General features: G+C 70.2%; 103 protein-coding genes. 46 read left to right on the top strand and 57 right to left on the bottom strand.

The features are described 5' to 3' along the window. Nucleotides 1–135: 135 nt before the first annotated feature. On the bottom strand, nucleotides 136–1152 hold the full coding sequence (locus tag ACFV9G_RS05520; protein ID WP_378725607.1) for a LacI family DNA-binding transcriptional regulator: 1017 nt from the start codon (nucleotides 1150–1152) through the stop codon (nucleotides 136–138). A 101-nt stretch (nucleotides 1153–1253) separates the two neighbouring features. On the opposite strand from ACFV9G_RS05520, the gene ACFV9G_RS05525 reads away from it, so the two are divergent. Genes ACFV9G_RS05525 through ACFV9G_RS05535 form a run of 3 tightly spaced genes read left to right on the top strand, consistent with a single transcriptional unit; the run spans nucleotide 1254 to nucleotide 3776 of the window. After that, nucleotides 1254–1589, top strand: a complete 336-nt coding sequence (locus ACFV9G_RS05525; RefSeq protein ID WP_378725609.1) for a hypothetical protein — start codon at nucleotides 1254–1256, stop codon at nucleotides 1587–1589. A gap of 59 nt (nucleotides 1590–1648) precedes the next feature. Then, entirely contained in the window at nucleotides 1649–2593 is a 945-nt protein-coding gene (locus ACFV9G_RS05530; RefSeq protein WP_378725611.1) for an SDR family oxidoreductase, read from the top strand. Nucleotides 2594–2627: 34 nt separating this feature from the next. Then, nucleotides 2628–3776, top strand: a complete 1149-nt coding sequence (locus ACFV9G_RS05535) for a TetR/AcrR family transcriptional regulator (RefSeq protein ID WP_378725613.1) — start codon at nucleotides 2628–2630, stop codon at nucleotides 3774–3776. Between the two features lie 4 nt (nucleotides 3777–3780). Here the strand turns inward: ACFV9G_RS05535 and ACFV9G_RS05540 are convergent, their stop codons facing one another. Then, complete coding sequence (locus ACFV9G_RS05540; protein WP_378725614.1) at nucleotides 3781–4995, bottom strand: oxygenase MpaB family protein; 1215 nt, start codon at nucleotides 4993–4995, stop codon at nucleotides 3781–3783. Between the two features lie 164 nt (nucleotides 4996–5159). On the opposite strand from ACFV9G_RS05540, the gene ACFV9G_RS05545 reads away from it, so the two are divergent. From ACFV9G_RS05545 to ACFV9G_RS05555, 3 genes are read left to right on the top strand one after another with little or no spacing between them, the layout of a single operon-like run. Further along, nucleotides 5160–6761: a succinic semialdehyde dehydrogenase gene (locus ACFV9G_RS05545; protein ID WP_378725616.1), complete on the top strand. Its 1602-nt coding sequence runs from the start codon at nucleotides 5160–5162 to the stop codon at nucleotides 6759–6761. Continuing rightward, entirely contained in the window at nucleotides 6761–7237 is a 477-nt protein-coding gene (locus ACFV9G_RS05550) for a DUF4334 domain-containing protein (RefSeq protein WP_378725618.1), read from the top strand. The genes ACFV9G_RS05545 and ACFV9G_RS05550 overlap by 1 nt, the downstream gene beginning before the upstream one ends. After that, nucleotides 7234–8301 (top strand): alcohol dehydrogenase catalytic domain-containing protein, encoded by a 1068-nt coding sequence (locus ACFV9G_RS05555; protein WP_378725620.1) that lies wholly within the window; start codon nucleotides 7234–7236, stop codon nucleotides 8299–8301. Before ACFV9G_RS05550 ends, ACFV9G_RS05555 begins: the two co-directional genes overlap by 4 nt. Here the strand turns inward: ACFV9G_RS05555 and ACFV9G_RS05560 are convergent. Genes ACFV9G_RS05560 through ACFV9G_RS05570 form a run of 3 tightly spaced genes read right to left on the bottom strand, consistent with a single transcriptional unit; the run spans nucleotide 8279 to nucleotide 10824 of the window. Beyond that, nucleotides 8279–8977 (bottom strand): GntR family transcriptional regulator, encoded by a 699-nt coding sequence (locus ACFV9G_RS05560; RefSeq protein ID WP_378725622.1) that lies wholly within the window; start codon nucleotides 8975–8977, stop codon nucleotides 8279–8281. The genes ACFV9G_RS05555 and ACFV9G_RS05560 overlap by 23 nt on opposite strands. Further along, nucleotides 8968–9816, bottom strand: a complete 849-nt coding sequence (locus ACFV9G_RS05565; RefSeq protein ID WP_378725624.1) for an amidohydrolase family protein — start codon at nucleotides 9814–9816, stop codon at nucleotides 8968–8970. The genes ACFV9G_RS05560 and ACFV9G_RS05565 overlap by 10 nt, the downstream gene beginning before the upstream one ends. A 45-nt stretch (nucleotides 9817–9861) precedes the next feature. After that, nucleotides 9862–10824 carry an ABC transporter substrate-binding protein gene (locus ACFV9G_RS05570; RefSeq protein ID WP_378725625.1) on the bottom strand — a complete coding sequence of 321 codons (963 nt, stop codon included), beginning with the start codon at nucleotides 10822–10824 and terminating at the stop codon, nucleotides 9862–9864. Between the two features lie 259 nt (nucleotides 10825–11083). On the opposite strand from ACFV9G_RS05570, the gene ACFV9G_RS05575 reads away from it, so the two are divergent. The 11 genes from ACFV9G_RS05575 to ACFV9G_RS05625 all read left to right on the top strand — a co-directional run bounded on the left by ACFV9G_RS05575 (nucleotide 11084) and on the right by ACFV9G_RS05625 (nucleotide 23201). Next, a complete protein-coding gene (locus ACFV9G_RS05575) occupies nucleotides 11084–11656 on the top strand; it encodes a CoxG family protein (protein ID WP_378725627.1) in 573 nt (190 codons plus the stop codon). After that, a complete protein-coding gene (locus ACFV9G_RS05580; protein WP_378725629.1) occupies nucleotides 11653–12501 on the top strand; it encodes an HpcH/HpaI aldolase/citrate lyase family protein in 849 nt (282 codons plus the stop codon). Before ACFV9G_RS05575 ends, ACFV9G_RS05580 begins: the two co-directional genes overlap by 4 nt. Before the next feature lie 14 nt (nucleotides 12502–12515). Further along, the gene (locus ACFV9G_RS05585) at nucleotides 12516–13577 is read left to right on the top strand and encodes an amidohydrolase family protein (protein ID WP_378725631.1); all 1062 of its coding nucleotides are present in this window, start codon (nucleotides 12516–12518) and stop codon (nucleotides 13575–13577) included. Then, a complete protein-coding gene (locus ACFV9G_RS05590; RefSeq protein ID WP_378725633.1) occupies nucleotides 13574–15226 on the top strand; it encodes a thiamine pyrophosphate-binding protein in 1653 nt (550 codons plus the stop codon). The genes ACFV9G_RS05585 and ACFV9G_RS05590 overlap by 4 nt, the downstream gene beginning before the upstream one ends. A gap of 3 nt (nucleotides 15227–15229) precedes the next feature. Then, nucleotides 15230–16159 (top strand): hypothetical protein, encoded by a 930-nt coding sequence (locus tag ACFV9G_RS05595; protein ID WP_378725635.1) that lies wholly within the window; start codon nucleotides 15230–15232, stop codon nucleotides 16157–16159. A 5-nt stretch (nucleotides 16160–16164) separates the two neighbouring features. Further along, the gene (locus tag ACFV9G_RS05600; protein ID WP_378725637.1) at nucleotides 16165–17073 is read left to right on the top strand and encodes a hypothetical protein; all 909 of its coding nucleotides are present in this window, start codon (nucleotides 16165–16167) and stop codon (nucleotides 17071–17073) included. After that, nucleotides 17073–17939: an amidohydrolase family protein gene (locus ACFV9G_RS05605; protein ID WP_378725639.1), complete on the top strand. Its 867-nt coding sequence runs from the start codon at nucleotides 17073–17075 to the stop codon at nucleotides 17937–17939. The genes ACFV9G_RS05600 and ACFV9G_RS05605 overlap by 1 nt, the downstream gene beginning before the upstream one ends. Nucleotides 17940–17983: 44 nt before the next feature. Next, on the top strand, nucleotides 17984–19093 hold the full coding sequence (locus ACFV9G_RS05610) for an ABC transporter substrate-binding protein (RefSeq protein WP_378725641.1): 1110 nt from the start codon (nucleotides 17984–17986) through the stop codon (nucleotides 19091–19093). Between the two features lie 14 nt (nucleotides 19094–19107). Next, nucleotides 19108–20193, top strand: a complete 1086-nt coding sequence (locus ACFV9G_RS05615; RefSeq protein ID WP_378725643.1) for an ABC transporter substrate-binding protein — start codon at nucleotides 19108–19110, stop codon at nucleotides 20191–20193. 63 nt (nucleotides 20194–20256) lie between these two features. Continuing rightward, on the top strand, nucleotides 20257–22029 hold the full coding sequence (locus ACFV9G_RS05620; protein ID WP_378725644.1) for an ABC transporter permease: 1773 nt from the start codon (nucleotides 20257–20259) through the stop codon (nucleotides 22027–22029). A 29-nt stretch (nucleotides 22030–22058) separates the two neighbouring features. After that, complete coding sequence (locus ACFV9G_RS05625) at nucleotides 22059–23201, top strand: ABC transporter ATP-binding protein (RefSeq protein WP_378725645.1); 1143 nt, start codon at nucleotides 22059–22061, stop codon at nucleotides 23199–23201. On the opposite strand, the gene ACFV9G_RS05630 is transcribed toward ACFV9G_RS05625, so the two are convergent. Next, a complete protein-coding gene (locus ACFV9G_RS05630; protein WP_378725647.1) occupies nucleotides 23191–23922 on the bottom strand; it encodes a GntR family transcriptional regulator in 732 nt (243 codons plus the stop codon). The genes ACFV9G_RS05625 and ACFV9G_RS05630 overlap by 11 nt on opposite strands. A gap of 97 nt (nucleotides 23923–24019) precedes the next feature. On the opposite strand from ACFV9G_RS05630, the gene ACFV9G_RS05635 reads away from it, so the two are divergent. Next, on the top strand, nucleotides 24020–25171 hold the full coding sequence (locus ACFV9G_RS05635) for a glycosyltransferase (protein WP_378725649.1): 1152 nt from the start codon (nucleotides 24020–24022) through the stop codon (nucleotides 25169–25171). Here ACFV9G_RS05635 and ACFV9G_RS05640 read toward each other — a convergent pair. Genes ACFV9G_RS05640 through ACFV9G_RS05650 form a run of 3 tightly spaced genes read right to left on the bottom strand, consistent with a single transcriptional unit; the run spans nucleotide 25158 to nucleotide 28350 of the window. After that, a complete protein-coding gene (locus ACFV9G_RS05640) occupies nucleotides 25158–25937 on the bottom strand; it encodes an enoyl-CoA hydratase/isomerase family protein (protein WP_378725651.1) in 780 nt (259 codons plus the stop codon). The genes ACFV9G_RS05635 and ACFV9G_RS05640 overlap by 14 nt on opposite strands. Further along, nucleotides 25934–27082: an acyl-CoA dehydrogenase family protein gene (locus ACFV9G_RS05645; protein ID WP_378725653.1), complete on the bottom strand. Its 1149-nt coding sequence runs from the start codon at nucleotides 27080–27082 to the stop codon at nucleotides 25934–25936. The genes ACFV9G_RS05640 and ACFV9G_RS05645 overlap by 4 nt, the downstream gene beginning before the upstream one ends. A gap of 47 nt (nucleotides 27083–27129) precedes the next feature. Beyond that, nucleotides 27130–28350 carry a CaiB/BaiF CoA transferase family protein gene (locus ACFV9G_RS05650; RefSeq protein ID WP_378725655.1) on the bottom strand — a complete coding sequence of 407 codons (1221 nt, stop codon included), beginning with the start codon at nucleotides 28348–28350 and terminating at the stop codon, nucleotides 27130–27132. Nucleotides 28351–28434: 84 nt separating this feature from the next. Here ACFV9G_RS05650 and ACFV9G_RS05655 point away from each other — a divergent pair, with 84 nt between their 5' ends. Beyond that, nucleotides 28435–29352 carry a LysR family transcriptional regulator gene (locus tag ACFV9G_RS05655; protein WP_378725657.1) on the top strand — a complete coding sequence of 306 codons (918 nt, stop codon included), beginning with the start codon at nucleotides 28435–28437 and terminating at the stop codon, nucleotides 29350–29352. Nucleotides 29353–29359: 7 nt separating this feature from the next. On the opposite strand, the gene ACFV9G_RS05660 is transcribed toward ACFV9G_RS05655, so the two are convergent. Then, nucleotides 29360–30286, bottom strand: coding sequence for an acyl-CoA thioesterase (locus tag ACFV9G_RS05660; RefSeq protein WP_378725659.1), 927 nt, complete (start codon nucleotides 30284–30286; stop codon nucleotides 29360–29362). Nucleotides 30287–30449: 163 nt separating this feature from the next. Between ACFV9G_RS05660 and ACFV9G_RS05665 the strand changes: the two genes are divergently transcribed. From ACFV9G_RS05665 to ACFV9G_RS05715, 11 genes are all read left to right on the top strand, one after another. Beyond that, nucleotides 30450–31388 (top strand): CoA transferase subunit A, encoded by a 939-nt coding sequence (locus ACFV9G_RS05665; protein ID WP_378725661.1) that lies wholly within the window; start codon nucleotides 30450–30452, stop codon nucleotides 31386–31388. After that, on the top strand, nucleotides 31385–32164 hold the full coding sequence (locus ACFV9G_RS05670; RefSeq protein ID WP_378725663.1) for a CoA-transferase subunit beta: 780 nt from the start codon (nucleotides 31385–31387) through the stop codon (nucleotides 32162–32164). Before ACFV9G_RS05665 ends, ACFV9G_RS05670 begins: the two co-directional genes overlap by 4 nt. Further along, nucleotides 32161–33540, top strand: coding sequence for an MFS transporter (locus tag ACFV9G_RS05675; RefSeq protein ID WP_378725665.1), 1380 nt, complete (start codon nucleotides 32161–32163; stop codon nucleotides 33538–33540). Before ACFV9G_RS05670 ends, ACFV9G_RS05675 begins: the two co-directional genes overlap by 4 nt. Next, a complete protein-coding gene (locus tag ACFV9G_RS05680) occupies nucleotides 33527–34765 on the top strand; it encodes a CoA transferase (RefSeq protein WP_378725667.1) in 1239 nt (412 codons plus the stop codon). Before ACFV9G_RS05675 ends, ACFV9G_RS05680 begins: the two co-directional genes overlap by 14 nt. Next, complete coding sequence (locus tag ACFV9G_RS05685; RefSeq protein WP_378725669.1) at nucleotides 34762–35595, top strand: HpcH/HpaI aldolase/citrate lyase family protein; 834 nt, start codon at nucleotides 34762–34764, stop codon at nucleotides 35593–35595. The genes ACFV9G_RS05680 and ACFV9G_RS05685 overlap by 4 nt, the downstream gene beginning before the upstream one ends. Next, nucleotides 35592–36752, top strand: a complete 1161-nt coding sequence (locus tag ACFV9G_RS05690) for an acyl-CoA dehydrogenase family protein (protein ID WP_378725671.1) — start codon at nucleotides 35592–35594, stop codon at nucleotides 36750–36752. Before ACFV9G_RS05685 ends, ACFV9G_RS05690 begins: the two co-directional genes overlap by 4 nt. A gap of 1 nt (nucleotide 36753) precedes the next feature. Then, nucleotides 36754–37491, top strand: a complete 738-nt coding sequence (gene fabG / locus ACFV9G_RS05695; protein ID WP_378725673.1) for a 3-oxoacyl-ACP reductase FabG — start codon at nucleotides 36754–36756, stop codon at nucleotides 37489–37491. 17 nt (nucleotides 37492–37508) lie between these two features. Beyond that, the gene (locus tag ACFV9G_RS05700) at nucleotides 37509–38357 is read left to right on the top strand and encodes a MaoC family dehydratase N-terminal domain-containing protein (protein ID WP_378725675.1); all 849 of its coding nucleotides are present in this window, start codon (nucleotides 37509–37511) and stop codon (nucleotides 38355–38357) included. 13 nt (nucleotides 38358–38370) lie between these two features. Next, nucleotides 38371–39594, top strand: coding sequence for an acetyl-CoA C-acetyltransferase (locus ACFV9G_RS05705; protein ID WP_378725678.1), 1224 nt, complete (start codon nucleotides 38371–38373; stop codon nucleotides 39592–39594). After that, nucleotides 39594–40046, top strand: a complete 453-nt coding sequence (locus ACFV9G_RS05710) for a MaoC family dehydratase (protein WP_378725680.1) — start codon at nucleotides 39594–39596, stop codon at nucleotides 40044–40046. The genes ACFV9G_RS05705 and ACFV9G_RS05710 overlap by 1 nt, the downstream gene beginning before the upstream one ends. A gap of 194 nt (nucleotides 40047–40240) precedes the next feature. Further along, the gene (locus ACFV9G_RS05715) at nucleotides 40241–41563 is read left to right on the top strand and encodes an MFS transporter (RefSeq protein ID WP_378725682.1); all 1323 of its coding nucleotides are present in this window, start codon (nucleotides 40241–40243) and stop codon (nucleotides 41561–41563) included. 20 nt (nucleotides 41564–41583) lie between these two features. On the opposite strand, the gene ACFV9G_RS05720 is transcribed toward ACFV9G_RS05715, so the two are convergent. Beyond that, nucleotides 41584–42186 carry a TetR/AcrR family transcriptional regulator gene (locus ACFV9G_RS05720; protein WP_378725684.1) on the bottom strand — a complete coding sequence of 201 codons (603 nt, stop codon included), beginning with the start codon at nucleotides 42184–42186 and terminating at the stop codon, nucleotides 41584–41586. Between the two features lie 61 nt (nucleotides 42187–42247). Between ACFV9G_RS05720 and ACFV9G_RS05725 the strand changes: the two genes are divergently transcribed. Then, nucleotides 42248–43549 (top strand): hypothetical protein, encoded by a 1302-nt coding sequence (locus ACFV9G_RS05725; RefSeq protein ID WP_378725686.1) that lies wholly within the window; start codon nucleotides 42248–42250, stop codon nucleotides 43547–43549. A gap of 9 nt (nucleotides 43550–43558) precedes the next feature. Here ACFV9G_RS05725 and ACFV9G_RS05730 read toward each other — a convergent pair whose 3' ends face one another. Further along, on the bottom strand, nucleotides 43559–44008 hold the full coding sequence (locus tag ACFV9G_RS05730; protein ID WP_378725688.1) for a DoxX family membrane protein: 450 nt from the start codon (nucleotides 44006–44008) through the stop codon (nucleotides 43559–43561). Between the two features lie 95 nt (nucleotides 44009–44103). Here ACFV9G_RS05730 and ACFV9G_RS05735 point away from each other — a divergent pair, with 95 nt between their 5' ends. The 5 genes from ACFV9G_RS05735 to ACFV9G_RS05755 all read left to right on the top strand — a co-directional run bounded on the left by ACFV9G_RS05735 (nucleotide 44104) and on the right by ACFV9G_RS05755 (nucleotide 49605). Beyond that, a complete protein-coding gene (locus ACFV9G_RS05735) occupies nucleotides 44104–44697 on the top strand; it encodes a TetR/AcrR family transcriptional regulator (RefSeq protein WP_378725690.1) in 594 nt (197 codons plus the stop codon). A 310-nt stretch (nucleotides 44698–45007) separates the two neighbouring features. After that, nucleotides 45008–46654 (top strand): hypothetical protein, encoded by a 1647-nt coding sequence (locus ACFV9G_RS05740; protein ID WP_378725691.1) that lies wholly within the window; start codon nucleotides 45008–45010, stop codon nucleotides 46652–46654. A gap of 111 nt (nucleotides 46655–46765) precedes the next feature. Then, entirely contained in the window at nucleotides 46766–47704 is a 939-nt protein-coding gene (locus tag ACFV9G_RS05745; RefSeq protein WP_378725693.1) for an alpha/beta fold hydrolase, read from the top strand. 21 nt (nucleotides 47705–47725) lie between these two features. Beyond that, nucleotides 47726–48538 carry an IclR family transcriptional regulator gene (locus ACFV9G_RS05750; RefSeq protein ID WP_378725695.1) on the top strand — a complete coding sequence of 271 codons (813 nt, stop codon included), beginning with the start codon at nucleotides 47726–47728 and terminating at the stop codon, nucleotides 48536–48538. A gap of 50 nt (nucleotides 48539–48588) precedes the next feature. Beyond that, entirely contained in the window at nucleotides 48589–49605 is a 1017-nt protein-coding gene (locus ACFV9G_RS05755; RefSeq protein WP_378725697.1) for a 2-hydroxyacid dehydrogenase, read from the top strand. Here the strand turns inward: ACFV9G_RS05755 and ACFV9G_RS05760 are convergent. Genes ACFV9G_RS05760 through ACFV9G_RS05785 form a run of 6 tightly spaced genes read right to left on the bottom strand, consistent with a single transcriptional unit; the run spans nucleotide 49602 to nucleotide 55804 of the window. After that, nucleotides 49602–50327, bottom strand: coding sequence for a sulfite exporter TauE/SafE family protein (locus ACFV9G_RS05760; RefSeq protein ID WP_378725699.1), 726 nt, complete (start codon nucleotides 50325–50327; stop codon nucleotides 49602–49604). The genes ACFV9G_RS05755 and ACFV9G_RS05760 overlap by 4 nt on opposite strands. Next, nucleotides 50327–51343, bottom strand: coding sequence for an ABC transporter ATP-binding protein (locus ACFV9G_RS05765; protein ID WP_378725701.1), 1017 nt, complete (start codon nucleotides 51341–51343; stop codon nucleotides 50327–50329). The genes ACFV9G_RS05760 and ACFV9G_RS05765 overlap by 1 nt, the downstream gene beginning before the upstream one ends. Then, a complete protein-coding gene (locus tag ACFV9G_RS05770; RefSeq protein WP_378725846.1) occupies nucleotides 51340–52299 on the bottom strand; it encodes an ABC transporter ATP-binding protein in 960 nt (319 codons plus the stop codon). Before ACFV9G_RS05770 ends, ACFV9G_RS05765 begins: the two co-directional genes overlap by 4 nt. Before the next feature lie 44 nt (nucleotides 52300–52343). After that, nucleotides 52344–53276 (bottom strand): ABC transporter permease, encoded by a 933-nt coding sequence (locus tag ACFV9G_RS05775; protein WP_378725703.1) that lies wholly within the window; start codon nucleotides 53274–53276, stop codon nucleotides 52344–52346. Between the two features lie 13 nt (nucleotides 53277–53289). Then, nucleotides 53290–54219 carry an ABC transporter permease gene (locus ACFV9G_RS05780; RefSeq protein ID WP_378725705.1) on the bottom strand — a complete coding sequence of 310 codons (930 nt, stop codon included), beginning with the start codon at nucleotides 54217–54219 and terminating at the stop codon, nucleotides 53290–53292. 31 nt (nucleotides 54220–54250) lie between these two features. After that, the gene (locus ACFV9G_RS05785) at nucleotides 54251–55804 is read right to left on the bottom strand and encodes an ABC transporter substrate-binding protein (RefSeq protein ID WP_378725707.1); all 1554 of its coding nucleotides are present in this window, start codon (nucleotides 55802–55804) and stop codon (nucleotides 54251–54253) included. Between the two features lie 212 nt (nucleotides 55805–56016). Here ACFV9G_RS05785 and kdgD point away from each other — a divergent pair, with 212 nt between their 5' ends. Both kdgD and ACFV9G_RS05795 read left to right on the top strand, forming a co-directional pair. Continuing rightward, the gene (kdgD, locus tag ACFV9G_RS05790; protein WP_378725709.1) at nucleotides 56017–56931 is read left to right on the top strand and encodes a 5-dehydro-4-deoxyglucarate dehydratase; all 915 of its coding nucleotides are present in this window, start codon (nucleotides 56017–56019) and stop codon (nucleotides 56929–56931) included. A 26-nt stretch (nucleotides 56932–56957) separates the two neighbouring features. After that, a complete protein-coding gene (locus ACFV9G_RS05795; protein ID WP_378725711.1) occupies nucleotides 56958–57932 on the top strand; it encodes a 2-hydroxyacid dehydrogenase in 975 nt (324 codons plus the stop codon). Here ACFV9G_RS05795 and ACFV9G_RS05800 read toward each other — a convergent pair. From ACFV9G_RS05800 to ACFV9G_RS05815, 4 genes are all read right to left on the bottom strand, one after another. After that, nucleotides 57883–59175 carry a hemolysin family protein gene (locus tag ACFV9G_RS05800; RefSeq protein ID WP_378725713.1) on the bottom strand — a complete coding sequence of 431 codons (1293 nt, stop codon included), beginning with the start codon at nucleotides 59173–59175 and terminating at the stop codon, nucleotides 57883–57885. The genes ACFV9G_RS05795 and ACFV9G_RS05800 overlap by 50 nt on opposite strands. 90 nt (nucleotides 59176–59265) lie before the next feature. Continuing rightward, entirely contained in the window at nucleotides 59266–61575 is a 2310-nt protein-coding gene (locus ACFV9G_RS05805; RefSeq protein ID WP_378725715.1) for an FdhF/YdeP family oxidoreductase, read from the bottom strand. A 27-nt stretch (nucleotides 61576–61602) separates the two neighbouring features. Then, a complete protein-coding gene (locus ACFV9G_RS05810; RefSeq protein WP_378725717.1) occupies nucleotides 61603–63354 on the bottom strand; it encodes a BCCT family transporter in 1752 nt (583 codons plus the stop codon). Nucleotides 63355–63536: 182 nt separating this feature from the next. After that, on the bottom strand, nucleotides 63537–64055 hold the full coding sequence (locus tag ACFV9G_RS05815) for a RidA family protein (RefSeq protein WP_378725719.1): 519 nt from the start codon (nucleotides 64053–64055) through the stop codon (nucleotides 63537–63539). A gap of 56 nt (nucleotides 64056–64111) precedes the next feature. On the opposite strand from ACFV9G_RS05815, the gene ACFV9G_RS05820 reads away from it, so the two are divergent. The 3 genes from ACFV9G_RS05820 (at nucleotide 64112) to ACFV9G_RS05830 (ending at nucleotide 66676) form a co-directional block, all read left to right on the top strand. Then, entirely contained in the window at nucleotides 64112–64705 is a 594-nt protein-coding gene (locus ACFV9G_RS05820; RefSeq protein WP_378725721.1) for an anthranilate synthase component II, read from the top strand. Further along, on the top strand, nucleotides 64702–65940 hold the full coding sequence (locus tag ACFV9G_RS05825) for an anthranilate synthase component I family protein (RefSeq protein ID WP_378725723.1): 1239 nt from the start codon (nucleotides 64702–64704) through the stop codon (nucleotides 65938–65940). Before ACFV9G_RS05820 ends, ACFV9G_RS05825 begins: the two co-directional genes overlap by 4 nt. A gap of 61 nt (nucleotides 65941–66001) precedes the next feature. Then, nucleotides 66002–66676: a GntR family transcriptional regulator gene (locus ACFV9G_RS05830; RefSeq protein WP_378725725.1), complete on the top strand. Its 675-nt coding sequence runs from the start codon at nucleotides 66002–66004 to the stop codon at nucleotides 66674–66676. Between the two features lie 56 nt (nucleotides 66677–66732). On the opposite strand, the gene ACFV9G_RS05835 is transcribed toward ACFV9G_RS05830, so the two are convergent. The 3 genes from ACFV9G_RS05835 to ACFV9G_RS05845 form a co-directional block, all read right to left on the bottom strand. Next, nucleotides 66733–67899 carry an FAD-binding oxidoreductase gene (locus ACFV9G_RS05835; protein ID WP_378725727.1) on the bottom strand — a complete coding sequence of 389 codons (1167 nt, stop codon included), beginning with the start codon at nucleotides 67897–67899 and terminating at the stop codon, nucleotides 66733–66735. Between the two features lie 18 nt (nucleotides 67900–67917). After that, a complete protein-coding gene (locus tag ACFV9G_RS05840) occupies nucleotides 67918–69168 on the bottom strand; it encodes an SRPBCC family protein (RefSeq protein WP_378725729.1) in 1251 nt (416 codons plus the stop codon). Nucleotides 69169–69434: 266 nt separating this feature from the next. Continuing rightward, complete coding sequence (locus tag ACFV9G_RS05845; protein ID WP_378725731.1) at nucleotides 69435–70217, bottom strand: IclR family transcriptional regulator; 783 nt, start codon at nucleotides 70215–70217, stop codon at nucleotides 69435–69437. A gap of 239 nt (nucleotides 70218–70456) precedes the next feature. On the opposite strand from ACFV9G_RS05845, the gene fdhA reads away from it, so the two are divergent. Next, nucleotides 70457–71668, top strand: a complete 1212-nt coding sequence (gene fdhA / locus ACFV9G_RS05850; RefSeq protein ID WP_378725733.1) for a formaldehyde dehydrogenase, glutathione-independent — start codon at nucleotides 70457–70459, stop codon at nucleotides 71666–71668. A 224-nt stretch (nucleotides 71669–71892) separates the two neighbouring features. Here fdhA and ACFV9G_RS05855 read toward each other — a convergent pair whose 3' ends face one another. From ACFV9G_RS05855 to glyA, 10 genes are read right to left on the bottom strand one after another with little or no spacing between them, the layout of a single operon-like run. Further along, entirely contained in the window at nucleotides 71893–73212 is a 1320-nt protein-coding gene (locus tag ACFV9G_RS05855; protein WP_378725735.1) for a bifunctional folylpolyglutamate synthase/dihydrofolate synthase, read from the bottom strand. After that, on the bottom strand, nucleotides 73209–74063 hold the full coding sequence (locus tag ACFV9G_RS05860; RefSeq protein ID WP_378725737.1) for a methylenetetrahydrofolate reductase: 855 nt from the start codon (nucleotides 74061–74063) through the stop codon (nucleotides 73209–73211). Before ACFV9G_RS05860 ends, ACFV9G_RS05855 begins: the two co-directional genes overlap by 4 nt. Continuing rightward, entirely contained in the window at nucleotides 74060–74944 is an 885-nt protein-coding gene (gene folP, locus ACFV9G_RS05865; protein WP_378725739.1) for a dihydropteroate synthase, read from the bottom strand. The genes ACFV9G_RS05860 and folP overlap by 4 nt, the downstream gene beginning before the upstream one ends. After that, a complete protein-coding gene (locus ACFV9G_RS05870; RefSeq protein WP_378725741.1) occupies nucleotides 74941–75795 on the bottom strand; it encodes a bifunctional methylenetetrahydrofolate dehydrogenase/methenyltetrahydrofolate cyclohydrolase in 855 nt (284 codons plus the stop codon). The genes folP and ACFV9G_RS05870 overlap by 4 nt, the downstream gene beginning before the upstream one ends. Nucleotides 75796–75819: 24 nt before the next feature. Further along, nucleotides 75820–77193 carry an L-serine ammonia-lyase gene (locus tag ACFV9G_RS05875; protein ID WP_378725744.1) on the bottom strand — a complete coding sequence of 458 codons (1374 nt, stop codon included), beginning with the start codon at nucleotides 77191–77193 and terminating at the stop codon, nucleotides 75820–75822. Continuing rightward, nucleotides 77193–77813 (bottom strand): sarcosine oxidase subunit gamma, encoded by a 621-nt coding sequence (locus ACFV9G_RS05880; protein WP_378725746.1) that lies wholly within the window; start codon nucleotides 77811–77813, stop codon nucleotides 77193–77195. Before ACFV9G_RS05880 ends, ACFV9G_RS05875 begins: the two co-directional genes overlap by 1 nt. Before the next feature lie 4 nt (nucleotides 77814–77817). Continuing rightward, nucleotides 77818–80721, bottom strand: a complete 2904-nt coding sequence (locus ACFV9G_RS05885; protein WP_378725748.1) for a 2Fe-2S iron-sulfur cluster-binding protein — start codon at nucleotides 80719–80721, stop codon at nucleotides 77818–77820. Further along, complete coding sequence (locus tag ACFV9G_RS05890; RefSeq protein WP_378725750.1) at nucleotides 80718–81008, bottom strand: sarcosine oxidase subunit delta; 291 nt, start codon at nucleotides 81006–81008, stop codon at nucleotides 80718–80720. Before ACFV9G_RS05890 ends, ACFV9G_RS05885 begins: the two co-directional genes overlap by 4 nt. Nucleotides 81009–81020: 12 nt before the next feature. Then, entirely contained in the window at nucleotides 81021–82238 is a 1218-nt protein-coding gene (locus ACFV9G_RS05895; protein ID WP_378725752.1) for a sarcosine oxidase subunit beta family protein, read from the bottom strand. Beyond that, nucleotides 82238–83533, bottom strand: a complete 1296-nt coding sequence (gene glyA, locus ACFV9G_RS05900; RefSeq protein WP_378725756.1) for a serine hydroxymethyltransferase — start codon at nucleotides 83531–83533, stop codon at nucleotides 82238–82240. Before glyA ends, ACFV9G_RS05895 begins: the two co-directional genes overlap by 1 nt. A gap of 111 nt (nucleotides 83534–83644) precedes the next feature. Between glyA and ACFV9G_RS05905 the strand changes: the two genes are divergently transcribed. Further along, nucleotides 83645–84343, top strand: a complete 699-nt coding sequence (locus ACFV9G_RS05905; RefSeq protein WP_378725758.1) for a GntR family transcriptional regulator — start codon at nucleotides 83645–83647, stop codon at nucleotides 84341–84343. A 68-nt stretch (nucleotides 84344–84411) separates the two neighbouring features. Here ACFV9G_RS05905 and ACFV9G_RS05910 read toward each other — a convergent pair whose 3' ends face one another. The 11 genes from ACFV9G_RS05910 to mftA form a co-directional block, all read right to left on the bottom strand. Then, nucleotides 84412–86916: an FAD-dependent oxidoreductase gene (locus ACFV9G_RS05910; protein ID WP_378725760.1), complete on the bottom strand. Its 2505-nt coding sequence runs from the start codon at nucleotides 86914–86916 to the stop codon at nucleotides 84412–84414. 27 nt (nucleotides 86917–86943) lie between these two features. After that, nucleotides 86944–87846, bottom strand: coding sequence for a formyltetrahydrofolate deformylase (gene purU / locus ACFV9G_RS05915; RefSeq protein WP_378725762.1), 903 nt, complete (start codon nucleotides 87844–87846; stop codon nucleotides 86944–86946). A 216-nt stretch (nucleotides 87847–88062) separates the two neighbouring features. Beyond that, nucleotides 88063–91431: a PQQ-dependent sugar dehydrogenase gene (locus ACFV9G_RS05920; RefSeq protein ID WP_378725764.1), complete on the bottom strand. Its 3369-nt coding sequence runs from the start codon at nucleotides 91429–91431 to the stop codon at nucleotides 88063–88065. A 123-nt stretch (nucleotides 91432–91554) separates the two neighbouring features. Next, entirely contained in the window at nucleotides 91555–92682 is a 1128-nt protein-coding gene (locus ACFV9G_RS05925; RefSeq protein ID WP_378725766.1) for a sugar phosphate isomerase/epimerase family protein, read from the bottom strand. A 104-nt stretch (nucleotides 92683–92786) separates the two neighbouring features. Beyond that, nucleotides 92787–94235: a mycofactocin biosynthesis glycosyltransferase MftF gene (gene mftF, locus ACFV9G_RS05930; protein WP_378725768.1), complete on the bottom strand. Its 1449-nt coding sequence runs from the start codon at nucleotides 94233–94235 to the stop codon at nucleotides 92787–92789. Continuing rightward, nucleotides 94232–95041: a mycofactocin-coupled SDR family oxidoreductase gene (locus ACFV9G_RS05935; RefSeq protein ID WP_378725770.1), complete on the bottom strand. Its 810-nt coding sequence runs from the start codon at nucleotides 95039–95041 to the stop codon at nucleotides 94232–94234. The genes mftF and ACFV9G_RS05935 overlap by 4 nt, the downstream gene beginning before the upstream one ends. Next, nucleotides 95038–95709 carry a mycofactocin biosynthesis peptidyl-dipeptidase MftE gene (mftE, locus tag ACFV9G_RS05940; protein ID WP_378725772.1) on the bottom strand — a complete coding sequence of 224 codons (672 nt, stop codon included), beginning with the start codon at nucleotides 95707–95709 and terminating at the stop codon, nucleotides 95038–95040. Before mftE ends, ACFV9G_RS05935 begins: the two co-directional genes overlap by 4 nt. 2 nt (nucleotides 95710–95711) lie before the next feature. Beyond that, a complete protein-coding gene (gene mftD, locus ACFV9G_RS05945; RefSeq protein ID WP_378725774.1) occupies nucleotides 95712–96947 on the bottom strand; it encodes a pre-mycofactocin synthase MftD in 1236 nt (411 codons plus the stop codon). Nucleotides 96948–96976: 29 nt separating this feature from the next. Then, nucleotides 96977–98188 carry a mycofactocin radical SAM maturase gene (mftC, locus tag ACFV9G_RS05950; RefSeq protein WP_378725776.1) on the bottom strand — a complete coding sequence of 404 codons (1212 nt, stop codon included), beginning with the start codon at nucleotides 98186–98188 and terminating at the stop codon, nucleotides 96977–96979. Nucleotides 98189–98200: 12 nt separating this feature from the next. Beyond that, entirely contained in the window at nucleotides 98201–98488 is a 288-nt protein-coding gene (gene mftB, locus ACFV9G_RS05955) for a mycofactocin biosynthesis chaperone MftB (protein WP_378725848.1), read from the bottom strand. Nucleotides 98489–98505: 17 nt separating this feature from the next. Continuing rightward, a complete protein-coding gene (mftA, locus tag ACFV9G_RS05960; protein WP_378725778.1) occupies nucleotides 98506–98604 on the bottom strand; it encodes a mycofactocin precursor MftA in 99 nt (32 codons plus the stop codon). A 126-nt stretch (nucleotides 98605–98730) separates the two neighbouring features. Here mftA and mftR point away from each other — a divergent pair, with 126 nt between their 5' ends. Next, nucleotides 98731–99339 carry a mycofactocin system transcriptional regulator gene (mftR, locus tag ACFV9G_RS05965; RefSeq protein WP_378725780.1) on the top strand — a complete coding sequence of 203 codons (609 nt, stop codon included), beginning with the start codon at nucleotides 98731–98733 and terminating at the stop codon, nucleotides 99337–99339. Between the two features lie 137 nt (nucleotides 99340–99476). Then, nucleotides 99477–100154 carry a TetR family transcriptional regulator gene (locus tag ACFV9G_RS05970; protein ID WP_378725782.1) on the top strand — a complete coding sequence of 226 codons (678 nt, stop codon included), beginning with the start codon at nucleotides 99477–99479 and terminating at the stop codon, nucleotides 100152–100154. A 292-nt stretch (nucleotides 100155–100446) separates the two neighbouring features. Here ACFV9G_RS05970 and ACFV9G_RS05975 read toward each other — a convergent pair whose 3' ends face one another. The 3 genes from ACFV9G_RS05975 to ACFV9G_RS05985 are packed head-to-tail and all read right to left on the bottom strand — an operon-like array spanning nucleotide 100447 to nucleotide 102352. Beyond that, nucleotides 100447–100893, bottom strand: coding sequence for a nuclear transport factor 2 family protein (locus tag ACFV9G_RS05975; protein ID WP_378725784.1), 447 nt, complete (start codon nucleotides 100891–100893; stop codon nucleotides 100447–100449). After that, the gene (locus ACFV9G_RS05980; RefSeq protein WP_378725786.1) at nucleotides 100890–101258 is read right to left on the bottom strand and encodes a metal-sulfur cluster assembly factor; all 369 of its coding nucleotides are present in this window, start codon (nucleotides 101256–101258) and stop codon (nucleotides 100890–100892) included. Before ACFV9G_RS05980 ends, ACFV9G_RS05975 begins: the two co-directional genes overlap by 4 nt. Beyond that, entirely contained in the window at nucleotides 101255–102352 is a 1098-nt protein-coding gene (locus ACFV9G_RS05985; RefSeq protein WP_378725788.1) for an amidohydrolase family protein, read from the bottom strand. Before ACFV9G_RS05985 ends, ACFV9G_RS05980 begins: the two co-directional genes overlap by 4 nt. A gap of 172 nt (nucleotides 102353–102524) precedes the next feature. Here ACFV9G_RS05985 and ACFV9G_RS05990 point away from each other — a divergent pair, with 172 nt between their 5' ends. Next, nucleotides 102525–103271: a response regulator transcription factor gene (locus tag ACFV9G_RS05990; protein ID WP_378725789.1), complete on the top strand. Its 747-nt coding sequence runs from the start codon at nucleotides 102525–102527 to the stop codon at nucleotides 103269–103271. Between the two features lie 61 nt (nucleotides 103272–103332). On the opposite strand, the gene ACFV9G_RS05995 is transcribed toward ACFV9G_RS05990, so the two are convergent. Genes ACFV9G_RS05995 through ACFV9G_RS06030 form a run of 8 tightly spaced genes read right to left on the bottom strand, consistent with a single transcriptional unit; the run spans nucleotide 103333 to nucleotide 112056 of the window. Then, nucleotides 103333–104511, bottom strand: coding sequence for a thiolase family protein (locus ACFV9G_RS05995; protein WP_378725791.1), 1179 nt, complete (start codon nucleotides 104509–104511; stop codon nucleotides 103333–103335). Between the two features lie 27 nt (nucleotides 104512–104538). Further along, nucleotides 104539–105288: an SDR family NAD(P)-dependent oxidoreductase gene (locus ACFV9G_RS06000; RefSeq protein ID WP_378725793.1), complete on the bottom strand. Its 750-nt coding sequence runs from the start codon at nucleotides 105286–105288 to the stop codon at nucleotides 104539–104541. A 48-nt stretch (nucleotides 105289–105336) separates the two neighbouring features. Continuing rightward, entirely contained in the window at nucleotides 105337–106479 is a 1143-nt protein-coding gene (locus ACFV9G_RS06005; protein ID WP_378725795.1) for an acyl-CoA dehydrogenase family protein, read from the bottom strand. After that, nucleotides 106469–107266, bottom strand: a complete 798-nt coding sequence (locus ACFV9G_RS06010; protein ID WP_378725797.1) for an enoyl-CoA hydratase-related protein — start codon at nucleotides 107264–107266, stop codon at nucleotides 106469–106471. The genes ACFV9G_RS06005 and ACFV9G_RS06010 overlap by 11 nt, the downstream gene beginning before the upstream one ends. Beyond that, nucleotides 107263–108111 carry an SDR family oxidoreductase gene (locus ACFV9G_RS06015; RefSeq protein WP_378725799.1) on the bottom strand — a complete coding sequence of 283 codons (849 nt, stop codon included), beginning with the start codon at nucleotides 108109–108111 and terminating at the stop codon, nucleotides 107263–107265. The genes ACFV9G_RS06010 and ACFV9G_RS06015 overlap by 4 nt, the downstream gene beginning before the upstream one ends. Continuing rightward, nucleotides 108108–109346: an acyl-CoA dehydrogenase family protein gene (locus ACFV9G_RS06020; RefSeq protein ID WP_378725801.1), complete on the bottom strand. Its 1239-nt coding sequence runs from the start codon at nucleotides 109344–109346 to the stop codon at nucleotides 108108–108110. The genes ACFV9G_RS06015 and ACFV9G_RS06020 overlap by 4 nt, the downstream gene beginning before the upstream one ends. Before the next feature lie 2 nt (nucleotides 109347–109348). Next, on the bottom strand, nucleotides 109349–110392 hold the full coding sequence (locus ACFV9G_RS06025; RefSeq protein WP_378725803.1) for a phosphotransferase family protein: 1044 nt from the start codon (nucleotides 110390–110392) through the stop codon (nucleotides 109349–109351). Beyond that, the gene (locus ACFV9G_RS06030; RefSeq protein WP_378725805.1) at nucleotides 110389–112056 is read right to left on the bottom strand and encodes a class I adenylate-forming enzyme family protein; all 1668 of its coding nucleotides are present in this window, start codon (nucleotides 112054–112056) and stop codon (nucleotides 110389–110391) included. The genes ACFV9G_RS06025 and ACFV9G_RS06030 overlap by 4 nt, the downstream gene beginning before the upstream one ends. Between the last annotated feature and the right edge of the window lie 52 nt (nucleotides 112057–112108).

Genomic DNA, 112108 nt, shown 5'->3' on the forward strand with positions numbered 1-112108 from the left:
CCTCGGCCGACCTACCTGACGCCTCGGCCGACCTACCTGACGCCTCGGCCGACCTACCTGACGCCTCGGCCGACCTACCTGACGCCTCGGCCGACCTACCTGACGCCTCGGCCGACGTACGTGACGCCTCGGCTGTTAGCTGGGCTTCGCGTCAGCGGAGGCCCGGACCACCAGCTCCGGCTGGAGCAGCGCAGGCGTTTCGACGGTGCCCTCGGCGATGGCCTTCGTGGCCACCTCGACCGCGAGCTCACCGAGCGAGGCGAAGTCCTGTCGGACGGTGGTCAGCGGCGGCCAGAGGTAGGCGGCGTCCGGGACGTCGTCGAAGCCGACGACGCTCACGTCCTGGGGGACCCGGCGGCCGGCCTCGTGCAGCGCCCGGATCACCCCGAGGGCCATCGAGTCGTTGGCGGCGAAGACCGCGGTGACCGAGGGGTCCCGGGCGATCACGGCACCGGCCTCGTAGCCGCTCCTGCTCGACCAGTCACCGAAGATCTCGGGCCCCGGTTTCGCGCCGGCCTCCCGGAGTGCGGCCAGCCACCCCTCCCGACGCTGCCGGGCGTCGATCCAGCCGACCGGACCGGCGACGTGGGCGATGTTGCGGTGGCCGAGGTCCAGCAGGTACTGCGTGGCCAGCACGGCCCCGGCGTGCTGGTCGATCCCCACCGAGCGGACCCCCTCCGGCGGGTCGCTGTGGATCATCACGACCTCGACCACGGACGCGAGCTGGGCGACCAGGTCCTCGAACGACTGGTGCGATACGCCGAGGAGCACGGCCTCGACCGCGTCGTCGAGGAGCGCCTCGATCGCGCGCTCCGCCGAGGTCGCCTCGAGGTGTGGCACCGGGCTCAGGATGACGTCGTAGCCGGCCTTCTGACCGGCCTGGTGCACCGAGGCGGCCAGCGTGCCCGGCCCGTAGAGGTGCGGCTGGGAGTAGAGCAGACCCAGGCGGCCGGAGCGCCGCGTCACCAGTGCCCGCGCCGACTTGTTGCGTCGATAGCCCATCTCGTCGATCGCGGCCAGCACCCGGTCGCGGGTCTCGCCGCGTACGGCATCGGAGCCGTTGACCACCCGGGACACGGTCTGGTGCGAGACCCCTGCCCGGGCCGCGACATCTGCCATGCTCGGCGCGTTCTTCGACTCAGGCGGGACCATGCTGTGATCCTAAGAGGCATCCGCGTCCCCGTCTCGCAGCGGCCTGCCGCCGACGCCGACTCCGCACCGGATCTTGTGTCGAGTCGCTAGCCTCACCTGGCGTGCCTCAACTCATTCGTTCCACGGTCCGAACGGCGGCGCGCTTCGCGGCCGGGGCCCTGCTGGTCAACGCGATCCCGCACACGGTCAAGGGCGTGACCGGACAGCGGTTCCCGACGCCGTTCGCGAACCCGCCCGGAGTCGGCCCCTCCTCCCCCACCGAGAACGTTGCCTGGGGAGCCGTCAACCTCGCCGCCGGCAGCGCGCTGCTCGCCGCCGGCTCCCGTACGAAAGGCTCCAAGGTCCCGCTGGTCGCCGGCGGCGCCCTGATGGCGCTCTTCCTCTCCCGCTACTTCGACGACGTGGAGGCCAGGCTGGGATCGAGAGACCCTGGATAGATCCTCGACACCCTCGGAGGATGGATCCGACCCCGGATCCACCAACGAGGAGCAGACCGATGCCACGTCGACCCATCGACATCACGATCCCCGACCTGTCCGGCAAGCGAGCCCTGGTGACGGGGGCGAGCGACGGGATGGGGCTGGTGATGGCGACGCGGCTGGCGGCCGCGGGGGCGGAGGTGGTGCTGCCCGTACGCAACCCCAGCAAGGGCGCGAAGGCGCTGGCCACGATCCGCGGGCACGTCCCGGAGGCCGAGATCTCGCTGCGCAACCTCGACCTCTCCTCGCTGTCGTCGGTGGCAGCGCTCTCCGAGACGCTGCTGGGCGAGGACCAGCCGTTCCACGTGATGATCAACAACGCCGGCGTGATGACGCCGCCGGAGCGGCAGACGACCGCCGACGGGTTCGAGCTCCAGCTCGGCACCAACCATCTCGGCCACTTCGCGCTCGTCGCCCGGATCCTGCCGCTGCTGCGAGCCGGGAGGGCCCGGGTGACGTCCCAGGTGAGCGTGGCCGCGCGGCGCGGCACCGTGAACTGGGAGGACCCCAGCTGGGAGCACGACTACGACGACATGAAGGCCTACAGCCAGTCCAAGATCGCCGTCGGTCTGTTCGGGTTGGAGCTGGACCGGCGCAGCCGCGCCGGCGACTGGGGAATCACCAGCAACCTCTCCCACCCCGGCGTCGCGCCGACCAACCTGCTGGCCGCACGACCCGAGATCGGACGTACGACCGACACCCTCTCCGTACGCATGATCCGCTGGCTCTCCGCCCGCGGGATCCTCCTGGGCACCGCCGAGACCGCCGCCCTTCCCGCGCTGCTGGCTGCGACCTCGCCCGAGGCGACCGGTGGCCGGATGTACGGCCCCAGCGGGCCCGGGCACCTCGGTGGCGCGCCCGCCGAGCAGGCGCTCTACCGGCCACTGGCCAGCCCCGAGGACGCGGCCAGGCTCTGGGAGATCTCCGAGAGACTCACCCGCACCGCGCTCCCGACCAGCTGACCGGCGTACGACTCCGGCATGGTTGACTCGGCGCGTGAGCACGCGACCGCGCAACCGGCGCCAGCTGATCGTCGAGGCGGCGGGCAAGGTCTTCAGCGAGCGTGGCTACCACGCCGCGTCGATGGAGCAGATCGCCGCTGACGTCGGGATCACGGCGGCGGCCCTCTACCGGCACTTCCCCGGCAAGTACGACCTGTTCCGCGACTGCGCCAACCTGCTCATCGACCACCTGCTCGGGGCGGTGTCCGACCTTCCCGACGACGCGGATCTCGACCGGGTGCTGCGCACGATCGCCGAGCTCACCGTCGATCACCGCAGCTATGGCGGCATCTACCGCTGGGAGTCGCGCTATCTGGGCACCGAGGACCTCCAGGAGATCCGGGTCAAGGTCGACCGGGTCGTCCGACGGGTCGTGGCGGCGGCCGGTGGAGCCCCGGACCCGTCCGCCGACGACCGCCTCCGGGCCGTCGCGGCACTGGGAGCGATCGGCTCGATCACCACCCATCACGCCACCATGGCCAGGCGTCGTCTGGTCGACCTGCTGACCGAGGTCGGCATCCGGGTCATCGGCACCGACCTCGCGGCGCTCCCACGGACCGACCCGTCGCGGGTGCAACCGGTCGAGGAACCACCGGCCTCCCGCACCCGCAGCGCCGAGATCCTCGCCGCTGCGATCCCGCTCTTCGCGCGCGACGGTTTCGCGAACGTCACCCTCGGGCACATCGCCGAGGTCGTCGGGGTGGCACCGTCGGCGCTCTACCGGCACTACCCGAGCAAGGTCGACATCCTCGCGGCGGCGTGCCTGCAGGCGGCGACGATGCTCGACCAGTCGGTCCGCGAGGCCCTGCGCGATCCTGGTGACGCGACCGGCGCGGTCGCGGCCCTGGCTCGGGCGTACGTCGGCTACAGCTTCCGCCACCACCTGCTCACCCAGGTCGGCACGGCCGAGATCGCCGGGCTCCCCGAGCCGCTGCGTACCCAGCTGATCCGGGCCCAGCGGGAGCACGTCGCCCTCTGGGAGGACCACCTGGTCGCCGCACGGGACGACCTGGACCCGCGCGCGGCCAGGGTCGAGGTCCATGCCGGACTCGGCGTGGTCGCCGAGTCCGGCCGGCTGCTCCACTGGCAGGACGGCAACGAGGAGAGGGTCACCGCCCTCCTGATGCACGCCCTCGGTCTCTGAGACCTCAGGACGGTCGGTTGATGTCAGGGATCTCGATCGGGGTGGTCTGGCCCGACTCACCGCCGTTGAGGAACGCCATCGCGAGCGCCCTGACGAACTGGTCGAACATGTAGTAGGAGCCCGGGAGGACGTTGATCGTGCCCTCGCGGAACGCGATGTAGGCGGGCCAGGCGGTCTTGATCAAGGCGGCCGAGACGTAGTCGCGACGCAGGCCGAGCCAGTTGGAGATCTCGTCGCCGAGCGTGTAGCGGACGAACTCGTTGAGGAACCCACGAGTGACGCCCAGGTCGACCTGGGCGGTCAGGCCGAGAAGTGTCTCGGCGAGGCTGTTGCCCTCGGCGGTGGGCGCGAGGATCGGGGTGAGCACCTGCGCGGCCTGAGCGTGCGCATCCGCCCAGGTCTGCGGGATGAACCGGTCCTGGACGCCGAGCAGGGAGATGGCGACCTGCCAGGAGTGCAGGAACGCCTCCTCCTCGGCCGCGGTCATCGGGATGCGCCACTCCTTGAACTTCTTGTGCACGAAGGTGCCGAGGCTGTGGAAGGTGACCAGGATGTCGCCGTTGCTGATCGGGATCTGGTTGTGCTCGGTGGCGCCCTCGCGCCACTGCGGGAGCTGCGGCAGCAGGTGGCGCACCGCCGCATGCACCATCCGGGTCTTGTTGGCCGTGACGATGAACTGACCCTGAGGCTCGAAGGCGTGCAGCTGCGCCATGTCGTAGCCGAAGGTGAAGGTCTTGGCGGCGCGGTCCTGCATGTCGGCGCCACCCTTGGACCAGTAGACCGACTTGGCCTCCCGCGGGATGACGGTGCTCATGATCCCGCTGCCGACGCTGTAGAGCGCGAACAGGTAGGTGTCCTTGCGGCGGTTGAAGTCCGCGGCCAGCGTCAGCTTGTCCATGTCGGCCCACTCGGGCAGCTGGTTGACGTCCTGCAGGTAGGCGGTGAGGTCCGCGGGCAGGCCGGTCGGCAACGGGTCGTTGTTGTCGACCCACGGGCGGATCGCGGTGTTGACCGCGGACACCTGACCGTTGTCGAGCACCGACTTCATGATCGCGTCGATCCGGTCGTCCCAGACCCACTGCGGGTCGGCGTACGGGGCCGCGCCGGCGATCGACCCTGTCGACGCCCAGCTCCAAGACGGTGCGACGCCTTCGGCCACACCCACGAAACCGAGTGCCGCACCCAGCGAGATGAACCCTCTACGACTGAGATCTCCCATTGACTTACCTTCCACCTTTGGAGGGATTCGCTCGGCCTTTAGGGGTCGACGCGAATGTGATTCCTGATTAACATACGGCCAGTGACGGACGTCACGCAATGGCTCTCGCCCCCTCATCGCGATGGCCGGGCAAATTTGTGAATCAAGATTAGAAATGGGCTGCCATGACGACCAGAGAAGACCACGCCGCACCTGTCACCGGGTCGGTGTTCCGGCCCGGGTGGCTGACCGAACCCGTCCTCGACGACCTACGCACCCGGGTCTGCAGCGGTGCCGGCGAGCCGACGCCCGACGTGGTCGCCCTGGCGCCCTATGACCTGCTGCCGACCGCCCCGGTGCCGAGCTCGTCGGTCCTCGACGTCACCGAGGCCGTCTCCCGCGGACGGGTCGCGCAGCGGTCCTGGGCCGCGCTGCCGCTTGCGCGGCGGTGCCAGGTCGTGATCGCCTTCCACGACCTCCTCGTCGAGCGTCAGGACCAGGTCCTGGACCTGATCCAGTGGGAGACCGGCAAGTCCCGCTTCCATGCCTGGCAGGAGATCGCCCAGGTCGCCACGATCGCGCGTCACTACGCCCGTCGCGCGCGCCGCTACCTCGCCGACAACCGGGTACGCGGCATGGTCCCGCTGCTGACGAAGGTGACCGAGGTGCGCGTCCCCAAGGGGGTCGTCGGGATCATCTCGCCGTGGAACTACCCGCTCTACCTCGGCGTCGGCGACGTGCTCCCGGCGCTGCTGGCCGGCAACGCCGTCGTCTCCAAGGCCGACCCGCAGACCTCGCTGACGATGCTGTGGACCCACGCCCTGCTGGCCGAGGCGGGCCTGCCCGCCGACGTCTGGCAGATCGTCGTCGGCGAGGGTGTGCCGGTCGGCACGGCGCTGGTCGACGAGGCCGACTTCGTCTGCTTCACCGGGTCCACCGCGACCGGACGGGTCGTCGCCGAGCAGGCCGGGCGCCGGCTGGTCGGGGCCTCGCTCGAGCTGGGTGGCAAGAACCCGCTCATCGTGCGCGCGGATGCCGACCTCGACAAGGCCGTGGCCGGGGCAGTCGCGGCTGCGTACGCCAACACGGGGCAGATGTGCATCAGCATCGAGCGGATCTACGTGCACGAGTCGGTCTATGAGTCCTTCCGCGACGGCTTCGTCGCGGCGACCGCGGAGCAGCGGATCGGGCAGGCTCTCGACTTCTCCGTCGAGCTCGGACCGCTGATCTCGCAGCGTCAGCTCGACGCGGTCACCGCACACGTGGAGGATGCCGTGGCCCACGGCGCGACCGTGCTCAACGGCGGACGGGCCCGGCCCGACCTGGGACCGCTCTGCTTCGAGCCGACCGTCTTGGAAGGGGTCACCCCGGAGATGCGCGTCTACGCCGAGGAGACCTTCGGGCCGGTCGTCGAGCTCTACCCGTTCCGTACGGACGAGGAGGCGATCGCGCTCGCCAACGAGGGCTGCTACGGCCTGTCGGCCTCGATCTGGTCGCGCGACACCCACGAGGCGGCCCGGATGGCGCCGCAGATCCGCGCCGGGTCGGTCAACGTCAACGACGGTGCCGCGGCCGCGGCCGGCAGCATCGAGGCCGGGATGGGCGGCATGGGCGAGAGCGGCCTCGGCCGCCGCCACGGAGCCGAGGGCATCCGGAAGTTCACCGAGACGCAGACGGTCGCGATCCAGCGGCTGATCCCGCTCGGCGCCGCACCCGGCAAGGCCGAGTCCTTCGTCGAGTCGACCAACAAGCAGCTCACGCTCATGCGCAAGATCGGAGTCCGGTGATGGTGACCCTGCAGACGGCCGTACGTTTCAACGAGCTCCGCGCGGTCGACGGCCCCGTCGACCCGGTCGAGCTCGACAAGGTCTGGGCGGGCCTCGACACCGTCGCGGCATCGGCGATCCTGGGCTCCTGGCGCGGCTTCACGTTCTCGACCGGGCACCCGATCGAGAAGACGCTGGCCACGAGCAGCTGGCACGGCAAGCGGTTCGACGCCCTCGACGACGCCAAGCCGCTCATCTGCCGGGCCGAGGACGGCTCGCTCTACTCCGACGTGAAGTCCGGCCGCGGCGAGGCGAGCCTGTGGAACGTCGAGTTCCGTGGCGAGGTCACCGCCACCATGGTCTACGACGGGATGCCGGTCCTCGACCACTTCAAACGGGTCGACGGCGACACCCTGATGGGGATCATGAACGGCAAGCCTTCCGTCGTGCTCGACCCGGCCGGGCGGCACTTCTACTTCGGGCTGGAGCGCGCATGAGCGGGACGGGCGTCGCGGCTCGGGTGCTGCTCACCCGCGGCACCGACACCCCGGCGTCGCTGGTCGAGGCCCGGCTGGATGCGCCTCGCGAGGACGAGGTGCTCGTCCGGATCGAGGCGGTCGGCCTGTGCCATACCGACCTCGCCACCCGGGCCGCACTCGGCACCACTCCGGCCGTGCTCGGGCACGAGGGGTGCGGCATCGTCGAGCAGGTCGGCGCCGCGGTCTCCGACCTCGCCGTCGGCGAGCGGGTGGTGCTCTCCTTCCGCTCCTGCGGTTCCTGCGAGCGCTGCCTCGGCGGCGCCCCGGCCTACTGCGAGCAGGCACAGCGGCTCAACAACGCCGGGCGTCGCCCCGACGGCAGCGCCACGGTCACCGTGGACGGCCACCCGGTCTTCGCCTCGTTCTTCGGGCAGTCGTCGTTCGCCAGCCACGCGCTCGTGGCGGCCAGTGCCTGCGTACCCGTCGGGGACGTGGCGCCCGAGGTCGCGGCCCCGCTCGGCTGTGGCTTCCTGACCGGTGCGGGCGCGGTGCTCAACGTGCTCCGCCCCGGGCCGGGCTCTCGGCTGCTGGTCGTCGGTGCGGGTGGCGTGGGCGCAGCGGCCGTGCTCGCGGCACGTTCCGAAGGTGTCGAGGTGATCGTCGTGGAACCGTTGGCCTCTCGGCGCGAGCTGGTCGGGTCGTTCGGCGCCAAGGCCTATGAGTCCTTCGACGAGCTGGCCGATCCGGGGATCAGCCACGCCCTCGACACCTCGGGACGCCCCGAGGTCGTCGACCGCGTCCTCGACCTGCTGGACCCCCTCGGCACCCTGGCCGTGGTCGGCCTGGGCCGGGCGCGAGCCGAGATCGACGTACGCCGCCTGATGCTGCGCGGCCTCACCCTCCGCGGCTGCGTGGAGGGTGACGCGGTGCCCCGCGAGCTCGTCCCCGAGCTGCTCCGCCGCCACGCCGCCGGCACGCTGCCCCTGGACCGGCTGGTCACGACCTTCCCGCTCTCCGAGTGGGATGCCGCGGTCGCCGAGCAGCGCGCCGGGAGGGTGCTCAAGCCGGTGCTGCTCCCCTGACCCCGCTGTTGAGGAGCAGCGCCCGCCTGGCCGAGGAGACGTGGTGACGCATCGCCGCGGCGGCGGCATCCGCGTTGCGCGTCTGGATCGCGGCCAGGATGGCGTGATGCTCCTCGAGCGAGTTGGCGCGGGGGTGTGAACGGGTCTGGTCCCGGAACTGGCGCATGACCAGGGGGTAAGCCAGCTGGTCGACGAACCCGGCCAGGATGGGCCGGCGGGCCGTCTCCCGGACGTGCTGGTGGAAGCGGCGGTTCAGCTGGGAGTAGGCGGTGGCGTCCGAGGAGTACTTCGCGGTGCCCATCTCCTCCCAGATGGATCTGAGCACCGCGATCTCCTCCTCCGTCGCCAGCTCCGCACACTTCCCCGCCAGCGCGGACTCGAGGACCTCACGGGCCTCGAGCACGTTGGCGGCCTCCTCGACGGTGAAGACCCGGGCCCGGACGCCGCGGTTGGGCTCCCGGGTGAGGTAGCCCTCCTGTGCCAGCCGCAGGACCACCGACCGCACCGTGCCGCGCGAGACCTCGAGGACACCGGTCAGCTCCGCCTCGGTCAGCCGCGCGTTCGGCGCGAAGTGGCCGGAGACGATGAGGTTGCGCAGGTCCTGGTAGGCCTGCGCGTGCCTGCTCGACGGGTCCTGGCCCCCGGTCGAGACACCCGCGTCCAGGCTCAGGTCCATGAGTACAGACGGCGGGTCGTGCCCGACATGATCGCCTCGCGGTCGGCGTCCTCGAGCGGCGCCAGCGTCTCCCGCGCCAGCTCCACCAGCTCGGCGAGCGGCTGCTCGGCCGCGGGGCAGTTCGAGCCCCAGGCGATCCGGCGCGAGCCGTACGCCTCGACGACCGGGCCCAGGAACTCGCTCGCGGCCGACGTGCCGATCTGCTGCAGCCCCTCGAGCGTGCGGTGGGTGAGCTTGAGATGGAGACCGCCCGCCCCGGCGAACTCGGTCACCAGACCGGCAGCGGCGGAGGGCGAGGCGACCACGTCGGGGTAGCCGAAGTGGTCCAGGAGGAGCACCACGTCCGGGTGCCGGCTCAGCAGCTCGGTGAGAGCGGGGCGCGTCTCCTCGCCCAGCCGGAGCTGGAGGCACACCGGCACTCCCGAGGCAGCCGCCGCCGACCAGAACGGGTCCGCGGCCCGGTCCACGAACCACAGACCCTGCACGGCCACGGTGCTTCCGGTGGTGAACAGCCGCACCCCGGCCAGCCCGCCCGCGACCGCCTTCTCGAGACGCTCGGGCGCCCCCTCGGCCAACGGGTCGAACGTGCCGACGGCGATGAACCGGTCCGGCGCGCGCCGAGCCGACTCGATGACGTACGAGTTGTCGTAGCCGTACGCCGTGGTGGCCTGCACCAGCACGGCCTGGTCGACGCCCGAGGCATCCATGAGGGCGAGCAGGCCTTCTGCGGTGACGGGGCGTGTGCTCGCCCACGCGGACTGCTTGCCGCCCAGCGGCGATCGGGGATAGGCCTCGGTGTCGGGCGAGATGACATGGGTGTGGCAGTCGACGATGTCCATGGGACTCCTTCGTGGGATCGGTGCGGTGGGATCGGCGGGGTGGGATCAGCTGTCGGGGTAGTCGCCGGGCGCGAACAGGTCCTCCCCCGGCTCCGCGTCGATGAGGCCCTGGGCCCTGCTGAACCGCTGCAGCGCGGCCAACGAGGGCGCGTTCGATCCGATGCCGTAGGGGATCGGGTCCCCGCCGACCATCGCGCCCTGCCGGGCCAGCCGCGGCAGCGCGGTGAAGTCGGGGTCCTCGGCCACGGCGACCCGCTTGGCCTCGACGAAGGCCGCGTAGAGCCGGGTCGGGAGCTCGGGGTCCTTCTCGACCAGCTCGGACCTGACCACCACGACCGAGTGCAGCGGGTAGATCCCGGTGCGCAGGTAGTGGTCGCGCTCGATGACCTCACGGTCAGCGAACAGCGGATACGTCACCGGCGCCGCGTCCGCGGTCGCCTCCCAGCCGTCCTTCGGGTTGCCGGCGCGGCCGGTCCCGGCGTTGCCGGTGAAGGCCGCGTCGATCTCGTTCGCCGCGAGGTGCTCGCTCAGCGAGCGCTCGTCCCGCACGCGCTCGACGTTGGCCGGGGCGCGCCCCTCGACGTGGTCGTCGTCGTCGACGACCCAGGTCACCTGGCTCAGGTCGACGCCGTAGTCGTCCTCCAGCACACCGCGGGCCCAGACCCCCGTGCTCACCGAGTAGGCGCGAACGCCCACGCGCCGGCCCTCCAGGTCACGCGGGGCAGTGATGCCCGAGCTCGGCGAGCACTGGACGTCGCCGTGGTGGAAGCGCCGGTTGAGGAAGACCGGGATCGCCGTCAGCGGGACCCCCGCCTCGCGAGCCATCAGGTAGGAGACCGGGGCGAGCTCGCAGACGTCGAACTCGAGGTCGCGGATCATCCGGCGGTACGCGGCGATGATCGGCCGCACCTCCACGGGCTTGACGACGTAGCCGTCCACCGGGACGCGCCCGTCCAGCACGGCGTCACTGTGAGCGTAGCCGCCCAGCGTGATTGTCAACGATTCCATCAGTCCTCCAGGTCGATTGTTTGACAATGTGGCGACCGTACCACGTTCCTTGAATCCGCGTTACCGACGCTTGAGCTCCGTCTTCAGGCACGGCTTCACGCCGCTTCCACGCTCAATCTCTCGGCAACCAACGGAAATCAGAGAATGTTCTGTGGCGCTCTTCACATCTGCAGACAAGGCTGGTAGCGTCCCGGCCAGTCACAGATTGTTAGACAAAATGAGTTCAGGGAGTCGGAGATTGATCACAATCACGGAACGCGTGCCGGTACCACACCCACCCAAGATCGTCTGGGAGGTCCTCTCCGACCCGGCGAAGGTCGTCGCCTGCATCGACGGGTCCGAGCTCGGTGAGCAGCACGACGACGGCAGCTTCGACGCCCGTCTGACGGTGCGCTTCGCGGCGATCAAGGTGCCCTTCTCGGCCCGGGTCACCCTCGACCTGGACGACGCCGAGCACATCGGCACCCTGGAGGCGCACGGCTCCGACAGCCGCGGCTCCACCCGGGTGCAGGGCCAGGCCCGCTTCACCGTCGTCGCGGTCGAGGCAGGCTCCGAGATCGTCGTCGACGGCAAGGTCGACATCACCGGCCAGCTCGCCTCGCTGATCACCACGGGAGCCACCGTGGTGGTCGAGCGGATGACACGCTCCTTCGCCGAGGAGCTCACCCAGGCCTGCGCCGAGCAGGACCCCGCGACGCGGACCGCCGCGCTGGAGCGCGCCGCCGAGCGCGAGGAGCGCGGCTTCGTGCCCTGGTTGCGTCGTGGCTGGCAGCGTCTGCGGGCGGTGTTCGGGTCCTCCCGGGCCGAAGCCGGAAGGAGGGCCGGCGCATGACGCGGCTGAACCGGGTCATCGACCTGCTCGAACGTGGCGAGACCGTCTTCGGGGGCTTCCTCTCCCCTGACCCGACCGCCGCCGTCGGCGCTCGCGGGGTCGGCTACGACGCGCTGATCTTCGAGGCCGAGCACAAGCCCTGGGACGTACCCGTCCTCAAGGACGCCTTCCAGTACCTCCTGGACCGCCGCCAGATCCGTGAAGGAGAGAGCATCGCCCCCGCGGCTACTCCTATCGTCCGGGTGCCGGCCAACGGCGGTGAGCGTTCCCAGTGGCACGCCAAGCAGGCTCTCGACCTGGGCGCCTTCGGCATCATCTGGCCCCACGTCGACACCGTCGAGGACGCACGCAACGCGGTCGCCGCCTGCCGTTATCCGCGGATCGGTCGCCCTGCCAGCGAGCCCTCCGGGCTACGCGGCGACAGCCCGGCCTGGGCCGCCCGCTACTGGGGCGTGACGACGGAGGAGTACTACGAACGCGCCGACGTGTGGCCGCTCGCCCCCGACGGCGAGCTCCTCGTCGGGCTGATGATCGAGAGCGTCGAGGCCGTCGAGAACCTCGACGCGATGCTCGAGCAGGTGCCCGGCATCGGCCTGATCCTCATCGGCGAGGGCGATCTGAGCCAGGAGCTCGGTGTGCCCCGCCAGTATGAGCACCCGACGGTCCTCGAGCACAAGGACCAGGTCCTCGAGATCGGTGCGAAGCACGGCGTCGCCGTCGGCCACCCCCACGTCACCGAGAAGAACGTCGAGCAGGTCCTCGAGCAGGGTTACCGGCTGCTCCTCACTGCCCCCGTCGTACGCCACCCGGGCCTCGACCGTGGCCGCACCCTGGCCGGCCGCTGAAGAAGGAGACCCAGATGTACATCGACTGTCATACCCACTTCACCACCGTTCCCGATGCCCTCAAGCAGTGGCGCGACCGTCAGATCGAGGAGTACGAGCAGCACGGCCGCCACCTCTCGCCCGACGGCCTCGAGATCCCGGACGAGGATCTGGCCGCGGCGCTGAGCCAGGGCCAGCTGGTGCTCCAGGCCGAGCACGGCATCGACCTCGCCCTGCTCTCCCCGATCGCGGGGAAGATGGCCCACCACTACGGCGACCAGGAGACCAGCACGACCTGGTCGCGGCTGGCCAACGACACCGTCCACCGGGCCGTCCAGCTGTTCCCGCAGAGCTTCGTCGGCGTGGCCCAGCTGCCGCAGTCGCCGGGCTCGCCCGTCGACGCCAGTGTCGAGGAGCTGCGCCGCTGCGTCGAGGAGCTCGGGTTCGTGGGCTGCAACCTGAACCCCGACCCGTCCGACGGGAGCTGGGCGGCTCCGCCGATCACCGACCGCGCCTACTACCCGCTCTACGAGGCGATGGTCGACCTCGGCGTACCAGCGATGGTGCACGCCTCGATGTCCGCCAACCCCGCCGTGCACGGCACCTGCGCGCACTACCTCAACGGGGACACCACCGCGTTCATGCAGCTGATCTCCTCGGACCTCTTCAAGGACTTCCCGGACCTGAAGCTGATCCTCCCGCACGGCGGCGGAGCGGTGCCCTACCACTGGGGCCGCTACCGCGGCGTCATGCTCGACCAGGGCCGGGGCGAGCTGCAGGACATCGTCGGCGACAACATCTTCTTCGACACCTGCGTCTACTGGCGCCGCGGCATGCAGCTCCTCCTCGACACCGTGCCCACCTCGAACATCCTGTTCGCCTCCGAGATGATCGGCGCCGTACGCGGCATCGACCCGGACACCGGCCGACGGTTCGACGACACCCGCGCGCTCCTGGACTCGCTGGAGAGCCCGAGCGAGACCGACCTCGCCGACATCGCAGCCGGCAACGCCCTGCGCGTCTTCCCGCGCCTCGCCGCTGCCCTCGAGCAGCGCGGCATCTCCACCACCAACAACCTGGAAGGGGCACCGCTGTGAAGGTCTACGAGGCTCTGGCCGAAGCGTTCGTCGCCGAAGGCACGACGACCGTGTTCGGGATGATGGGCGACGCCAACATGCACTGGATGAACGCCATGGCCGAGCGAGGTGCCGAGCTGCTCGAGGCGCGCCACGAGGGCTCGGGGCTGGCGATGGCCGACGGCTGGGCCCGCGGCACCAACACCCCCGGGGTCGCCAGCACGACCAGCGGCCCGGGCGTGACCCAGCTGGCGACCAGCCTGGTCTGCGCCAGCCGAGCGCGTACGCCGCTCGTGCTGTTCTGCGGTGAGGCGTCCCGCGGCGACCTGACCGCGACCCAGTACCTCGACCAGCAGAAGTTCGCCGAGGGAGTCGAGTGCGGCTTCGTGCACGTGCTCACCCCGGCCAAGGCCCAGGACGCGGTCCGCCGTGCCTTCTGGCTGGCCCGCACCACCTCCCGGCCGGTCATGGTGAGCGCCCCCAACGACGTCCAGCTGGCCGAGTACGACGGAGCTCCCGTCTACGTACCCTCGACCCAGCTCATCGACGTCGCCCCGCGGGTCCCGGACCCGTCGCGGATCCGCCAGGCCGCCACGATCATCGAGGACAGCAAGCGCGTGGTCGTGCTCGTGGGCCGCGGCGCCCGCGCCGCCGATGTCGGCGACCAGGTGCTGGAGCTGACCGAGCTGACCCACGGCATGGTCGCGACCACGCTCCAGGTGAAGAACTGGCTGCGCGACCGGACGCCCTACTACGCCGGCATCTCAGGCCTCTACGGCACTCAGACCGCTCACGAGCTGCTCCAGGAGGCCGACTGCGTGATCGCCGTCGGGGCCAGCCTGAACCAGTTCACCACCGAGCACGGCTACCTCTACCCCGCCGCCAGGATCATCCAGCTCGACCATGCCGAGCAGGTCGTCACCGGCACCGGGCAGCCTGTCGACTGCTACGTCCGCGGCGACGCGCGCGCCTCCCTCGACCAGCTGCTCGACACGCTGCGAGGCGGAGAGCCCCGCACCGAGGGCTATCACACCAGCGACATCGCGAACCGCCTCACCGAAGCCGACATCCTCCGCGAGCCCTTCCACCAGGAAGAGGGCCGGCTCGACCCGCGCGAGGTCGTCCTCGAGCTCGACCAGCTGCTGCCCGAGAACCTCCCGATGGTCCTCGGCAGCGGTCACCAGGTCGACTTCGGCACGATGCTCTTCACCAAGCCGCGCGAGATCGTCACCAACTACGGGATGTTCGGCGCGATCGGCCAGGCACCGCTGATCACCATGGGCTGGAGCCTCGGGCGCGGCAAGCAGCCCACGGTCGTCATCGAGGGCGATGCGAGCTTCATCATGCACCTGGCCGAGTTCGACACCGCGGTTCGCTACGGCTGGCCGGTCCTCGTCATCGTCATGAACGACGAGGCCCTCGGCGCCGAGTTCCACAAGTCGGCCGCGCACGGGCTCCGCCCGGAGCTCACCGCGATTCCCTCCCCCGACCTCGGCGCGGTCGCCACCGCCATGGGCGGCCGAGGCATCACCGTGCGCAGCATCACCGACCTCGCCCAAGCCGTCGGCGCTTTCGTATCCGACCCCGCCCCCACGGTCGTGGATGTACGCATCAGCCGCGAAGTGCTCAGCGTGCCCTACCGCCGCCTCCACTTCGCAGAGGACGTCTGAGCCATGACCGACACCACCACAGACATCGAGACCGCCGTGGAAATCCTGATCAACGACCCGATCCTGGAGAGGGCCGCCGTCTCGGCGCTCGCCGACGCCGACGGCATCGGCCCCGTGACCGCCTCCACCCTCCGGCCAGTGCACAACGGCTTTCGCGCCTTCATCGACAGCACCAGCTACGAGGTGAGCGAGATCGCCATCGTCACGCTGCTGCAGGCCGTGGCGCAGGACAAGGACATCCTCCTTCTTCCCCTGACCGCGCTGGGCAGGCACCAGCACCAGACCCTGATCAGCGTGGACCCGATCGAGCTCGCCGACCTCGCCGGCCGCACCGGCGGCGTACGTGCCTGGAGCCAGACCACCGGCGTGTGGGTCCGCGGCATCCTCGCCGAGAAGTACGGCGTCGACCTGACCTCGATCACCTGGCGCACCTACAGTCGAGGCCACGTACCCGAGCTGCCCGAACCCGGCTTCGTCGCCCCGGCCGAGGCAGGCGCCTCCCTGGCCGACGACCTCCTCAGCGGCCGCGTCGACTTCGCCATCATGGGCAATGACCGACCCGACGACCCCCGCGTCCGCAGCATCGTCCCCGACCCGGCGGCTGCCGCCGAGGCTTGGGCCGCCGAGGTCGGCTACGTGCCGGTCAACCACCTGTTCGCCGTGCGCGGCAGCACGGCTCGGACAGCTCGCGACGGCGTTCTCGCCACGTACGACGCGCTCGCCTCCGAGCTGAACGACCGCAACGCCCAGCAGTCCGACAAGCCTGGGCCGCCGCTCCACCCCGTCGGGTTCGAGGCCCTCCGGCCGGCCGTCACCGCGGCCTCCAGGTTCGCCTTCGACCAGGGTCTGCTGCCCAAGCCGGTCGACTTCGACGAGTTGGTCAGCGCCACCTCTTCGGCTCTGGGCGTCGCCCCGGAACGGCTCGGGGGATGAGTCATATGTCCTCACCGCTCTCCATCGCGCTGCGCGACTATCCCCACACCCGCCCGCTCCTCGACGGCACCATCCCGGTCGAGGGCCACGAGGTGGACTACGCCGACGTCGAGCCGATCAACCACGCGTTCGCCCCCATGGTCCGCGAGCTCCGCTACGACGTGTGCGAGATGGCCATCGCCACCCTCTTCCAAGCCATCGAGGCCGGAGTCCGGGTCTCCGCGCTGCCCATCGTGCTGCACGGCAACTTCCACCATCGCTCGCTGTGGAGCTGGGGCGAGCAGCGCCTACGTCCCCGGGACCTGCGCGGCCGCCGGGTCGGCGTACGTGCCTACAGCCAGACCACCGGCCTGTGGGTTCGCGGAGTCCTGAGCGACGTCTACGGCGTAGCGTCGAAGGACATCACCTGGGTCACCACCGAAGGAGCCCACGTCGAGACCTACGCAGAGCCGGCCAACGTCGAGCGCACCGACGCGAAGCTCGTCGACGCGCTGCGGGCCGGTGACGTCGAAGCTGTCGTGATGGGCACCCGGTCAGCCGACCACGTCGACGGCCTGGCCCCGGTCGTGACCGACTGGCAGGAGCAGCAACGGGCCTGGCTGGACGAGCGCGGCTGGGTTCCGATCAACCACGTCGCCGTCGTACGCACCGACCTGCTCGAGGACGACCCCGATGCCGTCGCCGCGGTCTACCGCGCCCTCACCGCCGGCATCGAGCACGCCCGCCCTCCCGAGCCGGGCACCACCACCCGCGAGCTGGTCGTCGAGCACGGCCTCACCGACCGCCTCCTCGCCACCCTCGAGACCGCGATCCGCTACGCCCGCGAACAGCAGGTCATCCGCACCGACCTGCGCGCCCGCGACCTCTTCACCGACTTCGAGAAGCACCTGGGCACCGACCTCAAGGACCTCTGATGGACTACTTCGACACCCATACGCACGCCATCTCTCCCGACACCACGGCCTACCCACCCGCACCGCTCGGCGGCACCCGCTCCGCGTGGTCCCAGGACCGTCCCGTCGACATCGACGGACTGCTCCGAGCACTCGACGACGCCGGCGTCGAACGCGCCGCGCTGGTCCATGCCTCGACCGTCTACGGCTTCGACAACTCCTACGCCGCCGACGCTCTTGCTGCGCACTCCGACCGGCTCGTCGGTGTCTGCGCCGTCGACTTCCTGTCCGAGACCGCGGTCGACGATCTGCGCGGCTGGGTTGAGGACCGGGGGTTCTCCGGCGTACGCATCCGGGTCTCGGACGGCACCACGAAGGTCCCCACCCCCGGGTCGGGAGTCTCCGACGAGCGCATGACCAAGGTCTGGGAGTACGTCGCCGTGCAGCGCCTGCCGGTGTGCATCCAGATGCACTCCAAGGACGCTCCGAAGCTGCTCGAGGTGCTCGAGGACCACCCAGGCCTCACCGTGCTGCTCGACCATCTGGGCCGCCCGAACGCCGCCGGCGGGGCTCCCTACCCGCTGCTCGATGAGCTCGGCCGGCTGGCGGCGTACTCCGGGGTGCATCTCAAGATCACCCCGCCGGCGCTCAAGCGGCTCGACGAGACGCCCGAGGCGGACACGAGCGAGGTCCTCGAGCGCCTGGTCGACATCTTCGGCGCCCGACGGATCATGTGGGGCTCCAACTTCCCCGCTTCGGCGGGCACGCTCGCCGGGCTGCGTGACGACATCGAGGGGCGCTTGGGGTTCCTCGACGAAGACGCCCTCGCCGGCGTCCTCGGCGGCAACGCCGGACGGATCTACGACGCGGCCACGGTCGCCCGATGAGCACCATCAGTCAGGGGCCCCGGTCCCACCCCCAAGGAGGAACCATGACCACCATCCCAAGCTCCGTGACACACGTGCGCATGAACCGACGCGCCGGTCGGCTCACGGTCCTGGCAGGAGTGCTCGCCCTCGCCTGCAGCGCGCTCGCCGCTTGCGGAGGAGACGCGTCCTCGGCCGCCGACCTCCCCACGTCGCTGGATGCCCTGGTCGACCAGGCCAACGAGGAGGGAGAGGTCGAGTGGTCAGCTCCCAAACCCATCGACCAGATGCAGCCCGCCATCGACCTGTTCGAGAAGAAGTACCCCGACATCGAGGTCAACTACACCAATACCAAGGCCCCGGACCAGGTCAACCAGATCAAGGTCGAGCAGTCCGCCCGCAAGGTCTCGGTCGACGTCGCGAACGCAGGCGGGCTCACCGTCATCCCCTCGCTCGCCATGGCCGACGACGTCTCCTGGAGCGACTACGGCATCGAGGACGAGGACATCTTCGAGAAGAAGATGGTCTACGTCTGGGCCGTGCCCAAGGTCTGGGCCTACAACACCGACAAGGTTTCCGCCGACGATGTGCCCCAGACCTGGGAAGACCTCCAGGACCCGCAGTGGTCCGGGGGCAAGATCTCGGCCGAGGCCCGCTCCTCATTCATGACGGTCTGGGACCTCGACCCCACCCTCGGTGAGGACAAGGCGGTCACCTGGGCCAAGGACTTCGCCGACCAGAAGCCGCACTTCACACCCACCACCACCGAGTCGCACGCGCTCATCGAGTCGGGCCAGGTCGAGATCGGCACCAGCCTCGCCAACCTCGTCCTCGACGCCAAGAACAGCGGCGCACCGATCGAGATCGCGCCGGTCTCGCCCACCAACGCCAACGAGAGCTATCTGTACGTCCCGGACGGCGCGCCCCACCCGGCGGCCGCGGTGCTCCTCACCTCCTTCCTCTCCAGCGACGAGGCGCAGGCCGCTCTTGCGGAGACGTACAACTCCCGGATCCCGGTCGACACCGACTGCTCCGATCCGGGTCGGACCACCGTCCTGCAGGCCCTCTGCGACGCGAAGCTCGAGTGGTTCGCGACGCCGGACATCGACGCGTACACGAAGCTCACCGAGTTCTTCCCCCAGGCCGAGAAGGCCCTGGGGACCAACGCCAGCTAGGCAGGAGGAAGACCATGCGAAGCAATCTGAGACACCCCCTGGCCAGACGCCGCGTCGCCGCGACGTGCGCTCTGCTCGCGACTGCCGCGACCGTGACCGCATGCGGTGGCAGCACCGAGACCGCCGACCTGCCGACATCCACCGCAGACCTCGTGGCACAGGCCAAGGACGAGGGCGAGGTCAACTGGGCCTCCTGGAACCCCGAGGATCAGATGCAGCCGGCCATCGACCTGTTCGAGAAGAAGTACCCCGGCATCCAGGTCAACTACTCCAACATCAAGGCTCCCGAGCAGATCAGCCAGATCCAGGTGGAGCAGCAGGCCCGCAAGGTCTCGATCGACGTCGCCAACGCCGGCGGCCTCACCGTCGCCCCCGCGACGAAGCTCGCCGGTGACGTCGACTGGGCGGCGTACGGCGTGGATGAGGAGTACGTCTTCGAGGACGACTTCGTCTACGTCTGGGCCACCCCGAAGGTCTGGGCCTACAACACCGACAAGGTGAAGCCCGCGGACGTTCCCCACACCTGGGGCGACCTGCTCGAGCAGAAGTGGGCGGGCGGACAGATCTCCGCGGAGTCCCGCGGCTCCTTCATGACCGTATGGGACCTCGACGAGTCGCTCGGCGATGAGGCGGGTCTGGACTGGGCGACCAGCTTCGCGAAGCTCGACCCGCACTACTCCCCCTCGCTCACCCAGGCCGCCGCGCCGGTCGAGTCGGGAGAGGTCAGTGTCGGGACCAGCCTCATCAACCTGGTCTTGGCCGCGAAGGACCGGGGCGCGCCGGTAGAGGTCGCACCGGTGTCACCCACGAGCGCCAACGAGTCCTACCTCTATGTCCCGGACGGCGCCCAGCACCCGGCCGCCGGTGTGCTGCTCACCTCGTTCCTCTCCTCGGACGAGGCTCAGCAGGTGCTCGCCAAGAGCTACAACTCCCGGATCCCGGTCGACACCGACTGCTCGGCCGGCCAGGACGGTGCCGTGGTCAAGGCGATGTGCCAGGCGGACCTCGAGTGGTACGGCGCCGAGTCGATCAAGACCTACCAGGACCTGGCCCAGTTCTACCCGGACGTCGAGAAGGCGCTCGGGACGAACGTGAGCTAGCGGTCGAAGGAGCACAAGGACGATGACACGACTTCACTCAACGCAGAGAGAGGGTGACGGGACATGACCATGACGACGGCTGAACAGACGGCCACCCCACCACCGACGCCACACCGGGACCCTGGCCACAGCGGCTTGGCCCGCGCCGGCCGCTTCGCGGCCGGGCCGCTCGTGCAGCTCGCGATGATCATCCTCGTCGGCTACCTCGTGCTGGTGCCGCTGGCGATCCTGATCTACAGCAGCCTCAAGCCGACCACCACCGAGCTGCCCTTCCAGGTGCCGGGCCTCTCGCTCGCCAACTTCGAGGTCGTCTTCAGCTCCTCGAGACTCATCGAGGTCACGGTCAACACGACGATCTACGTCGTGGGCTCGCTGCTGGTCGCGCTGATGCTGAGCCTCAGCCTGGCGTACCTGTTCGAGCGCACCGACCTGCCGGGACGCAGGGTGCTGGGACCGATGGCGCTGGCACCGATGTCGATCCCGGTCACCGTGATCGCCATCGCCTGGGCCTTGACCGCGAACCCCGCCAACGGCCCTCTGGCCGTCGCGCTGCGGGAGCTCTTCGGTATCCACATCGACATCTACTCGCTGCCAGGGATGATCTTCGTGACCGGGATCTTCGGGATGCCGAGCATGTACCTGATGATCGCGCCGGCCTTCGCCCGACTGAACCCCGAGCTGGAGGAGGCGGCCGCGACCGCGGGCGCACCGCTCTCGCGGAGGCTACGCCTGATCGTCTTCCCGCTCATCGGCCCTGCCGTGGCGGCCGCGTCCATGCTGCTGGTGGTCGTTGCCCTGGAGGGCTTCGCCATCCCCGCCATCCTGGGTCTGCCCGACCAGATCTTCGTCTACAGCAGCCTGATCCAGTACTCGCTGCAGCCACCGAGCGGCGTGGCCAACTACGGCCAGGCGAGTGCCTACGGCGTGCTCGTCCTGCTCCTGTCGCTGGTGATGCTCCTCGTCTACCGGCGCCGGGTCCGCGACGCCGACCGGTACAAGGTCGTCGTCGGCAAGGGCTATCGGCAGAACCGCACTCCGCTGGGTCGCTGGCGGATCCCGGTCCTCCTGGTCGTGCTGGTCTACATGTTCGTGGCAGTCGTGCTGCCACTCCTCGCACTGCTGTGGACCAGCCTGTCCCCGCACGCTCGGGCGATGAGCCTCTCCGGGCTCTCCACGATGACCATCGAGCCCTACCTGAGCGTGTTCACCGCCCCGCAGATGGGCGAGATCCTGATCAACACCGCTCAGGTCGCCCTGGTCACCGCGACAGCGACGACCGCGATCTCGGTCTGGCTCGCCCTGGCCGCCGCCCGGCGCCAGTTCTGGGGCAGCCAGGTCCTCTTCGAGGCCACGTTCCTGGTCTTCGGTATCCCCGCGGTCGTGCTCGGCGCCGGCGTGCTCTTCGTCTACCTCTACCTGCCGATCCCGATCTACGGCACCGTCTGGATCATCGTGGTCGCCCTCACCACCCGCTACCTCGCTCGCGGGTCCCGCATGGTGCAGACCGCGCTGCTCCAGCTCGACGACGGCCTGACGGAGGCCGCGAAAGTCACCGGTGCGTCGAGCTTCACGGTGACCCGGACGATCATCCTCCCGCTGCTGAAGCCCGCTCTGTGGAGGTGCTGGTTCTGGGTCTTCGTCCACGCCCTGGGTGAGCTGCCCATCGCCCTTCTGCTCACCGGCTCCGACAACAAGACGCTCGTGGTGCTCCTGTGGGACACCTTCACCTCGAGCGTCGACTATCCGGAGGCGAGCGCCCTCGCGGTGACTCTCCTCGTCGTCTCGATGATCACCATGTGGTTGGTCAACCGCCGTGGTGCAGTGGAGGAATCATGACCGTGACACACAATGCAAGGATCCACGACATGAGCAGTGCAGCCACGGACGCCGCCAAGGGCAGCGTCACGGTCAGCAACCTGCGCAAGACCTACGACCGGAGCCCGGGCAAGGACTCGGCCTACGCCGTCGACGGGGTCTCGTTCGAAATCCCGCGCGGGTCGTTCCTGACCCTGCTCGGGCCCAGCGGCTGCGGCAAGACCACCACGCTGCGCTGCGTGGCCGGCCTCGAGCAGGCCAGCTCCGGTCGGATCACCATGGGCGGACAGGTCGTCTTCGACTCCGCGACGAAGAAGGCCGTACGCACCGAGGACCGGCCGATCGCGATGGTGCCGCAGTCCTACGGGATCTGGCCGCACATGACGGTCCTGGACAACGCCTCCTTCCCGCTGCGCCACGGTCGCAACCGGCAGCGCGGCAAGGACGTACGCAAGCGGGCGCTCGAGGTGCTCGAGCAGGTCGGCCTGGCCCCGATGGCCGACCGCTGGGCCACCCAGCTCAGCGGTGGCCAGCAGCAGCGGCTCGCCTTCGCCCGGGCGCTGCTGGGCGATCCGGAGGTGCTGCTGCTCGACGAGCCGCTCTCCAACCTCGACGCCAAGCTGCGCGAGCGGCTCCGTCACGAGCTGCGGGAGTTCCAGCAGGAGTTCGGCGTCACCGCCCTCTACGTGACCCACGACCAGGCCGAGGCCCTGGCGATGTCGGACATCGTGGTCGTGATGAACCACGGCGTGATCGAGCAGATCGGCACCCCGGCGGAGATCTACGACTTCCCGCGGACCTCCTACGTCGCCGACTTCATCGGCAGCGCCAACCTGGTTCCGGTGCTCGAGGCGTCCCGGTCCGGCGACGTCGTGGTCGCAGGGACACCGGTCGGCCGGGTCACCTGCGGGCGGCGTACGCAGGCGACGACCTGGGAGCGCCGCGAGGGCGGGTTCGTCTGCGTCCGGCCCGAGAACATCGAAGTGCGTCCGGTCGGGAACGGCGGCGTCACCGAGTCGGAGTTCCCTGCCACGGTCGAGTCGGCCGAGTTCCTCGGCGACCGTATGGAGGTCGTCGTCGCCGCGGCCGACGTACGTCTGAAGGCAGTCGCCCGCGCCGGAGCCGGGCTCCGTCCGGGTGACGCGGTCGGGGTGCGCTTCGACCCGGCGACGACCGGCTATCTCACGAGCTGACCGGCAGCTCCGCGGCCGACGGGTTCGACGTCGACGACGTCGATCCGTCGGCCTGGGCGTTGCGGAGCAGAGAACGGCGGGCCGAGGCGACGTGATGGTGCATCGCGGCCGAGGCGGCGTCCGGGTTGCGGGTCTGCAGCGCCGCCAGGATCGCCCGGTGCTCGATGAGCGCCGTCTGCCGCGGGCTCGTGTGGGTCAGGTCGCGGTACTGCCGCATCACCAGCGGGTAGGCCAGCGAGTCGGCGAAGCCGGACAGGATCGGCTGCCGCGCGGAGTCCCTGATCTGCTGGTGGAAGCGGCGGTTGAGTCGGGCGTACTCGGCCTCGGAGTCGACGTAGGCGGGCGCACCCATCTCCTCGCAGATGCCGGCCAGCATCTCGAGCTCCTCATCCGTCGCACGTTCGGCCGCCTTCTCCGCCAGAGCCGACTCGAGCGTCTCCCGGGCCTCCATCACGGAGAGAGCCTCGTCCAGCGTGAACGACCGGGTGCGTACGCCGCGATGGGGCTCGCTGGTGAGATAGCCGTCCTGCACCAGACGGATCAGGATCGACCGGACCGTGCCTCGGGAGACGTCGAGAAGGGTCGTCAGCTCAGCCTCGGTCAGCCGGGTGTTCGGCGGGAAGTGCCCGTTGATCAACAGCGTGTAGAGATCGTCGTAGGCCTTGTCCGCCCGACTCGAGGCTTGTTGATCAACATCGGTCTTCACGTTGCTCGCTTCCATCGGCAATAGTCCCAAGACCTGTGTAATGAGCACAGTTTTGTCGGACAATCTACCCGATTGACCTAGCGTGGCGTCGGAGCCACGGAACGGAGCCATGATGCGCCTGCTGTTGTCGACGTACGGATCGCGGGGAGACGTCGAGCCGATGGTGGCGCTCGCGGTGCAGCTGCAGCGGAGGGGCGCGGAGGTGCGGATGTGCGCGCCGCCGGACGAGGAGTTCGTCGAGCTGCTGGAGCGGGAGGGGGTGCCGCACGTACCGTTCCTCAGGCCCTGGCGGTCGTGGGAGCGGCCGCCGACGCCCGAGGAGCGCCACCAGCGGGTGACCGACTTCATCACCGCGCAGTACGACACCGTGGCCGGGGCCGCGGAGGGCTGCGACGTGGTCGTGGCCACCGCGATGTCGCAGTTCGTCGCACCCTCGGTCGCCGAGAAGCTGCGCATCCCCTACCACTACGTCCTCTTCTGCCCCGACGTCGTCGACGGCCTGGACGGGCGCGGCTTCACCGAGCTGTTCAAGGAGCCTCTCGACGCCCACCGGGCTTCGATCGGGCTCTCGCCGGTCACCGATGTCGGCGAGCTCATGTTCACCACCCACCCGCTCCTGGCGGCCGATCCGACCCTCGGCCCGTGGAACGGGAAGTCCCGTCTCGACGTCGCTCAGACCGGCGCCTGGATGCTCGAGGACGACCGCCCGCTCCCGGCCGATCTGCTGGGCTTCCTCGACGGCGGAGCGGAGCCGGTCTACGTCGGCTTCGGCAGCATGCGCACCGTCGGCGAGGAGAGCGTACGGGTCGCGATCGAGGCCATCCGCGCCCATGGTCGGCGGGTGGTCATCGGGCGCGGATGGGCGGGCCTGGACGTCATCGACGGTCGCGCCGACTGCTTCGTCGTCGGCGAGGTCAGCCACCAGCGGCTCTTCGGCCGGGTCGCCGCCGTCGTCCACCACGGCGGCGCGGGCACGACGACCACGGCCTATCGGGCCGGCGCCCCGCAGGTGGTCGTCCCCCAAGCCGGTGACCAGGTCTACTGGGCCGGGCGGGTGGCCGCGCTCGGCCTCGGTGTCGCCCACGACGGCGCCGCGCCTACGGTCGAGTCGCTCACCGCGGCGCTCGGTGCCGCGCTCGAGCCCGAGGTCCACGCGCAGGCGACCTCGATGGCCACCGGGGCAAGGGTCGACGGAGCGGCGAGGGCCGCGGAGCTGTTGCTCGCCGGCCCGGCGCCCGGCGCTCAGGTGCTCAGGCGCCGATGAAGTCGGGGCGGCGGCGCTCGAGGAAGGCCGCCCGGCCCTCGGCGAACTGCCGGCCGGCCAGCAGCTCGACCTGGAGGTCGGCCTCGGCCGCGAGTACGCCGTCGAGGCTCTGATCGGTCTGGTCGAGGAGGCGCCGGGTGCCGGTGACCATCGGCGCGGAGAGCTCGGCCAGCCGCGAGGCCAGCTCGACGGCGTGGTCGAGGGCCGTGCCGTCCTCGACGACGGCCTCGACCGCTCCGATCCGCTCGGCCTCGACCGCGTCGAAGGTGCGTACGGTCAGGAGCAGCTCGCGCGCCCTCCCCTGCCCGACGCGCCGCGGGAGCGTGTAGGCGAGACCGGTGTCGGGGCCGAGCCCGATCTTCCCGAAGGACGTCGAGAAGGTCGCCGAACGGCCGGCGACCACCAGGTCGCAGGCTGCAGCCAGGGCGAGGCCGAGGCCGTAGGCGCCGCCCTCGACCGCCGCGACGATCGGCAGGTCGCCGGTGACCAGCTGACGGACGACGGCGTTGACGACCTCCAGTCGCTGCCGGGCGACGTCGCGGTCCTGCGACATCGACCGGATGTCGCCGCCCGCGGAGAACACCGAGCCCGCCCCGGTCAGGACGACGGCACGCGCCTCCACCTCAGCGGCCCGGAGCGCGGTGAGCAGGTCCAGCCGGTCGGCGAGGTCGAGCGCGTTGCGGCGCTCGGGTCGGTCGAGGGTGAGGATCCGGACGTGTCCACGGTCCTCGACCCGGACCGCGCCGGCGCGCCGAGGCTCGCTCATCCCTGGAACTCCTTGACCATCTGCTTGGCGATGATCAGCTTCTGGATCTCGCTGGTGCCCTCGTAGAGCCGGAACAGCCGCGCGTCGCGGTAGAACCGCTCGACCGGCACCTCGCGCATGTAGCCGAGGCCGCCGTGGATCTGGACCGCCCGGTCGGCGATCCGGTCGACCGCCTCGGTGCAGAACAGCTTGCACAGCGACGGTGCCGTACGCCGGTCGCTGCCGTCGTCCCAGCTGCGGGCGGCCTCGAGGACCATCGCGCGACCGGCGTACGCCTCGGTCCGGCTCTCGGCGAGCATCGCCTGGATCAGCTGGAACTCCGCCAACTTCTGGCCGCCCTGGCCGTTGGTCGTGGCGTGGCGCAGGCTCTCCTCGATCAGCCGGTCGGCCAGGCCGACGGTCAGCGCCGCGATGTGCAGCCGGCCCTTGGCCAGCGACCGCATCGCGGCGGAGAAGCCCTCGCCCTCGACCTCGCCGACCAGGTTCGCGGCGGGCACCCGGGCGCCGTCGAAGAAGATCTCGGAGGTCACTGCACCGCGCTGGCCCATCTTGTGGTCGCGCGGGCCGATGGTGACGCCGGGGGTGTCGGTCGGCACCACGAACACGGAGATGTTCTTCGCACCCTCGCTGTGATCGCCGGTGCGGGCGAAGACCATCAGCAGGTCGGCCCAGATCGCGTTGGTGATGAAGCGCTTCTGCCCACTGATGACGTACTCGTCGCCCTCGCGCACCGCGCGGGTGCGCAGGCCGCTCGGGTCGGAGCCGGCCTCGGGCTCGGTGAGCGCGAAGGAGGCGACCAGCTCGCCGCTGGCCAGCCCGGGCAGGTACTGCTGCTTCTGCCGCTCGGTGCCGCAGTTGACCAGCACTTGGCCAGCGATCCCGTTGTTGGTGCCGAACATCGAGCGGAACGACGGGGTGGTCCAGCCGAGCTCCATCGCCAGCCGGACCTCCTCGGACATGGTGAAGCCGAGACCGCCGTACTCCTCGGGGATGGCGTAGCCGAACAGCCCCATGGCCGCGGCCTGCTGCCGGATCCGGTCGGGGATCTGGTCGGTCTCCTCGATCTCGTCCTCGGCCGTGACGACCTCCTTGCGGACGAACGCGCGGACGGCGTCGAGGATCGAGGTGAACTCGTCGGGCTCCATGGGTGCTGCTCCTTCGTGCGAGGGGTTCGGGCCGGGTCAGGGCCGGGTCAGGGCGTGGGGACGGGTACGTCACTGGGCCGGCCGACCACGCCGCCGGCGGCCAGCCGGTCGATGCTGCCGGCGTCGAGGCCGAGCTCGGTGAGCACGGCATCGGTGTGGGCACCGAGCTCGGGGACCGCGCCCATCGGCAGCTCGACGTCACGGAACGTCATCGGCGGCAGGACGCCACGGACCGACCCCGAGGGGGTGTCGACCTCGCGCCACCGGTCGCGGCCGGTGAGCTGCGGGTGGTCGACCAGGCCGGACATGTCGTTGATCTGGGCCGCCGGGACCCCGGCGGCAGCGAGCCGGGCGTCGAGGTCGGCCGTGGTGAAGCCGCGGGTGTGCTCGGCGACGACCGCGTCGCACTCTTCGCGGTGCTCGACCCGCAGCGGGTTGGTCGCCAGCCGGGGATGCTCGACGAGATCGGGCCGCTCGAAGACGTCGGTCACCAGCGCCCGCCAGCCGCGGTCGTTCTGGACGCCGATCAGGATCTCCCCGTCGGCGGTCGGGTAGGCGTCGTACGGTGCGATCGAGGCGTGGCTGAGCCCCATCCGGGGGATCTGCCGGCCGCCGTACATCTGCATGTACATCGGGTGTCCGAGCCACTCGACGGTCGCGTCGAACATCGACACGTCGACGATGCCGCCCTTTCCGGTGCGCTCGCGGCGGAACAGGGCCGCGACGATCGCCTGGCTCGTGTAGAGCCCGGCGGCGATGTCGGAGCTGGGGACGCCGGTCTTGGTCGCCGTCTCCGGGGTGCCGGTGACCGAGATCAGCCCGGACTCGGCCTGGATCAGCATGTCGTACGCCTTCCGGTCCCTCAGCGGGCCGCCGGTGCCGTAGCCCGAGATGCCGGCGACGACGAGCCGGGGGTGCCGTTCGGCGAGCTCCGCCGCGCCGAGCCCGAGCCGCTCGGCGGCGCCGGGCGCGGCGTTCTGCAGGAACACGTCGGCTCGCGCGACCAGCCGGCGGGCGAGCTCGGCGCCGTCGGGCGACTTGAGGTCGAGCGCCACCGACTCCTTTCCGCGATTGAGCCAGACGAAGTGCGAGGCGAGGCCGTGCACCGCGTGGTCGTAGTTGCGGGCGAAGTCACCCTCGCCCACCCGCTCCAGCTTGATCACGCGGGCACCGAGGTCCGCGAGGTGGCGGGTGGCGAGCGGGGCCGCGACGGCCTGCTCGAGGGCGACCACGGTGATGCCGTCCAGCGGCAGCAGGTCGGTGGTCATGGAAGAAAGCATCCCGCGACTTCTTATGCTCGTCCAATACCTAATGCTTGGCTGATTGTTCCCAATGATGCAAGAGTTGTCCCTATGGACCTGCACCACCTCGAAGCGTTCCTGGCCGTCGCCGAGGAGCTCCACTTCGGCCGGGCGGCCGAGCGGTTGCACATCGCCCAGCCCCCGCTGAGCCGCACCATCAAGCAGCTCGAGCGCGATCTCGGCGCCCAGCTGTTCGACCGCACCACCCGGAGCGTCCGGCTGACGTCGGCCGGCGAGGCCCTGGTGCGACCTGCCCAGGAGGTGCTCGAGGGCATGCGCACCGCGCGCCGGGCGGTGCGTTCGGCGGGCCGGGGCGAGACCGGGCGGGTCCGGATCGGGTTCGCCGGCCCCTCCTCCCACGTGCTGGTCGGACAGCTCGGCCGGATCGTGCGCGAGCAGCATCCCGGGATCGAGCTCATCCTGCAGAGCACCACCTACAACTACGAGGCGCTGCGCTCGCTGCAGGACGGCGAGCTCGACCTGGCGATCGCCCGGTGGCGGATCGAGCCCCAGGGGCTCGCGCACCGCGTGATCGCCGTCGAGCACTACGTGCTCGCCGTTCCGGCCGGCCACCGGCTGGCCGGCCGCGAGCAGGTCAGCATGGCGGAGTGCCGCGACGAGCCGTTCGTCGCACTGCCCGCCGACCCGGGCTCCAGCGTGCGTGACGCCTTCATCGAGACGGCCTCCCAGGCCGGCTTCGTACCGAACATCGTGCAGACCGCGCCGGACAGCTGGACCGCGGTCGCGCTGGTCGCGGCGGGGGTCGGCGTCACGTTCACGCTCGACACCGCGCTGGCCAACGTCGTGCAGACCGGCATCGAGGTGGTCCGGATCACCGAGTGCGACCGCCCCACGTTCCAGCAGATCGCCTGGCGTCAGGACGACCGGAGCCCGGCGCTGCGCGCGGTGCTGCGCGCCTCGGAGGAGGCGCTGCCGACGCCGGACCTGCCGAACGACCTGCCCGCCTGAGCCCGGGTCAGCGGTCGGTCGAGACCTTCACCAGACCGACCTGCGACGCGGTGGCCACATGGCGACCGGCCGCGTCGAACAGCTCACCGACGCCGTGGGCACGCCCGTGGGCGATCGACTCCACCCGGCAGTCGAACTGGTGCCACTCGGTCAGGTCGGAGGCGGCATGGAACGTCAGCGCATGGGTCAGGCTGAGGATCCGGGCGCCTGGCTTGTGCCGTGCTGACCCGAGCGCCAGGAACGACGCCTCGAGGATGCTCATGTCGCTCACGTAGGCGACCAGCGCCGCCCGGAGGACCGCGTCGTCAGGCAGCGGGCCGGTTGCTCGGAAGAAGGTCGTCTGCCGGTCGGCGGGCTCGGCGGGCTCGGCGGGCTCGGCGACGGTGACGTACGGCGGGGCCACCGCGTGCCGGAAGTGGATCGGTCGCCGGAGTCGCCACCAGGGCGGGATCCGCTCGTCGGAGCCGAACCTGTCGGAGTGGTCGGGAAGCGTCTCGGGGTCGGGCGCGGGCGCTGGCCGGAGGGAGCTGTAGGAGGGCAGATCGGCGCGGACCGTCGCCCACCGCGTGACCGCGCCGAAGAGCTCCTCCCCCGCGTCGTCGAGCAGCCGGCTGCGCCGGGTCGCCAGCGATGGTGCGTCCGAGACGACCGTGACCTCCCAGTGCAGCGGCCGGTCCGTCGGCACTCCACCGATGAAGTCGGCCTGCAGGCTGATGATCCGCTGGTCGGCCCCGATCCCACGGCCGGCGGCGACCAGCGCCTGAGCCAGGAGGAGGCCACCGAAGAGCCTGCCGGCGGGATGCTGCTGCGGCTGCCCGATCCAATGACCGACCCGCCCGGTCGGTTCGTCGACGCAGCTCAGGTCGAGGAGGTCGAGCAGCTCGTCGAGGGTCACGGCGGCACGGGTGTCAGCAGCAGGAGAGGCATGGTCCACGCGGCTCATTGTGCCGTCGTTTGTCATCACTTTCGATATCTGTCTCGAACTATTCATACGTATCCGTCAACAGTGAGCGGCGGAAGAAGTATTGGAGTTCGGCATGCGGCTGGCGGCAGGCTGGGACCACTGACCACCCCCTGCCCGCCCCTGAGGAGCACCCATGGCCGCGCCCGACAAGGTCACCGATCTCACCTCGGCGGTGGCCGCCCACGTACGCGACGGCATGACGCTCGCGCTGGAGGGCTTCGGTCACCTGATCCCGTTCGCCGCAGGCCACGAGATCATCCGGCAGGGCCGTCGGGACCTGACGTTCTGCCGGATGACCCCCGACCTGCTGGCCGACCAGATGATCGCCGCCGGCTGCGTCTCGAAGCTGGTGGCCTCGTTCTTCGCCAGCGGCTCGGCGGGCTCCCTGCACGAGGTCCGGCGGCGGGTGGAGAACGCCGACCCGAAGCCGCTCGAGGTCGAGGAGTACAGCCACTACGGCATGGTCTGCCGCTACCAGGCCGGCGCCTCCGGGCTGCCGTTCTTCCCGCTCCGCTCGTACGCCGGCAGCGATCTGCCGAAGCTCAACCCGCTGATCCGCAAGGTCGCCGATCCCTACGGCGGACCCGACATCTACGTCGTGCCACCGCTGCGCCCGGACGTGACGATCCTCCACGCCCAGCGCGCCGACCGCTCCGGCAACATCCAGATGTGGGGCATCGTCGGGGCCCAGCAGGAGGCGGCGTACGCGGCCGAGACCGTGATCGTGACCGTCGAGGAGATCGTCGAGGAGGACGTGGTCCGCTCCGACCCGAACCGCACCGTGCTGCCCTCGCACGCGGTCACCGCGGTGGTGGAGTGCCCCGGCGGCGCCCATCCGTCCTACACGCAGGGCCACTACGACCGTGACAACGCCTTCTACCGGGAGTGGACGCCGATCAGCCGCGACCGTGAGGCGGTGCTCGGCTGGCTCGAGGAGTGGGTGCACGGCGTCCCCGACCGGGAGGCGTATCTCGACAAGCTCGGCGCAGAGCGCTGGGCCGGGCTCGGTGTCGCTCCCCGCCTCTCGCAGCCCGTCGACTTCGGCCGCCGGGTCGCCCAGGAGGCGTCATGATCTTCTCGGATGTGGCTCCGTCCAGCACCGAGTTCCTCGCGGCAGTCGCCGCCCGGCAGCTCGTCGGCAAGCACCGCGTCTTCGCCGGTGTCGGGCTGCCGACGCTCGCCGTCGACCTGGCCCGGCGCACGGTGAACCCCGACGTCGAGCTGGTCTACGAGTCGGGGATCTGCGGCGCGCAGCCGGAGGGACTGGCGGAGGGCATCGCCGACTCGGTGCTGGTCTCCGGAGCCGCGGCGGTGCTGAGCATGCCCGCGCTGTTCGGCTACGTGCTCCAGCGCGGCCACGTCGACGTCGGCTTCCTCGGCGCGGCCCAGGTGGACCGCTGGGGCAGTCTCAACACCAGCTTCATCGGCGACTGGGACAAGCCCACCGTCCGACTCCCCGGCGCAGGCGGCGCGGCCGAGATCATGCCGAACGCCGGCGAGTGCGTCGTCGTGCTGCGTCGCCACGACCCCGGCGCCCTTCCCGCGCAGCTCGACTTCTGCACCTCGCCCAGCCCGGTGCGGGCACATCAGGAGGACCCGCGGATGGTGCCTCCGGGCCACGGGGTCTCGACCGTGATCACCCCGATGGCCGTGCTGCGCCGCCCCGACAAGCTCGGCGAGCTCGAGATCAGCGAGGTCCACCCCGGCCTCACCGTCGACGAGGTCCGCGCCGCGACCGGGTGGGACATCCCGGTCGCCGAGGACGTACGCGAGACCGACCGGCCCACCGTCGAGGAGGTCAGGCTGCTTCGCGACGAGATCGACACGGTGCGGCTCTACCTCCGATGAGCACGTCCTCCGTCCCGCTCGAGCCGCGCCGGTCGGCGTACGTCGCCCTGCTGGCGTGCTCCACGCTCGGCACCCTGTCGAGCACGATCATCAGCGCGCCGATCAATGTGATCGCCCACGCGATCGGGGCCTCGTCGCGCGGGATCGTCTTCGCGGTCAGCGCCTTCACCCTGGCGATGGTCGTCTTCGCCCCGATCTCGGGCTGGATGTGCCAGCGGTTCGGCTCCCGGCGGGTGCTGGCCGGGTCGCTGCTGCTGATGGTGGCCGCGCAGGCGGGCGCGGCGTTCAGCCAGGGGCTCGGGTTCCTGGTCGTGATGCGTGCTCTGCAGGGAGTCGCCTGCTCGGCGGTTCCGCCCGCGATCCAGCAGGTGCTCGGCCGGCACTGGGCCGGTGACCGGGCGCGGGTGATGGCCGCCTGGGCGGCCGCGATCGGCGTCGGCCAGGCGCTCGGGCCACCGCTGGGCGGCCTGGTCGCCGACACGCTCGGCTGGCGGTGGGTGTTCCTCACCCATGCCTCGCTCAGCGCCGTGCTGCTGGTGCTCTGCCTGACGGTGGTGCCCGACGTGCCCGCCTCGTACGCCCCGCTCCACGTCAGCGGCATGGCGACGCTCCTGGTCGGGGTCGGCGCGCTCGTCGGCGCGGTCAGCTGGCTGGGACAGCACGGTGACGTGCGGGTGGCGGTTGGGCTGGCGGCCGTGGGGGCCCTCGCCCTGGTCGTCCACGCGCAGCTCGGCCGGACCAGCGCCGGGCCGTTCGTACCACCCGGCCTCCTCACCGAGCGGAGGTTCGTCGCGAGCACGATGGCCGCCGGCACGGTGATGGGCTGCCTCGGCGTGGCGATCGTCGCCACTCCGCTGCACCTGGGCCGTGACCTCGGCCTGGGACCGGGACACATCGGCATCACCATGCTCGCGCTGGCCCTGGCGATGACGCTCGCCGCACCGCTCTCCTCCCGGATCACCGAACGGTTCACCGCCCGGCGCACCCTGCGCGGCGGGCTGGTACTGCTCGCGCTCGGCCTGCTCGCGCTGCCGCTGGCCGCGACCGCCTCCGGGTCCGGCACGGTCGTCGGGCTCACCGTGGCCGCGCTCGTGCTGACCGGCGCCGCGATCGGTGTCGTCCAGGCGACCTCGGCCCTCGGCCTGATGACCTCGCCGGCGGCCGCCGACGGGGTCGCGCTCGGGCTCCACAACATGCTCCGCTTCACCGGCCTCGCGATCGGCTACTCCTGGGTCGCGATCGCCTACCCGACCGGAAATCTCTCGCTCGTCTACGGCGTGCCGGTCGCCGCGGTCGCCCTGACCTGGGCGCTGGCCGGTCCCACGGCCCCGTCCTCCGAGCCCTCCACAGAAAGGGTGCTCCATGAGCATCGCTGACCCCCCGCTCGCCGGCCTACGCGTCATCGAGGTGTCGAGCTTCGTCGCCACGCCGCTGTGCGGCACCACGCTGGCTCAGCTCGGCGCCGAGGTGATCCGCGTCGAGCCGCTCGAGGGTGCACCGGACCGATCCCGCTGGCCGCTCAGCGACGACGGCGCCAGCCTCTACTGGAACGGGCTCAACCCCGGCAAGAAGGCCATCGCCGTCGACTGCACCCGCCCCGAGGGGCGGCAGCTGGTCTCGGACCTGGTCGTCTCCGGCGGCCCGTCGGGCGGCATCGTGGTCACCAACACCGAGCGCTGGACGGAGCTCGGGTACGCCGCGCTGCGCGCGCGCCGCGACGACGTCATCCACGTGCTCCTCACCGGCCGCCACGACGGCGGGACCGCCGTCGACTACACCGTCCAGGCCGGCACCGGATTCCCGCTCGTGACCGGCCCGGAGGAGCATGCGGCACCGGTGAACGGCGTGGTCCCGGCCTGGGACCTCGCAGCCGGGCTCCACCTCGCGACCGGGCTGCTGGCCGCCGAGCGCCGGCGCACGGTCACCGGCGAGGGCGCCGAGGTGCGGGTCGCGCTGGAGGACGTCGCCCTCGCGGTCGCCGGCAACCTCGGCTACCTCGCCGAGGCGCAGCTGCGGCCGGCCGGCGAGCGCGGCTCGATCGGCAACCACGTCTACGGCACCTTCGGCCGCGACTTCACGACCGCGGACGGCGACCGCTTCATGCTGGTGGCCCTCACCCCGCGGCAGTGGTCGGACCTGCTGGGCGTCACCGGCCTCGGCGAGGCGGTGGCCGCGCTCGCCCGCGCGCTCGACGCCGACTTCTCCGACGAGGGCGCGCGGTTCCGGCACCGCACCGTGCTCGGCGGCCTGGTCGCCGCCTGGTTCGAGCAGCACGACACGGCGTACGTCACGAAGGCTCTCGCCGAGACCCGGATCCTGTGGTCGCCCTATCGCAGCTTCCGCGACCTCGCCGCCGACGACGCCCGGCTGCTGCGCGAGCATCCGCTGTTCTCGACGATCACCCAGCCCGGCATCGGCGACCTGCTCGCCCCGGGGGCGCCGGTCACCGTCGACGGCCACCGGAGCGCGCCGCGGCCGGCGCCCGCCGTCGGACAGGACACCGGCGACGTGCTCGCCGGCGTCCTCGGGCTGCCCACCGACAGGCTGGACGACCTGATCGGTCGCGGTGTCATCGGCACCCGCGAGGAGGTCGCCCGATGAGCGCGGCAGAGACCGCACGCACCTGGCTGTTCGTGCCCGGCGACCGGCCGGAGCGGTTCGCCAAGGCGGCCGCCGCCGGCCCCGACGTGGTCGTCCTCGATCTCGAGGACGCGGTCGCCCCGGCGTCCAAGGACGCGGCCCGCGGCCACGTCGTCGACTGGCTCCCCCGGGCCGAGGTCATCGTGGCCGTGCGCGTCAACGCCGCCGGCTCCGCCTGGCACGACGCCGACATCGCCGCGTTGGCAGCGCTCGACGCTCCGACGCTCGTGGTGCTGCCGAAGGCCGACAGCCCCGAGACCGTGGCGACCCTCGTGGCGAGTCTGCCCGACGGCTCCGCCGTCGTGGCGCTGGTCGAGACCGCGCTCGGCGTCGCCCGGGCGATCGACCTGGCCACCTCCCCCGGCGTCGTACGCCTCGCCTTCGGCAGCTTCGACCTGGCCGCCGAGCTCGGCGTCGATCCCGACCACGCACCCGCCCTCGCGCCGGCGCGGGGCAACCTGGTGCTCGCCTCCGCGATCGGCGGCCTGGCCGGACCGATCGACGGCGTCACCGGTGACGTACGCGACCACGGGCGGCTGACCGCCGACGTCACCGCGGCGGCCGCCCTCGGGTTCGCCGGCAAGCTCTGCATCCACCCCGGCCAGGTGGCCCCGGCCGCCGCGGCCCTGGCGCCCACACCCGACGAGGTCGCCTGGGCCGAGCGCGTCCTGGCCGCCGCGACCGAGGACGGCGTCGCCCTCGTCGACGGCCGGATGGTCGACGCCCCCGTCGTCGCCCGCGCCCGCCGCATCGTCTCCCTCAACCGACCCACCCCAGGAGCAGCCAGATGAGCAGCCTGACACCTGACGAGCAGGACATGGTCCGGCTCGTCGCCGACTTCGTCGACGAGCGCGTACGCCCCCGGGTGCGCGAGTTCGAGGCGGACGACATCTATCCCGAAGAGCTCATCGAGGAGATGAAGAAGCTCGGCTTCTTCGGTCTCCTGGTGCCCGCCGAGCACGGCGGCGTCGACGTGAGCACGGCCTGCTTCGCGCGGGTGACCGAGGAGCTCGCCCGTGGCTGGATGAGCCTGGCCGGCGCGATCGGCGGCCACTCGGTGATCAGCTACCTGGTCCGCCACTTCGGCACCACGGAGCAGCAGGAGGCCTACCTGCCCCGGATGGCCGACGGCAGCCTGCGCGCCACGATGGCCCTGACCGAGCCGTCCGGCGGCAGCGACCTGCAGGGAATGCGTACGTTCGCCGACGCCGACGGCGACGACCTGGTCATCACCGGCTCCAAGACCTGGATCTCCAACGCCCAGCACGCCGGCCTGATCGGGCTGCTCTGCATCACCGACCGCTCGGCGAAGCCCGCGCACCAGGGCATGAGCGTGGTGCTGGTCGAGCCCGGCGACGGGCTCACCGTCTCGGGCAAGATCCCCAAGCTCGGCTACCGCGGCGTCGAGGCCTGCGAGCTCACCTTCGACAAGATGCGCGTCCCGGCGACCGCCGTCCTCGGCGGCACGCCCCACCTCGGCTGGGGCCACATGATGCGCGGCCTCGAGGTCGGCCGGATCCAGGTCGCGGCCCGCGCCGTCGGCGTCGGCCAGGCCGCGCTCGACGACGCGCTCTCCTACGCCCAGACCCGGGCGAGCTTCGGCAAGCCGATCTGGAAGCACCAGTCGGTCGGCAACCTGCTCGCCGAGATGGGCACCAAGATGCGCGCGGCCCGGCTGATGACCCTCGACGCCGCCGAGCGCCTCGACGCCGGCGACCGCGCCGACATGGAGGCCGGGATGGCCAAGCTCTTCGCCTCGGAGGCGGCCATGCAGGTCGCCCTCGACGCGGTGCGGGTGCACGGCGGCTACGGCTACTCCAAGGAGTACGACGTGGAGCGCTACTTCCGCGACGCCCCGCTGATGATCGTCGGCGAGGGCACCAACGAGATCCAGCGCAACGTGATCGCCGCCCAGCTGGTGGCACGCAACCAGAAGGGAAAGAACTGACATGGCACTTCTCGAGAACAAGACCGCGGTGATCACCGGGGGCGCGCAGGGCATCGGCCTCGCCGTCGCCGAACGCTTCGTGGCGGAGGGGGCACGCGTGATCCTCGCCGACCTGGACGGCGCCGCTGCCGAGGCAGCGGCCAAGGAGCTGGGCCCGGACGTGGCCACCGGGATCGCCTGCGACGTGGTCAGCGGCGAGGACGTGGAGCGCGCTCTGGAGACCGCGGTCGCGACGTACGGCTCGCTCGACATCGTCATCAACAACGCGGGCATCACCCGCGACGCGACCATGCGGAAGATGACCGAGGACCAGTTCGACCAGGTCATCGCGGTGCACCTGAAGGGCTGCTGGCACGGCACCCGGCTCGCCGCCGCCCGGATGCGCGAGCAGAAGTCCGGCGCGATCGTGAACATCTCCTCGATCTCCGGCAAGGTCGGCATGGTCGGGCAGACCAACTACTCCGCCGCGAAGGCCGGCATCGTCGGGCTGACCAAGGCCGCGGCCAAGGAGATGGCCCACCACGGCGTCCGGGTCAACGCGATCCAGCCCGGCCTGATCCGCTCCGCGATGACCGAGGCGATGCCGCAGCGGATCTGGGACGAGAAGATGGCCGAGATCCCGATGGGCCGCGCCGGTGAACCGGCCGAGATCGCCAACGTCGCCCTCTTCTACGCCTCCTCGCTCTCCTCCTACATGACCGGAACGGTCGCCGAGGTGACCGGCGGAAGGTTCATGTGACCTGGCGGCCGCGGCGGGTGACGTCGACCGAGACCCTCGACGCGGGTCCGGTCGCCGCCCTCGGTGCGCTCCTCGACAGCGGCACTCCGGTGCCGGCCGCCGGCGACCTACTCCCGCCGCTGTGGCACTGGGTCGCGCTCCCGCGCTGGCCGGTGTCGTCGGTCATCGGCGTCGACGGCCACCCGCGCCGCGGCGACTTCCTGCCCCCGATCGAACTGCCCCGGCGGATGTTCGCCGGCGGCGAGGTGACCTTCCACAGCGACCTGCGGGTCGGTGCCGAGGTCGTCCGCGAGTCCGAGGTCGTCTCCGTCGAGGAGAAGGACGGCCGCAGCGGCCGGCTGGCGGTCGTCAAGGTGCTCACCCGCCTGGTCGACGCCGAGCGCGACGACCTGCTCGTGGAGGAACGGCAGGACCTGATCTACCGCGACGCCGCACCGGCGCCTTCGTCGTTCCCGGACCCCGAGTCCGCAGTCGTCGACCCCGCCGGGCCACCGCTGGTGTCCGAGGACGACGGCTGGCGCTTCGTCACCGACCCGACGCTGCTGATGCGGTTCAGCGCGGCGAGCGCCAACCCGCACCGGATCCACTACGACTGGCCCTACGCCACCCGGGTCGAGGGCTATCCCGGGCTGGTCGTGCACGGCCCGCTCTCGACCCTGGTGCTCGCCGAGGCGATCCGGCTGGCCCACCCCGACCGGGTCGTTCGCCGCCTACGGCATCGCAACACCGCACCGCTGTTCTGCGGCGATCCCGCACACGTGCGGATCGACGCGCCCACCCCAGACACGGCCGAGGTGGCGCTGCGGCGCCCCGACGGCACCGCGCTGGCCGGCCTGAGGGCCGAGCTGGCGACCGCAACCCCCTGAAAGGCATCCACCCATGAACGACACCTCCCGCGACGTGGTCATCTGCGAGCCCGTCCGCACCCCGATCGGCCGCTACGGCGGCGTCTTCAAGGACCTGAGCCCGGTCGATCTCGGCGTCACCGCGCTGCAGGGCCTGCTCGCCCGCACCGGCATCGACCCGGAGCGGATCGACGACGTCATCCTCGGCCACTGCTACCCCAACGCCGAGGCACCGGCGATCGGCCGCGTGGTCGGGCTCGACGCCGGGCTCCCGGTCACCGTCGGCGGCCAGCAGGTCGACCGTCGCTGCGGCTCCGGGCTGCAGGCCGTCGCCAACGCGGTCATGCAGGTGGCCTCCGGCGCCAGCGAGATCGTGGTCGCCGGCGGCGCGGAGTCGATGAGCAACGTCGCCTTCTACTCTCTCGACATGCGCTGGGGCGGCGCGCGCAGCGGCGTGCAGATCCACGACGGCCTCACCCGTGGCCGCCAGACCCCCGGCGGCCGCTTCCACCCGGTGCCCGGCGGCATGCTCGAGACCGCCGAGAACCTGCGGCGCGAATACTCCATCGGCCGCGAGGAGCAGGACCGGCTCGCCGTCAGCTCCCACCAGCGCGCCGTCGCCGCCCAGCAGAGCGGTGTCTTCGCCGACGAGATCGTGCCGGTCACCGTGCCGTCGCGGAAGGGCGATGTCGTCGTCGACACCGACGAGCACCCCCGCGCCGACACCACGATGGAGTCGCTCGCGAGGCTGCGTCCGATCCTCGGCTCCTCCGACCCCGAGGCGACCGTCACCGCCGGCAACGCCAGCGGCCAGAACGACGCCGCCGCGATGTGCCTGGTCACCACCGCCGAGGTGGCCGAGCAGCTCGGCCTGCGGCCGCTGGTCCGGCTGGTGTCCTGGGCCGCTGCCGGCGTACGTCCTGACGTGATGGGCATCGGACCCGTCCCCGCCACGGAGGCGGCCCTCGCCAAGGCCGGCCTGACGATGGCCGACATCGACGTCATCGAGCTCAACGAGGCCTTCGCCGCCCAGGCGCTGGCGGTGATGCGCGAGTGGAAGTTCACCGACGAGGACCTCGAGCGCACCAACGTCCACGGCTCCGGCATCTCGCTGGGCCACCCCGTCGGCGCCACCGGCGTACGGATGCTCGGCACGCTCGCCCGCGAGCTGCACCGCCGCGAGGCCCGCTACGGCCTCGAGACCATGTGCATCGGCGGCGGCCAGGGCCTCGCCGCCGTCTTCGAGCGGATCGCCTGATGCGTACGTTCACCTCGATCGCGGCGATCGAGGCCGCTGTCGGCGAGGAGCTCGGCGCCACGGACTGGGTGCAGATCACCCAGGAACGCGTGGACCGCTTCGCGGAGCTCACCGGTGACCAGCAATGGATCCACGTCGACGTCGAGCGAGCCACCGCCTCGTCCTTCGGCGGCACCATCGCGCACGGCTACCTCACCCTGTCGATGCTGCCCGGCTTCTCCACCCAGCTCTACACGATCGCGGCCGGCTCGGCCCGGCTCAACTACGGCCTGGAGAAGGTGCGCTTCCCCGCACCGGTCCAGGTCGGCACGAAGATCCGGGCCACGCCGCGGATCAAGGAGGTCCGGGCGGTCCCGGCCGGGACCCAGGTGCTGGTCGCCTGGACCGTCGAGGCGGAAGGGGCCGAGCGACCGGTCTGCGTCGCGGAGAGCATCACCCTGGTCCTTCCCTGACGCCTCACGAGTGCCGCCGGTCGTCCCTGCGGACGATCGGCGGCTTCGGCATGCCCGGAGCCCGATTAGGCCCACAAGCGATATCAATGCCATCTACATTTGGTGTTGGACGTGCAATGGCGATCGTTCTTAGTGTGAACGCGGTCACACAGCCCGGTGCGTGACGACACACAATCCCCGGAGGAGCAGTCCCCATGACCCAGTCAACGCGCGTCCCCGACGAACGGATGGCCCGCAAGGCGGGCATCGCCGCGTTCGTCGGCACCACCATTGAGTGGTACGACTTCTACATCTACGGCACCGCGTCCGCTCTGGTCTTCGGGCCACTGTTCTTCAGCAACGCCGAGCCCGCGGTTGCGACCCTGCTCTCCTTCGCGACGTTCGCCGTCGGGTTCCTGACCCGGCCGCTCGGCGGCGTGGTCTTCGGCCACCTCGGTGACCGGATCGGCCGCAAGCGCTCCTTGATCCTGACCCTGCTGCTCATGGGCGTCACCACGGTCGGCGTCGGCCTGCTGCCGACGCACGCAGCCATCGGCGCCGCGGCGCCGGTGCTGCTGATCATCCTCCGGCTGCTGCAGGGCCTCGCCGTCGGCGGTGAGTGGGGCGGCGCGGTGCTGATCGCGACCGAGCACACCCGTCCCGACCGCGGCTTCCTGTTCGGCGCCTTCGCCCAGCAGGGCTCCCCCGCCGGCCGGATCCTGGCCACCCTCAGCTTCCTCGCCGTCACCGGCCTGCTCCCCGACGACGCCCTTCTCGAATGGGCCTGGCGACTGCCGTTCCTGGCGTCGGCCGCGCTGGTCGTGGTCGGGCTCGTGATCAGGCTCAGCCTCGAGGAGTCACCGGCGATGAAGGACCTCCAGGAGCGCAACGAGGTCGTCCGGGTGCCGGTGATCGAGCTGTTCCGGAGCAACTCCCGCGAGCTGACCCTCGGCGTCTTCGGCATCCTGTGCGTCTTCGTGGTCGTCTACGCCCGCGACACCTTCGCGCTCTCCTGGGCCACCACCCACCTCGGCTTCGGGAAGGACTCCTTCCTGACCATCATCCTGATCGCCAGCCTCGTGCAGTTCTTCGTGCAGCCGTTCGGCGCGGTGCTCGCCACCCGCTGGAACCCGCGCACCCTGGTCACCGTCCTGCTCGGCCTCGAGATCCCGGCGCTCGCGCTGATGTTCGTGCTGATGAGCACCGGCAACTGGACGCTGGCGATGATCGGCGCGGTGCTGGCCACCATCCCCGACGTGATGTTCTACGCGATCATGGCCGGCATGCTGGCCCAGGCCTTCCCGGCGCGGGTCCGCTACACCGGCATCTCGGTCACCTACGGCCTCTCCGGCGCCCTGTGCGGGACCACGCCGATGATCCTGCAGTGGCTCCTCGACACGTCGGGCAGCATCGTGGTGCCGGTCGCCTTCGGCGTCGTGACCACCGTGATCTCGCTGTTCTGCTCCCGCGCTCTGCTCGGCCGCAAGACCGCCGAGGCGGCGGCCGACGAGCCCGCGGCGGTTCCCGCCGCGCGCTGACCCCTGACGCCTGATCGCCTTCAGTCGAGCGCCGCGAGGCGGAGCCCCACCTGGTGCTCGACGAGGGCGATCAGGCGTTCCTCGGTCGCCTCGGCCGGATCCTCGAGCCGCATCCTGAGCAGCTCCCGTCCCGACGCGTGCAGCAGACGGGCCACCAGCTCCGGGTCTGGGGTGCTCGGGAAGACCGACTCCAGCCCCTGCCGGAGGAAGGCGCGCACGACGGCCTCGGACTCCTCCAGCCGGGCGTGCAGCGCCGGCGGCGCCCCCTGCGGCGGGAACAGGAACAGCCGCCAGGTCGCCCGCGACTCCGCGATCGAGTCGAGCGCCACCCGGAAGGTCCCCACGAAGACGGTCGAGGGGTCCGACAGGTCCAGCGCGGCGACCCCGGCGGCGAACTGCTTCCCGGCACGGGCGAACTCGCGGTCGACGAGGGCGACGTAGAGCCCGGCCATGTCGCCGAACTGCTGGTAGAGCACGGGCCGGGTCACACCGGCCTCCTCCGCGACCCGGTTGGGCGTGGCGGCATGGAACCCCTCGGCGTCGACGATCGTGAGCAGGACGTCGAGGATCTGCTCGCGGCGGTCCTGGCCGGTCATGCGCTTGCGGGTGGCTGTGGCACTCATTGCTTGACAGCCTAACTTTCAACCTGTCAGATAGGAACTAACAGACTGAAAGTTGATGGTGATGACGACGACCCACTACCCCGAGCTGGCCGAGCGGGTCCGCTCCCAGGCCATCCTCCAGCCGCACATGTACGGCGACGTCGACCTGTCCGCGACGCCCTACCGCTTCACCACCGACCTGGACGTACGGTCCTCGCTGCCCCGTGGCGTCGACGACCGCGCCGGCCTGCTCGCCGACGAGAAGGTCGTCGAGCTGATGCACGCCGCGACGATGCTCGGCGACGTCGTCGCCGACCCGTACGCAGCCCTGGTCGACGACCACGGCATGAAGGGCCTGATCCGGATGCTGTCCACCGCCTGCCGCGAGGGCGTCGAGGCCGTCCCGGACGCGCCCGAGGAACTGCGGAGGTTCATCGCGTCCATGGAGGTCGTGCCGGACTGGCTCGACATGGACCTGGTCGAGGAGGGCGCGCGGCACTCCCGGGTCAGCGCGGCGCTGTTCGCGCCGTTCATCATCCGTGGCGCGTTCCTCGCCACCTTCATCAACACCTACGCCGCCCTGCCGATGGCCCTGACCGGCGCGCTCTCCGACAAGCGGGCGGCGCGGCGCGTCATCGAGACGAGCAGCTTCTTCGCCGTGACCACCCTGCCGGGCGCCCTCGACCGCTTCGGCGTCGGCTTCGAGACCACCGCACACGTACGCCTGATGCACTCCGTCGTCCGCTACAACGCGCTCAAGCGGTCGGCGAAGTGGGACCAGCAGGTCTACGGCGTCCCCGTCCCGCAGGTCGACCAGATGCCCGCCGGCATGATCCCGATCTACATCCTGGCCACGGCCGCGGTGCGCCAGGGCCGCACGGAGTGGACCGCCCGCGAGCGGGCGATCCACGAGTTCGTCCGCTACCGCTGCTTCCTCATGGGGCTGCCCGAGGACCTCCTCCCCGCCGACCCCGAGGGGATCGTCCGGGTCTTCCACGCCCGGGCGGCGACGCTGCGGCACGACTTCGACGACGCCACCTGCGGGGAGCTGGTGCGCTCCACGCTCGCGGCCTATCTCCGCCCGGGACGGACGCCCTACGACCGGGTCGCCGACCGCGTCGAGCTCGCCTGGAGCAAGACCTTCTTCACCCAGGCCTTCGGCCGCGGCAGCGGCACGATGGGGGTCGATCTCGGTCGGCTGGACCGTGCCCTCGTCGCCGCGACCGCGCCCTTCGTCCTCGGCCGCTACGTCCTGGTCACCCGCGCCTGCTCCGGCCGGTTCCACGCGCCGTTCGACGCCTACACCCTCCGGGTGCTGCGCAAGCGGCTCGCGACCTATGGCGTCGACGAGGCGATGACCGAGGCGCACGGATCGATGGCCTGAGACCGGGCCTCAGCCGGCCGGGCCGCGCCACGGGTGGCCACGTGCGACGACCGCGGTCGCGGCGAGGAAGACGATCTGCAGGATCGTGCGCGGCACCAGGTGGTCGAGCCACTCGCCGGTGAGGCCGTGGGTCGCGGCGTACACGTTCGCGGGGAACATCGCGACCAGCATCAGCCCGAGCGCGATCACGGCCGCCCGGGTCGTACGCCGCCACACCAGCCCGGCGGCACCCAGGAGCTCGAGCACGCCGGTGACCGTCACCAGCAGCCCGGGCTCGGGCAGTGCCGGCGGCACCATGGCGATCAGCTCGTCCCGCATCCCCACGAAGTGGGCGACGCCCGTGGCCGTGAACATCGCGGCGAGCCCGTACCGCAGGGCGCGCGCCCATGACCTCTCCCCACCCAGCCCGGCGACGCGGACGACGATGGTGACGATCGACAGGATCAGCAGCGGAGCCATGCGTTCCTCCCTTCCTCCAGAAACTTGACAGTGACAAGACTGACGCGACGACCCGGATCTTGTCAATGACTAGATTTCCTCCCTAGACTCGTCCCATGCCTGCGGACCGCTACCACCACGGCGCCCTGCGTCGCGCCGTCCTCGACGCCGCCGTCGAGGCGATCTCCGAGTCCGGACCCTCGGCCCTCAGCCTCCGCGACCTGGCCCGCCGGGCCGGGGTCTCGCACGCAGGACCGGCGCACCACTTCGGCAGCAAGGAAGGTGTCTTCACCGCCCTCGCGGCCGAGGGCTTCACGATGCTCGCCGACGATCTCGAGGCGGTTCCGAACGGGTCGATGGCCGAGCTGGGCGTCGCGTACGTGCGCTTCGGGCTCCAGCACCGCGCCCACTTCGAGGTCATGTTCCGACCCGAGCTGTACGACGCCGAGGACCCCTCCGTCGCCGAGCCGCGCGAGCGGACCTGGTCCGGCCTGAGCGGCTCCGCGCGCCTCGCCACGACCTATGCCGACCAGGTCCCTCCCGAGGTGACCGAGCTCGGCGCCTGGGCCCTCGTGCACGGCTTCGCGATGCTCGCGGCGAGCGGCGCTATCGAGGCCGACTCCCCCGACGAGGTCTCAGCACTCGTCCGAGGAGCCGCGTCGATGATGTTCCGCGAACCGAACGGAGCCACGTCGCCCCGCGAGCACTGATCCACGGTTGCATCGGCCGAGGAGATACCCGATCTTCGGCATGCGCCGATACCCCGGGCGGGATAACGATCAGATAACGAGGACCGCGCGTCGAGCATCCCCGGGACCGACGCCCTCCTCCGCTGAAACAAACATCCGTCCAGGCCGCAGCCACACGCGCCGACGGAGCCCCGCATCTGGGAAGCGGGCCCCGCCCCACCACGTAGACAGCGACCGCGAGGTCTCTGAAAGGGGACACGCCATGCGCTCGATTTCGAGCCCACGCACGCCTCGCGTCAGTAAATCGAGGCACTTCAAGAGGCTGGCGGCGTTGTGCGCCACCGCCCTCGTACTCACGACACTCGTCTCCACCGGCGCCGCGGCGTCACACCCCGAGGCCAGCCTCGCCGGTAGCAACTTCGAGATCGACGTCGACGCCAACCTCAAGGTCGACGACCCGGCCCCTTCGCTCGACTGGGCCAACGTCAACGAGGTCCGCGCCACCGACAAGGTCAACGGCACCGGGGACGACTCCTACGCCGGCGGCGTGAAGGAGGACACCTCCTGCCCAGGTGCGGTGACCGACTCGATCCCACCGAACAAGAGCGACCTGCTGAGCTTCCACGTCTACCGCGAGGCCGGCACAGGGACGCATCCCGGGTTCCTGAACCTCGCCTGGAGCCGGGTCAGCGATCCGAGCGGCACGACACTGATGGACTTCGAGTTCAACCAGTCCAGCACCAAGTGCGCATCCGGCCCCAACGTCGTCCGCACCGCCGGTGACCTGCTCATCGAGTACGCCATCGACCAAGGCGGCTCCCGGGCCGACATCACCGCTCGCCGGTGGACCGGCAGCGCCTGGGGTCCGACCACCGACCTGGACGCCCCCTCCGCCACCTGCGGCGGCGCTCCGTGTGCGGCCGGCACCATCAACTCCTCGGCCATCCCGGCCGCGGACTCCGATGGGCTGATCACCACGGGCTCGAAGCAGGCGCGGACCTTCGGGGAGGCGCAGATCGACCTGCGGCTCCTGTTCCAGCCCAACAAGTGCGCGTCGTTCGGCAGCGCGATGCTGAAGAGCCGCTCCTCGGACTCCTTCACCTCACAGCTGAAGGACTTCGTGGCACCTGTCGGGATCAACCTGCAGAACTGCGGCCAGGTGATCATCCGCAAGCAGACGATCCCGGACGAGGACCCCAACGCGACCGACTTCGGCTACACGAAGGCGTTCGGCACCGATCCCGCCTCGGCGAACACGTTCACGCTCAAGGATGACGGGGTCAAGGACTACGGCAAGACCGTGCTCTTCGGCACCGGCTACACGGTCGTCGAGAACGTGATCCCACCGGACTGGGCATTCGTCAGCGTGAACTGCAATGCCAGCACCGGAGTCACACCGAGCATCAACGGCGCGACGGTGACCTTCGCGATCGACAGCGACACCGACGTACTCGACTGCACCTACACCAACCAGCTCCAGCTCGGGGCCCTGAAGATCCTGAAGAACAGCACCAAGGGTGGGGCGGTCACCAACGCCGGAGCGGTCTTCGCCTACGACGGCGCCAGTGTGACCGACAACGGCGCCGGCGACGAGGATGCCGACGTCGGCGAGGTCTGCGTCTCCGGACTCTCGCTGGGCGACTACGACGTGACCGAGACGTCACCCCCGCCGGGCTACGGCGACGCACCGGGTGGCGCGCAGACGGTCACGGTCGTCACGGGGACCGACTGCGACGACAACCAGCCGACCGGCGCAGCCGTCGCGACCTTCACCAACCCGCCGTTGGCCGACATCCAGGTCAACTTCCGTGACGGCGGCTCGGGCGAGACCAGCCTGACGTCGATGACCTGCGAGAACACCGGCACCACGCCGGACACCGGCACCGCCTCTGGATGGGACGACACGGTGACCCACGAGGGCATCGAGCTCAACTCGCCCTCACGCACCGTCACCTGCACGATCGTGATCGATCCCTGATCCCCACTCCGCCCAACCACAGGGGCCGCCCGGTTCACCGGGCGGCCCTGTCCTGCGCCGTCGCGGCACAGCCGCAACATGCCCGAAACCGATGGCGGCTAGCGTGCAGTCATGGCGCGGGCGATAGCGCAGCAGTCACGGGTGATCCACGGATACAAGCGCGCCTTTCGCACCGGCGGCGAAGGCTCCGCGATCATGTTCATCCACGGCATCGGCGACAGCTCGCGCACATGGGAGGACGTGCTTCCCCTGTTCGCCGAGAACCATCGCGTCATCGCTCCCGACCTGCTCGGTCACGGCGATTCCGACAAGCCACGCGCCGACTACTCGATCGGCGGGTTCGCCAACGGCATGCGCGACCTGCTGGCCGTGCTGGACGTGGAGCGGGTCACCCTCGTCGGCCATTCGCTCGGCGGCGGCGTCGCGATGCAGCTCGCCTACCAGTACCCACATCTGGTCGAGCGGGTCGTGCTGGTCTCCAACGGCGGCTCCGGGCGGGGTGTCTCGACCTGGCTGCGGCTCGCGACCCTGCCACTGGCGCCGGAGCTGCTCCAGCTGCTGCGGCTGCCGATCTCGCGGACCGGGTTGTCCGCCTCCCTCGCCCTGCTGCGCCGCATCGACCACGACCTCGGTGTCGACACCCTGGACCTCATCCGGATGATCGACGCCCTGCCCGACGCCCGCTCCCGACAGGCCTTCGCCCGGACCCTGCGCGCCGTCGTCGACTGGCACGGACAGGTCGTCACGATGCTCGACCGCAGCTACCTGGTCGAGAACATCCCGACGCTCATGATCTGGGGCGACCGCGATGGCGTCGTCCCCTTCCGGCACGCCGGGCAGGCGCGGCTGGCGATGCCGTACGCATCCCTCGACGTGTTCCACGGCGCCGGCCACTTCCCGTTCCGGTCCGACCCCGGCCGGTTCGTGATGACCGTCGAGCAGTTCGTGCGCAGCACCGCACCCGCCACCTGGGACCACGATGCGTGGCAGAAGCGGCTGCGCACCGGCCCCGAGCCGGAAGACGATCTTCATACGTGGACGGGCATCTAGCCAGCGCATTACCCTGCGGACATGAACGACGCTGCCGCACCCGAAGCAACCACCGGAGGGGTGCGCGAGGTGAAGTCCGCCGCCCGCACGGTGGAGATCCTGGAGTTCCTCGCCGCGCGCCAGAACCGCCCGGTGCGGCTGCGTGAGCTGAGCGAGGCGCTCGGGGTGCCGCGCAGCAGCCTGCACGCCCTGCTCCGCACGCTCGCCAAGCACGGCTGGGTACGCAGCGACGAGACCGGCACGCTCTACGGCATCGGCATCCGGGCCCTGCTGGCCGGCACCAGCTACCTCGACACCGACCCCTACCTCCCCCAGGTGACCCCGTTCCTCGTCGAGCTCCGCGAGCAGCTCGACGAGACCTTCCACTTCGGCCGGCTCGACGGCACCGACGTGGTCTACCTCGCCACCCGCGAGTCCTCGCAGTACCTGCGCCCCTACAGCCGTGTCGGCCGCAGGCTCCCGGCCTACTCCACCTCCCTGGGCAAGGCGGTCCTGGCCGCGCAGCCCGAGGAGGAGGTCGACGACCACCTGCCGGCCGACCTCACGCCGCTCACCCCGCACACGTTCACCGACCGCGGCGCGCTCGCCGCCGAGCTCGAGGCCACCCGCCTGCGCGGCTACGCGGTCGACAACGAGGAGAACACCCTCGGGCTGCGCTGCATCGCGGTCGCGCTGGACTACGACGAGGCGGTCTCGGACGCGATCAGCGCCTCCATCCCGATCGCCCGGCTCACCCCCGAGCGCGAGGCCGAGGTGATCGCCGCACTGCGCCAGGCGGCGGAGCGGATCGTCCGCGTGGTGGGGCCGATCCGCAACTCCCTCACCTGGTCCTGACTTCATATGGAGACCTTGTCCACGGATGTAGACGCTGACAGAATGCGAGGGTGCCCTCCACTCCCCTGCCCCCGCCGCTGAACGTGCTCGTGACCGAGCCGATCATGGCCAGGTTCACCGACGTCCTGACCCGGAACGGCGACTCGCCCCACGCGTGGACGTTCGCGTGGGGCGACGACCCCCGGATCGCCGAGGTCGCCCCGACCACCGACGTGCTGGTCTGCTCCTCGGCGACACCGGCGACACCGGAGCTGCTGGCCTCGATGCCCCAGCTCAGGCTGGTCCACGTCACCGGTGCCGGCGTCGACAAGATCCCGCTCGAGGCGCTGTCCGATGACGTACGGCTGGCCAACACCTACCATCACGGCCGCTCCATCGCGGAGCACGTGATGATGGTGTCGATGATGCTGCTGCGCGGCGTCCTGCGGTCCGAGGCCGACATGCGCCACGGCGTGTGGAGCAACGTGCTCGTGTCGGGCGACTACCCCTTCGGCGGCGTGCTCGCGGGCCGCACTCTCGGCATCGTCGGCTTCGGCGAGATCGGCTCCAGCGTCGCCCGCCTCGGCTCCGCGCTGGGCATGAAGGTCCGAGCCGTACGCCGCAACCCCGACGCGCCCGTGCCCGAGGGCGTCGAGCTGGACTGGGTCGGCCCCGACTCCGCCCTGCACGAGCTGCTGGCCGCCTCCGACGTGGTCGTCGTGACCGTCCCGATGAGCGAGGAGACCCGCGGGCTCATCGACGCCGACGCCCTGGCCGCGATGCGGTCCAGCGCCGTGCTGGTCAACGTCGCCCGAGGTCCGGTGGTCGACGAGCAGGCGCTGCACGACGCGCTCACCGCCGGCACGATCGCCGGCGCCGGGATCGACGTGTGGTGGCGCAACCCGCGCGACCCGGACGCTCCCCCGCCCTCTCACCTCGACTTCACGAAGCTGGCCAACGTCGTGCTGACCCCGCACCAGTCGGGTCACACCGTCGAGGTGTTCGGCCAGCGTGCGCAGGACATCACCGACAACGTCGACGCCCTGGCCGAGGGCCGGCCGCTGCGCAACCCGGTGAGCCGAAACTAGGCCAGGAGCTGGTCGGCCACCAGCACGACGGCACCGAAGATCGACACCCCGATCGCCGTACGCCGCAGCCGCACCGGCGACATCACCTTGTTGAGCAGCAGCGACAGCCCCCAGCCGAGGAACGGGGCGGGCACCAGCGCAGCGGTGACCAGCAGGGTGCGCTGGTCGACCGACCCGGTGGCGGCCAGCGCGAGGAACGACAGCGCCGAGCCGACCAGGAAGAACGTGCTCATCGAGCTGCGCAGCCCGGCGCCGTGCTTCTGCTGCCAGACCAGCGCCATCGGCGGCCCGCCGATCGAGGTGGCGGTGCCGAGCAGCCCCGAGGCCGCACCCGCGGTGACGAGGTTGCGCCGCACCGGCCGCGGCTGCCAGCCCAGCGAGTTGAGCGCGACACCGAGCAGCACGACGCCGGCAAGCATCAGCGCGAGGCCCCGCTCGGGCAGCGCCGCGACGAGCAGCGCTCCTGCGATCGTCCCCGGCACCCGGCCGAACAGTGCCCAGCCGGTGCCGCCGAGGTCGATGTGCTGCCGTTCGGTGACGACGACCATGACCGTGACCACGAAGGCGAGCATCACCAGTGTGCCGGGCAGCAGCCCGGGATCGACCAGGGCGACGACCGGGGCGGCGAGCATGCCCATACCGAAGCCGATGGAGGCCTGGAGCGCCGAGGCCAGGACGACGGCGACGGCGACCAGCGCGAAGGACCCGAGCGAGAGCCCCATCAGCCCGCCTGGGCCGCGGCCAGTTCCTGCTCCTCCGCCCCCAGTGGATGGAAGCACTCGGCCGTGTGAGCGCCGTCGACCGGGTCGATGGCGAGCGGCGGGAGCGCGGTGGCACACTCGTCGGTCGCCTTCCAGCAGCGGGTCCGGAACCGGCAGCCGGACGGCGGGTTGAGCGGTGAGGGGATCTCGCCGGACAGGATGATCTGCTCGCGCCGGCGCTCGTGGTCGAGCGAGGGCGCCGCCGACAGCAGCGCCCCGGTGTAGGGATGCTGGGGACGCTCGAAGGTCGACTCGGTCTCGCCCTGCTCGACGATCCGGCCGAGGTACATCACCACGACCCGGTCGGCCACGTGCCGCACCACCGAGAGGTCGTGCGAGATGAACAGGTACGCCACCCCGAGCTCCTGCTGCAGGTCGTTGAGCAGGTTGAGCACCTGTGCCTGCACCGACAGGTCGAGCGCGGAGACCGGCTCGTCGCAGACGATCACGTCGGGCTCGAGCGCGAGCGCGCGGGCGATCCCGAGCCGCTGACGCTGGCCACCGGAGAACTCCTGCGGATACTTCCCGGCGTCGCCCGGCCGCAGCCCGACGAGGTCCAGCAGCTCACGAACCCGGGCCGCTCGCTCACGCGAGGTCTTGTGGAGCCCGGTGTGCGTACGCCACGGCTCGCTCACGATGTCACCGGCCGACATCCTGGCGTTGAGCGAGGCGAACGGGTCCTGGAACACCATCTGAACCCGGCGCCGGAACGCGAGCAGGTCGGCACCCCTGGTCGTGGTCGGGTCGACCCCGTCGAAGCGTACGGACCCGCCGTCGGGGGTCTCCAGCATGAGCAGCGTGCGGGCCAGGGTCGACTTGCCGCAGCCGGACTCCCCCACCAGCCCGAGGGTCTCGCCCCGGTGCAGGTCGAGGGTGACGCCGTCGAGGGCGCGCAGCTCCTTGCGCTTGCCGCCATGGCGTACCGGGAAGATCTTGGTGAGGTCGCGGACCTCGAGAAGGGGTGCATCGGCGCTCATCGGTTCACCTCGTCAGGAAAGTGGCAGGCGGACAGGTGGCCGGGGGCGACCTCGCGGGCCGCGGGCCGCTCCTCGCGGCAGCGGTCGCGCGCGATCGGGCAGCGGTCCTGGTAGACGCAGCCGGCCGGGATCGCGGCCAGCTCCGGCGGCGAACCGCCGATCGACTTCAGCTCCGTGCCGCGCTCGGCATGCACGGGCACCGACTCCAGCAGGCCGGCGGTGTAGGGGTGCTTCGGGGCACCGAAGACCTCTTCGACCAGGCCCTGCTCGACCACGTTGCCGGCGTACATCACCACGACCCGGTCGGCCTGCTCGAAGACCAGGGCGAGGTCGTGGGTGATCAGCACGACCGCCATGTCGCGCTCCTCGCGCAGGTCCTTGAGCAGGCTCATGATCTGGGCCTGGACCGTGACGTCGAGCGCGGTGGTCGGCTCGTCGGCGAGCAGCACCGCCGGCGAGAGCGCGACGCCGATCGCGATGAGGAGCCGCTGCCGCATGCCGCCCGAGAACTGGTGCGGATAGGAGTCGACCCGGACTTCCGGCTCGGGGATGCCGACCCGGCGCATCAGCTCGATGGCCTCCTTCCGGGCGGCCCTCTTGGACAGGCCGCGGTGGATCCGGAACGGCTCGGCCAGCTGCGTACCCACGGTGTAGACGGGGTTGAGCGCGGTGAGGGCGTCCTGGAAGACGATCGCCAGCTCCTTGCCGGCGATGTCGCGCCGGCGCCTCGCCGAGGCCGTCCGCAGATCGGTCGTGCCACCGTCGCCGGTGATACGGACGGCACCCTCGGTCACGTCGGCGACCGGCTCCAGCAGGCCGACGACCGCGGTGGCGGTCATCGACTTGCCGCAGCCCGACTCCCCGAGCAGCGCCAGGGTCTCGCCCCGACGCGCCTGGAAGGTCACCTTGTCGACGGCTCGGACGACACCGTGGGGCGTGCGGATGTCGACGCTCATGCCGTCGACGTCGAGGGCAACGGCCTTCTCGGTCAGAGTGCTGTTCACTGGGCGTCCTCCGTAACGGTCTCGGTGACGGTCGGGGTGACGGTCGGGGTGGCGCGGCGCCGCTGCCGCCGCGGGACGGTGAGCCGCCACCGCTGAGCGGGATCGGTGGCCAGCCGCACCCAGGCGGCGAGCACGGCGGCGGACACCGTCGCGATCACGATGGCCAGGCCGGGGAAGAACGAGAGCCACCATGCGGTCTGCAGGTAGTTCTGCCCCTGGGCCACCATCAGGCCCCAGCTGACGTCGGGTGCCTGGATGCCGATGCCGAGGAAGCTCAGCGACGACTCGGCGAGCATGACGTAGCAGAAGTCGAGGGTGGCGACGGTCAGCAGCGTCGGCAGCACGATCGGGAAGACGTGGCGTCGGATGATGCTGAAGCTCCCCGCCCCGAACGTACGGGCCGCGTCGACGAAGACCCGGCTCTGCAGCTCGGCCGACTCCGCCCGCGCGGTGCGAAGGTAGATCGGGATGCGGGTGATCGCCAGCACGATCACGATGTTGCGCGGGCTGGGCGAGTAGACGTAGAGCACGACGACCGCCATCAGCAGCGACGGGAAGCTCAGGATCACATCGGCGATCCGCATCACGAGGGTCTCGCGCCAACCACGGTGGTAGCCGGCCCACATGCCGATCACCGAGCCGACGACCAGCGAGATCAGCACCGCGGGGACAGCGACGCCGAGGGTGGTCCGGGTCGCGACGACGATCCGGGCCAGGACGCTGCGTCCGAGCGAGTCCGTGCCCAGTACGTAGAGCCAGCCGTCGAGCTCGAGCGGCGCCTTGTTGCCTCGGGTCAGGTCCTGGGCGTTGGCCTCGCTGCCGAGCAGGACCGGCCCGAAGACCGCGACGAGCAGGATGAAGCAGAGGATCACGGCGGCCACGGTCGCGACCTTGTCGCGCAGCAGCATCCGCCAGTAGCTGGTGCTCATCAGTTCTCCTCCTTCACACCATCGCCTTGTCGCGCACACGGGCGTCGAGCAGGGCGTAGCAGATGTCGATGGCGATGTTGAGCAGGAAGATCGTCACCGCGGTGAGCAGCACGGCCGCCTGCAGGATGGCGAAGTCGCGGCCGGTGATCGAGTCGATCATCAGCTTGCCGATGCCGGGCCAGCCGAAGATCGACTCCACGACCACGGCACCGTTGACCAGCCCGACCGCCAGGTCGCCGGCCACGGTCAACGCCGGGGCGGCGGCGTTGCGCAGGGCGTGGTGCGCGACGACCCGACGGCTGTCGGCACCCTTGCTGCGCGCCAGCCGGACGTACGGCGCCGACAGGGCCGCCACCATCGCGCCCCGCACCACCTGGGTGAGCACGCCGACGGGGCGCAGCAGCAGCACCGCGATCGGCAGGACCCAGGACAGCAGGCCGGCGTCGACACCCGAGGTCGGCAGCACCCCGAGCATCACCGCGAAGACCCAGACACCCATGATGGCGAGCCAGAAGTCGGGGACGCTCGCGGCGGTCATCGAGAGGAACGACGCGAACCGGTCGGCCAGCGAGTTCGGACGGTACGCAGCCCACGAGCCGATCACGACGGCGAGGACGACCGCGATCAGCATCGTGGTGATCGCCAGCTGGAGCGTCGCGGGGAAGGCCCGCAACGCCATCGCGGCCGCGGACTCACCCGTGCTCAGCGAGGTGCCGAAGTCCAGGCGGAGGATGCCCTGGAGGTAGTCGACCAGCTGCTGCCAGACCGGTAGGTCGAGGCCGTTGACGGCGCGGAAGGTCTCCTTCTGGGCCTCGGTGGCGTTCTCCGGCAGGTACAGGCTGGCCGGGTCACCGGTGAGGCGGGCCAGGAAGAACACCCCGAGCAGCACCACGACGAGCGGCAGCAGCGAGGTGAGGGCTCGCTTGCGGAGGAACGTCACCATCGACGACCTCCCGGGTGAGTCGCGGCCGGGCTCACTTGGCCGGCTTCATCTCGGTCACGCGCATCTCGTCGCCGGTCGCCGAGTTGGGCTCGTACTCGACGTTCTCCGACTCGCCGATGATCCCGGTCATGTGCGCGATGTAGGCGAACTGCGAGACCGTCTCCGGCTCGTCGGCGAAGATGTCGGCGAACGCGGTCTGGCGGTCATCTCCCTCGGCCTTGTCGGCGGCGCCGATCTGGGTGTCGAACTCCGGCGTACCGAACGTCGACTGGGCGCCGTCGCTGAGCATGTACTGGTCGACGGAGAACTGGGCGTCGCCGGCCTGGTTGCCGTGCTGGACGAGGATGATGTACGGCCCGGTGTTCTTCGGGAACGGTCGGGACTGGTACTCGACCGACGCGGCGGTGTCCATCATCTCGATCGAGACGTTGAGGCCGATGTCCTCGAGCGCCTTCTGGACGACCTCGACGGTCTCGCCGACCTTGGGGAAGAGGCCGTTGCGGGAGATCAGCCGGATCTTGGTGTCCGTCGGCACCCCGTCGGCCTTCGCCTCGGCGATGAGCGACTTCGCCTTCTCCGGGTCGTGAGGCCACGGCTCGAGGTCGGCGTTGTGGCCCACGACGCCCTCGGGCACCAGCTGCGAGGCGACCTCGGCGTACCCCTCGAAGAGGCTGTCGACGATGGACTCGCGGTCGATCGCGTAGTTGATCGCCTGGCGCACCCGGATGTCGTCGAGCGGAGCGTACGTCCCGGTCGAGCGCAGCGCGGTGGTCTCGTTGTTCGGGTAGCGGACCGCGGCGTCGCCGGAGAGGTCCTCGGGCGCGAGGCCGGTGGCGATGTCGGCCTCGTTGTTGGTGATCATGGCCGCGCGTACGCTGCCCTCCTCACGCCACTGGTACTCCGCGGTCTTGAAGGCGGGAGCCTCGCCCCAGTAGGTGTCGTTGACCGCGAGGGTCAGCTTGGTGCCGTTCTGCCAGTCCTCGATCTTGTAGGGGCCGGTGCCGATCGGCTCGCGCACCTTGGCGGTGTCGCTGGTCGAGGCGGGCACGACCTCGATGAAGGAGAGGCGCAGCGGCAGGATCGGGTCGGTCTCGGCGGTGGTCACCTCGAGGTGGGTGGCGTCGACGGCCTTGACCTGGAGGTCGTCGTCACCGAAGACGTACCCCTCGACGTTACAGCCGAAGGTGCCGTTGACCGCGCGGTCGATCGAGTGCGCGGCGGCCTCGGCGTCGAAGGCGGAGCCGTCGGAGAACTTCACGCCCTCACGCAGGGTGAAGGTCCACTTGGTCGGCTCGGTCTGCTCCCACTCGGTGGCGAGCAGCGGCTGGAGCTCACCGGAGGCGGGGTCGCGCTCGACCAGCGGCTCGGTGATGTTGGAGCGCACGACGACGCCCGTCGAGGTCAGGTTGGCATCACACGGTTCGAGGGTCGGCGGCTCCTGCGGGAGCACGATCCGGACCGTGTCGCCGGCGGCGCCGGCACTGTCGGAGTTGGCGACACCGCACGCCGAGAGGGTGAGCGAGGCAGCCATGAGCGAGGCGCTTGCGAGACCGAAACGGGACCGCAGCGAGGGACGAAAGTTCATGCGACTGTTCCTCCAGTCGATCGGCGACGTCTGCATATGTGGACGTCGTTGTCATTCGTGGATGAACCGTACGAGCGAGTTTTGTGTGACGTCAAGCACGTCAGGCAATGCTCATAGGGCATCGAGCGATGCAGTCACGATGTTGGACGCGTATCACGATCGCTACCTAGCCTCGGGATCTCCGACGTCGCCGAACCCCTTGAGGAGACCCCATGGGCCGCTACTCCCCCACCGAGCTTCGTGACGCCCTCGGCGCCGGCCTGCTGTCGTTCCCGGTGACGCACGCGACCGCCGACTACGCCTTCGACGAGGACGGCTACCGCGCGCACCTGCAGCACCTCGACGGCTTCGACGTCGCCGGCCTCTTCGCCGCCGGCGGCACCGGCGAGTTCTTCTCGCTCACCCACGACGAGGTGTCCCGGGTCCTGCGGGCCACCGTCGAGGAGGTCGGTGACGGCACCCCGGTGATGGGCGCGGCCGGCTACGGCACCTCCCAGGCCGTCGCGATGGCGCAGCGTGCCGAGGCGGACGGCGCCGACGGCATCCTGCTGCTGCCGCCCTATCTCACCGAGCTGCCGGGTCGTGGCCTCTACGAGCACGTCGCCCGCGTCTGCTCCGCCACCTCGCTCGGCGTGATCGTCTACCACCGCGCCAACGCCCGCTACGACGCCGACACCGTCGTCCGTCTCGCCGAGGAGTTCCCGAACCTCATCGGCTTCAAGGACGGCGTCTGCGACATCGACCTGCTGGCCACGCTCAACGCCCGTCTCGGCGACCGCCTGCTCTACGTCGGCGGTCTGCCCACCGCCGAGACGTACGCCCTCCCCTATCTGGAGCTCGGCGTCAGCACCTACTCCTCGGCGATCTTCAACTTCGCGCCGCAGTGGGCCGTCGAGTTCTACCAGGCCGTACGCAACCGCGACCGCGACGAGGTGCTCGCCCGGCTCCGCGACTTCGTCGTCCCCTACATCGCGATCCGCGACCGCGGGGCGGGCTACGGCGTCTCGATCGTCAAGGCCGGGCTCACCGCGGCCGGCCGTCCGGCCGGTCCCGTACGTCCCCCGCTGGCCGACCTCACCGAGCCGGAGCTGGCGGAGCTGACCGCCCTCGTCAAGACCGTCATCTGACGGCCACCCGAACGACAGGAGACACCGTGACCCGCCGCATCCTCCAGGTAGGACCGCTCAAGCCCTCCCTGGCCGCCACCCTCACCGACCGCTACGACTCCCTGGTGCTGCCGGCCGACGACACCCGGGCCGCGTTCCTCGCCGAGCACGGTCCCTCGATCGGCGCCGTGGTGACCACCGGCCGGACCGGCGTACCGGCGGAGCTGATGGCGCAGCTGCCCGCGCTCGGTGCCGTCATCAACTTCGGCGTCGGCTACGACACCACCGACGTCGAGGGCGCAGCCGCGCGTGGGGTGCTGGTCTCGAACACCCCTGACGTGCTGACCGACTGCGTCGCCGACACCGCGCTCGGCCTCGCGATCGACACCCTGCGCGGCCTCAGCGCCGCCGATCGGTTCGTACGCCGCGGCGACTGGCCCGAGGTCGTCACCTACCCCCTGACCCGCAAGGTGTCCGGCAAGCGGGTCGGCATCCTGGGCCTGGGCCGCATCGGCCAGGCGATCGCGACCCGCTTCGAGGCGTTCGGCTGCCCGATCTCCTACCACTCCCGCAGCGAGGTCACCGGCTCCACCTACACCTACGCCGCCTCCCCTGCTCAGCTCGCCGCCGACGTCGACATCCTGGTCCTCGCCACCTCCGGCGGCAGCGGTACGCAGCATCTCGTCGACCGCAAGGTGCTCGAGGCGCTGGGACCCGACGGCTACCTGATCAACATCGCGCGCGGCTCCGTCGTGGACCAGGAGGCGCTGGTCGAGCTGCTGCTCGAGGGCGGCCTCGCCGGCGCCGGGCTCGACGTCTACGCCGAGGAGCCCGCTGTGCCCGCCGAGCTGATGGACCTCGACAACGTGGTCCTCCTCCCCCACCTGGCCAGCGGCACCGTCGAGACCCGGGCCGCCATGGAGCAGCTGACCCTCGACAACCTGGACCGCTGGCTCGCCGACGGCACCGTCCTCACTCCGGTGCCGGAGGTGTCACCTCGGGGCGCAGCGCGATCTCGGTGACCCGGTTGCCGTTCCGGGCGGCCACCTCCAAGATGCCTCCCGGAACGACCAGCACCTCCCCGACCTGCGGGATGTGGCCCAGCCGGGAGATGAGATAGCCCGCGACGGTCTCGTAGCCGCCGTCCTCGAGATCGATACCGGTGGTGTCCGCGAAGTCCTCGATCGTCATCGCACCGTCGATCCGGGACAGGTCATCGTGGTCGCGGATGCGGGCCTCGCCGTGGTCGTACTCGTCGCGGATGTCGCCGATCATCTCCTCGACGAGGTCCTCGAGGGTCACGATGCCGTCGGTGCCGCCGTACTCGTCCACGACCATCGCCAGATGGGTGCCGCCCTCGCGCATCGTGGCGACCGACGGGATCACCCGCTTGCTCCCCGGCAGGGCGAGCACCGGACGAGCGACGTCGCGAACCGTGCGCGGGTCGCTCGGGGCGACACCGAGCAGGTCGCGTACGTGCAGGAACCCGAGGATGTCGTCGAAGCCCGCGCCGGTCACCGGGTAGCGGGAGTAAGGCAGGTCGCGCACCTTCTCGGCGGCCGTGGGAAGCGGCGTCGAGGCGGGCATGAAGGTGACGTCGCCGCGCGGGCGCATCACCTCCTTGAGCGTCGTCTCGGTGGTGGCGAAGACGTCGCGGAGGATCCGCCGCTCCTCCTCCTCGAGGTCCTGGTTGGTGGAGACCATCTCGCGCAGCTCCTCCTCCGAGACCTGCTCGGCCGAGGCCTTCGGGTCGCCGCCGAGCAGCCTCACCACGGCATCGGTGGAGACCGAGAGCAACCAGATCACCGGCCGCATCACGGTGGCGAACCTGTCCAGCACCGGCGCGACGGCCAAGGAGATGCCGGCGGACTTCTGCAGCGCCAGGCGCTTGGGCACCAGCTCGCCCAGCACCAGGGAGAGGTAGGCGATGAACAGGGTCAGCACGATCAGCGCCGTGGTCTCGGCGAGCGCCTCACCCATGCCGAGGCGCTCGAGGTAGGGCGCCACGTCAGGAGCGATGGTCGACCCGCCGTAGGCCGCGGAGAGGAAGCCCGCGACGGTCACGCCGATCTGCACCGCCGCCAGGAAGCGGTTGGGGTTGCGCGCGACCTCCGCCACGCGCGCCCCGCGCGGCCCCTGCCGCGCCATCGCCGCCAGCTGGCTCTCCCGCAGCGAGACCAGCGCCAGCTCGGTCGCGGCGAAGACGCCGCCGACCAGCACGAAGACCAGCACCAGGCCCATGCTGAGGAATGTCTGACTGTCCATCAGGCCCGCCCACCCTTCGTTGCGATCCAGGGTGAGCGGTTGGAACTTCGAGGCCTCTTCACGGGTACGAATCTACAGCCAGGCTCCGCGTCAGTCCGACTCCGCTCCGGCGAGCGCCAGGCGAACCACGACCCCCTTCGATGTCGGGGTGTTGCTGCCCTCGGCGACACTGTCGAGCGGAACCAGGACGTTGGTCTCCGGATAGTACGCAGCCGCCGACCCACGGCTCGCCGGGTAGGCGACCAGGGTGAAACCGGGCGCGCGCCGCTCGACGCCGTCCTCCCAGACCCCGATGATGTCGACGCGGTCGCCGTCGGCCAGCCCCAGCTCGTCGATGTCGGCCGGGTTGACCATCACGATGCGACGGGCGTGATGGATACCGCGGTAGCGGTCGTCCATGGCGTACGGGATGGTGTTCCACTGGTCGTGGGAGCGCAGCGTCTGCAGGATCAGGTGACCCGGCGGGGCCTCCAGCCAGGTCAGGTCGTTGCGCGTGAAGACGGCCTTGCCGCTCGGGGTGCGGTAGACGCCGGAGTTGACCGGGTTGGGCAGGACGAACCCGGTCGGCTCCTTGATCCGCTCGTTGAAGTCCTCGAACCCCGGCACCACCCGGGCGATCCGGTCGCGGACACGGCCGTAGTCCGCCTCGAAGTCGGCCCACCGGATGCGATGGCGCTCACCGATCGTGGCCCGCGCGAGGCGGGAGACGATCGCGACCTCGCTGAGCAGGTCCGGTGAGGCGGGCGCGAGCTTGCCGCGGGTGGCGTGCACCGAGCTCATCGAGTCCTCGACGGTGACGAACTGCTCGCCGCTCGCCTGGACGTCGACGTCGCTGCGGCCCAGTGTGGGCAGGATCAGCGCGGTATCCCCGACCACCGTGTGAGAGCGGTTGAGCTTGGTGGAGACCTGCACCGTCAGCCGGCAGCTCTTCAGCGCGGCCTCGGCTACGTCGCTGTCCGAGATGGCCCGGACGAAGTTGCCGGCGACACCCACGAAGACCTTCGCGCGACCATCCCGCATCGCCCGGACACCGTCGACCGAGTCGTACCCGTGCTTGCGCGGCGGCTCGAACCCGAACTCGGCGCCGAGCGCGTCGAGGAAGGAGTCGGGCATCTTCTCCCAGATGCCCATCGTCCGGTCGCCCTGCACGTTGGAGTGGCCCCGGACCGGGCACACCCCTGCCCCGGGCTTGCCGATGTTGCCCCGCAGCATGAGGAAGTTGACCACCTCGCGGATCGTCGGCACCCCGTGCTTGTGCTGGGTCAGCCCCATCGCCCAGCAGACGATGACCGAGCGACTGGCCAGCACCTGCTCGTGGACTGCCTCGATCTCCTCGCGGGTCAGGCCGGTCGCCTCGAGCGCCGTCTCCCAGGTGATCGCGCGGGCCTGCTCGGCGAAGGCGTAGAAGCCGGTGGTGTACTCCGCGATGTACTCCCAGTCCAGGACGCCGCCGCCCGCGTCCCGGTCGGACTCGAGCAGACGACGGTTGAGCATCTGGAACAGCGCCAGGTCGCCGCCGGGGCGGATCTGCAGGAACTGGTCCGCGATCTGGGTGCCGCGGCCCACCACGCCCCGGGCCTTCTGCGGGTTCTTGAACCGCATCAGTCCCGCCTCGGGCAGCGTGTTGACCGCGATCACCCTGCCGCCGCGCTGCTTGGTCTCCTCCAGCGCCGACAGCATCCGCGGGTGGTTCGTGCCCGGGTTCTGGCCGACCACGAACACCAGGTCCGCGTTGTAGATGTCGTCGAGCTGGACGCTGCCCTTGCCGATCCCGAGGGTCTCGTTGAGCGCCGAGCCGCTCGACTCGTGACACATGTTGGAACAGTCGGGCAGGTTGTTGGTGCCGAACGCGCGAGCGAAGAGCTGCAGCAGGAACGCGGCCTCGTTGTTCAGCCTGCCCGAGACGTAGAACATCGCCTCGTCGGGAGAGTCCAGGCCGTTGAGCTCCTCGCCGATGGTCGCGAACGCGTCCTCCCAGCTGATCGGCTCGTAGTGGGTGGCGCCGGGCCGCTTGACCATCGGCTCGGTCAGCCGGCCCTGCTGGTTGAGCCAGTAGTCCGACTTCCCGTCCAGCTCGGCGACCGAGTGCTGCGCGAAGAACTCCCGCGTCACCCGGCGCGAGGTCGCCTCGTCGGCGATGTGCTTCGCACCGTTCTCGCAGTACTCGTTCTTGTGCCGGTGGCCCGGCTCCGGCCAGGCACACCCCGGACAGTCGATCCCGCCGGCCTGGTTGAGGTTCAACAGCGTGAGCGCCGTACGCCGCACCGACGTCTGCGTCAGCGAATACTCGAGCGCCTTCCGCACCGCCGGCACACCGGCCGCCCAGGTCTTCGGTTCGGTGACGCCGAGCGCCTCCACCGGTTCCTCCACGGAGTACGCACCGTTCGCGTCTCGCTTCACCACACCCGTTCCCTTTCGCGACTCGAGCTAGCTGGCCGACCTGGGCAGCTCCGCGTCCACTTCCTCAGCCAGCTCGTCGGCCGACTCGTCAGCAGGCGCGTCCGGATCGCGGGAGACTCGGATGACGAAGTCGTCACCGTGCTCCGAGACCCCGTAGACGACGGCCTGCTCGACAGCCTTGGAAGCGTACTGGGCCCGGACGACCAGCGGGTCCTCGCGTAGGTCCTTCACCAGCGAGACGCACAGCGCGATCATGACCAGCACGAACGGAACCGCGGCGACGATGGTGATCGTCTGCAACCCGCTCAGCGCGTCGGAGCCGCCGACCAGGAGCATGACCGCGGCGACCGCACCCGTGGCGACACCCCAGAAGATCACGGTCGGCTTGCTGGGCTCGATGGAGCCGCGCTCGGAGAGCGTGGCCATCACGATCGAGGCCGCGTCCGCACCCGAGACGAAGAAGAGCGCGACCAGGATCATGACCACCACGCTCGCCACCGTCGCGAGCGGGAAGGACTCCAGCGTGGTGAACAGCTGGGTCTCCACGCCACCCGCGCCGGCGATGTCCACCCCGTCCAGCTGCAGGTCGATGGCCGCGCCACCGAAGACGGCGAACCAGGCCAGGCTCACCAGCGACGGCACGAGCAGCACCCCGGTCACGAACTGGCGGATGGTCCGCCCGCGCGAGATCCGGGCGATGAACATGCCGACGAACGGGGTCCAGGAGAGCCACCACGCCCAGTAGAAGACCGTCCAGCTCGACAGCCAGGAAGCGGTCTCGGACCCCTCGGCCGAGGTGCGCGCCGACATCATCGCGACCTCTTGGAAGTAGGACCCGACGGTCGTCGGGACCAGGCTGAGGATGAACACGGTCGGACCGGCCACGAAGACGAACAGGGCCAGCCCGACGGCGAGCACCATGTTGATGTTCGAGAGCCACTGGATCCCCTTGGCCACCCCCGAGACCGCCGAGAAGACGAAGGCGACGGTGAGTACGGCGATGATGGCCACCAGGATGCCGTTGCCGGTCGTGCCGAGCCCGCCGACGATCTCGAGCCCGCTGCGGATCTGGAGCGCCCCCAGGCCCAGCGATGCCGCCGACCCGAACAGGGTCGCGAAGATCGCGAGCATGTCGATGACCTTCCCGCCCGCGCCGTGCGCGTGACGCCCGAGAAGCGGCTCGAAGACCGAGCTGATCAGCAGGCCGCGGCCCTTGCGGAAGACGCTGTACGCGATCGCGAGCCCGACCAGGGCGTAGATCGCCCACGGGTGGATCCCCCAGTGGAACAGGGTCGTGGCCATGGCCGTCTGGATCTTCTCGGACTGGCCGTCGCCGACAGAGCCCGGCGGGGGTGAGATGTAGTGGCTGATCGGCTCGCTGACACCGTAGAAGATGAGGCCGATCCCCATGCCGGCGCTGAACATCATGGTGATCCACGAGACCGTGCGGAACTCGGGCTCCTCACCGTCCCGGCCGAGCGGGATGTTGCCGAACCTGCCGAAGGCGAGCCACAGCACGAAGCCGACGAAGGTCGACGCCGCGGTGACGAAGAGCCACCCGAGGTTGCCCATCACCCACGACAGCGACTTCCCCGAGACCGACGCCAGCGAATCCGTGCTGACGAATCCCCAGACCAGGAAGCCGACCGCGATGATCGCGGTGACCCCGAAGACGACGCGATCGAGACCCCCGCTGTTCTTGGCTGTCTCATCGGGAGGGCAGTCGAGGGCCGGATGGGTCGGGCTCTGGTTGACGGACCGGTGGCGTGGCGACGCCACCGGTGAAAGGTCTCCGCTACCTGTGGGTGATCTCATGACGCACTCCGATCGAGGGCTCTTGGGATGAGCAGCATCTGTCGGTGCCACAGAGGGCTCCGGGCGGCGGCACTTCGGTGGGGCGCTACCCAGCCAGACACTGATATACCAGTCACCTTATATGTGATGCATCACACGAGCAAGGGTCAGATCTCGACGACGAGATCGAGCTCGACCGGCGCACCCAGCGGCAGCACCGAGACCCCGATCGCAGAGCGCGCGTGCTGCCCGATGTCGCCGAACAAGCGGCCGAGGAGCTCCGAGGCGCCGTTGGCGACAAGAGCCTGGTCGGTGAAGAGCGCGCCCGAGGCGACGTAGACCACGACCTTGACGACACGCTTCACCTGCCCGAGATCACCGATCTCGTCCTTGACCGCGGCGAGCGCGTTGAGCACGCACCACTGCGCACAGGCCCGGCCGTCGGCGATACCGAGGGTGTCGCCGACACTGCCGGTGGCGAGAAGCTCGCCCTCCCGGATCGGCAGCTGCCCCGACGTGAATACGAACGCCCCCGCGCGAACCGCAGGCACGTGCGCCGTCGCCGGCTGCACCACCTCGCGGACGGGCAGGCCGAGCTCGGCGAGCACCGCGTCCGACGGCGGCACGGCCGTGTTGGATCTGCGCTGACTCAGCAGCCGCACCACTCGGTTCGCACGCTCCGACATAGCGGGACACTAGCACTGATATACTAGTTGTCGACAGTGTCTTCCGGAGGTGGCCCGTGACCCACACCGTTCTTCCGCGGATCGTCGTCGTCGACCACCACGACTCCTACACCTGGAACCTCGTGCATCTGATCGCCGGCGTCACCGGAGTGCTCCCGACCGTGGTCCAGCACGACACGACGACAGCGGACCACGTGCTCGGGTTCGACCACGTCGTGCTCTCCCCCGGCCCCGGGCACCCGGCGAACCCCGGCGACTTCGCCGTCGGCGGCGACGTTCTCCGCGCGGGGACGGTCCCGGTGCTCGGCGTGTGTCTCGGCATGCAGGGCGTCGTGACCACCTACGGAGGACGCGTCGACCGGATCCCGCCCGCACACGGCGACGTCGCGCGGGTCCGGCATCGCGGCGACCCGCTGTTCTCCGGCGTACCGTCCTCGTTCTCGGCGGTTCGCTATCACTCGCTCGCCGCGACGAGCATCCCGCCCGAGCTCCAGGTCATCGCCGAGACCGAAGGCGGCGACGGCGAGCCGGTGGTGATGGCCGTACGTCACCGATCGCTGCCACACCTGGGCGTGCAGTTCCATCCCGAGTCGATCCTGAGCGAGCACGGCGCCGCACTGGTCGCGAACTTCCTCGCGGCGACGGCATGAGGACCGAGGAGCGGTTCGTCGAGATGGCGAGCACCCACCCGCGCTGCTTCTGGCTGGACGCCGGCCCCGGGACCACCCGAGGCTCGATCATGGGCGCTCTGCGCGACGACGACGTCTCCCTCACCTACGACGCCGCCCGCGGCGAGGTCCTCCGACACCGCGGCGACGAGGTCCGCCCGGTCGGCGCCGACATCTTCGCCGTCCTCGGCGACGAGCTCGCCCGTACGCCCCCGGACGAGATCTGGGTCGGCTACTTCGGCTACGCGTGCCGCCCGGACCTCCCGGCCCGGAAGAGCCGCACGGACGGTCCCGCGATGCCCGACGCGGTCTGGATGCGGACCCGGCTCACGCCGGGCTTCGACCGGTCGCCGACCACGGGTCCCGTGGGACACCGGGCGACGCGATCCGTCGCCGAGACCCCGGACGCCTACGCGCGAGCCTTCGACCGGGTGCAGCGAGAGCTGAGGGCCGGCAACACGTACGAGGCGAACCTGACCCACCGGATCCAGGTGCGGGACGACGTCGACCCGGCCCTCGCCTACCTACGCCTGCGCGAGCTCAACCCCGCCCCGTACGCAGGCTTCATCCAGCACCACGACGTCCGACTGCTCAGCTCCTCACCCGAGCGGTACGCCACGATCGACCGGGACCGGGTGATCGAGACCCGGCCGATCAAGGGCACCACCCCGCGCGCGACGTGCCCCGACGAGGACGAGGAGCTGCGCCGGCAGCTGGCGTCGAACCCGAGGTTCCGCGCCGAGAACCTGATGATCGTCGACCTCCTCCGCAACGATCTGGCGATGGTGTGCGAGCCCGGGTCGGTGACGGTCCCGTCGTTGATGGCGGTCGAGTCCTACGCATCGGTCCACCAGCTCGTGACGACCGTGCGCGGCCGGTTGCGCGACGGCGTCACCAGCCTCGAGGCCCTGCGCGCCCTCTTCCCCGCCGGCTCGATGACCGGCGCACCGAAGCTCCGGACCATGGAGATCATCCGAAGCGTCGAGACCAGCCCGCGCGGCGTCTACTCCGGCGCCTTCGGGTGGATCGCACCCGACGGCCGGGCGGATCTCGGTGTCGTGATCAGAAGCCTCACCACTCCCGGCGACAGCACCTGGGAGCTCGGCACGGGAGGCGGGATCACCGTCCACTCGACCGCGCAGGAGGAGTACGCCGAGTCGGGCTGGAAGGCCGAGCGGCTGTTGCGGGTGTTCGGCACGCCATTGCCCGGCGACTGATGTATCAGACTAAGATGGTAAAAAGCGCTCAGGCCGGAACGGACAAGTGGGGCACGACTCAATGACGGTTGACGAGATCCTGGCAACGACGGCGAGTCCCCCCGCCGGCTCACTCGCCGAGCAGGCCTACCAGTACATCCGCGAGCGCCTGGTGATGCTCGACATCCGGCCGGGGGCGCCGATCAACGACGGCCAGATCGCCACGGCCATCGGGATGGGCCGCACGCCCGTGCGCGAGGCGATCAAACGCCTCGAGGCCGACCACCTGGTCCACTCCTTCCCTCGCCGCGGCACCTTCGCCACGACGATCGACGCGACCGAGCTCAGCGCGATCGCCGAGATCCGCCGCCAGCTCGCGCCGTACGCCTCACGCGCGGCCGCCGAGCGCGCGACGGCCGAGCAACGCGAGCAGATGCGCGCCCTCGCGGCCCAGATCGGCGAGGGCAAGCTCGGCGACGGAGACCGAACCTCGCTGATGCAGGTCGACAAGGCCGCGCACGGGCTGATCTACCGCTCGAGCGGCAACGCCCACCTGGAGGACATCCTGATCAGGTACGACAACCTGGCCATCAGGATCTGGTGGATGGTGATCGACCGGCTCCCCGACCTGGCCCACCACGTCGTCGAGCAGGCCCAGCTCCTCACCGCCGTCGCCGACGGCGACGCCGACCGGGCCGAGGAGCTCACCCTCGCGCACATCGGCGGCTTCGAGCGCGAGATCCGTCAGGTCCTCTGAAGCCCGGGTGGCTGCCAGGCCTGCGACCTGACAGCCACCGGTGCTGCGTACGCCTCTCAGCAGTCGAGCTGGATGTCACCCAGAGGCTTGGAGCAGCAGATCAGGACCTTCTGGTTGGCGATCTCCTTGGGCCGGATGCCGCCGTTGTGCTTCATATCGACCTCTCCGGAGAGCATCGACACCTTGCAGGTCCCGCACATGCCCTGACCACAGGCGGCCATCGGCCGCATGCCGGCGGCCATCGCCGCCTCCAGGATGGTCTCGTCCGGACCGCACGTGATCATCCGCCCGCTGCGTGCGAACTCGACCGAGAACCCGGCCGCGGCCTCCTCCTCGGAGTCCTGCTCGATCGGCGGCGCCGCTGTCGGGGCGGGCACCTCGGGAGCGCCGAAGTCGAAGCTCTCCTCGTGATACTTCCCCATGTCGTAGTCGAGCTCTTCGAGCAGCGACTTCGCCGCGGCCATGTAGCCCGCGGGACCGCAGATGAACGTCTCCCGCTCGCCGAGGTCGGGGGCCAGGATCTCGAGCACCGGCTTGGAGATGCGTCCCTGCAGCCCCATCCAGCGCTCGGTCGGGGCATCGCCCTCACAGATCTCCACCACCCGCAGGTTGGGCATCAGGCGTGCCATCGCCTCCAGCTCACCGCGGTAGATGATGTCTGCCGGCGTACGCGCGCTGTGGACGAAGAGGATGTCCGCCTCGGACCCGAGGTCGTACAACGTCCGCGTCATCGAGAGCACCGGGGTGATCCCGCTCCCCGCCGAGAGGAACAGGTACTTCGGTGCGTCCTCCTCCGGCAGGACGAAGGCACCCGCCGGCGCGTGCATCGAGATCCACGCCCCGGGCTCGAGGTTGTCGTGGAGCCAGTTCGACACGACGCCGTCGGCGACCCGCTTGACCGTGATCGCCAGTCGGTCGGGCCTGGTCGGCGGTGAGGCGATCGTGTAGCAGCGCGTCATCAGCTCGCCGTCGATCTCGACCCGGATGGTGATGAACTGTCCGGCCTCGAAGTCGAAGGGACGTCGCTCGGGGGTCGTGAAGACGAAGGTCTTCACGTCATGGGTGACGGCCAGGACCTGGCTGCACACCAGGTCCATCACGTCGCTCTCGGCCCAGCAGGGCTCCAGCATCCGCTTGCTGCGGACGGGGGCCGGGCGGCCGTTCTGCAGGCCGAACGAGTTCGGCTCCGACACCGCGGGGATGTCGGTCTCCAAGATCGTCATGTCTCCTCCCACCTCTGGCTAGGCGTTGGCTCGGACGCGTTGGACGTACCAGGTGATGAAGGCATCGACCTCGCCCTCGACGACCGAGTACGGACCGGGGACGTAGCCCGGGTCCGTCACTCCACGCTGGGTGCCCTCGACCAGGACGCGGTCCTGGTCGTTGGTGGCACGCCAGACGGAGGTGAGCGACTCGACCGAGTAGTCGACACCTTCGACGGCCTCTGGGTTCACCAGCCAGGTCGTCCGGACCAGCGTCCGGTCGACGGCGAGCGGGATCACCGAGAAGACGACGGCGTGGTCACCGAGGAAGTGGAACCACGAGTTGGGCTGCATGTGCAGCGACAGGTCGCCGAACCGCGGATCCTCGATGGATCCCATCAGCTTCGCGCAGAGCTGCTGCCCGTCCGGTCCGAACGACGCGCCCGCGCCGTCGAGCGGGAGGTGGGAGAGCTGGAACCCCGTCGACCGGCCCTCGAGCTCGCAGCGTTCCTCGTGGGGGAAGCCGATGGCCTCGCGGGCCTTCTCGAGCTCGAGCTGGGCCTCCTGGTAGCGCTCGAAGGTCGACTGCATGCGCGGCGGGACGTCCTTGGCCTCGTAGCGGCTGATCGGGAAGTACGCCGTCACCAGCTCCGGATGGGAGGCGTCGCAGTGGTGGCACTCCCGGTTGTTCTCCATCACCAGCTTCCAGTTGCCCTCCTCGACGATGTCGGTCTGATGGGCGACCTTCGCCGAGGCGAGCGAGTAGGGCTTGAGGTAGGGCTCGAGGAACTCGCTGACCTCGTCGAAGTCGGCCGGCGGCTCGTCGGAGAGGCAGAGGAAGACCAGCCCGCCGACAGCACGGACGTTGACCGGCTTGAGCCCGAACCTGTCGTACTCGAACGTGTCCGCCTGCGACTCGGCGAAGATGAGGCTGCCGTCGACCCGGTAGGTCCACTGGTGGTAGGGACACACGATGTTGCCGATCGAGCCGCAGGCCGACTCGAGCAGTCGCGACCCGCGGTGCCGGCAGACGTTCCGGAAGGCGCGGACGTTCTCGTCGTCGTCGCGAACGACGATGACCGAGTGGGCGCCCACATCGATGGTGACGTAGTCACCGGGATCCGGGATCTCCGCCTCGGCGACAGCGAAGATCCAGTGCTGGCCGAAGATGACGTCGAGATCCTGGTCGTAGATCTCCGAGCTGGTGTAGAAAGGCGCCTCCAGGCTGTAGCCGGATGCTCGCCTGTCCGCCAGGGACGCCAGATCCACCGGCGTCGTTTCGATGCTCATTCGCGTCACGTTGATGTCTCCCACGCTCAAACCGGGCAGATTCCGGGTTCAGATACGACGGTCCGCCATGCGGCGGTTGTTTCACTCTGCACAACTACTGCGTAGCGTGAAACGATTCTGCCGCGCGAATCTCGGCGCTGTCAACGGGTCCCTCGGGAATCCCTCAGAGGATTTACAAACGCTTTACGACGCACGCGGAGGGGCCCGCATGCACCAGGCATGCGGGCCCCTCCGACGTGCCGAGCCTTCGCCTCGGCGGGCACGGATCACTCGGCCTTGGGGAAGCCGTTCCGCTCGGAGATCGCCGCCGCGGCCGCGAGCACGTGCTCGGCCAGCTCGGGCGCCTTCTCGGCGGTGATGCGGAACGACGGCCCCGACGCCACCACCGCAGCGATCACCCCGCCGCCCAGCGAACGGATCGGCGCGGCCACCCCCGTCAGACCGATCTCGTGCTCGTCGACCGAGAAGGCATAACCCAGCTCGCGGACCTCGGCGAGCTGCGCCTCGACCTTCGCGGGGTCGACCACCGTCTCCTCGGTGTAGCGCTCCAGGCCTCCCGCGAAGATCCGCCGACGGTCCTCGGGCGACATGTTCGCCAAGAAGACCTTGCCGGACGCGGTCGTGTGCAAGGGGCTTCGCTGACCGACCCAGTTCACCGAGGTGATCTCGGCACTCCCGATCACCTGGTCGATGGTGATGGCCTCCTCGCCGTCGTTGATGACGATGTTGACCGTCTCGCCGACCGCATCGGCCAGCGCCATGCAGATCGGCCGGCTCGTGACGGAGATGTCGTGCTTGCGGGTCGCGCCGGCAGCCAGCTGGATGACGCCATAACCGAGCTGATAATGCCCTCGACTGCTGTTCTGCTCCACCAGCCCACGAGCCTCGAGCGTCGCCAGCAACCGGAAGACCGTGGACTTGTGCACCCCCAGCTCCTCGGAGATCGGCGTGACGCCGACAGCCCCCCGGCGGGCGAGCACCTGGAGGATGGAGATGGCCCGGTCAACCGAGTGAACGGTCGTACTCCGTGTTTCGCTCGTGTTGCTCATGCTGAAACAGTATGCCTTCATCGCAGATTCTCCCTGCCGCCGCCTACTGCCGGTCGAGCGCGGCACGCGCGCCCGGACACTGCGACGCGGGGACCGAAATCGATCGGACCAGGGTCTTGATGCGGGCACCGTCGACGGTTTAGTTTGTTTCATATAGCGCTCTTGTTTCGCTATGAGAAACATCCCTGCAACCTGATCACGCCGGACGCCCCCATCCGGGGGCAGGAAGAAGAGACGCCATGGCAGACAACAGAGTCGTCGTCTACAAGGGGCCGGGCGAGGTGGCCGTCGAGTCCATCGAGTACCCGAAGCTGGAGCTCCCCCAGGACGTTGTCAGCGGCCTGGGCATCAAGCGCGCCGCGCCGCACGCGGTGATCCTCAAGCTCGTGACCACCAACATCTGCGGCAGCGACCAGCACATGGTCCGTGGCCGGACGACCGCACCCGTGGGTCAGACGCTCGGCCACGAGATCACCGGCGAGATCGTCGAGATCGGCGACGACGTCCTCTTCCACGAGGTCGGAGACATCTGCTCGGTCCCGTTCAACATCGCCTGTGGCCGTTGCCGCATGTGCAACGAGGGCAAGACCGGCATCTGCCTCAACGTGAACCCGGCGCGGGCCGGCGCGGCGTACGGCTACGTCGACATGGGCGGCTGGGTCGGTGGCCAGGCGGAGTACGTCATGGTGCCGTTCGCCGACTTCAACCTGCTGAAGTTCCCCGACCGGGACCAGGCGCTGGAGAAGATCCTCGACCTGACGATGCTCTCCGACATCTTCCCGACCGGCTACCACGGCGCCTACACCGCGGGTGTCACCACGGGGTCGACCGTCTACGTGGCGGGTGCCGGCCCGGTCGGGCTCGCCGCGGCGTACTCGGCCCAGCTGCTCGGGGCCGCGACCGTCATCGTCGGCGACATGAACGCGGACCGGCTCAAGCAGGCCGCGAGCTTCGGCTGCGAGACCGCGGACCTGTCCTCCGGCGACGCGCTGGCCGACATCATCGCGGACATCCTCGGCGAGCCGGAGGTGGATGCGGCGATCGACGCGGTCGGGTTCGAGGCCCGCGGCCACGGCCGCGACGCCGCCGAGCAGCCCGCGACCGTCCTCAACGACATCATGGACGTCGCGCGTGCGGGCGCCTCCCTCGGCATCCCCGGCCTGTACGTCACCGGCGACCCGGGCGCCGTCGACGACGCCGCCAAGCAGGGGCAGATCGGCGTACGGCTCGGCCTCGGCTGGGCCAAGTCGCACACCTTCGTGACCGGTCAGTGCCCGGTCAAGCAGTACAACCGCCAGCTGATGAACCTGATCCTCGCCGACAAGGCCCACATCGCCGACGCCGTCAACGCCAAGGCCATCAGCCTCGACGAGGCTCCGGAGAGCTACGCCGCGTTCGACAAGGGCGCGGCGACCAAGTACGTCATCGACCCGCACGGCATGGTGCGCTGAGCCGCCACCCGCTGGTCGAGCCGGAGTCGTGAGGAACGAGCGACTCCGTGTCGAGACCAACACAGTCGACTCGAGCGCGAAGGGGACTGTGTTGGTCTCGGCACGCTTCCGCCTAGCGGCTCCAGCGGCTCGACCAGCGGTGGCTCGACCAGCGGTGGCCCGACCAGCGGTGGCCCGACCAGCGGTGGCCCGACCAGCGGTGGCCCGACCAGCGGGCAGCGCAGTCAGAGACCCAGCAGGCGGCGTGCCTCTCCCACGGTGACGACGGAGCCGGTGACCAGCACCCGGGCCTCCTCGGAGAGAGCCGCGGCCGTGCTGGTCGCCTCGACGAGAGCGTCGGAGAGGTCGTCGATCTCCACGACCCGATCCGTGCCCAGGACCCGGCGCGCCACAGCGGCGGTGTCGTGGGCCGAGAGCGATCTCGGGCTGCTGTTCCTGGTGCAGATCATCGTGGTCACCACGGGCTCGAGCGCGGCGAGCATGCCGGCGAGGTCCTTGTCGCCCATCGCGGCGAGCACGGCGACGGTCGGTCGCGGGCCGAGGTCGGAGAGGCCGGCCGCCAGGGCCCGGGCGCCGTCGGGGTTGTGGGCGGCGTCGAGGATCACGGCGGGGGTTCCGGGCAGCACCTCCAGCCGTCCCGGCGACCGGGCCGAACCCAGCGCCCGACGCAGCGCATCGAGGGGGATCACGTCCCCCAGGAGGGCTTCGACGCTCGCGATGGCGAGCAGGGCGTTGTGCGCCTGATGGCGCCCGTGCAGGGACAGCGGGACCTCGGAGTAGTGACCCGCGAGGCCGTTCACCGAGATGATCTGGCCCGCGCCGGACGCTCGCCGGCCGCTCAGCCCGAAGTCGCGCCCCTCGACCATGAGCCTGGCGAGATGCGCGTCGGCGTGCGCCCGCAGGAGCTGCTCCACCTCGGGGGTCTGCCTGGCCGTCACGGCCAGCGCTCCGGGCTTGATGATCCCGGCCTTCTCCGCGGCGATGTCGAGCCTGGTCGGGCCCAGATGGTCGACGTGGTCGAGGCCGACGGGGAGGATCGCGGCGACGGGGGCGTCGATGACGTTGGTCGCATCCCACATGCCGCCCATGCCGACCTCCACCGCCGCGACGTCGATCGCCGCGGTCGAGAACGCCTGATAGGCCATCGCGACGGTCATCTCGAAGAACGACAGCGGCGTGGGACTCTCGCGGTCCACTGCCTCGGCGGCCGATGCGACTTCCCGGTAGGCCCGGACGAAGCCGTCGGGCGAGATGGGCCGGCCGCCGATGCTGATCCGCTCCCGGATGTCGGCGAGATGCGGACTGGTGAACCTGCCGACCCTCGAGCCCAGCTCGAGCAGGATCGCCTCCACCATCCGAGCGGTGCTCGTCTTGCCGTTGGTGCCGGTGATGTGGATCGACCGGTAGCCGTGCTGCGGCCGGCCGAGCGCATCCGTCACCGCCCGGATGCGCTCGAGGGACGGGGCGATCCTGGTCTCGGGCCAGCGGGCGAGGAGCCGCTGCTCCACCTCGGTGACGTCGAGGTCGAGGTCGGTGGTCGTCACTGTGGGTCTCCGCCCAGTCGGGTCAGCAGGTCGCGGCGCCAGGCCTCGGTCTCGGCGACCTGGTTGAAGGTGAACAGATGCAGGCCGGACACCGCGGCCTCCGGCCCGTCCAGCTCCCGGGCCGCCCGGGTGAGGAACCGCTCCGGCGAGAACCCGCCGGGCGCGGCGATGCGCGCGAACACGCCCTTGTTCTTGGCGAGGAACCTCGTCGACTCCCCCACCCCGATCTTGGTCGCCATGGTGAGGAGCTTGGCGCGCTCGACCGGGCCGGGCAGCCCGACGAGGATCGGGGTCGTGACGCCTCGGGCGCGCACGCGGCGTACCCAGTCGGTGAGGGCGCCGGGGTCGAAGGTGAGGTTGCTGACGATCTCGGTCGCGTGGTGGCGCTTGTCCCACATCGCCTGGACCAGGCGGTCGTGGATGATCGTCGGATGGTCCTCCGGATAGCCGGCGACGCCGACGTGGCGGAACGGGTCGCCGAGGTCGACGAGCGCCTCGAGCAGCTCCAGCGCGCCGGGGAACTCACCCGGTCGCTCCGCGTCGCCGGCGGGTACGAAGACCTTCTCGATACCGGCCGCCGTCAGCCGGCCGGTGATCTCGGCGAGCTCGGCCCGGCTCGAGACCATCCGCGCAGCGAGGTGGGGCACGACGTCGTACCCGTGCCCGGCGAGCCGGACCGACAGGTCAACGGTCGCCTCCAGGCCCTTGGCCGGGGAGGCGGTCACGGTGACGGTCCGGCCGGCGGGGAGGGAGGTGGTGACGACCTCCTCGATCTTCGCGGTGGGCAGGACCTCGTAGCGAGCCTCGAGCAGGAGGCGGCGTACGACCGCGGCGTCCGAGCGACGGCTCATCGCTTCGCTGCCCGGGCCCCGACCAGATCCGCTGCCACCCTCGGTCCACGCAGCCGTGCTGCCACCCGGGAGGCAGCCGCGGCACCGGAGACCGAGTGGACGCGTACTCCCCAGGCGCCTTCCGCCGCGGCGATGGCCGCGACGGCGTCCGATGCCTCGTCCCGGTCGGCCGGGACGTCCGGTTCACGCCGTCCGTACGCCGCCGCCTCGGCGAGGAACCGCTTGCGGGAAGCTCCGACGAGGAGAGGGAGTCCGAGAGCTCGCAGCGTCGGGAGCGCCGAGAGCAGCTCCCAGGACTGGGCGGCGGTCTTCGCGAACCCCAGGCCGGGGTCGAGGATGATGCGCTCGGGGCGTACGCCTGCGTCGAGTGCGGAGTCGACCCGGTCACGCAGCTCGGCGCAGACGTCGTCGACCACCGAGTCGTAGAAGCAGAAGTCGTCCATCCGGGTGGAGTGCGCCCGCCAGTGCATGAGTACGCAAGTGACGTCCGCCTCGGCGAGGAACGGCAGCATCCCGGGGTCGGCGAGGCCGCCGGAGACGTCGTTGACGATGACGGCACCGGCCTCGACGGCGCGCCGGGCGACCGAGGCGCGCATGGTGTCGACCGAGACCGGGAAGCCGCCCCGGGCCAGCGCCTCGACCACCGGGACCACGCGGGCGAGCTCGTCGGCCTCGCTGACCCGGCGGGCGCCGGGTCGGGTGGACTCGCCGCCGACGTCGAGGAGGTCGGCGCCGTCACGCATGAGCTCGAACCCCCGGCGTACCGCGGCGTCGACCTCGAGGAACCTGCCCCCGTCGGAGAAGGAGTCGGGGGTGACGTTGATGATGCCCATCACCTGACAGCGCGGAGCGGCGTCGGTCGAGAGCTGCGTGGCGGTCATGGCAGCGCCTCGGCGATCTCGACGATGTTGGTCAGCAGCATGGCGCGGGTCATCGGCCCGACGCCACCGGTGGCGCCGGTCATCTTCCCGGCGACGACGTCCACGTTCGGGTCGACGTCGCCGAGGATGCCCTCGATGGTGCGGGTGATGCCGACGGAGAGGACGGTGGCCCCCGGGCTGACCCAGTCGGGCTTGACCAGGTGGGCGACGCCCGCGGCAGCGACGATGACGTCCGAGGCCCGGGCATGGGCGGCGACGTCACGGGTCTCGATGTTGCACAGCGTGACGGTGGCGTGCTCGGAGGGTCGGGTGAGCATGAGGCCGAGGGGCCTGCCGACGGTCAGGCCGCAGCCGATGATGCAGAACCGCTGGCCGGTGATCGGCACGTCGTGCTGCCGCAGCAGCTCGATGATCCCGCGCGGCGTGCACGGCAGCGGCGCCGGGGTGCCGAGCACGAGCTTGCCGAGGTTCGTGGGGTGGAGACCGTCGGCGTCCTTGTCCGGGTCGATGAGCTCCAGGACCCGGTGGGTGTCGACATGGGGCGGCAGCGGCAGCTGGACGATGAAGCCGGTGCAGGCCGGGTCGTCGTTGAGCTGCCGCACCGCGGCCTCGATCTCGGCCTGCGAGGCACTGGCGGGGAGCTCGATCCGGAGCGAGGCGATGCCGACCTCCGCACAGTCGCGGTGCTTGCCCGCGACGTAGGAGCGGGAGCCGGGGTCGTCGCCGACGAGGATCGTGCCGAGACCGGGGTCGATCCCGGCCTCGTGCAGTGCCTTCACCCGCACGGCGAGCCCGGCCTTCAGATCAGCGGCGACGCGCTTTCCGTCGATCCTTGCTGCGGTGGTGGTCATCCACTTCTCCTTCTCGCGGGACCGTCAGCACTCGATGACGTTGACGGCGAGGCCTCCGCGGGAGGTCTCCTTGTACTTGATCTTCATGTCCGCCCCGGTCTCACGCATCGTCTTGATCGCGGCGTCGAGGGAGACCCGGTGGCTGCCGTCGCCCCGGGCGGCGATGCGGGCGGCGTTGATGGCCTTGTTGCTGGCGATGGCGTTGCGCTCGATGCAGGGGATCTGGACGAGCCCGCCGACGGGGTCGCAGGTGAGCCCGAGGTTGTGCTCGATCCCGATCTCGGCCGCATTCTCGACCTGCTCCGGGGTACCGCCCAGCACCTCGCACAGGGCGCCGGCGGCCATCGCGCAGGCCGAGCCGACCTCGCCCTGGCAGCCGACCTCGGCACCGGAGATCGACGCGTTGATCTTGAACAGGATCCCGATCGCCGCGGCGGCGAGCAGGAACCTCACGATCCCGTCCTCGTCGGCGCTGGGCACGAACTTCTCGTAGTAGTGGAGCACGGCCGGGACGATGCCCGCGGCGCCGTTGGTCGGGGCGGTCACGATCCGGCCACCCGAGGCGTTCTCCTCGTTGACGGCCAGCGCGAAGAGGTTGACCCAGTCCATCGCCCGGAGCGGGTCGGTCTCGTCCGTGGAGGCGTGCAGATGGGCGTACAGGCCGGGGGCTCGGCGAGGGACCTTCAGCCCGCCGGGGAGCGTGGGCTCGACGCGGGTGCACCCGTTGTGCACGCACTCCTGCATGACCGACCAGATGTGCAGCAGCTCGGTGCGTACCTCCTCCTCCGTACGCCACGCCAGCTCGTTGGCCATCATGACGTCGCTGATCCCCTTGCCCGACTCGGCGCAGACCGCGAGCATCTCCGCGCCGGTGGTGAACGGGTACGGGATCGGGGTCGCGTCCTCGACGATCCGGTCGGCGCCGGCGGCGGCCTCGTCCACGACGAAGCCGCCGCCGACCGAGTAGTAGGTGCTCTCCTGGAGCACCTCCCCCGTGGCACCGAAGGCCCGGAAGACCATGCCGTTCGGGTGGGCGGGGAGGGTGCGGGTGCGATGCATGACGACGTCGTCGGCGTCGAGCTCGATGTCTCGGGCACCGGCGAGCCTCAGCCGCCGGGTGGCTCGGACCTCGGCCACCCGAGCGTCGGCGTTGTCGGTGTCGACCGTCTCGGGTCGGTTGCCCTCGAGACCGAGGATGACCGCCTTGTCGGAGCCGTGCCCGTGGCCGGTGGCACCGAGGGAACCGAACAGCTCCACCTCGACCCGGGCGACGGCGTCCAGCAGCGAACCCGCCTTGAGAGCGTCGGTGAACTGCACCGCCGCCCGCATCGGGCCGACCGTATGAGAGGACGACGGCCCGATGCCGACGGAGAACATGTCGAACACGCTCAGTGCCATCAGCCGGATCCCAGCAGCTTGAACTCGGCCATGGCGTCGATCAGCCAGCGACCCAGGTAGTCGGCGAACGAGGCCCGCGGCAGGATCCGGTAGGAGTCGGTGCCGAGCTTCCACAGCAGCACCGGGACACGACCGATGTTGGTGGCGACCGCCGTGCCGGTGCCGAAGGCCCTCGGGTGCAGGTCGAGCGGGCAGCCCTTCTCGAGGACCGCCTGCGCTGAGGGGCCTTCGAGCCGGAGGGTGGTGCGGTTGGCCGAGAGGTCGACGACCGCGGCAGCGCCCTCGGAGACGCCCGCGCGCAGGTAGGAGACCAGGGTGGAGCCGGCCACGCTCTGCGAGATGACCAGGTACTCGTCGGGCGAGAGCCACAGCACGACCACGTCGTGGCCGGCGGCGACCTCACCGCATCGGGCGGGGAGCTCGGCGCCGAGGATCTGGGCCAGGCGGTCCCGGTCGGTCGAGCCGACCGGCACCCGCAGGCCCACCATGGTGAGGAACTGCTCCTCGCGCACCCGGACCCCGAAGGCTCCGGTGACACCGGCGACGAGGAAGTCGCCGTGCAGGTGCTGGGCCGGGCTGACGCGCAGATCCGAGGTCTTCTTGTCGATCGGTTCGATCATGGTCTCAACCATCGCGGCGGTTTCCTTCCGGGTCGTAGAGGACGGTTTCGGCAACGACGACGTCGACCAGTCGGTCTCCGACCGGCGCGACGAGGGTCTGGCCGATGCGGTTGCGACCGTCCTTGATGAGTGCCAGCGCGAACGAGCGTCCGAGCGCGGCGCTGTGGTAGCTCGAGGTCACGTGCCCGAGCATCGGGACCGGTCCGTCGGCAGGGGTGATCGGCGTACCTGCCTCGACCAGCTGGGTGCCCTCGGGCAGCCGGAACGACTTGTCGACGGGCAGCACCGAGACGAGGTGCTTGCGGTCGGTGCGGGAGGTGTCGGCCCGCTGGTAGGACCGCTTGCCGACGAAGTCCTTCGCCTTGGAGACGATCCACTCCATGCCCGCGTCCTGGGGCGTGACGGTCCCGTCGGTGTCCTGACCGACGATCGGGTAGCCCTTCTCGGCGCGGAGCACGTGCATGGTCTCGGTGCCGTACGGGGTGATGGCCCAGTCCTGGCCGGCGGCGTGGATCTCCTCCCACACCTGCTGACCGAACCAGGTCTCGACGTTGACCTCGAAGGCGAGCTCTCCGGAGAAGGAGATCCGGCACACCCGCGCCGGGATCCCCGAGGCGAGCGTCGTCTCGCGGAACGTCATGAACGGGAAGGCGTCGTTGCTGACGTCGAGCTCCGGAGCGATCCTCGCGATCACCTCGCGGGACTTCGGGCCGACGACGGCGACGGTGGCCCACTGCTCGGTGACCGAGGTGAAGCTGACGTCCAGGGTCGGCCACTCGGTCTGGTGCCACTCCTCGAGCCAGTCGAGGACCTTGGCGGCGCCGCCGGTGGTCGTCGTCATGAAGTAGCGGCCCTCGTCGATACGGAGCGTGACCCCGTCGTCGAACATCATCCCGTCGGGCGTGCACATGACGCCGTAGCGGGCGGATCCGGGGGCGAGCTTCTTGAAGGCGTTGGTGTAGATCCGGTTGAGGAACTCACCGGCCTCGCTCCCCCACACCTCGATCTTGCCCAGGGTGGTCGCGTCCATCATGCCGACGGACTCGCGGACCGCGGCGCACTCCCGGAGCACCGCCTCGTCCAGCGACTCGCCGTCCTGCGGGTAGTACCAGGGCCGCAGCCACTGGCCCACGATCTCCATCTCGGCACCCTGCGCGACGTGCCAGGGGTGGATCGAGGTCAGCCGGGCGGGGTCGAACAGGTCGCCCCGCTCGCGACCGGCGAGCGCGACGAACGGGATCGGAGCGTACGGCGCCCGGTACGTCGTCGTGCCGATCTCACCGGGGCTGCGCCCGTCGTTGAGGGCAGCCGCGATGACCCCGATGGCGTTGACCCCTGAGGTCTTGCCCTGGTCGTTGGCGGTGCTGATGGAGGTGTAGCGCTTGATGTGCTCGACGCTGCGCATCCCTGCGCCGGTCGCCCGGAGCACGTCGTGCACGGTCTGGTCGCGCTGGAAGTCGACGAAGTGGTCGACCAGGTCGTCCAGCGGGACACCGTCGTCGGCGGCGAGCCACAGCGCGCGGGTCGTACCGTCACCGGTCGCTGCCGGGAGCGGCCCGGCCGGGGCCTCGCTGACGAAGCCCGTGGCGAGCAGCGCCGTCGCCGCGGCATGCCGTCCTTCGGCGAGGCACGCGTCGAGGGTGTAGCTGCCGCGGGCCGATCCCACGATCTGCTGGCCGGCGACCTCGCCGTCGGGAACGAACCCGGCCAGGTCCTCGTCCCAGCGGACCTTGCCCTGCCGCTGGCTGTGCAGGTGGACGACCGGGCTCCAGCCACCGGCGACGGCGACGACGTCGCAGGCGATCTCTCGCCGCTCGCCGACCGCGGCACCACCGGCGTCGATGGCGGACACCGTCGCGGAGGTGACCCGCGGCTCGCCTGCGGTGTCGAGGACGGCTGCGCCGAGGACGACCTCGATGCCGGCCTCCTCGGCACGACGGGCGGCATCGGACCGCTCGGGGCGGGCGTCGACGACGGCCGCCACGGTGACTCCGGCGGCGGCCAGGTCGGCGGCGACCTCGTAGGCGCTGTCGTTCGTGGTGGCGAGCAGGACGTCGGAGCCCGCGGCCACGCCGTAGCGGTTCAGGTAGGTGCGGACGGCGGAGGCCAGCATCACGCCGGGGCGGTCGTTGTTGCCGAACACCAGGGGGCGCTCATGAGCACCGGTGGCGACGATGACCTGCTGAGCGCGGATGTGCCACAGGCGCTGTCGTGACAGACCGGCGAGCGCGGCCTTGGCAGACGCGTCGAGGTGGTCCAGCCGGCTCTCGAGGGCGATCACGTAGTTGGCGTCGTAGCTGCCGAAGGCGTTGGTCCGGGTGAGGACGGTGACCTCGGGGGCTGCCGCGAGCTCCGCGGTGACCTCACCCAGCCAGGTGTCACTGTCGGTGCCCTCGACGCCGAGGCCGCGGGCGGAGAGGAGCGATCCACCGAGCTCGGGCTGGTCGTCGACGAGGATCACCCGAGCGCCGGAGGCCGCGGCGGTGCGCGCCGCGGCGAGCCCCGTGGGGCCGGCGCCGATGACGAGGACGTCGGTGTGGACGTACTTCTTGTCATAGATCGCGGTGTCATTGCCCGGGTCGAGATCGCCGAGGCCGCTGAGGTAGTCGGCCCGGAGACCGTCGACGAGCTCGACGGTCGTGGCCGGAAGCATCGACTCGTCGACCGAGTCGCCGGGACGCCGCACCTTGACCAGCGCGTTGGACTCCTCGAGCCCGGCGGCGAGTACGCCACGGGGCCGCTGCCGATAGAGCGAGGGACCGCACTCGAGCACGCCGTTGGCGATCAGCGCCGAGGCGAGGGTGTCACCGGCGTGGCCGGCGTACTCCTGGCCGTCGACGCTGAAGGCGAGACGGGTCGATCGGTCGATGCGGCCGCCGTCCGTGAGGCGGTGGGACGTCGTGTTCACTGCGAGTCTCCATCCAGGGTGGGGCGTGGCTCGCCGTTCCGGTAGACGGCGGCGATGCGGTAGGTGACGGTGTCGCGAAGGACGTTGAACCACTTGCGGCAGCCGGAGCTGTGGACCCAGCGCTCGGCGAAGATGCCCTTGGTGTTCTCGCGGTAGAAGAGGTAGCGGCCCCACGCCTCGTCGCTGAGGGCGCTCGGGTCCTCCGGGTAGGGGACGTGGGCCTGACCGCCGTAGTGGAACTCGGTCTCGTCGCGGGCGCCGCAGTCGGGGCAGCTGATGAGGATCATCGTCGGCTCCTTTCAGTGGGCCACGGCGGCGGCGCCGTGCTCGTCGATGAGGGCACCGGTGCTGAATCGCTCGAGAGCGAACGGTGCGTTGTACTCGTGGGGCTCGTCGTGGGCGATCGTGTGCGCCAGCGTCCAGCCGGCACCCGGGGTGCCCTTGAAGCCGCCGGTCCCCCAGCCACAGTTCACGTAGAGCTGGTCGATCGGCGTCTTGCTCACCACCGGGGAGGCGTCCGGCGTGACATCGACGATGCCGCCCCAGGTCCGCAGCAGATGCGCACGGGCGAAGATCGGGAACAGCTCGACGGCCGCCGCCATCTGCTCCTCGATCACATGGAACCCGCCGCGCTGGCCGTAGCCGTTGTAGGCATCGACACCCGCGCCCATGACCAGCTCGCCCTTGTGGGCCTGGGAGACGTAGACGTGGACGTGGTTCGACATCACCACGGTGGGGTGGACCGGCTGGTGGAGCTCGGAGACGAGCGCCTGGAGCGGGTGCGACTGGATCGGCAGGTCGAACCCCGCCATCTCGGCCAGGACGCTGGAGTGCCCCGCCGCGCAGAGCGCGACCTTGCCGGCCGCGATCGTGCCGCGGCTGGTCCGTACGCCGACCACCCGGTTGCCGTCCTTGACGAAGCCGGTCACCTCGCAGTCCTGGATCAGGTCGACACCGAGCTCGTCGGCCTTGCGCGCGAACGCCCAGGCGACGTGGTCGTGCTTGGCGATGCCCGCGCGCGGCTGGTAGGTCGCGCCGAGGACCGGGTAGCGGATGTTGTCGCTGGTGTTGATGATCGGGCAGACCTCCTTCACCTGGTCCGCGTCGAGCCACTCCGCGTCGATCCCGTTGAGGCGGTTGGCCTCGCAGCGGCGCACCGAGTCGCGTACGTCCTGCAGCGTGTGAGCCAGGTTGAGCACGCCGCGCTGGCTGAAGAGGAAGTCGTAGTCGAGCTCGTCGGGGAGCACCTCCCACTGCTTGAGGGAGTGCTCGTAGATCGCCGCGGACTCGTCCCACAGGTAGTTGGACCGGATGATCGTCGTGTTCCGCGCCATGTTGCCGCCGGCGAGCCAGCCACGCTCGAGCACGGCGACGTTCGTGATGCCGTGGTTCTTCGCGAGGTAGTAGGCCGTGGCCAGGCCGTGCCCGCCGCCACCGATGATGACGACGTCGTAGGAGGACTTCGGCTCCGGGTTGCGCCAGAGGAAGTCGGGGTGCTCGGGCAGCAGGTCTGCCATCACTCGGCTCCGTTCGACTCGAGGAGGTGGGGGTAGAGCGGGTGCTTCTCGGCGAGGTTGGTGACCCGGGCGCGCAGCGCGTCGGCCGTCTCGTCGGTGAAGTCGTCCTTCAGCGCGGCCGCGATGATGTCGGCCACCTCGCCGAAGTCGGTGTCGCCGAACCCGCGGGTGGCGAGCGCGGGCGTGCCGATCCGCAGGCCGGAGGAGACCATCGGCGGGCGCGGGTCGAACGGGACCGCGTTGCGGTTCACGGTGATGCCGATGCGGTGGAGGCGGTCCTCGCCGTCCTGGCCGTTGAGCTCGGAGTCGCGCAGGTCGACCAGCACGAGATGGACGTCCGTGCCGCCGCTGACCACCGAGACTCCCGCGGCCGCGACGTCGTCGGCGAGCAGCCGCTCGGCGATGAGGCGGGCACCCCGCAGCGTACGCTCCTGGCGCTCGCGGAACTCCGGCTCCGCGGCGAGCTTGAAGGCGACCGCCTTGCCTGCGATGACGTGCTCGAGCGGTCCACCCTGCTGACCGGGGAAGACCGCGGAGTTGATCTTCTTGGCGATCGCCGCGTCGTTGGTGAGGATGACGCCGCCGCGCGGACCACCGAGGGTCTTGTGGGTCGTCGAGGTGACGACGTCGGCGAAGGGCACCGGGCTCGGGTGCAGGCCGGTCGCGACCAGGCCGGCGAAGTGGGCCATGTCGACCATGAGGCGGGCGCCGACCAGATCGGCGATCCGGCGGAACTCCGCGAAGTCGAGCTGGCGGGGGTAGGCGGACCAGCCGGCGACGATCAGCTTGGGCCGGTGCTCGAGGGCGAGGCGCTCGACCTCGGCCATGTCGATCAGGAAGTCCTCGCGGCTCACCTCGTAGGGAACGACCTGGTAGAGGCGGCCGGAGAAGTTGATCTTCATCCCGTGGGTGAGGTGGCCACCGTGGGCCAGCGAGAGGCCGAGGATGGTGTCGCCGGGCTCGAGGAGGGCGAACATCGCGGCGGCGTTCGCCTGGGCGCCCGAGTGCGGCTGCACGTTGGCGTACTCGGCGGAGAAGAGCGCCTTGAGGCGGTCGATCGCGAGCTGCTCGATGACGTCGACGTGCTCGCAGCCGCCGTAGTAGCGGCGGCCGGGGTAGCCCTCGGCGTACTTGTTGGTGAGAACCGATCCCTGAGCCTCCATGACGGCGGCGGGAGCGAAGTTCTCCGAGGCGATCATCTCCAGCGTCGTCTGCTGGCGGCTCAGCTCGGCATCGATCTGCGCACGGACCTCGGGATCGAGGTCCGCGAGCGAGGCGGTCAGGACGTCAACCACGATGAACTCCCAAACTCTTGAAGTACGATTGATATATCAGTTCCTGAGGACCAGTATGCTGTCTGACGAAGACACCTGTCAACGGTCCGGATCAGAAAGCGGTGACATGGAATGACCGACCTTCAGGCGCCCGCCCTGCCTGCGAGCAGCCCGGCGCTCAGCCCGGCGATCAGCCCCGTGACCTCGCTGGCGTACGCGGCCTATGAGCGCATCCGGGACCGGCTGATCATGCTCGACATCAGGCCGGGCGAGCCGATCAACGACGGCAGGCTCGCGGAGTCGCTCGGGTTCGGCCGCACCCCGGTGCGCGAGGCCCTCAAGCGCCTGGAGACCGATCATCTGGTCGTCTCCTACCCACGCCGGGGCACGTTCGCGACGGCCGTCGACGTGACCGAGCTGGGCGCGATCTCCGACCTGCGCCAGCAGCTCGAGCCGTTCGCCGCGAACCGGGCGGCGACGGCCGCCACCGAGCAGATGCGGGGCGAGCTGCGGGCCATGGCCGCGAGGGTGCGCGGGCTCGACGCATCGGGTGACAGCCGGCCCACGCTGATGCGGCTCGACATGTCGGTGCACCGGATGATCTACCGCGCCACCGGCAACAAGCACCTCGAGGACGTGCTGATCAGGTACGACAACCTGGCCACGCGGATCTGGTGCCTGGTCGTCGACAAGCTCCCCGACCTGGCCTCCCACATCTCCGAGCACGCCCAGCTCCTGGACGCGATCGCCGACGGCGACGCCGAGCGCGCCGAGCGGCTGACCCGTGAGCACATCGACAGCTTCGCGACCGAGGTCCGTCGCGTCCTCTGACCGCGTCGTTCGCACCATGCGATCGGGCGCCGGCCCACCCGGCCGGCGCCCGATCCACATCCGAAGGCTCAGCCGCGCAGGCGGCTCATGCTCGGGTCGAAGAGCGGCTCCGGAGTGACCGTGGCCGAGATCCGCTGACCGAAGTACTCGATCTCGACCTGGTCACCCTCACCGATCGCCGCCGGCAGGTAGGCATAGGCGATCGGCTTGCCGATCGTGAACCCGTACGCCGCGCTGGTGACGTAGCCGACCGCGGTCTCGCCCGACAGCACGGGCTCCTTCCCGAGCACCATGGACTTGCCGTCGTCGATGGTGAGGCAGCGCAGGCGGCGGGCCGAGGTCTCCACCGAGCGGCCCTCGAGCGCCGCCTTGCCCACGAAGTCCTCCTTGGCAGACTTGACCGCGAACCCGACGCCGGCTTCGTACGGGTCGTGCTCGGTGGTCATGTCGGCACCCCAGGACCGGTAGCCCTTCTCCAGCCGGAGCGCGCCGAACGCGGCCCGGCCGGCGGCGACGACGCCGTGCTCCTGGCCGGCGTTCCACAGGACGTCCCACAGCTTCTGGCCGTTCTCGGCGGAGGCGTAGATCTCCCAGCCGAGCTCGCCGACGTAGGACAGGCGCAGGGCCGTGACCGGGATCCCGCCGATCGTGGCCCGCTTGCCGCGGAAGTACTTCAGCCCGTCGTTGGTGAAGTCGTCGGTGCTGACCTTCGCGATCAGGTCCCGGGCCAGCGGGCCCCACAGGCCGATGCAGCAGGTGCCGCCGGTGGTGTCGCGGACGTGGGCGGCCAGCGACGGGTCCTCGGCGCGCAGCTTGCGGGCCTCCCGGCGCAGGTACGCCAGGTCGACCGTGCCGTTGGCGCCGACCTGGTAGAGCTCGTCCTCGAGCCGGGCGACGGTGATGTCGCTCTTGATCCCGCCCTGCTCGTCGAGGAACAGGGTGTAGGTCACCGCGCCGGGCTTCTTGGCCACGTCACCGGTGGTGAGCCGCTGCAGCAGCGTCTCGGCACCGGGGCCGGAGACCTCGAGGCGGCGCAGCGGCGTCATGTCGTACATGGCGACCGCGGTGCGGGTCTTCCACGCCTCGACCGCCGCGATCGGCGAGTGGTAGCGGGCCGACCAGTCATCGCGCGTCGGCGACTTCCACTCCTCCGGCAGCTGGTCCAGCAGGGCAGCGTTGGCCTCGTACCAGTGCGGGCGCTCCCAGGTCCCGGCCTCGAGGAAGAACGCACGGAGCTCGACCTGGCGGGCATGGAACGGGCTGACCCGGAGGTCGCGGGGCGACTCCTTGGGCTGCAGCGGGTGCAGGATGTCGTAGATCTCGACGAAGTTCTGCTGCGAGGTCTCGCTGACGTACGCCGGGGCCAGCTGCGTCTCCTCGAACCGGTTGAGCTCGAGGTCGGCAAGGTCGTGCTCCGACCGTCCGGTGGTCAGCACCTCGGCCAACGCCCGGGCGACGCCGGCGGAGTGCGTCACCCAGACGGCCTCGGCGACCCAGAAACCGTCGACGTCGCGGGACTCACCGACGAGCGAGCCGCCGTCGGGCGTGAAGGAGAAGATGCCGTTGAACGACGACTCCGCGATCTCCGCCTCCTGCAGGCACGGGAGCAGCTTGCGGCACTCGTCCCACGGGCCCGCGAAGTCCTCCGGCGTGAAGTCGAGGCGGGACGGCATGTTGTCGTGGTCGACGTGCTCCGGGGTCGGGCCGAGGTCGGAGGCGACGTACGGCATCGGCTTGTGGGCGTAGGAGCCAATCCCGTAGCCCTCGCCCCACTCGCGGAAGTAGAGGTCCTGGTCCTGGTGGCGCAGGATCGGCAGGCTCGCACCGTCGGGCTGGTCGTGCTTGCCGGCCAGGACCGGGACGGGCGTGGTCTTGATGAACTGGTGCGCCAGCGGGAGGAGCGGCACGTCGGTGCCCGCCATCTTCCCCACCTCGACACCCCAGAAGCCGGCGCAGGAGACGACGATGTCGGCCTCGACGACGCCGTTCGTGGTCTCGACACCGGTGACCCGGCCGCCCTCCTGGAGGACTCCGGTCACGGCGGTGTGCTCGAGGTAGGTGACCCCGGCCGCCCGCGTACGCTCGACGAGCAGGTCGACGGCACGGGCCGCCCGGGCCAGGCCGTCGGTGGGGATGTGCAGGCCGGCGAGGACCTGCGACTCGTCGATGTGCGGGTAGAGGTCCTTGCACTCGGCGGGGCCGACGACCCGGGCGTCGATCCCCCAGGACTTCGCGTAGCCGAGCTTGCGGTAGAGCTCGGCGACGCGGGCCTCGGTGGTCGCGACCTCGAGGCCGCCGACCTGGTTGAAGCAGCTCACGCCGTCCTTCTCCAGGCCCATGAACTTCTCGACGGTGTACTTGGCGAACAGGGTCATCGTCTTCGAAGGGTTGATCTGGAAGACGAGACCGGGAGCGTGAGAGGTCGAGCCGCCGGGCAGGTTGAGCGGGCCCTGTTCGACGACCGTGATGTCGGACCACCCGCGGGACACGAGTTCGTCCGCGAGGTTCGTGCCGACGATGCCGGCGCCGATGATGACTGTGCGGGGCGAGACGGTGCTGTTCGAGGATGGCATGAGCTTCTCCGTGGGTTCGGGTGGTGGTCAGCGGAAGACGACGGTGCTGGAGCCGTGCATGAGGACGCGGTGCTCGCAGTGCCAGCGGACGGCGCGCGAGAGCGCGAGGCACTCGGCGTCCTGGCCGACGTGAGCCAGAGCCTGGGGCGTGTAGGTGTGGTCGACCCGGTTGACCTCCTGCTCGATGATCGGGCCCTCGTCGAGGTCGGCGGTGACGTAGTGGGCGGTGGCGCCGACGAGCTTCACGCCCCGCGCGTGCGCCTGGTGGTAGGGCTTGGCGCCCTTGAAGCCGGGCAGGAACGAGTGGTGGATGTTGATCGCGCGTCCCTCGAGCTGGCGGCAGAGGCCGTCGGACAGGATCTGCATGTAGCGGGCGAGCACGACCAGGTCGATGTCGTACTCCTCGACCAGGTCGAGCATGCGCTGCTCGGCCTGCGGCTTGGTCTCCGGCGTAACCGGGATGTGGATGAACTCCAGGCCCGCCGCCTCCGCCATCGGGCGGAGGTCCTCGTGGTTGGAGGCCACGACCGCGATCTCGGCGTCCAGGGTCCCCCCGCGCCACCGGAAGATGAGGTCGTTGAGGCAGTGGCCGAACTTGGAGACCATCACCAGCAACCGCGGCTTGCGCTCGTCGTGGAACGTGTACGACATCCCGAACCGGTCCGCGATCGGCCCGAACGCGGCGGTGAGCTCATCGACGTCCGCGCCGTCGACCGCGGTGAACTCGGTCCGGAGGAAGAACAGCTCCCCCATCCGGTCGTCGTGCTGCTGGTGCTCGAGGATGTCGACGCCGCGGTCGTACAGGAAGCTCGTGACCGCCTGCATGATCCCCGGGCGCTCCTGGCAGGAGAGCGTGAGCACGTTGGTCGTCGCTGTCGGGACGGTCGCCACGGACGCAACAGCGGTCGAGCTTGGCGGACTGATGGTCATGCGGGGCTCCTGATTGCCGGGAATGATACACAACTCATATATCAGAATGATCGTAGAACGGCTCTCAGAGCGCCGTCAAGGGTTTCCGGCACGTCCGAACAGCCGGCTACGCCACGGCGAGGACGGCGCGCAGGAAGGTGTCGGACGAAAGGTGTCCGGAACGGCCCGTGCGGGCCCGAAGGGACATGCCCCTCGGACCCGCACGGAAGAGTCACCTCAGAGTTGGCTGATCACCGCCTTGGCGTCCCGCTGCAGCGCGGCACGCGCGTCGGCATCGGCGACGTTGAGCGGGCTGGCCGCCAGGTCGGCGTACTCCTGCAGCTGCGATCGCGCGGCGGCACGGCGCCCGGCAGCGGCGTGCTTGGCGGCTTGGCCGAGCCGCTTCTCCAGGACGCTCTCCCCGGCGCGCGTGATCTCGCCGGAGCGGGAGAGCCGCTCGGTCAGGGCGGTGAGCTCACTCAGCGAGGTGGTGGTCGTGAACGTCACCGTCCTCGTCGTCGCGCGTCCCGCCTTGTCGGTCGCGGTGACCTCGAGGGTGTGCGACCCGAGCGAGAGCCGCCACAGGGCGAGCTTGTCGCCGGCGACCGCGGCACCGTCCATGGTCGCGGCCACGGACCCGACACCGGAGGTGGCGTCGGTAGCGGACCATGACGCGTTCCCGGAGTTGCCGACCGTGGCGCCGTCGGAGACACCCTCGACCGCGACCTGCGGCGCGGTCTTGTCGATCCGCACCACGACCTGTCCGACCTCAGAGACGTTGCCACCGTTGTCGGTCGCGCGGTAGTGGACGGTCGTGACGCCTTCCGCGGACACCGTGAGCGGGTTGTTCGCGTTCTCCCAGGTCTGACCATCGTTGGTCGAGCGCTGCCGTGAGGCCAGGGTGCCGTTGTCGGTCGCGGCGACCGCCACCGACACGTTCCCCGTCCACCAGCCGTTCTGCCCGGTCGGCTGCGCCGGGTCGAGCGTCGCAGAGACCGTGGGCGGAGTGACGTCGGCGAAGCCGTCCCCGACGAACCTGATCCGGTCCAGGGTGACGCCGCCGGTGGAGGTCACGAACAGCTCACCGCTGCCCGATGGCGCTCCGGTCAGGTCGGACGTCGTCTCGGACCAGTCCGCGCTGTCGACGTCGAACGAGGCGAACGGTGTCGCGTCGGCCGACCCCGACCGCAGCTGCACGCTGCCGGTGCCACTGGCGCGCAGCTTCGCCGAGGTGATGCCGGCGAAGTTCACGGGCTTCCAGGAGAGCCAGTCGCCCGCATCGAGCGAGGTGACCTTCCGCAGGCCGCTCGCCGTGTCGTCCGGGGCGATCGCGACGCCCTCGGATGCGTCGGCCCACTCGGCCTCCTGCGACTTCGGGTTGAGGATCATCGACACCTCGGACCTGGCCGCCGGCACACCGTTGGCGCCGTTGTCGGTGTAGCCGATGACGACGACTCCGAAGATGTTCTCCGTCTCGCCGTGCTCGGTGGCGTCGGCGGGCGTCGGGATCGCGAACTGGCACCCCGTCCCCTGGCTGAGCGGGTGGGCGTGGACGTCGTGCCCGAGGCCGAACGTCCAGGTCACCCGGGAGCACACCGTCGCGCCCCCGTCCTCGGCGTCGTCGGTCGTCACCCGGAACGGCACCGCCTGGCCCCAGTCGAAGAAGCCGCCGTCGGCCGGCGTGGCCACCTCGATGCTCGGCGCGACGTTGCCCACGCTGATCGAGGTCGAGGTGATGCCGCGACGCCCCTCGGCGTCGGTGACGCGGAGCCGGGCGGTGTAGCGGCCGAGCTCGTCGTAGGTGTGCGACGTGGTCGCCCCGGTGGCGTCGAAGGTGCCGTCGCCGTCGAGGTCCCAGTCGTAGGTGAGCGCGCCGCCTTCGGGGTCGACCGAGCCCGAACCGTCGAACTCGACGGTCAGCGGTGCCGAGCTGCTGGAGATCGGGTCGGCGACGATGTCCGCGCGCGGCGCCTTGTTGCCGACGCTGTAGTCGATCCGATAGAGCCCGGCATCCGGGTTAGCACGGAAGAAGCCGTCACCGTAGTCGAGGACATAGAGCGACCCGTCCGGCCCGAACTCGATGTCGATCGGGCTGTCGGTGATCGGCTGCCGGTTCGTCTCGAGATCGATGTTGGGCAGGAACTGCTCGATGTGCGAGACCGGGCCACTGGGCCAGTCGACGGTGAACGCCGCCAGGTAGTCCTGGGAGAACTCGGCGAAGAACGCCTTGCCGTCCCAGTACTCGGGGAACTTCGTCGGCGAGGGGTTGTCCGCGTCGTAGTGGTACACCGGACCGCCCATCGGTCCCTGACCGCCCGCCGGGCTGAAGTCGGTCAGCTCGGGCCACGGCTGGTGGGTGTTGTTGTCGCCGTAGTAGAGGGTCGCGGCCTTGGCCGGCGGAACGGTCGGGAGTCCGGTGTTCCACCGTGAGTTGTTCTCCGCACCAGCGGCGCAGTCGAAGAAGTCCCTCGGCGTCGCCGTCTCGAAGTTCCACTCGTTGTAGTTGAAGTGGTCGCCGGTGCAGTAGGGCCAGCCGCCGTTGATCGGCTCGTCGATCGCGGTCGTCTGCCACTCGACGTACCCCATCGGGCCACGGTCCGCGTTCGGCGCCCCGGCGTCCGGGCCGTAGTCGCCCCAGCTCACCGAGCCCGTGGCGGCGTCGACATCCATCCGGAACGGGTTGCGCAGACCCATCGCGAAGATCTCCGGTCTCGTTCCCTCCGTGCCGGGGGCGAACAGGTTGCCCTCGGGGACGGTGTATGAGCCGTCCGCCTGGACCGCGACCCGCAGGATCTTGCCACGCAGGTCGTTCGTGTTGCCCGCACCGCGGCGGGAGTCGAAGCCGGGGTTGAAGCCGGGGGCGTCGTTGTTGGGGGCGTACCCGTTCGCGCCCGGGGCTCCTGCCGGGGTGTTGTCACCCGTGGCCAGGTAGAGGTTGCCCTGGTCGTCGAAGTCGACGTCACCGGCGACGTGGCAGCACTGACCGCGCTGGACCTCGACCTTGAGGATCACCTGCTCGGTGTCGAGATCCAGCCTGTCGGCGGACTCGTCCCACTTCACCCGGGTGAGCTGGTTGTAGCCCTTCCACTGGTCCCAGTAGGCCTCGGTCTGGCCGGCCGGCAGCGTGTTGGGGGCGGAGCCCGAAGGCGTGGTGGTCGGGTAGGGGCCGGTCATGGTGCGCGGCGCGTAGTAGAGGTAGACCCAGCCCGACTCCTCGAAGTCGGGGGCGAGGGTGACCGTCTGCAGGCCGTCCTCGGAGTTGTTGTACGTCGCGATCGTGTTGACCACGCGGGTCGTACCTGCGTCGGGATCGACGAGCCGGATGTCGCCGTTGCGCGCGGTGGTGAGCACGCGCCGGTCCGGCAGGACGGCCATGTCGATCGGCTCACCGGTGTCCTTGGTGAGCGTGACCTTCTCGTAGTTGGACCAGTCCAGGGCGAGGCCGGCCCCGGGCTCGGTGCCGTGGTCGACGCCGTCGTGAGCCGCCGCGGGCGTCGCGAGTGCGAGCCCGGAGGCGAGAACGAGTCCGAGCCCGGAGGTCACCGCGAGGAGTGATCTTCGGGCACGACGGCGGGAGACCCGACCGGCTGAGCTGTTTGTGGGCATGACGATTCCTTCGAGAACGAGGGCGGAAGATGCCGAAGAAGGGCGCGCGAGCACGCCGGTGGCCGGAGCGCGACCCGGTGAGGGCGCGCTCCGGCAGTTCGCGACGGGAGAGGTGGCGGCCGGTCAGCCGCGGAGCTCGTCCATGTTCTGGTAGCTCAGCTTGGCGAAGGCGAGGGACTGGCCGGGGTTCGCCGCACCGCCGGGCGCGGTGTCCTGCTCCCACATCGGGTTGTGGTAGCCCCGCGCCGGCATGTTGCCGAAGAAGGCCTGGTAGTCGATGTCGCCCTCCCCGAACGGCGCCATCACGTAGCCGTTGGCCTGCGTCTCGTCCTTCTTGCCGTCCTTGGCGTGGAAGAGCGGGAAGCGCATCGGTGCGGACCTGACGACCTCGAGCGGGTCGAAGCGGTCCTCGACGAGGCTGCCGTCAGGGGCGGTGTAGGTGTGGTGCTTGTACTGCGCGACGTGCGCCCAGTAGATGTCCATCTCCAGCGACACGTGGTGCGGGTCCGTGTTCGCCAGGAACCACTCCAGCCGGCGCACCCCAGACGACCGCGTCGGGCGGCCCAGCGCGTCGGCCGGTCCGCTGTCGAGGAGGAAACTGTACGCGACGTCGTGGTTGTGTGTGTAGAGCTTGAGCCCGTGTCCGGCCGCGCGCTCACCGAGGATGTTCCAGCGATCGGCTGCGGCCTGCCAGTCGGCCAGGTAGGCCGACCCGGTGGGATCGCTTCCGGTCCCGATGTGCCTCATCCCCAAGATGTTCGCGACCTCGCACGCCGCGTCGAAGGCGGCCAGGGACGCATCGGTGATCGTGGAGGGGACCGACCCGTGGTTCCCCTCGGCCTCGAGACCGTTGTCATCGAGCCACGTCCGCAGCAGACGTGCCCCCTCGACGTTGTTGACATTGCCGCCGGGCGCATTGGCGCTCTGGTTGAAGCCGGCGAACTCGATCTGCCGATAGCCGATCTTCGACAGCTCCTCGAAGACCGCCCTGAACCCCGAGGCGTACGGGCTGGTGGCCGGGTCGCGACTGATCGCGTCGCGCACCGTGTAGAGGATGATCCCGCGCCGCGGCCGCGGGATCAGCAGCGCGTTGCCGGCGGCGGCCGGCCCGGCGAGAGGCACGCCGCCGAGGGCGATTCCCGCCGCGGCCATGCCTGTGGTGGCCGCCAGCAGCTGGCGACGGTTGAGCCCGAGCTTGCGTGCGATAGCCGGAACCTCGTGGTTCGCGGCAGGGGTGGGACGGTTGCGCATCAGTGCTCCTTCGGGAGGGTGAAGCCAAGTGAGCCGCAACTGTGACCTGCGTCACGTTGTGCGATCGTCAACTTACGGTTTCAGTCAAGCGCCCGTCAATAGTTCTAATTCATCATGCGAAAGTTTGAAACTATCTTTCGAAAGTCCGGGGCTGCGCGGCGTACGAGGCGCGGGGTGAGGCATCGAACAGACCTGGCCCGCGCGGCGCCGAGCCAGAGGCCAGCGCCGTAGGCGAGGTCGTCGAGGCGGCGGCCGAGGAGGGTCGTGGGCCGGAGGTCGCTCTCGCGGGCCGCGACGGCGGCGTCGACGACGAGCGCGGCAAGCACCATGCGGCGCACGGTGCGGCTGAACAGGCAGGCGATCAGCGTGAGCGGCCACCAGTGGCGCAGCAGGAGGGCTGACTCCTGGCGCAGCGACCAGCCGAGGCCTCTCCCGGCGAGACGGGAGGCGAGGCCACGGCGGCCGGGGATGTCGGGGAGAGCCTCCGAGACGACGCGGCTGCCCCAGACCAGCGAGGCCAGCGCCGCGGGTGCCGACCACCAGCGGCAGGCGAGGATCGCGGCTCCGGCGGCGGCCATCGCCGGGGAGAGCACGGCCGGGGCGATCGCGTCCCCGTGGCGGCGGCCGAGCTCCGCGCCGCCGGAACCGTAGACGAGCTTGCGGCCGAGCCAGCCGCGGATCGTGCCGCGGACCTCGTGGAGCGCTTCGAGATCGGGCTGGTAGCGGACGACGTGACCGGCCTCGACCAGTCGCCAGACCAGGTCGACGTCCTCGCCGACACGGAGGTCGGCGGCGAAGCCACCGACCTCCCTCATCGTCGTCGTGCGGGCGACCAGGCAGGCCGACGGCAGCCACCCGACGGCCGCCCCCGGGCGGACCGAGCAGGCCCTCGCGCCGAGGGAGAGAGAGGAGGCGGCGACGTCGTGCCGTTCGAACCACGAGGGCCGCACCTTGTCGGTGTGTCCCCGCACCAGCGGCCCCGCCAGCGCGACCCGAGGGTCAGCGAGCTGGCCGGCCAGCTGCGCGAGCATCGCCGAGTCGGCGCTGACGTCGGAGTCGACGAAGGCGACGTACGGTGTGGTGACCCTGGCGAGGCCGGCGTTGCGGGCGCCGGCGGGTCCGCGGTTGTCGGCCAGCGCGAGGAGGGTGGCGCCGTGGCGGCGTACGACCTCCGCGACGGCGGCCGGGTCACGGGAGGCGTCGTCGACGACGATCACGTTGAGCCCGTCCCGGGCGACCAGGGCGGCCAGGCAGCGGTCGAGGTGCTCGGGGCGGTCGTGGGCCGGGACGACGACGGTGAGCTCGGCCGGGTCGACCGGCGTCAGGTCGTCGGGATCGGCGAGGTTGCCGTCGAGCAGGCGTCGGGCGACGAGGTCGGTGGCGGCGTCGCGGACCTGAACCCGCCTGTCGACCACCCGGCCGGCCGCGGCGGGCGCCAGGCGCATGGATCGCAACGGGGATCCGCCGACCAGCGACAACCCACCTTCAGGTGTCCGGAGGAGTCGTACGTCATCGCGGACCCGCACCGTGAAACCGTCCGGCAGCAGCGTCATCCGCCGAAGCCTCCGTCGGCCGCGACGTCCGATCCGTTGAGCGCGGCACCCGCACGGGAGCAGGCGTGGACGATGGTGGCGGCGACCTCGTCCGGGGTGAGCGGGCGGCGCAGGAGCTGGTGCCCGGCGAGGTCGTCCGGACCGACCGAGTAGAGGCCGGCGGTCGCGGCCAGCATCGCGGTGTCGGTCGATCCGGGCGAGACGGCGCAGGCGGTGACCCCGGTGCCGGCGAGGTCGGCGGCCAGGCCCTTCACCAGGCCGACCACGGCGTGCTTGGCGGCGTTGTAGGCGGCAAGATGGAACAGCCCGTGCGAGCCCGCGGCGGAGGCGATCGCGACGAACCGGCACCCGCTGGGGTCGGGGCCGGCGAGCATCGCCGGGACGACCGCGGCCGCGGTGTTCCAGACCCCGACGACGTCGATCTGCCACTGCAGGTAGAGCGAGGTGTCCTCCCACAGCGGACGGCCGCCGGCGATCACCGCGGCGGCCGCCACCGCGATGTCGAGCCGTCCCCACCGCTGAGTCGCGGCGCCGACCGCGGCGGTCAGCGCCTCCGGGTCGCGTACGTCCCCGACGACCGGTTCGACCCAGCCGGCCGGAAGCGAGGCGACGAGGGCGTCGAGATCGGCCTTCGTGGCCTGCGGGTAGCCGGCCGGCGAGTCCTCACCGGCGCACCAGTCGAGCGCGACGACGCGTACGCCCTCGGCCACCAGGCCTCGGACGGTGGCGGCGCCGATGCCGCGAGCCGCGCCGGTCACCAGCGCCACCCGGGTCGTCGCCTCGGCTGCGGTCGCGCCGGGTCTCATCGGGTGACCGCTCCGATCTGAAGACGGTCGTAGGCGGCGAAGACCATCTCGGCGAGGATCCGCTTCCCGACCTCCGCGCTCGCACCTGTCGGGTCGCCGAGGACTCCGTTGGCCGAGACCGCCTCGACTCCCCCGGCCCGCATCCGCGGGAGCAGCTCGCGCAGCGGACGGGTGTTGCCGGGGGCGGCGTTCCGCAGCCGAACCCGCTCGGGAGCCAGGTGCAGCATCAGCGAGGTCTCGGTGAGCCCGGCGTGCGGGTCGGCGTACGGCACCTGGCACGGGACCCAGCTGACGTCGCGGCCTTCGCCGCGAAGGGTCCTGACCCCGGCGTCGAGCCCGTCGAGGTTGCCTCCGTGCGCGTTGACGAAGACCACCCGGGAGGCCCAGGTGGTCAGGGACCGGCCGAGCTCGACGACCAGGGAGGTCAGCGCGTCGGTGCCGATCGAGATGGTGCCGGGGAAGGACTGGTGCTCCCCGCTGGCACCGACCGGCACCGCCGGCGCTACGGAGGCGCCGATGAGCGGGGCGAGCTCGTCGGCCACCGCGGTCGCGATCACCGTGTCGACGTCGAGCGGCAGGTGCGGGCCGTGCTGCTCGGTGGAGCCCAGCGGCACCAGGACGGTGCCGCCGGGCACGATCTCCGGCCACGGGCGGTCGGCGAGGCTCACGGTCAGTCCGCTGTTTCAGGGCCGAGGGCGAGCTCGAAGCCGTCGGGGATCACCAGGTCCTGCGGGGTGAGCTCGTGGATGGAGGCCTTGCCCATGCCCAGGACCGCCGAGTCGAGGCCGTTGCGGAGGATGTCGAGGACGTTCTCGACGCCCGCCTGGCCGTTGGCACCCAGGCCCCACAGGTAGGCACGGCCGATCATCACCGCGCGGGCGCCCAGGGCGAGCGCCTTGGCGACGTCGGAGCCGCGGCGTACGCCACCGTCGAGGAGCACCTCGATCTGGTCGCCGACCGCGGTGGCGATCGGAGGCAGCACCCGGATGGTGGCCGGGGTGCCGTCGAGGTTGTTGCCGCCGTGGTTGGAGACCGAGATCGCGTCCACGCCCGCATCCACCGCGCGCAGCGCGTCGTCGACGCGGCACACGCCCTTGAGCATGAACGCCTTGCCGTCGGTGATCTCCTTCCAGGTCGCCACCATCCAGGCCACGTCGTCCCACGACGGCGGCGGCGTGGTCATCCACTCGTAATAGGCACCGAAGAAGGTGGGCGGCTCCCCCAGGCTGCCGTCGTCGGCGATCGGCGCCAGGTTGGGGGCGGTCAGGTCGGGGATGCCCCCGCTGCGGGCGTACGCCGCCATCCACCTGCCCCGGCTCATCACCTGCGGCGCGAACCTGAGCATCGCGGAGAGGTCGACCTTCTCCGGGATCTCCGGGCTGCCCCAGTCGCGGCCCATGGAGAAGGACCAGTCGAGGGTGGCGATCAGTGCCTTGGCCCCGGCCGCGTGGGCGCGGCGCATCCGGCGGACCATCACGTCGCGGTCACCGGTCCAGTACATCTGGAAGAACGTCGCCGCGTTGGCCTCCACGACCTCCTCGACCGACTTCGAGGCGAAGTTGGACAGCCCCATCACCGTGCCCCGGGCCGCCGCCGCCCGCGCGACCGCGACCTCACCGTCGGGATGCACGGCCTGTACGCCGGTGGGCGAGATGATCACCGGGAACCCGATCTCCTGGCCCAGCACGGTGGTCGACAGCTCGCGCTTGTCGTGATGGCCGGCCACGTGCGGCGCGAGCCCGAGGTCGGCGAACGCCTGTTGGTTGTCCGCGATCGTCTGGCCGCGCTCGGAGCCGGCCAGCAGCGCGGCGTAGACCGGCTTCGGCAGCCGCTTGCGGGCGCGCTCCTGCGCCACCGCGACGGACTCGAACCACGGATTCTGCTTCCAGGGGTTCTTCCAGGCCATGTCAGTTTCTCGCTTCTGTCTTGAGAGGTTCAGTTCGGGGCGAAGCCGGCCAGCGGCGACTCCGCGCACGCACTCACCGGCGGGGCAAGCTCGGAGTCCGGACGCCGCCGGGAGAGCGTCAGCAGCACGGGTGCGTTACGGCTGGGGGCGATGCGGGAGTGGTCCTGGCTTCCTGCGGGGATCGTTCGGGCCCCGGCGAGCGCGGACTCGCCGTAGCCCTGGACACACTCCGGGTCCGGCCCGTCCAGCGGCAGGCCGGTGAAGAACTTCGCGGCCATGCAGCCACCGCGACACGAGTCGTAGTGGGCACAGCCCGAGCAGGCGCCACCGGTCTGCGGCTCGCGCAGCTCCTGGAAGAGCGCCGAGGTCTTCCACACTCTGTCGAAGCCGCCGTCGGTGAGCAGGTTGCCGGCCAGGAACTGGTCGTGAATGGCGAAGGGGCAGGCGTAGACGTCGCCGACGGGGTCGATCAGGCACACCACGCGCCCGGCGCCGCACAGGTTCAGACCAGGCAGTGCACCGCTGCCGTCCTCCGGGCCGAAGGCAGCCAGGTGGAAGAAGGAGTCACCGGTGAGCACGTCGTCGCCGTTGGCGACGAGCCACTCGTAGAGCTCGCGCTGCTGCTCGGGGAGCGGATGGAGCTCGTCCCACACGTCCGCGCCGCGACCCGACGGTCGCAGCCGGGTCAGCCGCAGCGTCGCCCCGAAGCGGTCGGCGATCGCCTTGAAGTCGTCGAGCTGTCCGATGTTCTCCCGGGTGCAGACCACGCTGAGCTTGGCGTCGCGGAAACCCGCCTCGTGCAGGTTGCGCAGCGCAGTGATCGCGGTGTCGTAGGACCCGGTCCCACGCACCCGGTCGTTGACCTCGGCGGTGGCGCCATCGAGCGAGATCTGGACGTCCACGTAGTCGCTGCCCGCCAGCCACCGCGCCCGCTCCGGGGTGAGGCGGACGCCGTTGGTCGAGAACTTCACCCCTACGTCGTGGGCGACGGCATATTCGACCAGGTGCCAGAAGTCGGGACGTACGGTCGGCTCGCCGCCACCGATGTTCACGTAGAAGACCTGCATCCGCTGCAGCTCGTCGATCACCGCCTCGCACTGCTCGGTGCTCAGCTCGCGCGGGTCACGCCGGCCGCTGCTCGAGAGGCAGTGCGCACACTCCAGGTTGCACGCGTAGGTCAGCTCCCAGGTCAGGCAGATCGGCGCATCCAGGCCGAGCTCGAAGTTCTCCACCAGCTTCATCGTCTCGCTCCTCTACTCAGCAGGTCGGATCATGTCGGTCCGGGCCAGGCCGGAGAGCGCAGCGACGTACGCAGCGTGCTGGCCCTCCGGCACTCCCGATGCCACGAGCGCACCGCGCACGTCCGGGTGCGACCCGAGGGCGCGCACCACCGCCACCAGCTCGGGACGCTTGAGGAAGGTCAGCTTCCGGTTCCCGAAGTGGTAGGCCAGCGCCCCGAACGGCTCCGGCCGCAGCGCCACCGACGGCGACAGCGTCCACGCGCTGTCCAGGCTCACGGCGGCCATGCTCACGGCGGCCATGCTCACGGCAGTCATGATCAGTAGACGCCGCACATGCCGTCGATCGAGACCTCCTCGATCAACGACTCCTCGGTCAGGGCCTCGTCCACGACCTGGTCGGTCTCCTCAGGGTTCATGACAGCTCTCCTTCATCTCGGTTGAACGTGACTCACAACACATTAATGACACTCAAGGTCAAAAAGATAGGGGTGCGCGGGAACAAGCGATTCTTTTGCCCGGACGGCTGCGGTAGATTGCGGCAGGTGCCCACCAGCCCCGCCCCCACGACGCGGCGCTCGCTGCGCGGACGACCGGCCGCGACCTCGCACGCGGAGATCGAGCAGGCCGCCTTCCAGCTCTTCGTGACCCGGGGCTTCGAGGCCACCACCCTCGACGACATCGGCGAGGCGATCGGGGTCGGCAGGCGCACCATCACCCGCTACTACCCCTCCAAGAACGACATCCCCTGGGGTCAGTTCGACCGCACCCTCGACGGCTTCCGCGAGATCCTGCGCGCCACGCCCACCGACCTCCCGCTGCCGGAGGCGGTCCATCGGGCCGTGCTCGCCTTCAACGACTTCCCCACCGACGCCAGCCCCAGCCACCGCGACCGGATGCGGCTGATCCTGACCACCCCGGCGCTGCAGGCCCACTCGGTGCTCCGCTACGCGAGCTGGCGCGAGGTCATCGCCGAGTACGTCGCCGACCGCACCGGCACCCGGCCCGACGACCTGCTCCCCCAGACCGTCGGCCAGGTCTCGCTGGCGCTCGCGCTGACCGCCTACCAGGCGTGGCTCGCCGACGAGAGCTCCTCGCTCCCCCGGCTGCTCGACACCACGATGGCTCATCTGCGCTCCTACCTCGCGACCTGAGGCCGACGACAGCACCCGCGCAGACCACGACGGTGTCGGCCTCGATGGTTCGGGATACCCGTCGGCGATTCGGTAAAGCCATGCAAGAATCTAATGTGATGCGGTTATCGCGGGACCGCAGGACCAAGGAGGGCCCCGTGGCACGACCGAGCACACCGCTGATCAGTCGAGAGGCGACCATCAAGGCCGCCCTGGAGATCATCGACGGAGACGGCATCGATGCCCTGAGCCTGCCGCGGCTGGCCCGCGAGCTCAACGTGAAAGCGCCCTCGCTCTACCACCACTTCAGCGACAAGGACGAGATCCTCGCCGCAGTGGCCCACGCGATCGTCGCCAAGACCCCGCTGCCCCGCAAGCCCGGCCAGAACGACTGGGCGGAGTGGTTCACCCAGCTCGCCCTGAACTTCCGCGCCTCGGTGCTGCGACACCGCAACGCCGCCCCGATCCTGCTCCGGTTCATGCCGCGCGACCTGCTCACCGAGATGTACGAGCAGGCCGCCACCTACCTGAGCGAGTGCGGGGTGCCGGTCGAGCTCCACGTACAGATCCTCGACGGCCTGGAGAAGGTCTCGCTCGGTGCCGCGATCGCCGAGGCGATGCGGCCACCCTCGCGCGCCCGGGTCCGCTTCGAGCACGCCGACCCCGAGCGGTTCCCGGCCCTCACCGCCGCCGGCGCCGCGAACCAGCTCAACACCAAGCAGATCTTCGAGCACACCGTACGCAGCTACCTCCTCGGCATCGCCCACTTCGGGAACATCGACTCCTCCGGCACCGACGCACCCGCATCGAACGCCGACGTCGCCCGGACTGCCTGACCTCACGGCGAAGCCGGCGCCCGAAGGGCGTCGTCTCGACAAGCTCAAATACATCGCCCTGACGCCGGGACAGATCGAGAAGACCCTCCCGAACAGGGTCGGCGACCCACGCCCCCAGAAGACCCAGTTCTCAACAGACTCGAAGTCCCACACCGGCCCGGAAGCGTCCGAGGTGTGATGCCTGATCATGGGAGAACCCGTACGGCCTTGGGTCTATCCAACGGCTTTAGGCAGCCGAAGGTGTCGGCCCGGCCGGTGGGGCCGGGCCGCCTTCACCGCTGTCGCGGTCGCCTCAGGCGAGGTCGGCGAGCCGACCGATGGTCGTCGTCCGGGTCGCGATCCCCCACCGCCCGTCGACCCGGGTGTAGGTGTCGACGTAGCGGCCGACGGCGTGCTTGGCCCGGCCGTCGTTGTCGACGAGCACTGCGTGGACCGTCGACTCGCCGGTCGCGGTGTCGCCGTCGATGGCGATCGAGATGCTGCCGAAGACGTGGAACATCTGCGCGAAGGCGTCCCAGAAGCCCCCCAGGCCGGCGAGGATCGCCTCGATCCCGGTCAGCTCGGTCCCGTCGAGGTCCCAGCGGGCGTCGTCGTGCCACACCGCGGCGAAGCGGTCGCGGTCACGAAGGTCGGCGCCGTGGGCGTACTCGGCGATCAGGTTCTCGATGGCGTGGCGCGCGAGGGCGACCTCGTTCGTCGCACCGATCGCTTCGGTCGTGTTCTGCGGGGTTGTGGTCATCGTCGTTCCTCAGCTGCCGGCGTGCGGGGTGGGGAGAGGGTGAGGACACGGAGCCGCGCCTCGCGGACCTCCTGGGCGCGGCCGCTCATCCGCTCGGGCGTCCAGGTCATGCCGTCGTCGAGCTGCACCCGCGGCACGTGGCCGACGACGCGGCCGACGTGCTCGTCGATCTGCTCGGTGAGCTGACCGAGCATCATGCAGGACGGGGTCGTGAGCGAGAGGCGGACGACGACCCGTCCGTCATCGTCGGTGGCGACGCCGTCCACGAGACCCATGTCGACGATGTCGAACGGTGTCTGGGCCGCGACGCTGCACGGGTCGACGACGTTACGCAGGGCGTCGAGCACCTGCTCCTCGAGGCTCATGACTGCGCCACCACCGGAGTGCGGCTCGTCGACCACGGCGCGGACGCACCACCGGCCGCGCGCTTCCGGGCGAAGTCGTCGTCCGCAGTGTCCTCACGCAGCTGCGCGAGGTCGAGGCCCATCGTCGTGGCGTAGTTCCCGGCCAGGATCTTGGCCTTGTGCTCGTCGGTGATCTGCGAGACCGGGGCGAACTGGCCGGCCCGCTCGAGGTCGGCCTCGGGGAACTGGAACGCTTCGAACGCCTCGAGACAGGGGCGGGCGTGGTATGCCATGTGGCCGGTGCCCCACCACATCCGGTCGTAGATGTGGTCACCGACGGCGACGGCCATGTCGAGCACCGCCCGGGAGAACTGCTCGGGACGCTTGGCGCAGATGATGTTGAGGGTCTCCAGGTTGATGAAGACGTTGGGGAAGCGTGCCAGCAGCCAGGCCGTCTCCTCACAGAAGGCGACCCCGCCGTGGACGATCTCGAAGTTGAGGTCCGGGTGGTCGCCGGCGGCGCCGTCGATGTCGCCGAGCTTGTAGGGGTCCATCGGGACCGGGCCCAGCGGCACCGCCTTGTGGACCGCTACCGTGCCGATCCCGAGCTGCTTGGCCTTCTCGTAGAGCGGGTAGACGATCGACTCGTCGTCCATCCGGAAGCTCCGGTGCTTGCCCTCGGCCGTCCAGGACGAGGGATAGAGCTTGAGCCCGATCGGGTCGAGGAGCTCGGCCTGGCGCTCGAGCTCGTCGATGGCCGCCTGGCCGGCCATGGGGTCCACCGTCGCATAGCTGCGGAATCGGGTCGGGTGCTTCTTCAGTACCTCGGCGGCCTTCTCGACCGAGACGAGACCGTCCTTGTAGGCGCCGATGGGGACCGGGTGGTAGATCGCGAAGTCGGTGTCGGACTCGAGGAACAGCGTCGAGGCGGTCTCGTCGACGTCCCAGTCGCGGACGTACTGGTCCCAGCCCAGCTCGTACTCCGGCCCGGAGCCGGCGACGACCCCGAAGATCATCCCGGTGATGCCCTCGGCGTGCCGCGGGACCGCGTGGTTGGCGGGATCGAGGTTGTAGGAGTGGACCACCGCGTCGATCACATACTTGCCGTTGAGCATTCGAGGCTCCCGTCTGATTGGCCGGCGCATCCGGTTGCGTCGGCGATACCGCGAGTCTGGTTCGGGCTCGGGGCGGGGCGCTGTCCCCCTGCGGGGTCAAGACGTGACGGTCGTCACTAAAGATCGACTAGCATCGCACCATCCCGCACGACGGGGTGAGGAGGTGACCGCAATGACGGAGCGTGCAAGCCTGGGTGCGTACCGGAGGGCGTTCGACGTGCTCGAACGAGTCGACGGCGTCTCCGACGTCTCCGGCTTCAAGGGCCGGCTGACCGAGGCGCTCTGCCAGGTCTATGGCGTACGCTCGGCGACCTTCTTCGTCGGACGCTCCGCCGGTCTGGCGTGCTTCGATCCCGACCCGGTCGTCGAGGGCATCACCCGACGGATGCTGCCCGAATACCAGGCTCAGTGGCGCAACCACGACATCTTCGCCAGTCCCGGCGCCCTGCGCGACCTCAACGAGACCCGGGTCGCCTCGCTGTCCGAGCTGGCCAGGCTCCACGGCCCGGCGCGCAGCTACGTGTCCGACTACCTGCTGCGCCACGGTATTCGCAGCGCCACTGCGATGTACCTCAGGCTCAAGGACGGCAACAAGGCACTGGTCGGCCTGTTCGACCCCCAGGAGGACCGGCTTCGCCGCGAGCACCTGGTCTCGCTCCGCCTCCTGGTCGGCCCGCTCAACCAGATCGCCCACACGCTGCCGAGCGACGACCTCGGCCCTGCCGCCACCCTGACCGACCTCTCGCCGCGGCAGCGGGAGGTGGCCCTGCTGGTGGGCCAGGGCCTCGACAACACCGAGATCGCCGAGGTCCTCCATCTGACTCCCGCGAGCGTGAAGAAGTACGTCACCAGGATCCTGGCCGTCTCCGGCCTCACCACCCGCACCCAGCTGGCGCTGCACGCCACCCGCGAGCTCTGAGCCACCCGGATGCGCCGGTCACTCCGGCGCATCCGGGTGGCTGCTGGTCAGGCCATGGCGATCAGGCGAGCCGCTCGATGATCGTGGCGTTGGCCATCCCGCCGCCCTCGCACATGGTCTGGAGCCCGTATCGACCGCCGGTCGCCTCCAGGTGGTTGAGCATCGTGGCGAGCAGGCGCGTGCCGGACCCACCCAACGGGTGGCCCAGCGCGATGGCGCCCCCTCGGGGATTGAGCTTTGCCGGATCTGCGTCGAACTCCGCTGCCCACGCGAGGGGAACGGGCGCGAATGCCTCGTTGACCTCGAAGGCGTCGATCTGATCGATCCTCAAGCCGGCGCGCGTGAGGATCCTGGTGGTCGCCGGGATCGGGCCGGTGAGCATGATCTCGGGGTCCGAGCCGACGACGCTGAAGTCGACGAATCGGGCTCGCGGCTTCAGTCCGAGCTCGAGGGCCTTCGCCTCACTCATGATCAGGGCCGCGCTGGCGCCGTCTGTCAGCGGCGAGGAGTTCCCGGGGGTGATGCACCAGGAGATCTCTGGGTAGCGAGCGGCGATGTCGTCGTCCTGGAACGACGGGGCCAGACCCGCGAGTCCCTCGGCGGTCGTCGAGGACCTGACGGTCTCGTCGACGATGTGCTGGCTTCCGTCCGGCAGGGTCACCGGCACGATCTCGTCGTTGAAGTCCCCTGCCTCGGCGTGGAAGGCGGCGCGGCGGTGCGACTCGGCCGCGAACGCATCGAGGGCGTCGCGGTCGAGCTTCCAACGGGCAGCGATCAGCTCTCCCCCGATGCCCTGGTTGGGTAGAGACGGGAACCTGGCGCGCAGCGGCTCCTGAGGTCGGCCGCCGCCGGCTGAGGAGAACATCGGGACTCGGCTCATCGATTCGACGCCACCCGCGATCACGATGTCGTAGGCCCCCGCTATGACGCCCTGGGCGGCGAAGTGCACCGCTTGCTGGGACGAGCCGCACTGACGGTCGATGGTGGTGCCGGGCACCTCGACGGGAAGCCCTGCGGTCAGTGCGGCCACCCTGGCGATGTTGAGCGCCTGGTCAGCGGCTTGGGTGACGCAGCCGGCGATGACGTCGTCGATGACGGCCGGGTCGAGCATGTTCCTGGTCACCAGGGCGTCGAGAACGGTGGCGAGCAGATCGACGGGGTGAACACCTGACAGCGCCCCTCCCGGTTTGCCCTTGCCGGAAGCGGTACGGACGACGTCGACGATGACTGCGGTGGTCATGAGGCTGTTCTCTCCTTGGCTGTCAGGTCAGCGGGGGGCCATGCGAAGGGCGCCGTCCATGCGGACGGTCTCACCGTTGAGGTAGTCGTGCTCGATCAGGAACAGGACGAGCTGTGCGAACTCGGCGGGTTCGGCCAGTCGCTTCGGGAAGGGGATGCCATCGGCGAGGCCCGCTCGGAACTCCTCGCTGACGGTGGCGAGCATCGGAGTCTCGACGATGCCCGGGGCGACGGTGTTGACCCGGATTCCGTGCTGGGCCAGGTCGCGAGCCGCGGGGAGGGTCAGGCCGACGACTCCACCTTTGGACGAGGCGTACGCGGCTTGGCCGATCTGGCCCTCGTAGGCCGCGACCGATGCGGTGTTGACGACTACTCCACGCTGACCGTGCTCGAGCGGCGCTGTCTGCGCCATGGCCTCGGCGGCCAGGGCGAGCAGGTTGAACGTCCCGACGAGGTTGACCTGGATGACCTTGGCGTACAGGGCGAGGTCGTGGGCTCCCTTTTTGCCGAGGATGCGTGCCGACGGACCGATGCCCGCACAGTTGACCGCCACGCGTAGCGGTGCCGCCTCGGCGGCCGTGGCGACTGCGCGCCCGACCTCCTCCGGGTTGGTGACGTCGGTCTGGACGTAGGTGACGTTCTCGACCGGTGGTGCGCTCGAGACGTCGAGGTCCAGCCCGAACACGCGGGTTCCGCGGGCGGCCAGTGCTGCTGCCGTGGCCTGGCCGAGACCAGAGGCGGCTCCGGTCACGATCGACGAGGTGCCGTCGAGCTGCATGTGTTGCTCCGTTTCTTGGGATCTGTTCGTGGAGAGGCTTGGCTCGGGTCAGCGACGCAGGTCGCGACCGATCACCAGGCGCTGGATCTGGTTGGTGCCCTCGAAGATCTGCATCACCTTGGCTTCGCGCATGTACCGCTCCACGGGGAAGTCGCGGGTGTAGCCGGCGCCGCCGAGCACCTGGACGGCGTCAGTGGTCACACGCATGGCGTTGTCGGTGCACACGAGCTTGGCGATGGAGGCTTGGCGGCTGAACGGCCGGTTGGCATCGCGAAGCCGCGCCGCGTGCAGGTACGTCGCTCGGGCGGAGTCGACGGCGGCGGCCATGTCTGCCAGGAGGAACATGAGCCCCTGGTGGTCGATGATGGACTTGCCGAAGGCCCCGCGGTGCTTCGCGTAGTCGATCGCCGCGTCCAGTGCCCCCTGCGCCACGCCGGTCGCCACGGCTGCGATGCCCAGCCGGCCGGAGTCCAGGCCGGCGAGTGCGATCGGTAGCCCATCGCCCTCAGCACCCAGGCGACGCTCGGCCGGCACCCGGACGTCGTCGAAGAGCATCGTCGCGGTGGTCGAGCTCATCAAGCCCATCTTGGACTCCGGCACGTCGGCGGACAGACCGTCGCTCTCGGCGGGGACGAGGAAGCAGGAGATTCCCCGTCCACCGTCGTCCGAGGTCCGGGCCATCACCTTGTAGAAGTCGGCCTGGCCGCCATGGGTCGTCCACGCCTTGGCGCCGCTGATCACATAGTCCGCACCATCGCGCACCGCCTTGGTGCGCATGGCCGCGGGGTCAGAGCCCGCATGCGCCTCCGAGAGACAGTAGGCACCGAGAAGCTCACCGGAAAGCATGTCGGGAAGCCATGTCTGCTTCTGCTCCTCGGTTCCAGCGTGGAACAGCCCGAAGCAGCTGAGTGCGTGGACGCTGGTGCCGACCCCTACCGCGGCCCAGGCGGAGGCGATCTCCTCCAGAACCTGGAGGTAGACCTCATACGGTTGTCCGCCGCCTCCGTACTCCTCCGGGTACGGAAGGCTCAGCAGGCCGGCGCGGCCGAGGGTTCGAAAGATGTCACGGGGGAAGGTGGCGCTCCGCTCCGCCTCATCGACGGCGCCTCGTAGCTCCTTGTCGACGATCGCACGCGTCAGCTCGATGAGGTCGGCCGACTCCTCGGTCGGCATGAGGCGGTCAACGGGCATGGCCGGCTCCTACTGGGTTCTCCGGGAAGATCGGCACTCTCTTCTCGATGAAGGCGCGCACACCCTCACGTCCGTCCGGGCTTCCCGCACGCGAGCGGATCGAGGCCGTCTCGCTGCGCAGGGTCGCCTCGGCTCCTGGCATGGCGCTGTCCCGGATCAGCCGCTTGGTCGACACCAGGGCGGCGCGGGATCCCGAGGTGAGGCTGCAGACGACCTTGTCGACCGCGGCGTCCATCTCTTCGTCCGGATGCACCTGTGTCACGAGACCGCCCTGGTGGGCCTCGTCGGCGGTCAAGGTCGGGTTGAGCAGGGCCAGCCCCAGAGCACGATGGAGCCCGAGGGAGGCGTGGAGCAGTGCACCACCACCGTCCGGCGTCAGCCCGACCCCCGTGTAGGCCATCACGAAGCGCGCCGACCGCGCCGCGATGACGAGATCGGCGGCTGCGGCCAGTGACAGCCCTGCCCCTGCGGCGACGCCACGGACCACCGCGACCACGATCGCGTCGAGTCGATGGAGCTCGCTGACGACCCGGTGCAGGCTCTCGGCGAGGTCGTCGATGAGACGGTCGGGCGCGTCAGCGGCGGCGAACGCGTGCAAGTCTCCACCGACGCTGAAGGCAGCGGCAGCAGACTCGAGGACGACGACAGCGACGTCGGCTTCGCGGATCTCCCGCACCGCCTCGGCCAGCCCGTCGACCATCGCCTGGTCGATCGGGTTGCCACGCTGGACGTCTTGAAGGCAGACCCGTGCGAAACCGCCGCTGACCGAGCAGGACACCGGGGTCACGACCGGCTCCCGAGCGGCTCGAGGAACAGGTCTTCCGCCAACGGCCCGTCGCCGGGGACGGCACGGTATCGATCCAGGTCTGCCACCCCGGACTCGGACACGACGTCCTCGTCGATGAGGAAGTTGCCCGTGAACGCTCGCGGGTCCTTGGTCAGGATCGCGTACGCCGCATCCGCCATGATCTCGGGGGTGCGGGAGCGACGCATCGTCTCGTCGCCGCCGTGGATGTTGGCGATCGCAGCCGTCGCGATCGTGGTGCGTGGCCACAGTGAGTTGACCCCCACCCCAGCCTCGCGCAGCTCTTCGGCGAGCCCCAGGGTGGTCAGGCTCATCCCGTACTTCGCCATCGTGTACGCCAGGTACGCCCCGGCCCACCGCGGACGTAGGTCGAGCGGCGGCGAGAGAGTCAAGATGTGTGGCCAGGGGCTGCGCTCGAGAGCGGGAAGGGCCAGCTTGCTGAGCAGGAAGGTCCCTCTCGCGTTGATGTCCTGCATGAGGTCGTAGGACTTCATGGTGATCTCGGCCGTTGGCCGCAGGTCCAGCGCCGAGGCGTTGTTGACGACGATGTCGATGCCGCCGAATCGGTCGACTGCCGAGTCGATCGCTCGCTGGACATCGCCGTCGTCACGGACATCACCGACAACCGCAAGGCCCTGTCCGCCGGCGTTCTCGACGGCGCGGACGGATTCGCCGAGGGTGCCGGGCAGCTTCGGGTGTGGTGCTGCGGTCTTGGCCAGCATCACGATGTTCGCGCCGTCGCGGGCCGCACGTAGCGCGATCGCCAACCCGATGCCGCGGCTTCCTCCCGACATCACGATGGTCCTGCCGTTCAGCGTGGTGCTCATCGAGCCTCCTTCTTGTCTGCCGGAGCTTCGGCCGGTGCCATGGGGCTGCCACGGCGGAGCTCCTCGCGGGCGATGGTTCGTCGGTGCACGGCATCGGGACCGTCGACGATGCGTAGGATCCGGGCCCACGCGTAGAAGTAGGCCAGCGGCGTGTCCTCGGTGACCCCGGCGCCGCCGAAGACCTCGATGGCTCGGTCGATGACACGCGTGGCCACGGCGGGGGCCGCGACCTTGATGGCAGCGATCTCGGTCCGCGCACCACCCGCACCGTGCCGGTCGATCAGCCACGCCGTCTTGTACACCAGCAGCCTGGCCTGATCGATGTCGATCCGGGACTGCGCGATGAGCTCCTGGACGACGCCCTTGTCGGCCAGCGCGCTACCGAACGCGACTCTGTCCTTGGCGCGATCGACCATGAGCGCCAGGGCACGTTCGGCCATCCCGATGGCCCGCATGGCGTGATGGATCCGGCCCGGGCCGAGGCGGGCCTGGGCGATCATGAAGCCGTCACCCTCCTGTGCCAGCAGGTTGGCGGCCGGGACGCGGACGTCGTCGAAGGTGATCTCGGCATGGCCGTGCTGGTCGTGGAATCCGAAGATCGGCAGGTCACGGCGGATCTCGACCCCTGGGGTCTCCCTCGGGACGAGGATCATGGACTGCTGACGGTGCGTGGACGCCGACGGGTCGGTCTTCCCCATCAGGATGAAGACCCGGCAACGCTCGTCCATCGCTCCGCTCGTCCACCACTTACGCCCGTTGATGACGTACTCGTCCCCGTCACGCCGGATCGTCGTGCGGATGTTGGTGGCATCGCTGGAGGCCACATCGGGCTCCGTCATCGCAAACGCAGAACGGATCTCACCTTCGAGCAACGGCTCCAGCCACTGTCTCTTCTGCTCGTCGGTGCCGAACAGGTGCAGAGTCTCCATGTTCCCGGTGTCCGGCGCCTGGCAGTTGATGGCCTCCGGCGCGATCACCGGCGACCATCCCGAGATCTCCGCGACCGAGGCGTACTCGAGGTTGCTCAGCCCTGAGAGCTGCGGCAGGAAGAGGTTCCACAGCCCGCGCCGACGTGCGGAGGCCTTCAGCTGCTCGATGACAGGAGGCAGGCTGTGCCGGCCGTGCTCGAGGAGGTGTCGGGCATAGGTCTCCTCGGCGGGGAAGACCTCCTCGCGCATGAAGTCCCACATCCGCGCGCAGGCGTCCTGCGCGCTGGGGGAAAGGTCGAAGTCCATCCTCAGTCCTCTCGTTCGTGTCGTTCGAGTCGTTCGAGACCCTCTTCGGCGATGAGCCGCACCTCTGCGTCCAGGTCGCCGAACTGCTGACCTGCCATGGCATCGGCGGCCACCCGCGCAGCGATGCCCTGGGCGATGACCGCGAACTTGTAGTGCGCGAAGGCTTCGTAGAACGCCAGGTTCTCGACGGGGCGACCGGTCTTCTGCTCGTACCGCTCGACCAGATGGCGGCGTCCGGGGAATCCGGGCACCTGGGTGATCGCGGGGGTCAGACGGAACCGTCGGTCGCTGGGTTCGCGCCAGTAGAGCAACATCAGCGCGAGGTCCGTCAGCGGGTCGCCCAGGGTGGACATCTCCCAGTCGAGGACGGCACGCACGCGCGCTGGGTCGTCGAGATCCATCATGCAGTTGTCGAGGCGGTAGTCGCCGTGGACGATGCTGGTCCGCTCGGCTGTGGGGACCCGCTTGGCGAGGCGAGCCGACAGCTCGGTCACGGCAGCGACATCGTGGGTCTTCGATCGGGACCACTGGTCGCTCCAGCGTCGTACCTGCCGCTCGAGGTACCCGTGCGGGCGCCCGAAGTCGGCCAGACCGACCTGGTTCGGGTCGACCTCGTGGAGGGCGGCAAGGGCATCGATCAGCCCATCGGCGAGGGCGACCTTGTCCTCCGGCCGTTCGGCGTACCCGAGGGGAAGGTGCTCCCGGATGCTGTGCCCGACCACCTTCTCCATCACATAGAGCGGAGCCCCGATCAGCCCGCCGTCGTCCTCGAGCAGGACCCGTGCCACAGGCACCGCTGTGCCTTGCAGCGCTCGCTGGACACGGGCCTCACGGCCCATGTCGTGGGCGCTGGGTAGCAGGTCCCCGCCGGGCGGCCGGCGCAGGATCACCGCGCCGGCCGCACACTCGACCTCGAAGGTGAGGTTGGACTTGCCGCCCGCCACCAACGTGGCGGTGGCCTCGATCCAGCGGTCGTCATCGAGCGCCTGGGACAGAGCCGGACCGAGACGGTCCAGACCGGCGTACGCCGCGACCCCGGCGCTCACTTGGCCTGACCTCGCAGCTCGCGGCGAAGGATCTTGCCGGTGACGGTCTTGGGCAGTTCCCCGATGATCTCGATCGAGCGCGGGTACTTGTAGGCAGCCATGTTCTGCTTGGCATGATCGATGAGCTCCTCGGCCGACGCCTCGGCGCCGGGCTGGAGGGAGACGAATGCCTTGACGCTCTCGCCCCGATACTCGTCAGGTACGCCGATCACGGCTGCCTCGCGCACCGCAGGGTGTGCGTTGAGCACGTCTTCGACCTCGCGTGGCCACACCTTGTAGCCCGCGGCGTTGATCATGTCCTTCTTGCGGTCGACCACGTAGAACCAGCCGGCCTCGTCCATGAACCCGACGTCTCCGGTGCGAAGCTCGCCACCGGGCATCGACGCCTTGGTGGCCTCGGGCCGGCGCCAGTACCCCGGCACCACCTGTGGACCGCTCGTGGCGATCTCGCCCACCTCACCGACCGGCACCTCCTCACCGTCCTCGTCCAAGATCCGCACGACGGTGTTGAACACCGGAACCCCGACGGACAGCGCACCCGAGCTCGGGTCGACCGGCGCGCGGCTCCCGAGCGGGACGCCGTGGGACGGGCTGCTGGTCTCGGTGAGCCCGTAGACGTTGTAGATGTAGCGGCCCGTCTTCGCCCGCAGCGACTCGGCCAGCGCGGGTGCGATCGGTGCGCCGCCGGACAGGATGGCGCGGAACGACTCCCAGTCCTCTGTGCGCGTTCCGTCCAGGTTCGTGAGCGCGACGAACACCGTGACCGAACCGACCGTGAACGTGGTTCGGTGCTCACGGATGGCGTCCATCACCACGTTGGGTTCGAAACGGTGAGCGAGCACGAGCGGGCACCCCGCGAGCAACGCGACACCGACGTGCGCGACGAGCCCGGTGATATGGAACAGCGGCGCGACGCCGAGCACCGAGTCCTCCAACCCAAGACCCACCCAGTCTCGGTACGTCTGGGAGTTGAAGGCCAGATTGCCGTGGGTGTTCATGGCGCCCTTGGGCTCGCCTGTGGTGCCCGAGGTGTACGTGAGGACGGCAACCGCAGCTGAATCGGGACGGACGGCATCGACCCGTTTGCCGCTGTGCTCGCTGATGAGCGCAGCCAAGGCCAGGGTTCCCTCAGGGGTGCGCCTGGCCGCGTCCTTGAAGAGTCGGTCGTCGTTGCGGGTCTGGAAGTCCAGCGGCGAGCACGTGATGACCGTCGAGACGGCGGTCTCACCAGATCCGATGACCTCGCGGGCCACCGACTCGTACAGGTCCTCGAGGCACAGCAGCACGCTCGCCTCGGAATCCTTCAGCAGGAACGTCAGCTCGCGGGTCTTGTTCATCGGGTTCACCGCCACCGCGGTCCCTCCCGCCTTCCAGGCGGCCAGGAGACCGATCACGAACGCAGGGTTGTTCTGTACGTACAGAGCCAGGCGATCATCGGCCGAGAAGCCGACCTCTCGCAGCGCGACGGCGACTGCGTCGCTGTGCGCGTCCAGCTCGGCGAAGGTGATCGCTCCATCGAAGTACTTGATGACGGGAGCATCCGGCGTGCGGGCGACAGAGGCCCGGAACGCGGCGAGCAGGCTCGGGTACTCGACGTCGATGTCGGCCGGGTTCCCGTCGCGGTAGGCGGCGAGCCAGGGCCGCTGCGTATAGGCCTCAGCCATCAGCATCCTCCTTGTTCAGGCGAACAGAACGCTCGCTCGGTATCCTCTAAAC

The organism is Nocardioides sp. NPDC059952 (assembly GCF_042730435.1).
Taxonomy (GTDB): domain Bacteria; phylum Actinomycetota; class Actinomycetes; order Propionibacteriales; family Nocardioidaceae; genus Nocardioides.

Excerpts from the sequence above, each read along its gene's own strand:
- ACFV9G_RS05520 (WP_378725607.1), bottom strand. The coding sequence starts at position 1,152 with ATGGTCCCGCCTGAGTCGAAGAACGCGCCGAGCATGGCAGATGTCGCG.
- ACFV9G_RS05530 (WP_378725611.1), top strand. The coding sequence starts at position 1,649 with ATGCCACGTCGACCCATCGACATCACGATCCCCGACCTGTCCGGCAAG.
- ACFV9G_RS05540 (WP_378725614.1), bottom strand. The coding sequence starts at position 4,995 with ATGGGAGATCTCAGTCGTAGAGGGTTCATCTCGCTGGGTGCGGCACTC.
- ACFV9G_RS05545 (WP_378725616.1), top strand. The coding sequence starts at position 5,160 with ATGACGACCAGAGAAGACCACGCCGCACCTGTCACCGGGTCGGTGTTC.
- ACFV9G_RS05550 (WP_378725618.1), top strand. The coding sequence starts at position 6,761 with ATGGTGACCCTGCAGACGGCCGTACGTTTCAACGAGCTCCGCGCGGTC.
- ACFV9G_RS05555 (WP_378725620.1), top strand. The coding sequence starts at position 7,234 with ATGAGCGGGACGGGCGTCGCGGCTCGGGTGCTGCTCACCCGCGGCACC.
- ACFV9G_RS05560 (WP_378725622.1), bottom strand. The coding sequence starts at position 8,977 with ATGGACCTGAGCCTGGACGCGGGTGTCTCGACCGGGGGCCAGGACCCG.
- ACFV9G_RS05565 (WP_378725624.1), bottom strand. The coding sequence starts at position 9,816 with ATGGACATCGTCGACTGCCACACCCATGTCATCTCGCCCGACACCGAG.
- ACFV9G_RS05570 (WP_378725625.1), bottom strand. The coding sequence starts at position 10,824 with ATGGAATCGTTGACAATCACGCTGGGCGGCTACGCTCACAGTGACGCC.
- ACFV9G_RS05580 (WP_378725629.1), top strand. The coding sequence starts at position 11,653 with ATGACGCGGCTGAACCGGGTCATCGACCTGCTCGAACGTGGCGAGACC.
- ACFV9G_RS05585 (WP_378725631.1), top strand. The coding sequence starts at position 12,516 with ATGTACATCGACTGTCATACCCACTTCACCACCGTTCCCGATGCCCTC.
- ACFV9G_RS05595 (WP_378725635.1), top strand. The coding sequence starts at position 15,230 with ATGACCGACACCACCACAGACATCGAGACCGCCGTGGAAATCCTGATC.
- ACFV9G_RS05600 (WP_378725637.1), top strand. The coding sequence starts at position 16,165 with ATGTCCTCACCGCTCTCCATCGCGCTGCGCGACTATCCCCACACCCGC.
- ACFV9G_RS05605 (WP_378725639.1), top strand. The coding sequence starts at position 17,073 with ATGGACTACTTCGACACCCATACGCACGCCATCTCTCCCGACACCACG.
- ACFV9G_RS05610 (WP_378725641.1), top strand. The coding sequence starts at position 17,984 with ATGACCACCATCCCAAGCTCCGTGACACACGTGCGCATGAACCGACGC.
- ACFV9G_RS05615 (WP_378725643.1), top strand. The coding sequence starts at position 19,108 with ATGCGAAGCAATCTGAGACACCCCCTGGCCAGACGCCGCGTCGCCGCG.
- ACFV9G_RS05620 (WP_378725644.1), top strand. The coding sequence starts at position 20,257 with ATGACCATGACGACGGCTGAACAGACGGCCACCCCACCACCGACGCCA.
- ACFV9G_RS05625 (WP_378725645.1), top strand. The coding sequence starts at position 22,059 with ATGAGCAGTGCAGCCACGGACGCCGCCAAGGGCAGCGTCACGGTCAGC.
- ACFV9G_RS05630 (WP_378725647.1), bottom strand. The coding sequence starts at position 23,922 with ATGGAAGCGAGCAACGTGAAGACCGATGTTGATCAACAAGCCTCGAGT.
- ACFV9G_RS05635 (WP_378725649.1), top strand. The coding sequence starts at position 24,020 with ATGCGCCTGCTGTTGTCGACGTACGGATCGCGGGGAGACGTCGAGCCG.
- ACFV9G_RS05640 (WP_378725651.1), bottom strand. The coding sequence starts at position 25,937 with ATGAGCGAGCCTCGGCGCGCCGGCGCGGTCCGGGTCGAGGACCGTGGA.
- ACFV9G_RS05645 (WP_378725653.1), bottom strand. The coding sequence starts at position 27,082 with ATGGAGCCCGACGAGTTCACCTCGATCCTCGACGCCGTCCGCGCGTTC.
- ACFV9G_RS05650 (WP_378725655.1), bottom strand. The coding sequence starts at position 28,350 with ATGACCACCGACCTGCTGCCGCTGGACGGCATCACCGTGGTCGCCCTC.
- ACFV9G_RS05655 (WP_378725657.1), top strand. The coding sequence starts at position 28,435 with ATGGACCTGCACCACCTCGAAGCGTTCCTGGCCGTCGCCGAGGAGCTC.
- ACFV9G_RS05665 (WP_378725661.1), top strand. The coding sequence starts at position 30,450 with ATGGCCGCGCCCGACAAGGTCACCGATCTCACCTCGGCGGTGGCCGCC.
- ACFV9G_RS05670 (WP_378725663.1), top strand. The coding sequence starts at position 31,385 with ATGATCTTCTCGGATGTGGCTCCGTCCAGCACCGAGTTCCTCGCGGCA.
- ACFV9G_RS05675 (WP_378725665.1), top strand. The coding sequence starts at position 32,161 with ATGAGCACGTCCTCCGTCCCGCTCGAGCCGCGCCGGTCGGCGTACGTC.
- ACFV9G_RS05680 (WP_378725667.1), top strand. The coding sequence starts at position 33,527 with ATGAGCATCGCTGACCCCCCGCTCGCCGGCCTACGCGTCATCGAGGTG.
- ACFV9G_RS05685 (WP_378725669.1), top strand. The coding sequence starts at position 34,762 with ATGAGCGCGGCAGAGACCGCACGCACCTGGCTGTTCGTGCCCGGCGAC.
- ACFV9G_RS05690 (WP_378725671.1), top strand. The coding sequence starts at position 35,592 with ATGAGCAGCCTGACACCTGACGAGCAGGACATGGTCCGGCTCGTCGCC.
- fabG (WP_378725673.1), top strand. The coding sequence starts at position 36,754 with ATGGCACTTCTCGAGAACAAGACCGCGGTGATCACCGGGGGCGCGCAG.
- ACFV9G_RS05705 (WP_378725678.1), top strand. The coding sequence starts at position 38,371 with ATGAACGACACCTCCCGCGACGTGGTCATCTGCGAGCCCGTCCGCACC.
- ACFV9G_RS05710 (WP_378725680.1), top strand. The coding sequence starts at position 39,594 with ATGCGTACGTTCACCTCGATCGCGGCGATCGAGGCCGCTGTCGGCGAG.
- ACFV9G_RS05715 (WP_378725682.1), top strand. The coding sequence starts at position 40,241 with ATGACCCAGTCAACGCGCGTCCCCGACGAACGGATGGCCCGCAAGGCG.
- ACFV9G_RS05720 (WP_378725684.1), bottom strand. The coding sequence starts at position 42,186 with ATGAGTGCCACAGCCACCCGCAAGCGCATGACCGGCCAGGACCGCCGC.
- ACFV9G_RS05725 (WP_378725686.1), top strand. The coding sequence starts at position 42,248 with ATGACGACGACCCACTACCCCGAGCTGGCCGAGCGGGTCCGCTCCCAG.
- ACFV9G_RS05730 (WP_378725688.1), bottom strand. The coding sequence starts at position 44,008 with ATGGCTCCGCTGCTGATCCTGTCGATCGTCACCATCGTCGTCCGCGTC.
- ACFV9G_RS05735 (WP_378725690.1), top strand. The coding sequence starts at position 44,104 with ATGCCTGCGGACCGCTACCACCACGGCGCCCTGCGTCGCGCCGTCCTC.
- ACFV9G_RS05745 (WP_378725693.1), top strand. The coding sequence starts at position 46,766 with ATGGCGCGGGCGATAGCGCAGCAGTCACGGGTGATCCACGGATACAAG.
- ACFV9G_RS05750 (WP_378725695.1), top strand. The coding sequence starts at position 47,726 with ATGAACGACGCTGCCGCACCCGAAGCAACCACCGGAGGGGTGCGCGAG.
- ACFV9G_RS05760 (WP_378725699.1), bottom strand. The coding sequence starts at position 50,327 with ATGGGGCTCTCGCTCGGGTCCTTCGCGCTGGTCGCCGTCGCCGTCGTC.
- ACFV9G_RS05765 (WP_378725701.1), bottom strand. The coding sequence starts at position 51,343 with ATGAGCGCCGATGCACCCCTTCTCGAGGTCCGCGACCTCACCAAGATC.
- ACFV9G_RS05770 (WP_378725846.1), bottom strand. The coding sequence starts at position 52,299 with ATGAGCGTCGACATCCGCACGCCCCACGGTGTCGTCCGAGCCGTCGAC.
- ACFV9G_RS05775 (WP_378725703.1), bottom strand. The coding sequence starts at position 53,276 with ATGAGCACCAGCTACTGGCGGATGCTGCTGCGCGACAAGGTCGCGACC.
- ACFV9G_RS05780 (WP_378725705.1), bottom strand. The coding sequence starts at position 54,219 with ATGGTGACGTTCCTCCGCAAGCGAGCCCTCACCTCGCTGCTGCCGCTC.
- ACFV9G_RS05785 (WP_378725707.1), bottom strand. The coding sequence starts at position 55,804 with ATGAACTTTCGTCCCTCGCTGCGGTCCCGTTTCGGTCTCGCAAGCGCC.
- kdgD (WP_378725709.1), top strand. The coding sequence starts at position 56,017 with ATGGGCCGCTACTCCCCCACCGAGCTTCGTGACGCCCTCGGCGCCGGC.
- ACFV9G_RS05800 (WP_378725713.1), bottom strand. The coding sequence starts at position 59,175 with ATGGACAGTCAGACATTCCTCAGCATGGGCCTGGTGCTGGTCTTCGTG.
- ACFV9G_RS05815 (WP_378725719.1), bottom strand. The coding sequence starts at position 64,055 with ATGTCGGAGCGTGCGAACCGAGTGGTGCGGCTGCTGAGTCAGCGCAGA.
- ACFV9G_RS05825 (WP_378725723.1), top strand. The coding sequence starts at position 64,702 with ATGAGGACCGAGGAGCGGTTCGTCGAGATGGCGAGCACCCACCCGCGC.
- ACFV9G_RS05830 (WP_378725725.1), top strand. The coding sequence starts at position 66,002 with ATGACGGTTGACGAGATCCTGGCAACGACGGCGAGTCCCCCCGCCGGC.
- ACFV9G_RS05835 (WP_378725727.1), bottom strand. The coding sequence starts at position 67,899 with ATGACGATCTTGGAGACCGACATCCCCGCGGTGTCGGAGCCGAACTCG.
- ACFV9G_RS05840 (WP_378725729.1), bottom strand. The coding sequence starts at position 69,168 with ATGAGCATCGAAACGACGCCGGTGGATCTGGCGTCCCTGGCGGACAGG.
- ACFV9G_RS05845 (WP_378725731.1), bottom strand. The coding sequence starts at position 70,217 with ATGAGCAACACGAGCGAAACACGGAGTACGACCGTTCACTCGGTTGAC.
- fdhA (WP_378725733.1), top strand. The coding sequence starts at position 70,457 with ATGGCAGACAACAGAGTCGTCGTCTACAAGGGGCCGGGCGAGGTGGCC.
- ACFV9G_RS05860 (WP_378725737.1), bottom strand. The coding sequence starts at position 74,063 with ATGAGCCGTCGCTCGGACGCCGCGGTCGTACGCCGCCTCCTGCTCGAG.
- folP (WP_378725739.1), bottom strand. The coding sequence starts at position 74,944 with ATGACCGCCACGCAGCTCTCGACCGACGCCGCTCCGCGCTGTCAGGTG.
- ACFV9G_RS05870 (WP_378725741.1), bottom strand. The coding sequence starts at position 75,795 with ATGACCACCACCGCAGCAAGGATCGACGGAAAGCGCGTCGCCGCTGAT.
- ACFV9G_RS05875 (WP_378725744.1), bottom strand. The coding sequence starts at position 77,193 with ATGGCACTGAGCGTGTTCGACATGTTCTCCGTCGGCATCGGGCCGTCG.
- ACFV9G_RS05880 (WP_378725746.1), bottom strand. The coding sequence starts at position 77,813 with ATGATCGAACCGATCGACAAGAAGACCTCGGATCTGCGCGTCAGCCCG.
- ACFV9G_RS05890 (WP_378725750.1), bottom strand. The coding sequence starts at position 81,008 with ATGATCCTCATCAGCTGCCCCGACTGCGGCGCCCGCGACGAGACCGAG.
- ACFV9G_RS05895 (WP_378725752.1), bottom strand. The coding sequence starts at position 82,238 with ATGGCAGACCTGCTGCCCGAGCACCCCGACTTCCTCTGGCGCAACCCG.
- ACFV9G_RS05905 (WP_378725758.1), top strand. The coding sequence starts at position 83,645 with ATGACCGACCTTCAGGCGCCCGCCCTGCCTGCGAGCAGCCCGGCGCTC.
- ACFV9G_RS05910 (WP_378725760.1), bottom strand. The coding sequence starts at position 86,916 with ATGCCATCCTCGAACAGCACCGTCTCGCCCCGCACAGTCATCATCGGC.
- purU (WP_378725762.1), bottom strand. The coding sequence starts at position 87,846 with ATGACCATCAGTCCGCCAAGCTCGACCGCTGTTGCGTCCGTGGCGACC.
- ACFV9G_RS05920 (WP_378725764.1), bottom strand. The coding sequence starts at position 91,431 with ATGCCCACAAACAGCTCAGCCGGTCGGGTCTCCCGCCGTCGTGCCCGA.
- ACFV9G_RS05925 (WP_378725766.1), bottom strand. The coding sequence starts at position 92,682 with ATGCGCAACCGTCCCACCCCTGCCGCGAACCACGAGGTTCCGGCTATC.
- mftF (WP_378725768.1), bottom strand. The coding sequence starts at position 94,235 with ATGACGCTGCTGCCGGACGGTTTCACGGTGCGGGTCCGCGATGACGTA.
- ACFV9G_RS05935 (WP_378725770.1), bottom strand. The coding sequence starts at position 95,041 with ATGAGACCCGGCGCGACCGCAGCCGAGGCGACGACCCGGGTGGCGCTG.
- mftD (WP_378725774.1), bottom strand. The coding sequence starts at position 96,947 with ATGGCCTGGAAGAACCCCTGGAAGCAGAATCCGTGGTTCGAGTCCGTC.
- mftC (WP_378725776.1), bottom strand. The coding sequence starts at position 98,188 with ATGAAGCTGGTGGAGAACTTCGAGCTCGGCCTGGATGCGCCGATCTGC.
- mftB (WP_378725848.1), bottom strand. The coding sequence starts at position 98,488 with ATGGCCGCCGTGAGCATGGCCGCCGTGAGCCTGGACAGCGCGTGGACG.
- mftA (WP_378725778.1), bottom strand. The coding sequence starts at position 98,604 with ATGAACCCTGAGGAGACCGACCAGGTCGTGGACGAGGCCCTGACCGAG.
- ACFV9G_RS05975 (WP_378725784.1), bottom strand. The coding sequence starts at position 100,893 with ATGACCACAACCCCGCAGAACACGACCGAAGCGATCGGTGCGACGAAC.
- ACFV9G_RS05980 (WP_378725786.1), bottom strand. The coding sequence starts at position 101,258 with ATGAGCCTCGAGGAGCAGGTGCTCGACGCCCTGCGTAACGTCGTCGAC.
- ACFV9G_RS05985 (WP_378725788.1), bottom strand. The coding sequence starts at position 102,352 with ATGCTCAACGGCAAGTATGTGATCGACGCGGTGGTCCACTCCTACAAC.
- ACFV9G_RS05990 (WP_378725789.1), top strand. The coding sequence starts at position 102,525 with ATGACGGAGCGTGCAAGCCTGGGTGCGTACCGGAGGGCGTTCGACGTG.
- ACFV9G_RS05995 (WP_378725791.1), bottom strand. The coding sequence starts at position 104,511 with ATGACCACCGCAGTCATCGTCGACGTCGTCCGTACCGCTTCCGGCAAG.
- ACFV9G_RS06000 (WP_378725793.1), bottom strand. The coding sequence starts at position 105,288 with ATGCAGCTCGACGGCACCTCGTCGATCGTGACCGGAGCCGCCTCTGGT.
- ACFV9G_RS06005 (WP_378725795.1), bottom strand. The coding sequence starts at position 106,479 with ATGCCCGTTGACCGCCTCATGCCGACCGAGGAGTCGGCCGACCTCATC.
- ACFV9G_RS06015 (WP_378725799.1), bottom strand. The coding sequence starts at position 108,111 with ATGAGCACCACGCTGAACGGCAGGACCATCGTGATGTCGGGAGGAAGC.
- ACFV9G_RS06020 (WP_378725801.1), bottom strand. The coding sequence starts at position 109,346 with ATGGACTTCGACCTTTCCCCCAGCGCGCAGGACGCCTGCGCGCGGATG.
- ACFV9G_RS06030 (WP_378725805.1), bottom strand. The coding sequence starts at position 112,056 with ATGGCTGAGGCCTATACGCAGCGGCCCTGGCTCGCCGCCTACCGCGAC.